Source organism: Stenotrophomonas sp. YJH_SMC_64 (assembly GCF_059371375.1).
In genome coordinates this window covers 109575-221793 of the sequence record NZ_JCAFUN010000007.1, presented here as the reverse complement: position 1 = coordinate 221793, position 112219 = coordinate 109575, and the positions used below count along the sequence as shown (strand labels likewise).

At 66.5% G+C, this 112219-nt stretch carries 106 protein-coding genes and 1 tRNA gene (1 of these 107 running past the window's edge); 55 read left to right on the top strand and 52 right to left on the bottom strand.

All coding sequences use genetic code 11. The features are described 5' to 3' along the window. Positions 1 to 44 precede the first annotated feature (44 nt). Positions 45 to 1421 carry a signal recognition particle protein gene (gene ffh, locus AC5P9L_RS09640; protein WP_005408591.1) on the bottom strand — a complete coding sequence of 459 codons (1377 nt, stop codon included), beginning with the start codon at positions 1419 to 1421 and terminating at the stop codon, positions 45 to 47. Between the two features lie 122 nt (positions 1422 to 1543). Here ffh and AC5P9L_RS09635 point away from each other — a divergent pair, with 122 nt between their 5' ends. Beyond that, positions 1544 to 2338 (top strand): cytochrome C assembly family protein, encoded by a 795-nt coding sequence (locus AC5P9L_RS09635; RefSeq protein ID WP_012479528.1) that lies wholly within the window; start codon positions 1544 to 1546, stop codon positions 2336 to 2338. 99 nt (positions 2339 to 2437) lie between these two features. On the opposite strand, the gene AC5P9L_RS09630 is transcribed toward AC5P9L_RS09635, so the two are convergent. From AC5P9L_RS09630 to radA, 4 genes are all read right to left on the bottom strand, one after another. Further along, the gene (locus tag AC5P9L_RS09630; protein WP_005412649.1) at positions 2438 to 2902 is read right to left on the bottom strand and encodes a YqhG/Tai3 family protein; all 465 of its coding nucleotides are present in this window, start codon (positions 2900 to 2902) and stop codon (positions 2438 to 2440) included. A 92-nt stretch (positions 2903 to 2994) separates the two neighbouring features. Further along, on the bottom strand, positions 2995 to 5301 hold the full coding sequence (locus AC5P9L_RS09625) for a tetratricopeptide repeat protein (protein WP_012479526.1): 2307 nt from the start codon (positions 5299 to 5301) through the stop codon (positions 2995 to 2997). 48 nt (positions 5302 to 5349) lie between these two features. Beyond that, a complete protein-coding gene (locus tag AC5P9L_RS09620) occupies positions 5350 to 7206 on the bottom strand; it encodes an ATP-binding protein (RefSeq protein ID WP_005412647.1) in 1857 nt (618 codons plus the stop codon). Between the two features lie 121 nt (positions 7207 to 7327). Then, positions 7328 to 8704, bottom strand: coding sequence for a DNA repair protein RadA (radA, locus tag AC5P9L_RS09615; RefSeq protein ID WP_005408586.1), 1377 nt, complete (start codon positions 8702 to 8704; stop codon positions 7328 to 7330). Between the two features lie 150 nt (positions 8705 to 8854). Here radA and AC5P9L_RS09610 point away from each other — a divergent pair, with 150 nt between their 5' ends. Further along, positions 8855 to 10912 (top strand): putative bifunctional diguanylate cyclase/phosphodiesterase, encoded by a 2058-nt coding sequence (locus tag AC5P9L_RS09610; RefSeq protein ID WP_262101960.1) that lies wholly within the window; start codon positions 8855 to 8857, stop codon positions 10910 to 10912. Between the two features lie 493 nt (positions 10913 to 11405). Here AC5P9L_RS09610 and cyoD read toward each other — a convergent pair whose 3' ends face one another. Genes cyoD through cyoA form a run of 4 tightly spaced genes read right to left on the bottom strand, consistent with a single transcriptional unit; the run spans position 11406 to position 15422 of the window. Next, on the bottom strand, positions 11406 to 11747 hold the full coding sequence (gene cyoD / locus AC5P9L_RS09605) for a cytochrome o ubiquinol oxidase subunit IV (RefSeq protein WP_005408584.1): 342 nt from the start codon (positions 11745 to 11747) through the stop codon (positions 11406 to 11408). Next, on the bottom strand, positions 11747 to 12385 hold the full coding sequence (gene cyoC / locus AC5P9L_RS09600) for a cytochrome o ubiquinol oxidase subunit III (RefSeq protein ID WP_005408583.1): 639 nt from the start codon (positions 12383 to 12385) through the stop codon (positions 11747 to 11749). The genes cyoD and cyoC overlap by 1 nt, the downstream gene beginning before the upstream one ends. Next, positions 12382 to 14379 carry a cytochrome o ubiquinol oxidase subunit I gene (gene cyoB / locus AC5P9L_RS09595; RefSeq protein WP_032966504.1) on the bottom strand — a complete coding sequence of 666 codons (1998 nt, stop codon included), beginning with the start codon at positions 14377 to 14379 and terminating at the stop codon, positions 12382 to 12384. Before cyoB ends, cyoC begins: the two co-directional genes overlap by 4 nt. A 2-nt stretch (positions 14380 to 14381) precedes the next feature. Continuing rightward, on the bottom strand, positions 14382 to 15422 hold the full coding sequence (gene cyoA / locus AC5P9L_RS09590) for a ubiquinol oxidase subunit II (RefSeq protein WP_005408581.1): 1041 nt from the start codon (positions 15420 to 15422) through the stop codon (positions 14382 to 14384). A 353-nt stretch (positions 15423 to 15775) separates the two neighbouring features. Here cyoA and AC5P9L_RS09585 point away from each other — a divergent pair, with 353 nt between their 5' ends. Genes AC5P9L_RS09585 through AC5P9L_RS09575 form a run of 3 tightly spaced genes read left to right on the top strand, consistent with a single transcriptional unit; the run spans position 15776 to position 17121 of the window. Then, positions 15776 to 16387 (top strand): GyrI-like domain-containing protein, encoded by a 612-nt coding sequence (locus tag AC5P9L_RS09585; protein WP_065183102.1) that lies wholly within the window; start codon positions 15776 to 15778, stop codon positions 16385 to 16387. Between the two features lie 39 nt (positions 16388 to 16426). Beyond that, entirely contained in the window at positions 16427 to 16771 is a 345-nt protein-coding gene (locus AC5P9L_RS09580) for a hypothetical protein (RefSeq protein ID WP_065183103.1), read from the top strand. Positions 16772 to 16794: 23 nt separating this feature from the next. Continuing rightward, positions 16795 to 17121 (top strand): hypothetical protein, encoded by a 327-nt coding sequence (locus AC5P9L_RS09575; protein ID WP_005408578.1) that lies wholly within the window; start codon positions 16795 to 16797, stop codon positions 17119 to 17121. A gap of 26 nt (positions 17122 to 17147) precedes the next feature. On the opposite strand, the gene AC5P9L_RS09570 is transcribed toward AC5P9L_RS09575, so the two are convergent. From AC5P9L_RS09570 to AC5P9L_RS09560, 3 genes are all read right to left on the bottom strand, one after another. Then, entirely contained in the window at positions 17148 to 17660 is a 513-nt protein-coding gene (locus AC5P9L_RS09570; protein WP_229297693.1) for a hypothetical protein, read from the bottom strand. A gap of 2 nt (positions 17661 to 17662) precedes the next feature. Then, entirely contained in the window at positions 17663 to 18649 is a 987-nt protein-coding gene (locus AC5P9L_RS09565; protein ID WP_423160134.1) for an RHS repeat-associated core domain-containing protein, read from the bottom strand. Between the two features lie 245 nt (positions 18650 to 18894). After that, on the bottom strand, positions 18895 to 19329 hold the full coding sequence (locus tag AC5P9L_RS09560; protein WP_012479517.1) for a lipoprotein: 435 nt from the start codon (positions 19327 to 19329) through the stop codon (positions 18895 to 18897). A 399-nt stretch (positions 19330 to 19728) separates the two neighbouring features. Between AC5P9L_RS09560 and AC5P9L_RS09555 the strand changes: the two genes are divergently transcribed. Beyond that, entirely contained in the window at positions 19729 to 20301 is a 573-nt protein-coding gene (locus AC5P9L_RS09555) for an HNH endonuclease (protein WP_480983747.1), read from the top strand. Positions 20302 to 20793: 492 nt separating this feature from the next. On the opposite strand, the gene AC5P9L_RS09550 is transcribed toward AC5P9L_RS09555, so the two are convergent. From AC5P9L_RS09550 to AC5P9L_RS09540, 3 genes are all read right to left on the bottom strand, one after another. Beyond that, a tRNA-Thr gene (locus tag AC5P9L_RS09550) sits at positions 20794 to 20869 on the bottom strand. A gap of 50 nt (positions 20870 to 20919) precedes the next feature. Beyond that, complete coding sequence (locus tag AC5P9L_RS09545; protein ID WP_227415820.1) at positions 20920 to 21924, bottom strand: 2-hydroxyacid dehydrogenase; 1005 nt, start codon at positions 21922 to 21924, stop codon at positions 20920 to 20922. Positions 21925 to 22021: 97 nt separating this feature from the next. After that, positions 22022 to 24892 carry an autotransporter domain-containing protein gene (locus tag AC5P9L_RS09540; protein ID WP_495230605.1) on the bottom strand — a complete coding sequence of 957 codons (2871 nt, stop codon included), beginning with the start codon at positions 24890 to 24892 and terminating at the stop codon, positions 22022 to 22024. A gap of 256 nt (positions 24893 to 25148) precedes the next feature. Between AC5P9L_RS09540 and AC5P9L_RS09535 the strand changes: the two genes are divergently transcribed. The 5 genes from AC5P9L_RS09535 to AC5P9L_RS09515 are packed head-to-tail and all read left to right on the top strand — an operon-like array spanning position 25149 to position 31143. Further along, positions 25149 to 25658 carry an RNA polymerase sigma factor gene (locus tag AC5P9L_RS09535; RefSeq protein ID WP_080052359.1) on the top strand — a complete coding sequence of 170 codons (510 nt, stop codon included), beginning with the start codon at positions 25149 to 25151 and terminating at the stop codon, positions 25656 to 25658. Then, positions 25655 to 26623, top strand: coding sequence for a FecR family protein (locus AC5P9L_RS09530; protein WP_049448433.1), 969 nt, complete (start codon positions 25655 to 25657; stop codon positions 26621 to 26623). Before AC5P9L_RS09535 ends, AC5P9L_RS09530 begins: the two co-directional genes overlap by 4 nt. Positions 26624 to 26637: 14 nt before the next feature. After that, positions 26638 to 29424 (top strand): TonB-dependent receptor, encoded by a 2787-nt coding sequence (locus tag AC5P9L_RS09525; RefSeq protein ID WP_099527506.1) that lies wholly within the window; start codon positions 26638 to 26640, stop codon positions 29422 to 29424. A gap of 46 nt (positions 29425 to 29470) precedes the next feature. Beyond that, positions 29471 to 30427, top strand: a complete 957-nt coding sequence (locus AC5P9L_RS09520; RefSeq protein WP_262101959.1) for a hypothetical protein — start codon at positions 29471 to 29473, stop codon at positions 30425 to 30427. Beyond that, positions 30424 to 31143: a hypothetical protein gene (locus tag AC5P9L_RS09515; protein WP_262101958.1), complete on the top strand. Its 720-nt coding sequence runs from the start codon at positions 30424 to 30426 to the stop codon at positions 31141 to 31143. The genes AC5P9L_RS09520 and AC5P9L_RS09515 overlap by 4 nt, the downstream gene beginning before the upstream one ends. A 116-nt stretch (positions 31144 to 31259) precedes the next feature. Here the strand turns inward: AC5P9L_RS09515 and AC5P9L_RS09510 are convergent, their stop codons facing one another. The 8 genes from AC5P9L_RS09510 to murJ all read right to left on the bottom strand — a co-directional run bounded on the left by AC5P9L_RS09510 (position 31260) and on the right by murJ (position 41486). Next, entirely contained in the window at positions 31260 to 31766 is a 507-nt protein-coding gene (locus tag AC5P9L_RS09510; RefSeq protein ID WP_262101957.1) for a hypothetical protein, read from the bottom strand. A gap of 23 nt (positions 31767 to 31789) precedes the next feature. Beyond that, positions 31790 to 32467 carry a lysoplasmalogenase gene (locus AC5P9L_RS09505; protein ID WP_262101956.1) on the bottom strand — a complete coding sequence of 226 codons (678 nt, stop codon included), beginning with the start codon at positions 32465 to 32467 and terminating at the stop codon, positions 31790 to 31792. Next, on the bottom strand, positions 32464 to 34347 hold the full coding sequence (locus AC5P9L_RS09500) for a M61 family metallopeptidase (RefSeq protein WP_262101955.1): 1884 nt from the start codon (positions 34345 to 34347) through the stop codon (positions 32464 to 32466). The genes AC5P9L_RS09505 and AC5P9L_RS09500 overlap by 4 nt, the downstream gene beginning before the upstream one ends. 181 nt (positions 34348 to 34528) lie before the next feature. Then, the gene (gene ispH / locus AC5P9L_RS09495) at positions 34529 to 35479 is read right to left on the bottom strand and encodes a 4-hydroxy-3-methylbut-2-enyl diphosphate reductase (protein WP_019337505.1); all 951 of its coding nucleotides are present in this window, start codon (positions 35477 to 35479) and stop codon (positions 34529 to 34531) included. 27 nt (positions 35480 to 35506) lie between these two features. Further along, complete coding sequence (gene lspA, locus AC5P9L_RS09490; RefSeq protein ID WP_010483311.1) at positions 35507 to 36031, bottom strand: signal peptidase II; 525 nt, start codon at positions 36029 to 36031, stop codon at positions 35507 to 35509. Next, a complete protein-coding gene (ileS, locus tag AC5P9L_RS09485) occupies positions 36031 to 38862 on the bottom strand; it encodes an isoleucine--tRNA ligase (protein WP_262101954.1) in 2832 nt (943 codons plus the stop codon). The genes lspA and ileS overlap by 1 nt, the downstream gene beginning before the upstream one ends. Beyond that, entirely contained in the window at positions 38859 to 39806 is a 948-nt protein-coding gene (locus AC5P9L_RS09480; RefSeq protein ID WP_012479506.1) for a bifunctional riboflavin kinase/FAD synthetase, read from the bottom strand. Before AC5P9L_RS09480 ends, ileS begins: the two co-directional genes overlap by 4 nt. 75 nt (positions 39807 to 39881) lie before the next feature. Continuing rightward, positions 39882 to 41486: a murein biosynthesis integral membrane protein MurJ gene (gene murJ, locus AC5P9L_RS09475; protein ID WP_087944429.1), complete on the bottom strand. Its 1605-nt coding sequence runs from the start codon at positions 41484 to 41486 to the stop codon at positions 39882 to 39884. 117 nt (positions 41487 to 41603) lie between these two features. Between murJ and rpsT the strand changes: the two genes are divergently transcribed. Continuing rightward, the gene (rpsT, locus tag AC5P9L_RS09470) at positions 41604 to 41873 is read left to right on the top strand and encodes a 30S ribosomal protein S20 (RefSeq protein WP_005408560.1); all 270 of its coding nucleotides are present in this window, start codon (positions 41604 to 41606) and stop codon (positions 41871 to 41873) included. Positions 41874 to 42076: 203 nt separating this feature from the next. Here rpsT and cgtA read toward each other — a convergent pair whose 3' ends face one another. The 3 genes from cgtA to rplU form a co-directional block, all read right to left on the bottom strand. Then, the gene (cgtA, locus tag AC5P9L_RS09465; protein ID WP_005408559.1) at positions 42077 to 43129 is read right to left on the bottom strand and encodes an Obg family GTPase CgtA; all 1053 of its coding nucleotides are present in this window, start codon (positions 43127 to 43129) and stop codon (positions 42077 to 42079) included. A 177-nt stretch (positions 43130 to 43306) separates the two neighbouring features. After that, a complete protein-coding gene (gene rpmA / locus AC5P9L_RS09460) occupies positions 43307 to 43570 on the bottom strand; it encodes a 50S ribosomal protein L27 (protein WP_005408558.1) in 264 nt (87 codons plus the stop codon). A gap of 18 nt (positions 43571 to 43588) precedes the next feature. Next, the gene (gene rplU, locus AC5P9L_RS09455) at positions 43589 to 43897 is read right to left on the bottom strand and encodes a 50S ribosomal protein L21 (protein ID WP_005408557.1); all 309 of its coding nucleotides are present in this window, start codon (positions 43895 to 43897) and stop codon (positions 43589 to 43591) included. A gap of 317 nt (positions 43898 to 44214) precedes the next feature. Between rplU and uvrA the strand changes: the two genes are divergently transcribed. From uvrA to AC5P9L_RS09440, 3 genes are all read left to right on the top strand, one after another. Then, positions 44215 to 47208 (top strand): excinuclease ABC subunit UvrA, encoded by a 2994-nt coding sequence (gene uvrA / locus AC5P9L_RS09450; RefSeq protein ID WP_012479453.1) that lies wholly within the window; start codon positions 44215 to 44217, stop codon positions 47206 to 47208. Further along, positions 47208 to 47615 (top strand): acyl-CoA thioesterase, encoded by a 408-nt coding sequence (locus AC5P9L_RS09445; RefSeq protein ID WP_262101744.1) that lies wholly within the window; start codon positions 47208 to 47210, stop codon positions 47613 to 47615. Before uvrA ends, AC5P9L_RS09445 begins: the two co-directional genes overlap by 1 nt. A 97-nt stretch (positions 47616 to 47712) precedes the next feature. Next, the gene (locus AC5P9L_RS09440) at positions 47713 to 48438 is read left to right on the top strand and encodes an enolase (protein ID WP_076738843.1); all 726 of its coding nucleotides are present in this window, start codon (positions 47713 to 47715) and stop codon (positions 48436 to 48438) included. A gap of 72 nt (positions 48439 to 48510) precedes the next feature. Here AC5P9L_RS09440 and AC5P9L_RS09435 read toward each other — a convergent pair whose 3' ends face one another. After that, a complete protein-coding gene (locus AC5P9L_RS09435; protein WP_012479450.1) occupies positions 48511 to 48957 on the bottom strand; it encodes a copper chaperone PCu(A)C in 447 nt (148 codons plus the stop codon). Positions 48958 to 48991: 34 nt separating this feature from the next. Here AC5P9L_RS09435 and AC5P9L_RS09430 point away from each other — a divergent pair, with 34 nt between their 5' ends. The 4 genes from AC5P9L_RS09430 to AC5P9L_RS09415 all read left to right on the top strand — a co-directional run bounded on the left by AC5P9L_RS09430 (position 48992) and on the right by AC5P9L_RS09415 (position 52758). Further along, positions 48992 to 49768, top strand: coding sequence for an enoyl-CoA hydratase/isomerase family protein (locus tag AC5P9L_RS09430; protein ID WP_012479449.1), 777 nt, complete (start codon positions 48992 to 48994; stop codon positions 49766 to 49768). A gap of 141 nt (positions 49769 to 49909) precedes the next feature. Continuing rightward, complete coding sequence (gene tesB, locus AC5P9L_RS09425) at positions 49910 to 50818, top strand: acyl-CoA thioesterase II (RefSeq protein WP_005412623.1); 909 nt, start codon at positions 49910 to 49912, stop codon at positions 50816 to 50818. Positions 50819 to 50822: 4 nt separating this feature from the next. Further along, a complete protein-coding gene (locus tag AC5P9L_RS09420) occupies positions 50823 to 51332 on the top strand; it encodes a hypothetical protein (RefSeq protein ID WP_059033561.1) in 510 nt (169 codons plus the stop codon). Between the two features lie 208 nt (positions 51333 to 51540). Further along, positions 51541 to 52758 carry an RNA polymerase sigma factor gene (locus AC5P9L_RS09415; RefSeq protein ID WP_062606721.1) on the top strand — a complete coding sequence of 406 codons (1218 nt, stop codon included), beginning with the start codon at positions 51541 to 51543 and terminating at the stop codon, positions 52756 to 52758. Positions 52759 to 52809: 51 nt separating this feature from the next. Here AC5P9L_RS09415 and AC5P9L_RS09410 read toward each other — a convergent pair whose 3' ends face one another. After that, entirely contained in the window at positions 52810 to 53370 is a 561-nt protein-coding gene (locus tag AC5P9L_RS09410) for an EF-hand domain-containing protein (RefSeq protein ID WP_062606719.1), read from the bottom strand. Positions 53371 to 53526: 156 nt separating this feature from the next. On the opposite strand from AC5P9L_RS09410, the gene AC5P9L_RS09405 reads away from it, so the two are divergent. Together AC5P9L_RS09405 and AC5P9L_RS09400 are read left to right on the top strand one after the other, a co-directional pair. Then, on the top strand, positions 53527 to 54282 hold the full coding sequence (locus tag AC5P9L_RS09405; RefSeq protein ID WP_049395530.1) for an arginyltransferase: 756 nt from the start codon (positions 53527 to 53529) through the stop codon (positions 54280 to 54282). Positions 54283 to 54320: 38 nt separating this feature from the next. Then, positions 54321 to 55535, top strand: a complete 1215-nt coding sequence (locus AC5P9L_RS09400; RefSeq protein WP_060380734.1) for an endonuclease/exonuclease/phosphatase family protein — start codon at positions 54321 to 54323, stop codon at positions 55533 to 55535. 72 nt (positions 55536 to 55607) lie between these two features. On the opposite strand, the gene purT is transcribed toward AC5P9L_RS09400, so the two are convergent. After that, positions 55608 to 56795 (bottom strand): formate-dependent phosphoribosylglycinamide formyltransferase, encoded by a 1188-nt coding sequence (gene purT / locus AC5P9L_RS09395; RefSeq protein WP_005412617.1) that lies wholly within the window; start codon positions 56793 to 56795, stop codon positions 55608 to 55610. A gap of 137 nt (positions 56796 to 56932) precedes the next feature. On the opposite strand from purT, the gene AC5P9L_RS09390 reads away from it, so the two are divergent. From AC5P9L_RS09390 to AC5P9L_RS09370, 5 genes are read left to right on the top strand one after another with little or no spacing between them, the layout of a single operon-like run. Continuing rightward, positions 56933 to 57814 (top strand): SPFH domain-containing protein, encoded by an 882-nt coding sequence (locus AC5P9L_RS09390; protein ID WP_012479444.1) that lies wholly within the window; start codon positions 56933 to 56935, stop codon positions 57812 to 57814. A gap of 45 nt (positions 57815 to 57859) precedes the next feature. Beyond that, positions 57860 to 58039, top strand: coding sequence for a type II toxin-antitoxin system antitoxin (locus AC5P9L_RS09385; protein WP_005408543.1), 180 nt, complete (start codon positions 57860 to 57862; stop codon positions 58037 to 58039). Further along, on the top strand, positions 58036 to 58215 hold the full coding sequence (locus AC5P9L_RS09380) for a DUF4177 domain-containing protein (protein WP_005408542.1): 180 nt from the start codon (positions 58036 to 58038) through the stop codon (positions 58213 to 58215). Before AC5P9L_RS09385 ends, AC5P9L_RS09380 begins: the two co-directional genes overlap by 4 nt. Positions 58216 to 58218: 3 nt before the next feature. Continuing rightward, positions 58219 to 58812, top strand: coding sequence for a PH domain-containing protein (locus AC5P9L_RS09375; protein WP_024956285.1), 594 nt, complete (start codon positions 58219 to 58221; stop codon positions 58810 to 58812). 9 nt (positions 58813 to 58821) lie between these two features. After that, positions 58822 to 59631, top strand: a complete 810-nt coding sequence (locus AC5P9L_RS09370) for a M15 family metallopeptidase (protein WP_044569655.1) — start codon at positions 58822 to 58824, stop codon at positions 59629 to 59631. A 394-nt stretch (positions 59632 to 60025) separates the two neighbouring features. On the opposite strand, the gene AC5P9L_RS09365 is transcribed toward AC5P9L_RS09370, so the two are convergent. From AC5P9L_RS09365 to AC5P9L_RS09350, 4 genes are all read right to left on the bottom strand, one after another. Continuing rightward, on the bottom strand, positions 60026 to 60397 hold the full coding sequence (locus AC5P9L_RS09365; RefSeq protein ID WP_005408539.1) for a DUF423 domain-containing protein: 372 nt from the start codon (positions 60395 to 60397) through the stop codon (positions 60026 to 60028). Positions 60398 to 60500: 103 nt separating this feature from the next. Beyond that, positions 60501 to 61574 (bottom strand): polyketide cyclase, encoded by a 1074-nt coding sequence (locus tag AC5P9L_RS09360; protein WP_005408538.1) that lies wholly within the window; start codon positions 61572 to 61574, stop codon positions 60501 to 60503. A gap of 234 nt (positions 61575 to 61808) precedes the next feature. After that, positions 61809 to 62450, bottom strand: coding sequence for a response regulator (locus tag AC5P9L_RS09355; RefSeq protein ID WP_005408537.1), 642 nt, complete (start codon positions 62448 to 62450; stop codon positions 61809 to 61811). Next, positions 62450 to 63646 (bottom strand): sensor histidine kinase, encoded by a 1197-nt coding sequence (locus tag AC5P9L_RS09350; protein ID WP_005408536.1) that lies wholly within the window; start codon positions 63644 to 63646, stop codon positions 62450 to 62452. The genes AC5P9L_RS09355 and AC5P9L_RS09350 overlap by 1 nt, the downstream gene beginning before the upstream one ends. A 150-nt stretch (positions 63647 to 63796) precedes the next feature. On the opposite strand from AC5P9L_RS09350, the gene AC5P9L_RS09345 reads away from it, so the two are divergent. Genes AC5P9L_RS09345 through AC5P9L_RS09325 form a run of 5 tightly spaced genes read left to right on the top strand, consistent with a single transcriptional unit; the run spans position 63797 to position 66820 of the window. Next, positions 63797 to 64393, top strand: coding sequence for a GNAT family N-acetyltransferase (locus AC5P9L_RS09345; protein WP_005408535.1), 597 nt, complete (start codon positions 63797 to 63799; stop codon positions 64391 to 64393). Beyond that, positions 64339 to 65184: a septum site-determining protein MinC gene (gene minC / locus AC5P9L_RS09340; protein WP_043034132.1), complete on the top strand. Its 846-nt coding sequence runs from the start codon at positions 64339 to 64341 to the stop codon at positions 65182 to 65184. The genes AC5P9L_RS09345 and minC overlap by 55 nt, the downstream gene beginning before the upstream one ends. A 37-nt stretch (positions 65185 to 65221) precedes the next feature. Further along, positions 65222 to 66031 (top strand): septum site-determining protein MinD, encoded by an 810-nt coding sequence (minD, locus tag AC5P9L_RS09335; protein WP_005408533.1) that lies wholly within the window; start codon positions 65222 to 65224, stop codon positions 66029 to 66031. A 2-nt stretch (positions 66032 to 66033) separates the two neighbouring features. Next, positions 66034 to 66294, top strand: coding sequence for a cell division topological specificity factor MinE (gene minE, locus AC5P9L_RS09330; RefSeq protein ID WP_005408532.1), 261 nt, complete (start codon positions 66034 to 66036; stop codon positions 66292 to 66294). A gap of 46 nt (positions 66295 to 66340) precedes the next feature. Continuing rightward, the gene (locus AC5P9L_RS09325; RefSeq protein ID WP_049430359.1) at positions 66341 to 66820 is read left to right on the top strand and encodes a hypothetical protein; all 480 of its coding nucleotides are present in this window, start codon (positions 66341 to 66343) and stop codon (positions 66818 to 66820) included. Between the two features lie 71 nt (positions 66821 to 66891). Here the strand turns inward: AC5P9L_RS09325 and AC5P9L_RS09320 are convergent, their stop codons facing one another. The 3 genes from AC5P9L_RS09320 to AC5P9L_RS09310 form a co-directional block, all read right to left on the bottom strand. Beyond that, positions 66892 to 68121, bottom strand: a complete 1230-nt coding sequence (locus AC5P9L_RS09320) for a DUF819 family protein (RefSeq protein WP_005408530.1) — start codon at positions 68119 to 68121, stop codon at positions 66892 to 66894. Between the two features lie 141 nt (positions 68122 to 68262). Continuing rightward, entirely contained in the window at positions 68263 to 70341 is a 2079-nt protein-coding gene (locus AC5P9L_RS09315; protein ID WP_227415320.1) for an alpha/beta hydrolase family protein, read from the bottom strand. 225 nt (positions 70342 to 70566) lie between these two features. After that, a complete protein-coding gene (locus AC5P9L_RS09310) occupies positions 70567 to 72531 on the bottom strand; it encodes an OPT family oligopeptide transporter (protein ID WP_005408528.1) in 1965 nt (654 codons plus the stop codon). Positions 72532 to 72808: 277 nt separating this feature from the next. On the opposite strand from AC5P9L_RS09310, the gene AC5P9L_RS09305 reads away from it, so the two are divergent. The 3 genes from AC5P9L_RS09305 to AC5P9L_RS09295 all read left to right on the top strand — a co-directional run bounded on the left by AC5P9L_RS09305 (position 72809) and on the right by AC5P9L_RS09295 (position 76425). After that, positions 72809 to 73351 (top strand): hypothetical protein, encoded by a 543-nt coding sequence (locus AC5P9L_RS09305; protein ID WP_236672424.1) that lies wholly within the window; start codon positions 72809 to 72811, stop codon positions 73349 to 73351. Between the two features lie 91 nt (positions 73352 to 73442). Beyond that, positions 73443 to 74591 (top strand): acetyltransferase domain-containing protein, encoded by a 1149-nt coding sequence (locus AC5P9L_RS09300; protein WP_262101742.1) that lies wholly within the window; start codon positions 73443 to 73445, stop codon positions 74589 to 74591. 79 nt (positions 74592 to 74670) lie between these two features. Beyond that, complete coding sequence (locus tag AC5P9L_RS09295; RefSeq protein WP_111196867.1) at positions 74671 to 76425, top strand: peptide MFS transporter; 1755 nt, start codon at positions 74671 to 74673, stop codon at positions 76423 to 76425. Positions 76426 to 76479: 54 nt separating this feature from the next. Here AC5P9L_RS09295 and AC5P9L_RS09290 read toward each other — a convergent pair whose 3' ends face one another. Both AC5P9L_RS09290 and AC5P9L_RS09285 read right to left on the bottom strand, forming a co-directional pair. Beyond that, complete coding sequence (locus AC5P9L_RS09290) at positions 76480 to 78447, bottom strand: alpha/beta hydrolase family protein (protein ID WP_262101741.1); 1968 nt, start codon at positions 78445 to 78447, stop codon at positions 76480 to 76482. Positions 78448 to 78614: 167 nt separating this feature from the next. Next, on the bottom strand, positions 78615 to 79250 hold the full coding sequence (locus AC5P9L_RS09285; RefSeq protein ID WP_005408523.1) for a LysE/ArgO family amino acid transporter: 636 nt from the start codon (positions 79248 to 79250) through the stop codon (positions 78615 to 78617). A 138-nt stretch (positions 79251 to 79388) separates the two neighbouring features. Here AC5P9L_RS09285 and AC5P9L_RS09280 point away from each other — a divergent pair, with 138 nt between their 5' ends. Beyond that, entirely contained in the window at positions 79389 to 80294 is a 906-nt protein-coding gene (locus tag AC5P9L_RS09280; RefSeq protein ID WP_005412604.1) for a LysR family transcriptional regulator ArgP, read from the top strand. A 240-nt stretch (positions 80295 to 80534) separates the two neighbouring features. Here the strand turns inward: AC5P9L_RS09280 and AC5P9L_RS09275 are convergent, their stop codons facing one another. Continuing rightward, entirely contained in the window at positions 80535 to 80933 is a 399-nt protein-coding gene (locus tag AC5P9L_RS09275; protein WP_005408521.1) for a hypothetical protein, read from the bottom strand. Between the two features lie 68 nt (positions 80934 to 81001). Here AC5P9L_RS09275 and AC5P9L_RS09270 point away from each other — a divergent pair, with 68 nt between their 5' ends. From AC5P9L_RS09270 to AC5P9L_RS09215, 12 genes are all read left to right on the top strand, one after another. Then, a complete protein-coding gene (locus tag AC5P9L_RS09270; protein WP_087802935.1) occupies positions 81002 to 81448 on the top strand; it encodes a GNAT family N-acetyltransferase in 447 nt (148 codons plus the stop codon). A 229-nt stretch (positions 81449 to 81677) separates the two neighbouring features. Beyond that, positions 81678 to 83366: a malate dehydrogenase (quinone) gene (gene mqo / locus AC5P9L_RS09265; protein ID WP_495230604.1), complete on the top strand. Its 1689-nt coding sequence runs from the start codon at positions 81678 to 81680 to the stop codon at positions 83364 to 83366. 354 nt (positions 83367 to 83720) lie between these two features. After that, positions 83721 to 85913, top strand: coding sequence for a TonB-dependent siderophore receptor (locus AC5P9L_RS09260; protein ID WP_076738855.1), 2193 nt, complete (start codon positions 83721 to 83723; stop codon positions 85911 to 85913). A 190-nt stretch (positions 85914 to 86103) separates the two neighbouring features. Then, positions 86104 to 87747 (top strand): malonate decarboxylase subunit alpha, encoded by a 1644-nt coding sequence (mdcA, locus tag AC5P9L_RS09255; protein WP_165710259.1) that lies wholly within the window; start codon positions 86104 to 86106, stop codon positions 87745 to 87747. Between the two features lie 10 nt (positions 87748 to 87757). Then, positions 87758 to 88078 carry a malonate decarboxylase acyl carrier protein gene (gene mdcC / locus AC5P9L_RS09250; protein ID WP_262101740.1) on the top strand — a complete coding sequence of 107 codons (321 nt, stop codon included), beginning with the start codon at positions 87758 to 87760 and terminating at the stop codon, positions 88076 to 88078. Next, positions 88075 to 88983, top strand: coding sequence for a biotin-independent malonate decarboxylase subunit beta (locus AC5P9L_RS09245; protein WP_262101739.1), 909 nt, complete (start codon positions 88075 to 88077; stop codon positions 88981 to 88983). Before mdcC ends, AC5P9L_RS09245 begins: the two co-directional genes overlap by 4 nt. Positions 88984 to 88985: 2 nt before the next feature. Then, the gene (gene mdcE, locus AC5P9L_RS09240) at positions 88986 to 89690 is read left to right on the top strand and encodes a biotin-independent malonate decarboxylase subunit gamma (protein WP_262101745.1); all 705 of its coding nucleotides are present in this window, start codon (positions 88986 to 88988) and stop codon (positions 89688 to 89690) included. Further along, positions 89683 to 90324, top strand: coding sequence for a malonate decarboxylase holo-[acyl-carrier-protein] synthase (gene mdcG, locus AC5P9L_RS09235; protein WP_099474329.1), 642 nt, complete (start codon positions 89683 to 89685; stop codon positions 90322 to 90324). The genes mdcE and mdcG overlap by 8 nt, the downstream gene beginning before the upstream one ends. A 35-nt stretch (positions 90325 to 90359) precedes the next feature. Next, positions 90360 to 91175 carry a triphosphoribosyl-dephospho-CoA synthase MdcB gene (gene mdcB / locus AC5P9L_RS09230; RefSeq protein WP_099474328.1) on the top strand — a complete coding sequence of 272 codons (816 nt, stop codon included), beginning with the start codon at positions 90360 to 90362 and terminating at the stop codon, positions 91173 to 91175. Beyond that, positions 91172 to 92092 carry a malonate decarboxylase subunit epsilon gene (gene mdcH / locus AC5P9L_RS09225; RefSeq protein ID WP_262101738.1) on the top strand — a complete coding sequence of 307 codons (921 nt, stop codon included), beginning with the start codon at positions 91172 to 91174 and terminating at the stop codon, positions 92090 to 92092. The genes mdcB and mdcH overlap by 4 nt, the downstream gene beginning before the upstream one ends. Positions 92093 to 92196: 104 nt before the next feature. Next, positions 92197 to 93564, top strand: coding sequence for an SLC13 family permease (locus AC5P9L_RS09220; RefSeq protein WP_005408510.1), 1368 nt, complete (start codon positions 92197 to 92199; stop codon positions 93562 to 93564). 105 nt (positions 93565 to 93669) lie between these two features. Next, positions 93670 to 94389 carry a GntR family transcriptional regulator gene (locus tag AC5P9L_RS09215; RefSeq protein ID WP_024957000.1) on the top strand — a complete coding sequence of 240 codons (720 nt, stop codon included), beginning with the start codon at positions 93670 to 93672 and terminating at the stop codon, positions 94387 to 94389. 71 nt (positions 94390 to 94460) lie between these two features. Here the strand turns inward: AC5P9L_RS09215 and AC5P9L_RS09210 are convergent, their stop codons facing one another. Next, positions 94461 to 94793 carry a hypothetical protein gene (locus tag AC5P9L_RS09210; protein WP_099527520.1) on the bottom strand — a complete coding sequence of 111 codons (333 nt, stop codon included), beginning with the start codon at positions 94791 to 94793 and terminating at the stop codon, positions 94461 to 94463. A 151-nt stretch (positions 94794 to 94944) separates the two neighbouring features. On the opposite strand from AC5P9L_RS09210, the gene AC5P9L_RS09205 reads away from it, so the two are divergent. Further along, on the top strand, positions 94945 to 95892 hold the full coding sequence (locus AC5P9L_RS09205) for a nucleoside hydrolase (RefSeq protein WP_099527521.1): 948 nt from the start codon (positions 94945 to 94947) through the stop codon (positions 95890 to 95892). A 4-nt stretch (positions 95893 to 95896) separates the two neighbouring features. Here AC5P9L_RS09205 and AC5P9L_RS09200 read toward each other — a convergent pair whose 3' ends face one another. The 6 genes from AC5P9L_RS09200 to AC5P9L_RS09175 all read right to left on the bottom strand — a co-directional run bounded on the left by AC5P9L_RS09200 (position 95897) and on the right by AC5P9L_RS09175 (position 101824). Continuing rightward, positions 95897 to 97156, bottom strand: coding sequence for an MFS transporter (locus AC5P9L_RS09200; RefSeq protein WP_088431582.1), 1260 nt, complete (start codon positions 97154 to 97156; stop codon positions 95897 to 95899). Between the two features lie 78 nt (positions 97157 to 97234). Then, positions 97235 to 98248 carry a hypothetical protein gene (locus AC5P9L_RS09195; protein ID WP_099527522.1) on the bottom strand — a complete coding sequence of 338 codons (1014 nt, stop codon included), beginning with the start codon at positions 98246 to 98248 and terminating at the stop codon, positions 97235 to 97237. A gap of 124 nt (positions 98249 to 98372) precedes the next feature. After that, complete coding sequence (locus AC5P9L_RS09190; protein ID WP_099527523.1) at positions 98373 to 99686, bottom strand: sensor histidine kinase; 1314 nt, start codon at positions 99684 to 99686, stop codon at positions 98373 to 98375. Beyond that, positions 99683 to 100423: a response regulator gene (locus AC5P9L_RS09185; RefSeq protein WP_005408504.1), complete on the bottom strand. Its 741-nt coding sequence runs from the start codon at positions 100421 to 100423 to the stop codon at positions 99683 to 99685. Before AC5P9L_RS09185 ends, AC5P9L_RS09190 begins: the two co-directional genes overlap by 4 nt. A 57-nt stretch (positions 100424 to 100480) precedes the next feature. Further along, complete coding sequence (locus tag AC5P9L_RS09180) at positions 100481 to 101026, bottom strand: redoxin domain-containing protein (protein WP_049430390.1); 546 nt, start codon at positions 101024 to 101026, stop codon at positions 100481 to 100483. Between the two features lie 3 nt (positions 101027 to 101029). Beyond that, positions 101030 to 101824 carry an alpha/beta fold hydrolase gene (locus tag AC5P9L_RS09175; RefSeq protein WP_099480422.1) on the bottom strand — a complete coding sequence of 265 codons (795 nt, stop codon included), beginning with the start codon at positions 101822 to 101824 and terminating at the stop codon, positions 101030 to 101032. Between the two features lie 342 nt (positions 101825 to 102166). On the opposite strand from AC5P9L_RS09175, the gene AC5P9L_RS09170 reads away from it, so the two are divergent. From AC5P9L_RS09170 to AC5P9L_RS09150, 5 genes are all read left to right on the top strand, one after another. Next, on the top strand, positions 102167 to 102811 hold the full coding sequence (locus AC5P9L_RS09170; RefSeq protein WP_227415314.1) for an HvfX family Cu-binding RiPP maturation protein: 645 nt from the start codon (positions 102167 to 102169) through the stop codon (positions 102809 to 102811). 95 nt (positions 102812 to 102906) lie between these two features. Continuing rightward, a complete protein-coding gene (locus AC5P9L_RS09165; protein ID WP_111174196.1) occupies positions 102907 to 103383 on the top strand; it encodes an HvfA family oxazolone/thioamide-modified RiPP metallophore in 477 nt (158 codons plus the stop codon). Between the two features lie 56 nt (positions 103384 to 103439). Next, complete coding sequence (locus AC5P9L_RS09160; RefSeq protein WP_111174195.1) at positions 103440 to 104285, top strand: HvfB family MNIO-type RiPP peptide maturase; 846 nt, start codon at positions 103440 to 103442, stop codon at positions 104283 to 104285. Further along, positions 104278 to 105012 carry an HvfC family RiPP maturation protein gene (locus AC5P9L_RS09155; RefSeq protein ID WP_088431566.1) on the top strand — a complete coding sequence of 245 codons (735 nt, stop codon included), beginning with the start codon at positions 104278 to 104280 and terminating at the stop codon, positions 105010 to 105012. The genes AC5P9L_RS09160 and AC5P9L_RS09155 overlap by 8 nt, the downstream gene beginning before the upstream one ends. A gap of 83 nt (positions 105013 to 105095) precedes the next feature. Beyond that, positions 105096 to 105734, top strand: a complete 639-nt coding sequence (locus AC5P9L_RS09150; protein ID WP_043034153.1) for a ferric reductase-like transmembrane domain-containing protein — start codon at positions 105096 to 105098, stop codon at positions 105732 to 105734. Positions 105735 to 105790: 56 nt separating this feature from the next. Here the strand turns inward: AC5P9L_RS09150 and AC5P9L_RS09145 are convergent, their stop codons facing one another. The 5 genes from AC5P9L_RS09145 to AC5P9L_RS09125 all read right to left on the bottom strand — a co-directional run bounded on the left by AC5P9L_RS09145 (position 105791) and on the right by AC5P9L_RS09125 (position 110132). Beyond that, positions 105791 to 106927, bottom strand: a complete 1137-nt coding sequence (locus tag AC5P9L_RS09145; protein ID WP_111118491.1) for a metallophosphoesterase — start codon at positions 106925 to 106927, stop codon at positions 105791 to 105793. 165 nt (positions 106928 to 107092) lie between these two features. Further along, entirely contained in the window at positions 107093 to 108631 is a 1539-nt protein-coding gene (locus tag AC5P9L_RS09140) for a TerC family protein (RefSeq protein WP_024956986.1), read from the bottom strand. Positions 108632 to 108674: 43 nt separating this feature from the next. Beyond that, positions 108675 to 108899, bottom strand: coding sequence for a helix-turn-helix domain-containing protein (locus tag AC5P9L_RS09135; protein ID WP_024956985.1), 225 nt, complete (start codon positions 108897 to 108899; stop codon positions 108675 to 108677). After that, entirely contained in the window at positions 108899 to 109366 is a 468-nt protein-coding gene (locus AC5P9L_RS09130) for a DUF2975 domain-containing protein (RefSeq protein WP_111118492.1), read from the bottom strand. Before AC5P9L_RS09130 ends, AC5P9L_RS09135 begins: the two co-directional genes overlap by 1 nt. A 184-nt stretch (positions 109367 to 109550) precedes the next feature. After that, positions 109551 to 110132 carry an NMCC_0638 family (lipo)protein gene (locus AC5P9L_RS09125; RefSeq protein ID WP_076738861.1) on the bottom strand — a complete coding sequence of 194 codons (582 nt, stop codon included), beginning with the start codon at positions 110130 to 110132 and terminating at the stop codon, positions 109551 to 109553. Positions 110133 to 110261: 129 nt separating this feature from the next. Here AC5P9L_RS09125 and AC5P9L_RS09120 point away from each other — a divergent pair, with 129 nt between their 5' ends. After that, positions 110262 to 110573: a metalloregulator ArsR/SmtB family transcription factor gene (locus tag AC5P9L_RS09120; protein WP_004147836.1), complete on the top strand. Its 312-nt coding sequence runs from the start codon at positions 110262 to 110264 to the stop codon at positions 110571 to 110573. Between the two features lie 24 nt (positions 110574 to 110597). Then, positions 110598 to 111992: a DUF2867 domain-containing protein gene (locus AC5P9L_RS09115; RefSeq protein ID WP_076738862.1), complete on the top strand. Its 1395-nt coding sequence runs from the start codon at positions 110598 to 110600 to the stop codon at positions 111990 to 111992. 38 nt (positions 111993 to 112030) lie between these two features. Here the strand turns inward: AC5P9L_RS09115 and AC5P9L_RS09110 are convergent, their stop codons facing one another. Further along, positions 112031 to 112219, bottom strand: partial view of a pyridoxamine 5'-phosphate oxidase family protein gene (locus AC5P9L_RS09110; RefSeq protein WP_005412573.1) — the 3' end only. It continues 243 nt past the right edge of the window; the window shows 189 of its 432 coding nt (coding positions 244–432); the start codon falls outside the window, past its right edge; the stop codon is at positions 112031 to 112033.

Genomic DNA, 112219 nt, shown 5'->3' with positions numbered 1-112219 from the left:
GTGACCGGGGCCGCGTCGCAATGCGCGCCGGCCCCGTCGCTGCATCAACGGAACGGCATGCCGCGGCCGCCCATGGCGCCCATCATGCCCTTCATGCTGCGCAGCATGCCCTTCATGCCGCCGCCGGCCATCTTGCTCATCATCTTTTCCATCTGCATGTACTGCTTCATCAGCTTGTTGACGTCAGCCGGCGTCACGCCCGAGCCCTTGGCGATGCGCGCGCGGCGCGAGCCGTTCAGCAGGTTCGGGTTGCGCCGTTCCTTCTTGGTCATCGAGCTGATGATGGCGATCATGCGCGGCACTTCCTTGCCCTGGCTGACCTGCTGCTTCAGATGGTCGGGGATGTTGCCCAGGCCCGGCAGCTTGTCCATCAGGCCGCCGATGCCGCCCATGTTCTGCATCTGCTCGAGCTGGTCACGCATGTCGTTCAGGTCGAACTTCTTGCCCTTGGCGACCTTCTCGGCCAGCTTGGCCGCCTTGTCCTTGTCGACCTGCTGCTCGACCTGCTCGACCAGCGACAGCACGTCGCCCATGTCGAGGATGCGGCTGGCGATACGGTCCGGGTGGAACACGTCCAGGCCTTCCGGCTTTTCGCTGACGCCGACGAACTTGATCGGCTTGCCGGTGATGTAGCGCACGCTCAGTGCGGCACCGCCACGGGCGTCACCGTCGGTCTTGGTCAGCACCACGCCGGTCAGCGGCAGGGCATCGCCGAAGGCCTTGGCGGTGTTGGCCGCGTCCTGGCCGGTCATGGCGTCGACCACGAACAGGGTTTCGGCCGGGTTCACCGCAGCGTGCAGGGCCTTGATCTCGGCCATCATCGCTTCGTCGATGGCCAGGCGGCCGGCGGTATCGACCAGCAGCACGTCGACGAACGACTTGCGCGCGTCGTCGATGGCGGCACGGACGATGGCTTCCGGCTTCTGGTCGGCACTGGACGGGAAGAACAGCACGCCGACCTGCTCGGCCAGGGTCTTCAGCTGCTCGATCGCGGCCGGACGGTAGACGTCGGCCGAGACCACCATCACCTTCTTCTTGCGCTTTTCCTTCAGGTGCTTGGCCAGCTTGCCCACCGTGGTGGTCTTGCCGGCGCCCTGCAGGCCCGCCATCAGGATGATGGCCGGCGCGGGCACATTGAGGTTCAGGTCGCTGGCTTCGGCGCCCATCACCGCGGTCAGCTCGTCGCGCACGACCTTGATCAGCGCCTGGCCCGGGGTCAGCGACTTCAGCACTTCCTGGCCAACCGCTCGTACCTTGATGCGCTCGATCAGGGCCTGCACCACCGGCAGCGCAACGTCGGCTTCGAGCAGCGCGATGCGCACTTCGCGGGTCGCCTCGCGGATGTTCTCCTCGGTCAGGCGGCCACGGCCACGCAGGCGCTCGATGGTGCCGGAAAGGCGCTGGGTCAGGGACTCGAACATGCGGCGCAACCTGTCTGAAAGCGGGGGACAATAAGGCAGACAGTATAACGGGTCCGGCTGTCTCCCCGGACTGCGGCCACGGGACCGTCGCCACCACCGCAGGGGTATGCGAAACTGCAACGATGACAATCGTTCTCATCGCCGTCCTGCTCTACCTGGCTGCCAGTGCCCTGCTGGTGCGCGCGCTCGGCCGCGATGAAACCACCGGCTCGCCCACCTGGCTGTGGCCGGCCCTGCCGGCGATGCTGCTGCATGGCAGCTACCACGTGATGGTGGCGATGCGCACCAACGGCGGGCCGGACATGCACTTTTTCGCCGCGCTGTCGCTGGTCGGCCTGGGCATGGCCTGGCTGACCTCGCTGGTCGGCGCACGAGGGCGGATGTCGGCGCTGGGCGTGGTGGTGTTCCCGCTGGCTGCCGTGCTGCTGCTGGCCTACCACGGCTACGGCCACGAACCGAGCAAAGTGCTGGGCTGGCGCCTGGCCAGCCACGCCTGGCTGGCGCTGCTGGCCTACGCCACGCTGAGCATCGCCGCGCTGCTGGCAATCATGCTGTGGCTGCAGGAACGCGCACTGCGTCGCCGCGAGTTCCGGCCGTGGCTGCGGGCGCTGCCGCCGCTGGCCGACCTGGAATCACTGCTGTTCCGGGTGATCATCGTCGGCTTCGCGCTGCTGACCCTGACCCTGGTCACCGGCGTGCTGTTCGTCGATGACCTGCTGGCACAGAAGCTGGTGCACAAGACCGTGCTGAGCGTGCTGTCGTGGGTCGTGTTCGGCGTGCTGCTGGTCGGCCGCCGCCGCTACGGCTGGCGCGGCATGAAGGCGGTGCACTGGACGCTGGCGGCAATGCTGTTGCTGCTGCTGGCGTTCTTCGGCAGCCAGTTCGTGATCGAACTGGTGTTCGGGCATACGCGATAGAAGCGTGCCGACCAACGGTCGGCACCCACCCAACATCACCTGGTAGTGCCGGCCGCTGGCCGGCAACTGGACCGCACCCTGCGTGGATGCTGCCGCCGGTCAGGGCACCGGCTGCGCCAGGATCTTCCGCACCGAACGGCCGCTGTTGGTGAGGATGTCATCGACCTGCCAGCAGCCCTGGCCCTGGCGCACCATCGGCAACCGGGTCACGTAGGCCTTTTTCCAGACCAAATATCGCATTTCTACCTGGCCAGTGGTCGCCGAGGCCTCTTTCCAGCTGTAACGCACGGGGCTGTCGATGTCGCCATCCTGCGCATCCAGCCACGGATCGGAATCGATCGTGCAGATGCCCTCCTCGCGCTGCTGGCAGGCACGCTCATCACGCAGCGCCTTGCCGAAGGCCGCGCTGACCAGCGCGGCCGGCGGATCCAGCAGATCACCGTTGCCGGTCGTCGCCTCGTAGAAGGCGCGGGCCACAGCCGCAGGCTCCCGGCAGGCGGGAGCAGCCTGCACGGTGGGGGCCAGCAGCAGCCCGGCGATCACGAACATCCCTGTCTTTCGCATGTATTTCTCCTTGAGGGAGTGCCGGCCGCTGGCCGGCACTACAGGATATCCCGGCGCTGCCGGCCAGCGGCCGGCACTACCCGATACCCGGCTTACAACCCGTAACGCTCGATCACGTCCAGGTGCGGCTGGCGATCCTGGTCGCAGGCTTCGGCCAGGCGCAGCCAGCAATGCGGATGCGGCCACGTCGCGGTCTGCTGCTGGAGGAAGCGGTGCAGCGCCAGCGGTGCATGGTCCTGCGGCTGGGCCACGGTGAACAGCAGGCCGGGCAGCGTACCCTCTTCCACATCGGGGTCGGTGACGGTGTAGTCCGGGCGGCTGTGCGACCACACCTTCCAACCCTGTGCTTCGGCCGCCTCAACGAAGACGTTCCAGGCCTCTTCGCCCGGGTGCGCGCCATCGATCATCCAGCTGCGGGCGAAGCCGCCGCGTTCCAGCACATGCACCTGCGCATAGGTCGGGATGAAATGCTCGCGTGCTTCCTCCTCCTCGGGTGCCGGATGCACCAGCGCGGCATCGAACACCACCCAGTCGCCCACCTGCTGGGCGCGGTTGGACGGCGCGTTCTCGACGATGCGCGCGGTCACCGGCCCGCTGCGACGGGCGTAGTACTCCATCGGCTCACCGTTCTCTTCGCTGCGGATGATCACCCAGCCCCACGGCTCTTCGACCACGCCTTCCAGGCTGGACAGCTCCATGCCGATCGCCTTCGCCGAGCGACGCACGGCGTCCCAATCCCGCGCCGCGCTGGCGGCACTCATGTGGTCCCAATGCGCGGCATTCGGATCTTCCAGCAATTCAACCAGCTGCGCATAGCAGGCCTGTGCTTCGCTGAAGCGGCCGGTTTCCATGTACATGCGCGCCAGCGTGCCGCGCGCGCCGTGCGAGCCCGGAGACAGCTCCAGCAGGGATCGGGCCGCCTGCTCCAGCGCCGGCCAGTCGGACACGCGGCGTGCACGCTGCACCTCGCACCAGTGCGCGAACACCGGCACGCTGCCGCGATAGAGATCGGCCAGCTGGCGCAGGCCATCGTCGTCGCCCTGTTCGGCCAGCCAGCGCATCAACGTGTAGGCCGCGGGACCATCGTTCTGCGCATGGCTGCGTACGAACCGCCACAGCAGCGCGCGCGCCTCGGGCTGCGCGCCGCAGGCATTGAGTGCGCTGGCCGCCATCTCGGCCAGCGCCTCGTCATCGGGCAACTCGGCATGCGCCTGCAGCAACCACTGCGCTTCGCGCTCGGGATCGCGCGACTGGTTCTGTTCGCCCTGCGCGTCCAGCCATGCCAGCAGCTCGCCCGCCGGCACCGGCAGCGGTGCGACATCCGGCAACGCGTCGATGCGCGCGGCCAGGCCGGCCACCAGCGCCGCAGCACCACGATCCTGGCGCAGCTGCGCCAGATGCGTGCGGGCCAGTTCCAGCTGCCGCAGTGCCACCCAGCGCGCACCACGCTGCAGCGCCAGCTCCAGGCTCAGCGCTGCCACTTCGATCAGCAGGCGATGCGATCCGACCCGGGCAAAGTGCTCGATGATCGTGTTGAAGCGCGTGCCCAGATCCCAGGTATTGCGCGCAGGATCCCGCTGGCAGAGCGCGGCGGCGGTGTTGGCCCACAGGCGCCAGTAGTTCGGAGTCAGCTCGCTCCACGGCACCAGCTGCTGCAGCGCCTCTTCGTCGCGGCCCAGCTGGGCCAGCGCCCAGGCCTTGGACAGGCGGCGCGGCACCGTGCAGTTGGCCGGCTCGTATTCTCCGGACGCAGCAACTTCGGCCTCCCGCTTTTCGATCAGTGCCAGTGCCTCATCGGCACGGCCCATTCCCAGCAGGATCTTGATCTGCATCTCCGGGAAGCTGTCGAACACTTCCTTGCCACAGGCCTCCACGGCATCGGCCTGCGCCTGCAGGTAATCCAGCGCCGCCTGGCCACGACCATCATCGAGCAGCGCATCGGCCTTCTCGCAGCTCAGGCACTGGAAACAGGCCCAGCTCGGGTCGATGCGACCCAGTGTTTCATCGCAGACCTCGATGCGCTCGGGCACCCAGCCCGGGCCATCGATGTTGCCATAGCAGGCAGCCAGATCCTGGGTCACGCAGATCGACTGCGGGCATTCCAGCGTGTCCTCACGGTGCGCACGTTCGAACAGCGCCACCGCTTCGCCCAGCGCGCTCTCGCCTTCGACGCGGTTGCCGACGCGGTTGCGCAGCGCCCAGTGGCCGACATAGACGTCGACCCACGGGTTGTCCAGCGCCTTGCCCAGCGCACGCGCTTCGGGCAGCAATGCATCGACGCGGTCGATCTGCAGTTCACTCACCTCGTCGGCGAGACGGTTCAGCAGGTGCGCGTTCTGCGCCTGGCCGGCCTGGCGCAGGTCACCCTGCAGTTTTTCGACCCAGTTCCAGATGTCCATGGGGTAAGTGCTCCTGTCTAGCAAAGGCTGGATGAGAAGGTACGGTGCTCAGCGCAGCATCTGCTGCAGGGCACCGGCAATATCGGTAAAGGCGCCGTTGAGATCCGGGCCGGGCGTAGCGTTCGCGCGTGCCAGCGGGCGGCCCTGCGCGGCGACGATGATCTTCAGTGAGCGCAGCAGACGGGCTGCGGCTTCGGCCTGTGGATGCCCCTCGCGCTGGGCGCGCAGCAGCGCCTGCACTGCCGGGTTGTCGAGATTGAGGTACAGCCGCGACGGCGCGCGCGACTCGATGCGTGCGGTGAACTGCCGGGCCAGGCGCAGCGCGGCCATCGACACGCGCTTGTCGTTCTCGTCGTCTTCCAGGCGCTGCTTCAGCTCGGCTTCGCGGTCGGGCACCACCACCACCGGCAGCGACTCGGGGCTGAAGCGTGCCGGCAGCAACTGTTCGCCGTCGCCCAGCTGCTCGCGCAGCCATGCCAGCTGCGCCTCGTCGAGGCTGTCATCGCTTCGGAACAGTGCACGGTTACCCTGCTCGGTCCCCAGTTCAACCAGGCGCAGGCCCTTGGCCTGGGCCCAGCGACGCAGGAACGGCACGACTGCATAGCGGTGGCCATGCGCGACCGGTACCCCCATCGCGCGGAACAGCATCTCCTCGAAGCCACCGCCATTGTCGAGAATCACATGCACGGCACCACGCGCCGGCAGCGCACTGGCCGGCAGGTCGCCCTGCGAAGTCGGCACGCGCACGTGCTCCAGCAGCAGGTCGAACAGGCGGTCATCGCACAGCGCCGCGCCCAGCAAGGCCTCATTATGGCGCGTGAGAACGCGTCGCCAGGCTTCCGGCTGCTGCCGTGCGACGTCGGCCAGGCCATCAATCAGCGCCTCCAGCAGCGCGTGCTGCACGGCCCGGTACTGGTCATCGCGCTGCAGGTCTTCGCGGCTGGCGGTGGGCGTCAGCCGCGAGGATTCGATCACTCCGCCGATGAAGCCCGCCCACGGCGGCAGCAGGTCGCGCGCATCGTCGTCCAGCAGCATGCCGCGCACGAACACCGAAAGATTGCGGTTGTCACTGGTGCCGTAGGTAGCGCCGTCCTGGACCCACAACAGGCCGGTGGCATCGCTGTCGCCATCCGCGCGCAGTGGCACGGTGACGATCGGCTCGAAATCGTGCTCGAAGCGCGCAGCGAACTGCAGCGCCTGGCGACGCGCCTGCACCGGATGCACGACGACGTCACCCTGGCTGCGCCACGGCGGCGGCTCGGGGTTGAGCGCCTCGGCCGCAGCACCGATGAAGATCGGCTCGGACAGCAGCGCGCAATAGCGGCCCAGCACCTCGTGCAGGCGCGCCTCGTTGGCCAGCGGCAGGAAATCCGGATGCAGCTCCAGTTCCACCTCGGTGCCAACCGCGCGCGCCGGCATTTCGCTGACGGTGTACTGCTCGGCATTGCTGGACACGTACAGATGACCCAGTTCCGGCGTCTGGTACGAGGTGGTACGCACGCTGACCCTGCGCGCCAGCACGAAGGCCGACAGGAACCCGAGGCCGAACATGCCGATCAGGCCTTCATCGTCCTCCCCGCCCTGGCGCAGGCCCCGGGTGTAGCCGACGCCCACGGTAGCCAGGTAGTCATGGATTTCCTGGCGGGTCAGGCCGGCACCGGTATCGGTGATGCGCAGCACGCCGGCAGCGGCATCGACCTGCACCGAGATGCGCGACGGTACTTCGATGCCGGGCTGCTCGATGCGGCGACGGATGATCGAGTCATGCGCGTTCTGCACCAGCTCGCGCAGCGCCACCATCGGGGTGGAATACAGGTGCTTGCCCAGCACCGTCATCAATCCATTGAGATCGACCCCTGCGCGACGGATTTCGGCGTTGGGGGCGGTGGGCGTGGTGTCCTGCATGTAATCGTTTACTCCTGGGCACGGAAAGACGCCAGAGGGCGCCTTCGTCGAGCGGGAAAAACTAGCACAGGCAGGCTGACCGTTGCCGTATACGACGTTTGTAGAGGCAGGGCCGCGCGCATCACGCCGCGTCGATAGCCTCGGACAGGCGCTCCACCGCGATCACTTCCATGCCCTTCACCGAACCGCCCTTGGGCGCGTTGGCCTTGGGCACGATGGCGCGCTTGAAACCATGGGTGGCCGCCTCGCGCAGGCGGTCCTCGCCGTTGGGCACCGGGCGGATCTCGCCGGACAGGCCAACCTCGCCAAAGGCAATCGTCTTTTCCGCCAGCGGCCGGTCCTGCAGCGAGGACAGCACCGCCAGCAGCACCGGCAGGTCGGCCGCGGTCTCCTGTACGCGGATACCCCCGACCACATTGACGAACACGTCCTGGTCGCCGACCAGCACGCCGCCGTGACGGTGCAGCACGGCCAGCAACATGGCCAGGCGGTTCTGCTCCAGGCCGACCGCGACACGGCGCGGGTTCGACAGCGGCGATGCATCGACCAGTGCCTGCACCTCCACCAGCAGGGGCCTCGTGCCCTCGCGGGTGACCATCACGCAGCTGCCCGGCTGATGGGTGCTGCCGCCGGACAGGAAGATGGCCGATGGATTGGAGACTTCCTTCAGGCCCTTGTCCCCCATCGCGAACACGCCCAGTTCGTTGACCGCACCGAAGCGGTTCTTGAAAGCGCGCAGCAAACGGAAGCGGCTGCCGCTCTCGCCTTCGAAGTACAGCACCGCATCGACCATGTGTTCGAGCACGCGCGGGCCGGCGATGCCGCCCTCCTTGGTCACGTGGCCGACCAGGAACACGGCGGTGCCGGTCTCCTTGGCGAAACGCACCAGCCGCGCCGCGCTCTCGCGCACCTGGCTGACCGAACCCGGCGCGGCGGTCAGGCTCTCGGTCCACAGGGTCTGCACCGAATCGGCCACGATCAGCCGCGGGCCCGCCCTGGAGGCATGCTGCAGGATCGACTCGACGCCGGTCTCGGCCAGCGCGTTGACCCCATCCAGTGGCAGTTCCAGCCGGTGCGCACGACCGGCCACCTGCGCCAGCGACTCCTCGCCGGTGACGTACAGCACCGGCAGTTCGGCCGCCATCTTTGCCACTGCCTGCAGCAGCAGGGTCGACTTGCCGATGCCCGGGTCACCGCCGACCAGCACCACCGCGCCCTCGACCAGGCCACCGCCGAGCACGCGGTCGAACTCGCCGATGCCGGTGCTGACCCGGCGGTGCTCGGTCTGCTCCACGTCCTTCAGCGCGGTGATCTTCGGCGGATCGATCTTGCCCGCCCAACCCGCCCGGCGCGACGCCGGCGCCTTGGCCGCCGCCGCGCTCTCCAGCACGATTTCCGACAGCGAGTTCCAGGCGTTGCACTCGGTGCACTGGCCCTGCCACTTGCTGAATTCGGCGCCGCATTCATTGCAGACGTAGGCGGTGCGGGCTTTGGCCATCGGATGATTTCCAGCAACGGGAACAGGCGTGGCAGGATAGCCGAGCCGGGTCGCAGGTGCTGCGACCGCTCAAGTCCCGCCTGCCCGCGCCGATAGCTGTCGCGGGCGTGCGCCTTGCGGGCGCCCCCTCCCTCCCCCTCTGGATTCAACATGACTGGCAGTTACAGTCAGAGCCTGGTCGCCATCTCCCTGCTGGTGGCCATTCTTGCTTCGTACACGGCGCTGGACATGGCCGGCCGCCTGGCCACCGCCGAGGGCCGCGTGGCCCGCTGGTGGCTGGCCGGCGGCGCGGCGGCGATGGGCCTGGGTATCTGGTCGATGCATTTCATCGGCATGCTGGCCTTCGACCTGCCGATTCCGGTCGGCTACGACCTCGGCATCACCCTGTACTCGCTGGCCGTGTCGATCGGCGCCTCGGCCTATGCGCTGTGGCTGGTGTCGCGGTCCAGCCTGCCCTGGCGACGTCTGCTGGCCGGCGCCGTGCTGATGGGCCTGGGCATTGCCACCATGCACTACCTGGGCATGGCCGCGATGCGCATGCAGCCGGGCATCGACTATCACCCGGGCTGGTTCGCTGCCTCCATCGCGGTTGCCATCGGCGCCGCCGGTGCGGCGCTGTGGATTGCCTTCCGCCTGCGTGCCGAGCAGCGCAACACCACGCGCCTGCGCCTGCTCGCCTCACTGGTGATGGGCCTGGCCATCGTCGGCATGCACTACACCGGCATGGCCGCGGCGCGCTTCCCGGAGGGCAGCATCTGCGGCGCGGTCGGCAGCGGCGGCATCGACACGCGTTGGCTGGCGGTGCTGGTGATCGTCACCACGGTGGCGACCCTGGGCATCGCCCTGGTGGCCTCGCTGTTCGACCGGCAGATGCGCGTGCGCACCGGGCTGCTGGCCGATTCACTGGCACACGCCAACGACAGGCTGATCCAGGCCGCCCTGCACGACCCGCTGACCCAGCTGCCCAACCGCATGCTGCTGCAGGACCGCATCGAGCAGGCCATCGAGAAGGGGCGGCGGCGCAACCAGGCGGTGGCGGTGATGTTCTGCGACCTGGACGGCTTCAAGGCGGTCAATGATGCGTACGGACACCAGCTGGGAGATCGCCTGCTGGTGGCGGTGGCGCAGCGTATCGGCGGCCTGCTGCGGCCACAGGACACCTTCGCCCGCCTCGGCGGCGACGAGTTCGTGATCGTGCTGGCCATCGATGTTCCCGACGATGCAGTGGTGGTCGCCGAGCGGATCATCGCGGCGGCGGGCGAACCGTTCCTGCTGGATGCAGCCGAGCTGCAGGTCAGCGCCAGCCTGGGCATCGCCCTGTATCCGGCTGATGCCGGCAACGAGCGCGAGCTGATGGCACACGCCGATGCGGCGATGTACCACACCAAGGAGACCGGCCGGAACGGCTATACGTTCTTCACCCCCTCGATGCAGCTCAGTGCCAACCGCCAGCTGCGCCTGCTGCAGGACCTGCGCAAGGCCATCGCCCGCGACGAGCTGGTGCTGCACTACCAGCCCAAGTTCCCTGCCGCCGGCGCACCGGCCACCGGCGCCGAAGCGCTGCTGCGCTGGCAGCATCCCGAGCTGGGCCTGCTGGCGCCAGATGTGTTCATTCCCATCGCCGAACGCAGCGGTCTGATCCTGCCGATCGGTGACTGGGTACTGGACCGTGCCTGTGCACAGCTGCGCGCGTGGCACGATGCCGGACATTCCGAATGGTCGATGGCGGTGAACCTGTCACCGTTGCAGTTCGCCTCGCCGGCGCTGCTGGACAGTGTGCGCGAAGTGCTGCAACGGCACCGCATCGAGCCGGCGTGCCTGACCCTGGAGATCACCGAGACCACGGCGATGAAGGACGTGGACGCCAGCCTGGCGATTCTCAACGACCTGACCGCGATGGGCGTGCACATTGCCATCGACGACTTCGGCACGGGCTATTCCAGCCTGCTCTACCTGAAGCGCATGCCCGCCACCGAACTGAAGATCGACCGCGCGTTCGTGCACGATCTGGAATGCAATGAAGAGGATGCCGCCATCGTCTCGTCGATCATCGCGCTGGGGCGCACCCTGCAGCTGCAGGTGGTGGCAGAGGGCGTGGAGACGCAGGCACAGCGCGAGTACCTGAGCGAACTGGGGTGTGATCAATTGCAGGGTTACCACCTGGGCCGACCAATGGACGCCGAGGAGTTCCTGCGCCGGGTGGGGTGAGACCCCATCCACGCATGGCGTGGATCTCCTGGTAGAGCAGGCCGCTGGCCGGCTTCCCGTAATTGCCGGCCAGCGGCCGGCACTCCCCCCCGTGCCGGCCATGCCAGGCGGGATGAGGCCGATGGCCTTGGGGTCGGATCCCTGGCCGCAGGCAAGGGCTCTGACCCCATCCACGCATGGCGTGGATCCTGGTAGAGCCGGCCGCTGGCCGGCTTCCCGCAATTGCCGGCCAGCGGCCGGCACTACCCCCCCTGTGCCGGCCATGCCGGGTGGGATGAGGCCAATGGCTTTGGGGTCGGATCCCTTGCCGCAGGCAAGGGCTCTGACCCCATCCACGCATGGCGTGGATCCTGGTAGAGCCGGCCGCTGGCCGGCTTCCCGTAATTGCCGGCCAGCGGCCGGCACTACCACCGCGCGTGCCATTCCCGGTGGGCGCGACAAACAAAAAGGCCGCCCGAGGGCGGCCTTTCTGCGTGGCAACGTCGCGCGGACGTCAGTGCATCATGTGCACGTTCATGTTGTGCATGACCCACAGGGTACCGACCACGATGATGCCGATCACCACCACGGTGAAGGCCGCAGCGTTGACGTTCCAGCGGCTTTCCGAAGAGCGGTCCAGGTGCAGGAAGAACACCAGGTGGACCAGCATCTGCAGCACCGCGGTGATGGCGATGACCACACCGTTGACGGTGCGCGAAAAATCGCCCGACATCACCATCCAGAACGGGATGACGGTCAGCACCACCGCCAGCACGAAGCCGATCAGGTACGACTTCACGGTGCCATGGCTTTCGCCGCCGGTGCCGTGGTCGTGTGCATGGTTGTCATGTGCCATTACAGGGCTCCATTGAGGTAGACGACGGAGAACACGCCGATCCAGATCAGGTCCAGGAAGTGCCAGAACAGGCTCAGGCACGCCATGCGGGTCTTGTTGGTCGGGGTCAGGCCGTACTTCTTCAGCTGCACGAACATCACCAGCAGCCACAGCAGGCCGGCGCTGACGTGCAGGCCGTGGGTACCGACCAGGGCGAAGAACGCCGACAGGAAGGCACTGCGGTCCGGACCGTAGCCCTGGTGGATCAGGTGCTGGAACTCCCACACTTCCATGCACATGAAGCCGAAGCCCAGCAGCCAGGTGATGCCCAGCCACAGGTACATCTGACCCATCTGCTTGCGGTGCATGGCGATCATGCCCAGGCCGAAGGTCAGCGACGAGGTCAGCAGCAGCGCGGTTTCCCATGCCACGAACGGCAGTTCGAACAGGTCCTTCGCGGTGGGGCCACCATCGGTGCCGCCTGCCAGCACCACGTAGGTGGCGAACAGCGAGGCGAAGATGAGGCAGTCGCTCATCAGGTACACCCAGAAACCGAAGACGGTGTTGCCGCCGGTGTCGTGGTGCTCGTGGTCGTCATGGCCATGGGCCGCCGCATGCGCGGCGTGCCCGTGGCTCAGGGTCGAGGTATTGGTGCTCATGCCTTCAGCTCCGACTTCACCAGGCCCTGGGCTTCCAGGTGCTTGCGGTGTTCGTTCTCGATGCGTTCCACCTCGGCGGCCGGGACCCAGTAGTCCACGTCCTGGTCGAAGGTGCGGTAGATGAACGTGGCGATCATGCCGACGAAGCCGACGATGGCCAGCCACCAGATGTGCCAGATCATCGCGAAGCCGAACACCAGGCTGAAGGCACCGATGACAACGCCCGTGCCGGTGTTGCGCGGCATGTGGATGTCGGTGTACTTGGCCGGCTTCGGCCAGGCTTCACCACGCTGCTTGCGTTCCCAGAAATCGTCCAGTTCGGTGACTTCCGGCAGGGTGCCGAAGTTGTAGAAGGCCGGCGGCGAAGAGGTTTCCCACTCCAGCGTACGGGCATCCCACGGGTCGCCGGTCAGGTCGACCGTCTTCTTGCGGTCGCGGATCGACACGGCCACCTGGATGATCTGGCACAGGATGCCGGCACCCACGATGAAGGCACCTGCGGCGGCAATCAGCAGCAGCGGCTCGTAGGCCGGGTTGACGGTGCTCTGCAGGCGACGGGTCATGCCCATGAAGCCCAGCACGTACATCGGCATGAAGGTCACGTAGAAGCCGATGAACCAGCACCAGAACGCGCACTTGCCCCAGAACTCGTTGAGGCGGAAGCCGAACATCTTCGGCCACCAGTAGGTGATGCCGGCGAACATGCCGAACACCACGCCGCCGATGATGACGTTGTGGAAGTGGGCGATCAGGAACAGGCTGTTGTGCAGCACGAAGTCGATGGCCGGGATCGCCAGCATCACGCCGGTCATGCCGCCGATGACGAAGGTGACCATGAAGCCGATGGTCCACAGCACCGGGGTGGTGAAGTGCACGCGGCCGCGGAACATGGTGAACAGCCAGTTGAAGATCTTCACGCCGGTCGGGATCGAGATGATCATCGTCGTGATGCCGAAGAAGGCATTGACGTTGGCACCCGAGCCCATGGTGAAGAAGTGGTGCAGCCACACGATGAACGACAGCACGCCGATGCAGGCGGTGGCGTAGACCATGCCCTTGTAGCCGAACAGCGCCTTGCGCGAGAAGGTCGCGATGACTTCGGAGAACACACCGAACGCCGGCAGGACCAGGATGTACACCTCCGGGTGACCCCAGATCCAGATCAGGTTGATGTACAGCATGGCGTTGCCGCCACCGTCATTGGTGAAGAAGTGCGTACCCAGGTAACGGTCCAGGGTCAGCAGCACCAGGGTGATGGTCAGCACCGGGAAGGCAGCGACGATCAGCACGTTGGTCACCAGGGCGGTCCAGGTGAACACCGGCATCTGCATCAGCTTCATGCTGGGGGTACGCATCTTCAGGATGGTGATGAAGAAGTTGATACCGCTCAGCGTGGTACCCAGGCCTGCGACCTGTAGACCCCAGATGTAGTAGTCCATGCCGACGCTTGGACTGTATTCGATGCCCGACAACGGCGGGAACGCCAGCCAGCCGGTGGCAGCGAACTCACCGATCCACAGCGACAGCATGATCAGCACAGCGCCCGACACGAACAGCCAGAAGCTGAGCGAGTTGACGAACGGGAACGCGACGTCGCGCGCACCGATCTGCAGCGGCACGGCCAGGTTCATCAGGCCGGTGATCAGCGGCATCGCCACGAAGAAGATCATGATCACGCCGTGGGCGGTGAAGATCTGGTCGTAGTGATGCGGCGGCAGGTAACCCTCGGACCCGCCGACGGCGAGCGCCTGCTGGGTACGCATCATGATCGCGTCGGAGAAGCCGCGCAGCAGCATGATGAAGGCGACGATGAGGTACATCACGCCGATCTTCTTGTGATCCACCGAGGTGAACCACTCCTTCCACAGATAGCCCCACAGCTTGAACTTGGTGATCAGGGCCATGACGCCCAGGCCACCCAGCACCGCGCCGACCAGGGTGGTCAGCACGATCGGATCGTGGGGGATCGACTCAAGAGAGAGTTTTCCCAACATGTTCATTCTCCCGAACCCGCGTGGCCAGCATGGCCAGCGTGTTCGTGTTCGGTGGCATCCAGGTTTTCACCCGATTCCTTGGAATCATGCGCGTCACTGGGGGCATGCCCCTCGTGCGCTTCATGGCTGGCGGCATCGGCAGCGGCGGCACCGGCGTGCGAGTGCTTCATGCCGTAATGCTTGTTGTCGCCCATGTGCTTGGCGATGACCCAGTCGAACAGGCCTTCTTCGGTCTTGCCGAAGTAGGTGACCGGATACCACTCGGCGTTGCGTGCTTCACCCAGGGCCTTGAACGAGGCCTTGTCCAGGGTCTGCTCACCAGCACGGACCTGGTCCAGCCACTGGCGGTATTCGGCATCGGTGACCGAGTAGGCGGTGAAGTGCATCTTGGCAAAGCCTGCGCCACTGTAGTGCGAGGACATGCCCGGGAATTCACCGGTCTCGTTGGCGATCAGGTGGAGCTTGGTCTCCATCGCAGCCATCGAGTAGATCATGCTGCCCAGGTGCGGGATGAAGAAGGCATTCATCACCGAATCGGACGTGATCTTGAAGTTCAGCGGCGTGTTGACCGGGAACTTGATTTCGTTGACGACCGCCACCTTCTCTTCCGGATAGATGAACAGCCACTTCCAGTCCAGCGAGATCGCCTCGATGGTGACCGGCTTGACGTCCGATTCCAGCGGACGATACGGGTCCAGCGCGTGCGACGAACGCCAGGTCAGGACCGCCAGCACCAGCACGATCATGCAGGGAATGGACCACACCACCACCTCGATCGCCGTCGAGTGGGACCACTTCGGCTCGTAACGGGCCTTGGTGTTGGAGGCGCGATACTTCCACGCGAAGGTCAGGGTCATGATGATGACCGGGATGACGACCAGCAGCATGAGCACGGTGGCCGTGATCAGCAGGGTCTTCTCATCCTGGCCGATCTGGCCCTTCGGACTGAGGATGGCCACGGCATCGCAGCCGGTGAGCATCACCAGCAACGACAGCAGCAGGCCCGGGCGCAACCAGCGCCCAAGGGTTTTCAACGGAATCATCGGTCGATCCAATTGCGAGGGAATGCCGTTCCCCGTCCTGCCTGTTCCGGCCAAAGCCGGTCCCACCGGTCCGGAAGACAGGTAGGGAGGTGGGTCGAGTCAGCCTTTCAATTTTAGGCCGTCACCCACCATTTAAGAAAGGCATTGACATTGATCGAGCGCAGGAAAGGCCCGATTCTGGCTGCGACACGTTGTCGCACCGCGCGGACGTGACGGGGCGCATGACCCAGGGCGGCATTCCGGCCCTGGACGTACGCGGGCCGTTCGCCCTCGTTCGGCAAAGTCACCTGAATCGGTTCAGGCGTGCTGACGGGGGCCTGGCATGGGATGCTCGGCACAGGAGGAAGACCCCGATGGACAAGATCGACTTCAAGAAGCGCGACCGGGCACTCTATCACCCGCCCGCCGGCCAGTTCGTACCGGTCGATGTACCGTCCCTGCCCTACCTGATGGTCGATGGTCGCGGCGACCCGAACACCGCCCCGGCCTACCTGCAGGCGGTGCAATGGCTGTACTCGGTGAGCTATGCACTGAAGTTCGCCCTGAAGGCCGGGGGGCAGGACTACGTGGTGCCACCGCTGGAGGCGCTTTGGACCGCCGAGGATCCGTCGAGCTTTGTGGCACGCCGCAAGGATGAGTGGAGGTGGACGGCGATGATCCGCACGCCGGATGGGATCAGTCCAGCGCAGTTGGAGGCTGCCATTGCCAAGGCGGCGAAGAAACTGGGCGACGTTCCGGCCAGCCTTCGCCACGAAATTCTCGAAGAAGGTCTCTGCCTGCAGACGCTTCACGTAGGCGCCTACGATGACGAGGGTCCGGCCCTGGCCCATCTGCACGACGAACTGATGCCCGCACTGGGTTACACCTTTGCCGGCCCCCATCATGAGATCTACCTGAGCGACCCGCGCAGGACCGACGCGGCGCGGTTGAAGACCGTGCTGCGGCAGCCCGTCCGCGCGGAATGACCGCCTGCGAGCACCGCTCTGACAAGGAGCAGAAGATTCATGCCCCTGATTGATCGTTTACTGCGCTGGACCACCCTGCCCACCGGGCGCCGCGCCTTCGCGCTGCTGTGCAGCGTGTTGTTGCTTGTACTGGCCTGCAATCCCGACCTGCTGCCGCTGCTGTCGCTGATCGATGCACTGGGGATGGATGTGGTGGTGTTGCTGCTGGCTGCACAGGTAACGGTGGTACTGCCCTGGCTGCGGGAACACACCGGGCGATGGTTCCGGCTGGCCATGCGGATCGCGGCCGGGGTGCTGGCCGGGGTGATCGGCGGCTATCTGCGGCAACTGGTGATGCTCGTGCTCATCAGATCCGGCACCTGCTGCGCTATATATAGGGCTTGATCCTCCGGGCCTGCAGGGAAGACATGAAACAGCTCGCTATCACGCTCGGTGCACTGCTGCTGTCCGGCAGCGCATGGGCCGATACACACCAGACCGGAAAAATCACCAAACTGGTTGTCGAATCCACGTTCGTTTCCGTGTGGCTGGAAGGCCAGCCCACCAACAACGAGTGTGCTTCCGACGGGCGCTGGACAATCGATCTGGCCAGCGACAAATCCGGACGGGAAAAGTACGCGGCCATCCTGTCGGCGGCGTCATCGCGGACACCGATCGGCTTCCACGCACTCACCAGCGAAGGTTGCGGCGTGTTCGGAGCAAAGAAGATCTACTATTTCGATCTTGCTTATTAAGGCAGCACTCCGCGCAGACGTGCTGCTCAGCGCTTCGGGGCTGGATCTGCGATGCAGACCTTCTCCCCAAGGCGCAGAGTTCTGCCGTCCCCGTGCCCTGCGGGTGAACGATCAAGCGGCCAGAAGCAGACACTGATACCGGAAAGGTCATTGCCATAGTCTTCGGGGATGCCGGTCATGGCAATGCCCATGACTTCATTCCAGCCCGGCGCGCCACACTTCAGGCAAGCTGCCGCGCTCGCCTTGGCTTTGCCTGGTGTCCATCGCGCGGGCGGAAGGCCCATTCGCCCAGCTTTCCATTCGACATACCGGGAATGGAAGCCAATTGAAAATCCACGCCCCATGTCCACCGTTGTCGTCGAGGCGTCTGCGGGAACCGTCGATTCAACCCGGATCGTCACCGGCCGGTCGGGCAACGTGGCGCCGACCTCAATGCAGTAGGTCGGCGCGCAGGCCTGCGGCACAGAGACAGGTGGCGCAGCGGATGCTGCAGCCGGCAGCGAGGCGGCCAGAATGACGACTGAAGAAGCAATCCGCATGATCATTTCCTCTTGTCGTCCTCGATGAGCGTCTTGAACTGCTGCTCGCTACCGTTGCCGTTGTATGCGTGGTTCATGAAGCTTGTTTCAAACGACTTCAGCAGGTTGCCACCGGTATTGGCCATGATCTGGTCCTTGCCGAATCCAGGCTTGTAACCAGTGAATGCACGCCCCCCGCCCTTGCCCGCCGCCTCAAGGTAGCCATCGGACTTCCGACCATCCCCCAAACCCGGCACAAAGTGCAGAGAATCATGCAGGGTCGCCCCCTTGGCATCACTGCGGGTGGAGTCGATATGGGCCACCGATCCTTTGTATCCCCTCACGATGCCTTCGCCACGGATCGTATTTGAATTCTGTCCTGGCGATACGTCCATGATGTTGCCACGGGGATACATGTTGTTGCGAAGCGGAACGATGACGAACCGCGTACCGTCTTCAGTAACCAAACCGGCGGCCGCCTTCACCTGGCCAGCGATGAAGTCGGGGGTCGCCCCTGCGCCCTGATAGTAGATGGGAATGTAGACGGTACTACCGGCCTGGTAAGCCACTCGCCCATCCGGATCCGTGAATCTGTAAGGATTCCCATTGGCATACCGGTACCGGTTGAACTGCCCAACCGGCTGCTCTTGCGCCGTTACCGGATCCACCGACAGGAACACCCCCAACTGCGGGTCCATGTACCGCTGCTGCATGTAACTCAGCCCGGTAGCCGAGTCGCTCACATGCCCGGTATACCCCGGCCCGTCCGTGACCTGACCACCGACCACGGCCCCATAGGGCTCGTAGTCATTGCGCCTGGTCACGTTGCCGCTGGCATCGCTCTCAGCCACGACCGAGCCCAGGGCGTCAGTGTGGATGTACGTCACCGTGGTCTGGGCGATTGCGGTTGGTGACAGGCCAAGGCCGATCAGCAGCACACAACACAGCCAGATGCCTGCCGCACTCTGCATTCGAATCCAAACTTCAAATCCCCCGAAGCGGATCGACACACCGCCTGTTCCCCCGAACCTGCGCATCCCCGCAATTCCTGAAAGTGCCTTGAAGCAAGGCCGGCCGGGTATTGATAGCACAGGAAGGATGCCTGGGAAATCGCCCCCCCAAGTCTTGAGATCGAAGGGCAGCTGTTCACCCAAGCCTCATGCACTGAAACCTGGCGCGCCTTCAACTGAAACATGAAGTGCGAGCTGAGCGATACTGAGCCGCCGATGACCAGAGCAGATCCGCCCAGAACGCGCTAGAACGCGGTCGGGCTGACCTGGATAAGTCCGTCATGGGCCAGAGCGAGGCGGATACTGGTTTTGTTACCGGCGGTCACCATGTGGGAAATCTCGCGCCGGTGAGCCGACTCATCCCCCCACTTGCAGAGGCCCTTGCCAGCAAAACTTGCGCTGACGATTCGACTCCCGGCGGGAACGGTCAACGTCACCGACTCGCCTCGCCGCAGATGCGCTGCCAAGGTGCCATCGATATACAGTGCCAGTGGGCATGCGCCACCGACCGCGCCGACGTCCCGCGTCACCACCAGCTGCCCGGAAGCACCGTCCCCGGCTGTGTTGAACGCAAACACGCGGTCGGTTGGCACCGGCTGCGCCTGGTCGGCGCTGATCTGGCGCGTCGCGCAACCGGCAAGGGCGATGGTCGCAACCAGATACATCAGGATCTTCTTCATTGCATCCCCTGTTGATTGAAGCAGGCGTTCTTGCCGAAGGCAGCATGCATCCTGCGCAGCAATGGTAATAACCTCGGCCGGGTACGTATATGGCCCGTGCGCTGATCAAGCCATCCCTGTCCCTGCGCCCGCGATCATTGCTGCAGGCAACACAGGCAGAAGATCTCCGCAGATGACGATGCCAGGATGCCCATCGTCCATAGCCTGATGAGGCCGTCATGCACGTTGCGGCCGAATCACGATCTTCAGTACTCAATCTTTCCTAGATCATGCCGATAAACAGATGCCGGGGCTCCAAATTCACAAGGATGATGACTTACATGGCCGTACGGGGTTGGCAACCATCAAATCAAGAAGTCACATGTTCTCGAGGCTGCGGGTATATGGGACGCGCGCCATGTGCATGCCGGCAGCGATCACCCGTTCTTCAAAAACAGTTTCAGGAATTCGAATCATTTTGATGTGCTGATTGGAGGACGCCCCTATCCTCCGAAGGCAATTGCCAGCTGTGCCCATGGCCTCGCAACGGGCCAGTACCTCCCGACTTTCGAATTCGCCGGCGCAAAGGACGGGCTGTGGCATAGGCGACTCAAGGTACTGGGCTTCCAAGTCGTAGGGAAGAGACTGCGGAATTCCGTGCACGCCCTCGGGGAGAGGGGCCCAGCGAAGAGTATCGAAGAGGACATCAACGACATCCTGTCCTCCACGCATATTCTGGTCACCAAGCGCAAAGCGCTCATCGAAGCCAGGATCGGCCAAGGTCGATTCCGCATAGGCGTTCTCAAGCGTTGGAATCAAGGTTGCGCGGTAACCGTATGCACTGCCCTTGAGGCCCTCAGGGCATCACACATCAAGCCGTGGCGTACTTGCGACGATCAGGAGCGACTGGTCCCCGAGAACGGATTGCCACTCACTGCAACGCTCGATGCCCTGTTTGATCGACATCTTGTTTTCTTCAACGGGACGGCCTGATCCTGATATCCAATACGCTCGACGATGAACTATCTGCCCTGGGCATCAACAGGAAGATGAGGATCAAGGGCCGGCTCACTCCTCGGCAAAAGGCCCTTCTCGCGGAACATCGGCGAAACCTGGCCTAGTTGTTCGTTGCGCCACGCCGTGTCACCCGAGGGCTTGGCTGGGAAAACCACAGAGCGAGGCCAGAATGGTGATGCATGTGGGCGCTCTCCGCATCAGCCGCACGAGTGATGCCTCTGGCAAGGTCAGGGCTACCTCCAAGGTGCCCGCTGCCCCCTCATACTCCCCCGGGTTCCTTCCGACTATTCGTATGAGGACGCGAGGAGCTAAGCGCCTGGGAAGCCGGAGGGGCGAGCTGCCCCCCCCGAGATTCGGAAATCGCGACCTGCCAGCCATGGGCTGGCACTCCTGGGGTTGCCGGCCAGCGGCCGGCACTACCAGAGCATAAAAAAAGCCCCGACCAAGGCCGGGGCTTTTCATTACAACTGGTGCCGGAAACAGGAGTCGAACCTGCGACCTACGCATTACGAATGCGCCGCTCTACCAACTGAGCTATTCCGGCGGAGCCCGCGATTTTACGGGCTGGGCGCCCCGGCGGTCAATCCACCCGGCTCAGTCCGCCTCTACCCGGTTGGCACACACCCGCCCAGCCGCGAAATCCTGCAGGTTCCCCAGCGTGATCGCCGAGATCTCCTGCAGCGCCTCCACGGTGAAGAAGCCCTGGTGGCCGGTCACCAGCACGTTGGGGAAGGTCATCAGGCGCTGGAAGGCCTCGTCGTCGATGATCTCGCCGGACAGGTCCTGGAAGAACAGCGCGCTTTCCTGCTCGTACACGTCGATGGCCAGGTGGCCGAGCCGGCGCGACTTCAGCCCGCGGATCACTGCATGGGTATCCACCAATCCGCCGCGCGAGGTGTTGACCAGCATCGCGCCCGGCTTCATCCGCGCCAGCGAGGCGTCATTGATCAGGTGCTGGGTATCGGGCGTCAGCGGGCAGTGCAGCGAGACGATGTCAGCGCGCGCCAGCAGTTCATCCAGCGCCACCATCTCGCCGATACCTGCGAAGGCCGCCGACGGATACGGATCGTGCCCCAGCACCGTGCAGCCCATGCCCTTGAAGATGCGCGCGGTGGCCAGGCCGATCTTGCCGGTACCGATGATGCCGACCGTGCGGCCATGCAGGGTGCGCCCGAGCAGGCCATCGAGCATGAAGTTGCCCTCGCGCACGCGGTTGTAGGCACGATGGGTCTGGCGGTTGAGGGTCATCACCAGCGCCAGTGCATGCTCGGCCACGGCTTCGGGCGAGTACGCCGGCACCCGCGCGACGAACAGGTCCAGCGCTTTCGCAGCGGCCAGGTTCACATTGTTGAAGCCCGCACAGCGCAGCAGCACGGCCCGCACACCCAACGCGTGCAGCGCGCGCAGCACCTGCGCATCCAGCCGATCGTTGACGAACACGCAGACCGCGGCGCAGTCCTGTGCCAGCGCTGCGGTATGCACATCCAGCGCGGCATCGAAGTAGACGAACGTGTAACCCTGCCCCGCCGCCTCACGCAGGTTGGCTTCGTCCAGGAAGCGACGGTCGTAGGGTCGGGCGCTGAAGACGGCGATCTGCATGGAAGAACCTGGATGGAATGCCATGCCGACCATACCGCAGCCGCGCGTCCGTGGGGATGGCACCGGCGATGCGAACATCGCCGGTGCCCTGTGCCACTCAGAACTTGTAACCCAGCCCCAGCATCACGCCGTTCTGGATCTGCCCGTCACGACGCTCGCCCACGTAGTCGGCCATGATCGACAGGCGTTCGCTGGCGCGGCTGGTCACGCCCAGGTTCCAGGCCAGCACCTGCTCGCCCACGGCCTGGCTGCTTGCCCCGAACACCAGATCCGGAGCGGCGGCGAAGCCGGTGCCGTAGCGCGCCTGCGAGTCGCCCAGTTCCTTCTGCCAGACCACGCGGGCACGCGGGGTAATGCGCTCGCCGTTGTTGCCTTCGAAGGTCCTGAACAGCTGCAGGCCGGCGCCCACGCGGATGCTCTCCAGGCTGCCGCTGCGACCGACCAGTGCACCCGCACCCTGCCCTTCATTGAAGCGCGTGGCCGAGGTACGCGCGTAGTCCACCACCGGCAACAGCGGCTGGATCACCAGGCCCTTGCCCGTGGTGAATGAGAACGCGTGCTCCACCCGCGCGGAGATCGCATCGTTGCTGTACGTGGCACGCAGCGGCTGCTGCAGGCCATCGATACCGCTGACGCTGCGGCGGGTGTCGTGACGCAGGTCTGTGTAGCGCACCGCCGCCGACAGATAGCCGCGCGAATAGGTCGCGTCCAGGTAGCCGCCCACGTCCAGCGCGCGCACGTCACCACTGAAGTCGGAGCCGTCGCGGCCCTTGGTCGACATATCCGCCGCTGCCACGCTGACGCCCAGGGTGACGCGGTCATCGGCAACGCGGGTATCGGCGCCGACGACGATGCCGCCGATGTTATGGCTCAAGCCTGCCACGCCACCGTCGGCATCGATGCGGCCGTGGCTGGCGAAACCGCGCGCCCACAGGCCATGGTTGCGACCAGAGCCACTGCCTTCACCGCCACCCGCCGCCGGCTCGACCAGATGCATGGCCAGCTGGTTGAACAGGCTGCCGTGGCGCATGCCCGGCTGCGCCGACACCGACTGCGCGGCCTGCGAAGCCAGGCCGTCGGCATCACCACCACTGCGCATCGCGGCCTGGTGTTGCTGCACCACGTCGCCGATGCTGCCCACCAATGCGTTGTCGGCCAGGCGCAGGGTCGCGTGCGCGTCACCGCGCAGGGTACCGGCCTGCTGTGCGATCACGTCACGGTCGGCGAACTGCAGGGCGCCGAGCAGCGACTTCAGGCCACCATCCCTGCGATCGGAAGCGGTCGCCAGCGCGCGGCCCAAGCCATCGCCGGAAGTGCCGTTGGTGAACAGGCCCAGCTGGTCGAAACCCGGGTTGGCGGTCAGCCACAGGCCGTCAGCGGCCTGCTTCACGTTGAAACTCAGCAGCGAGTTGTGGCGCGGGCGGAACACTTCGCCGCCGGTAATGCTGGCGCTGTAGCCGGTGTCACCCAGACGCACGACCTCTTCGAAGCCGCCCTGGTATATCGGGCCCTGCACCAGGTCACGGCGGAAGTCCTGGCCGTAGTAACCCTGCGCCACGTTCAGTTCGAGGAAGGCCCCTTTGGAGATCACCAGCGCGCCGTCGGTCTGCTTGCTGTCGAAGAAACTGCCTACGCGCAGGCGGCCACTGCCCGCCCCGCCGTTCTCGGTCACATCGAACAGCACCTTCCCGCCCGGCATGATGTTGACGTAGCCATGGGTGACCAGATCGCCGCCGCGCGGCATCAGGGTCCCGTACACGCGCAGGCGGTTGAAGCCGTCCTCGCGCCAGGACGGGCGGGTACCGCTGGCCAGCGCACTGAGATCCATAGCGGTGCCGGCCACGTCACCATTGCCGACCAGCATGCCTGCGCCCATTACCCGCACCTCCGAAGCGCGCAGGGCGCCGCCTTCCAGCGCGATGGTGCCGTTGTCGACCAGCATGAAGTCGGCACCGGTGGTCGCGGAGGTCCGCCATGTCGCGCCGTTGGTCACGCGGATCACGCCCATGGAGTTGTCCAGCGTGGACACATCCAGGTCGCCCAGGCGCAGCTTCGACAGCAGCAGGGCCTTGTATGTGGGATCGTTCTGGTAGTCCTGTACCGAGTTCGCGCCGATGCCCTGCGGACCATTGCTGGAGGCGTTGTAGATGCTCTGCGCCAGGTTGATGTAGCTGGACTGCCAGTTGGTGTTCCAGCGCGCGAAGTCATCATCGACGAAGGTCTGCAGCTGGCGACCGGTGCGCAGGTAGCCCGGGTTGATGTCGCCGCTCACGTTGGCGGTGACATTCAACGTATCGCCCGGATCGCGGTAGCCCTTGGCGGTGATGACCCTGTTGCTGTAGATGTCCTGCCCCGGGAACGACTCCAGCTTGCTGCCGCTGCCATCAGGATCGAAAGTGACCGAGGCACCCGTGGTGCGCGCCGGATCGCGGAACACCAGCAGGCCGTTGGGCTGCACGACTTCATACATGGCCTTGTGCAGCAGCCCGGCATCGATGCCACCGCCGTAGTTGCCGGTGTAGATCTGGGTCATCCGCGGCGACGGCGTGTAGATCACTTTGCCGCTGTTGCTGGCCGCGTGGATCTGTACCGAATCGACGATCGGCAGATCACCGGCCAGATAGCGTTCGACGCCACCGGACTGCATGATCGAGCAGGACGAAATGCAGTGGCCGGACACGATGGTGTTCAGGCCGGACGTGCGGATCACGCCCTGCAGCCACTCGCCGGCGATCAGCGCGCCACCATTGGAGGTGCGCAGCACCACTTCGCGGATCGGCCGGCCCTCGGCCTGTGCCTTGGCCAGCAACGCGGGCAACGACACCACATCGGCGTAGGTCACCCCGCCGCTCAGGAAGATGCGATCCCCCTGCACGTGATAACTCATTGCCATGACGTCATCAGCCGCCGCGATGGCGCCAACGGCGATCAGCCCGGCCAGGGCCAGGCTCAACTTCGAATGCTTCATACGTTCTCTCTCTCCACCCGCAACACGCGGGTAAGGAGTCAAACGGCAAAGCGCCGGAATCTCCCCCAGCCCGGTCGGCCGGAAAAAATGAATGCATTCACAATGAGAGAGGGGGCACCACACACTCTTCCCCATCCGGTCATCGTCGCGTAAAACTCGAAGGCGCACCCGTCAACGTCAGCCGAGGCCAGCCCTGTCCGTTCCGTCCCCCCTGATCCACCACGCGCCGGAGCCACCCGCGCCTGCGGACGCCTTCATCGCGTTCGTACGCGAGGAACGCGCGCCACTGTGCGCGTTCCTGCGCACACGGGGCGTCGGGCCGGAGGATGCAGAGGACATCGCGCAGGACTGCATGGAGCGGCTGATCCGCTATCGCGCGCACGGCACCGACGAACTGCGCCTGCTGCTGTATCGTATCGCGCGCAATCGCCTGGCCGATCGCGGCCGATCGCCGCAGTCGCGACCGCACCTGTCACTGGCCGAGCATGATGGTCACGACGAGCCCACCAGCCCGTCGCCGGACCCCTTGCGCCAGGCAGAGTCCGGGCAGATGTTGTCCCTGCTGCGGCAGGCCCTTTTCAAATTGCCCGAGCGTGCGCGCGAGGTGTACCTGCTCAACCGGATCACCGGCATGAGCTATACGCAGATCGCGCGGCACTGTGGAATTACAGCCAAGACCGTGGAAAAACACATCGCCCGCGCCCTGCAGGGCCTGCGCCAGGAGTTGGGACCGGATCCGCTGCACAACGACGGGGATACCGAATGAGCAGCCACCGGCACACGGAAGACGCCTCGCTGTTCGCACGCGCCAGCGCCTGGGTAGCGCGGTTGGAGGCCCCGGACTGCACCCCTGCCGAACGCGAGTCGTTCGAAGACTGGCTGGCTGAAGACCCTGCCCATGTCAAAGCCTGGGCGCAGGCCGAAGATCTTTTCCAGCAAGGCCAGGGCCTGGCTGCGGACCCATGGCTGCGGACGGCTGCGGCGCGTGCGGCACGGCCTGCCCGACGCCGCTGGCTGCCTGCTGCGGCCGCGGCCGCTGGTATCTGCCTGGCCATCGGCGTGGGCTGGATGGTAGCGGTGGATGGCAACCCAGCCCCGCAGCGCTTTGCCAATGACACGCATCAGGCGCAGCGGCTGACCCTGCCCGATGGCAGCGTAGCCATGCTCGATGCCGGCACGACGCTGCACGCACGCTTTGGCTGGCGCCACCGCGAGCTGGACCTCGAACGCGGCCGCCTGCAGTTGCAGGTCGCGCCATCGAACAAAGCACTGCAGCTGCGCGCCGGCACCAGCACCATCCGCGATATCGGCACCACCTTCCAGGTCGAGCGCCTGCACGATGGCCTGGTCGAGGTCGCGCTGCTGGAGGGTGCGGTGGAAGTCAGCAACGGCGCCGCCCAGCACACCCTGGCCCCTGGCCAGCAACTGCAGGTACTCCCCTCCGGGCGCATCCAGCCCGGCCCAGCGTTGTCCTCCACGGCAGCCGCCGAGGGCTGGCTGCGTGGGCAGCTGGTCTTCGATGCCACCCCGCTGTCGATCGTGGTCGAACGCATGAACCGCTATGGCCATGCACCGCTGGTGATCGCCGACCCGGAGATCACCGATCTGGCAGTCAGCGGCACGTTCCGCGCAGGCGACGCACAGGAGTTGCTATCCGCGCTGGAACTTGGCTGGTCCATTGCTGGCCAGACGCGCCCGGATGGCGCGCTGGAACTGCGCCGCACGTACTGAGGAGGCCTGCGGTGATGGCAGGACCAGGCGCGCTGCAGTGGGGGCTGCTCCGCCCCCTGCTGTGCCTGGCGCTGCTGGTCGCCGCGCCGCCTGCCGCCCTCGCAGGCGATCCGGCTGCCACCCACGACTACCGCATCAACGCTGGCCCGTTGCCCTCGGCATTGCAGCAATGGGCACGGCAAAGCGGCATCGCTCTGGTGTTCGATGCCCGGGAACTGGCGGGGCTCCATGCCAACGGCACCCATGGCCAGGCCGATCCAGCATCGGCCCTGAAACAGCTGGTCGCCGGCATGCCGGTGACCATCCTTCGAACACCGTCCGGTGGCTTCGTGGTCCGCCGCATCCGCGTCGCGCCCGCCGTCGCGCCGCCGGTTCCGGCAACGGTGGCGCCGCGCCCGCGCATGCCCCCGCAGTCGCCCCCCCAGGTGGACCTGGCGCCGATCCATGTCACCGGCAGCCGGTTGCCGCGCACCTCCGTGCAGACCACCCTGCCGGTGACCACGATCGATCGCGCAGACATCCTGCGCAGTGGCTACGGCAGCCTGTTCGACCTGCTGCGACACCTGCCCGGCATGAACGGGCTGCCAGCGATGAGCAGCGCACGCAGTGGCGATTCGCAGTACCTGCCTGTCGGTGCAGCCGCCACCACCAGCCTGGATGGCATGGGACCGCGCGCCACCCTGTTCCTGGTCAATGGCCGGCGCCTGCCCCGTTATCCAATGGTGTCCCTGGAACAGGGCGGGCTCACCGACCTGGGCGGCATTCCACTCAGCTTTGTCGAACGCATCGAACTGGTGCGCGGCGGTGCATCGGCCATCTACGGTGCCGATGCCATGTCCGGCGTGGTCAACATCATCCTCCGCGACCAGGCCGACGGCCCGGAGGCAACGCTGCAGACCGGTCTGAGCAGTCGTGGCGACGCTGGCCAGTACCGCGTGCAGGCCGCCACCGGAGGCCTGCGCGGGAGCGGCGACCGCTGGTTCGCAGGCATCGACCTGCATCGCGTCGATCACCTGGCGGGGGACCAGCGTGACTGGCACGCCGAGACGTCGCAGTACCTGATCGGCGCCTTCCGCGATGGCGACTACTGGCCCGCGACGCGCTGCGACGGACCATTGAAACGACGCAATGGCGCCTGCTGGTTCGACAGTTCGCGCCCTCGTTCGCTTCAACCGGCCTCCGATACCGCCTCGGCCTATCTGCGCTACCGGCATGAGCGTGGCCAGGGACGCTACGTCTATGCCGAAGCCCGCGCCAGCCACAACCGGCAGCGTTTCGATCTGGGCCCGACCGCCGTCGCCCTCGGCCTGTACGGGTACACCTTCAACAGCGTCCTGCGCGAAGCCGGCAATGTGCGTCCCCAGGTCCGTGCCACCGACGCCGATATCACCCTGGGCATCGGCCGGGACCAGGGCAGCCACAGCTGGGACGCCGGCATCAGCGCGCAGCGCAGCGACGTCACCCTGGCCACGCCGGGCACCGTGCGCGCCGAACCGTTCATCGAGGCTGCGCAGTCGCTCAGGTTCCTGCCAGGCTTCGATGCATTGCCCGCCGATGAAGCCACTTCGCTCTTCCCATCGATCCGCAACCGTGGACTTACCGAGCAGTGGCAGGGCTGGTGGGGCATACAGCGCGCATTGATGCCGATGCGGGGCGGTAATGCGCAGCTGGCTACCGGCATCGATCTGCGCCATGAACGCTGGACGTCGCACCCGGACACCCTGCTGAGCCAGGGCGATCTGGCACTGGGGCTGCCGCAGCAGCAGCGGCGCCTGTCGCGGCAGAGTGGCGGCGCGTATGCGGAACTGGGCCTGCCACTCACGTCGGAACTGCGCATGGACCTGGCCGCGCGCTGGGACTACGACGGCGACTACACGGCATTCTCGCCCCGTGCCGGCCTGCGCTGGACGCCAACACCGCACTGGTCGTTCCTGCTGGCCAGCGGCCGCGGCTATCGCGCGCCCAGCCTGTTCGAACAGCGCCGCCCGCCAGGACAGTTCGGCACCCTTACCCTGCCCGTCTCAAGCGCACTGCCACCTTGTGCACAGAGCGAGCCGGACGGCCGCTGCGTGGTCACTGCGGATGTGGAGGAGAACAACGCGCTCAAGGCCGAGAGCTCACGCAGCCATTCACTGGCGGCGACCTGGTCACCCAGCGATGCGTTCTCGCTTTCGCTGACCCACAACATCGTCGAGCTGCGCAACGAGATCCTCGCGCTGCAGCCGGCCGATGCCGTGTGGAACCGTGACACCTGGCAATTGGATGAGGATGGCAACCTGAGCAGCCTCCGCCTGTCGTTCGACAATATCGGCCGCACCACTTCCCGCAACTGGGTGCTGCGTGGCGAATACCGGATCGACACCGGCAGCACCGGCCAGTGGTTGTTCTCGCTGGACGCGCTGAAGCAGCAGGAGCTGCGCCGCCGTCGGGACCACGAGCCGGCGATCGACCTGCGCGGGCATGTCACGCCCGAGATGGCGGCGGTCCTCAACGTGCAATGGCAGAACAGCAACTGGGACATCGCCCTGCGCGGCAACCAGGTGGGCCGCACCCGCGCATGGCTGCCCGGCGCCGAGTGCCCGCAGCGGCAGATCGAACAGAACCACTGCATGAATCCGCGCCAGCTGCGCTGGAACCTGCACCTGGCGCGCCGCCTGGGCACACGCGTCATCGCGGCGCTGGACGTGCACAACGTGCTTGATGCGCAACCGGTGAACTACCTGGTCGGCAATGGTGGGCAGATGCCGGGGCTGGACGATCCACTGGGTCGCTACTACCTGCTTACCCTGCAGTTCCGCTGAGCGTAGTACGCTACGCGGCCTGTTCCACCGGTCTGCCACCTTCCCCATGAAAGCCTATCTCTGGTTCTGGGGCGCGTTCCTGCTGTTCTTCGCGTTGCCCTTCCCCTGCATCCTCTATTTCGGAACCTCCTGGCCGGTGGCGCTGGCTGATCGCAGCGCGCCATGGCTGTCCCTGCTGCTGCTTGTGCTGTCGCTGGCTGCATGGCTCTCTCTGCTGTTCGCGTTCCTGCATTTCCTGCTGCTCGGCCCACCGCGCGCCCTGCATCGCGTCCGCTCGATCCTCGCCGATGGCGAACCGCGCGATGCGCTGATCGAACACGCTGAACAGACCGGCGTACAGGTGCGTGGCTTCGCGCAATGGAAACTGCAGCTGTCCTTCAAGAACCTGTCCGGCACGCCGATCCGCGAACAGCTGCTGGTGGTCGACAGCAAGCCGCAACTGCAGCGCTTCGGCGTCGGCAGGCACGTCGATGCACGCCTGAGCCAGGTGCCGGGCGCGTTCCCGAACGTGGTACTGGACGGTGCCCAGCCCGAACTGGATGTCGCCAGCCTGTGGCGGCGAAGCATCGGCGCAGCGCTCTGCATCGTCCTGGTAGCCGCTGCCTATGTGGCGGCCTACCGGCTGCAGAACGAGGGGCTGGGCTGGACCTTCCTGTCGTTCGGTCACCCGCTGCTGGTATGCCCGCTGGTGCTGTGTGGCTATGCGCTGGGGCTGCGCCTGCTCGGCCGCCTGCTGCACGCCGATGCCCGCGGTGATGCGCTGAAGTATCGCGGCATCGGCGTGGAGGCCCGGGTATTGAAGGTCCGTCAGACCGGCATCTACCTCAACGAACAACCGCAGGTGGAGTTCCAGCTGGAATACATCGACCGCGAAGGCAACGTGCAGCAGGCCCGCGTGCGCCGCTTCATCCCGCTGATTGAACTGGCCAACATCCCGCGCGAGCACGTAACGCTGCTGTACGACCCGGATGACCGCAGCAACGTGCGGCTGGAGGGAATATGAAGCAGCCTCCCTCCACCCGCACGGTGTTCCTGGTACTGCTGCTGGTTCTGGCGGGCGCGGCCATTGCCGGCGGCGCAGTGCAGACCATCAGCGAAACGCTGGGGCATTCGGTACAGCCGGACCGGTTGCCTCCCTCCGTCTCGTCACAGTTGCCGCGCGAACAACCCGTATCGCTTGTGCCGTCCCCGGCGCCCTTCCCCGCGGCGAGTACCGCTGCGGCGCCCGAGCGCAACAATCGCCTGTTCGATGCGGACTACCTGCTGGCTGCCCGCCAAGCACTGGAGCAGCTGCCGGCACTGGCCGGCCAGCGGCTGACGGTCTTCCACAGCATCCACTTCTACGACGATGGCCGCATCAACCTGGATCTGGTCGATCCGCAACAGCCGGGCCACGTCGACAGCTATCACTTTGAACGTGGCCAGTGGCGCAAGGGCAATCCGGTGAACCCGCAGCAGTTCGCGCCGACCATCAGCCTGCAGCGCAGCAGCACGCCTCTGGCCAACGTTGATTTCGATGCCGTGCCACGCGTGGCCAAAGCGCTGCAGGAACAGCGCAATGCGCTGCAGAACCCCGCATCCGAAGTCGGCCATGTCTACGTGATCGTGCGCAAAGCCGGCAAACTGGTATGGCTGCCGGACGAAGTGGCCGGTGATCGCGAATCCGTGCGGCTGCAGTTCGACGCACAGGGCAACGCCCGCGGCGTAAGCCGTCAGTAGGCAACGCGACCCATCCAGCTCTGGCAGCCGTTACTCCAGCAGGTAGAGCAAGGCCATTTGTTCGCTGACGAGAAGACTTGAACCAGCCGGCAGCCAATGCGGATACCCTCGATGGATCACAACTCCCAGTACTTGGAACCTTGGGTTTCATGCAGCCGGGATAGGAAGCCTGCAAGCGAGTCCGATGCTTCAGGCCAATCTTTTCGCTCGTCCAAAGGCAGGCAGACTAGCACCGTACCAAAGGCGTTCATCACCAGTAGATCTGAGTCGCCGTAGAAGCGGCCAAATACGACATCGCCGCTCCGGAAATCCAACGGACGCGAACCAGCGAGGAAGGTCGTCTGAACGTGTGCATCCTCGACGCTGAGCATCTCCATGCCCCATTGACCGAATTGCTCGTCCTTGAACAATTCCGCCGAAGCGTACACCTTCCAGAATGCGAGCAACTGCGCTGGGCAGCCCTGTAATCGCCGGTCTTCTGATATTGCAGCACCAAGTTCTACGAAGAAGGATCGAAGCAGGAAAGGACACGCCCCATGCTGATGCATGGCGACCCGAGGCTTTGACCACTCCGCCCGGATGGCATCGATAACTGCAAACAGCGCGTTGATTCCCCTAGCCATCAGAAAATCATAACGAGGCCAGGCTAGCGATGACCAGGCAAAACTGAACGGGCTATGGCGTACTGCGCGCCGTAGTACGTGGACAACACCAGCAGGCTGGCCAACGGCAGGCCACCGGCGAAGCGGTCCCAGGCCAGCAGGGAATCGCTGGCCACGAACAGCAATGCACCTGCCGCGGCCCAGCGGGCGCTTCTGGCGTCCACGGCACCGGGCTGCGGGCTGCGCCACTGCCGTGCCAGGGCCAGCACCGCCATCGACGCCAGCACCACCACGTAGGCCAGCACCGGCACACGCATCGGCACCGGCAGGTGCGGCCACAGGCCCATCACGTTGAGCACGGCAAATGCACCCAGCAGCACAGCGGCGCCGAACAGCCCACGCCCGGCACGCAGGCCATCGCGGAAGGCGACGATGTAGCAGACATGCGCCAGCAGGAACGCGACCAGTCCCGGCACGAACGCATCCATCGGCAGCATCAGCGCGATGTCGCCCACGCACGAAAGCAGCATGCCGGCCAGCACCGCGCGGCGGTAGAACGGCGGCGCCGGATCATGCACGCGCCAGACGATGGCGGCGATCAGCAGCGTGGTGGCCGGCTTGGCCAGCCAGTGCAGCCAACGCCCATCGCCGTGCAGGAATGCGCCCATGATGGCGAGGATCGCCGTCAGCAGGATCACGCCATCGCGGGCGCGTGGGTTCATCGTGCCTTCCACAGATCTGCAAGGCGGTCGGGCTTGCCGGTGATGCGCTCCAGCACCGGGTACTGCAGGCCACCGTGGTAAGCGATGCTCATGGTTTCAATGCGGTCGAACTGCTTCACCAGCAACATGATCGGCGCCTTGTCCTTCGCTGCCGCAGCCACCGCGTCCTTCAAGCGCTGGCTGCTGTACTCGCGCCCGCCCACCGCGATCACCTTCATGCCAGGTGCAAGACCGGCGTTGAAGGCCGGGCTGTCCCAGATCACATCACCGACCGTGCCGTTGTCGAGCACGGTCGCACCCAGCGAGTACGCCAGCAGCGCCGCCTTCGCGCGCTTCTCCTGCGCCTTGTAGGCATCGTTCGGGGTATCGCGGTAGACCAGCTTCCAACCCGCCAGCTCCAGGCCGCCAGTCAACGAACCGTGGCCGTCCAGGCGCCCGCGCAGGAACGTGGCCCAGTCGTACGGCGCGATGCCGTTCAAGGTCGCGACCACGTCATTGAAGGTGTACGGATTGACGTCCCAGTCGCCATTGCCGACGCCGAAAAAGGCGCGCGCGAAGTCGTCCAGGCTGCGGCGGTTGCCGCTCAGTTCGCGCAGCTTGCCCTCCACTTCCAGCCACAGCATCTGGCCGCCGGAGTAGTAGTCCTCGCTCATCTGGTAGTTGCGATACGGCAGCGTGCGACGCTGGGCGATGGTCGGGTCATTGGTGGTGTCCTGCAGCGGACGCCAGGCCAGGCCCGGGCGGCCACGGTCATAGGTCGCGGCCACATTGGCCAGCATGTCGCGCGCCTGCGCAGCCGACCACAACCCCGAGCGTGCTGCCAGCACCTGCCCCCAGAACTGGGTCTGCCCTTCGTACACCCAAAGCAGGCTGTCGCCCATGGGCACGTTGAAGTTGGCGGTGGCCAGGTCGGCGCCGCGACGGTACTTGCCGTTCCAGGAATGGGTGTACTCGTGCGGCAGCAGGTCACGCATCCACGCGTTGCTGTCCCACTCGGTGAAGTAGCCCGGATCGGCACTGTTCTCGCTGGAACGGTGATGCTCCAGGCCGATGCCACCGAGGCGGTCGGTCAATGCCAGCAGGAACTCATAGTGGTTGTAGTGGCGCGCACCGTAGAGCTTGTCGGCCTGCTGCACCAGCGCGCGGTGCATCGTGATCTGCGCCTCGCTCGGCTTCAGCGACTTGGCGTCGTCGGCAAACACATTGAGGTGCACCGGTACCTTCGCGCCCGGATCGAGATCAATGCGCTGATAGTGCTCGCCGGCAAACAGCGGCGAATCGACCAGGTGGTCGTAGGAGATCGGCTTGAACACCACGGTGTCGCCGTCGCGGCGCGCGGTTTCCAGCGCAGTGGCGAATGACCAGCCCTTGGGCAGGGTCACGCTGGCCTGCGCCTGCAGCTGGCGCGCATCGACGCCGGCCGGATACAGCGAGTTGGCGTTCCACTGCAGGTTGAGCATCTCCGGAGTCATCACCACCCGCCCCTGGCTGCCACCCTGCGACGACAGGAAATCGAAGTGGGCGACGATCTCGCTGGCGCCCTCCGGCACGTTCACCTTGAACGCATAGACGTTGTACTGATCGCGCTGCCAGGCCAGCGGCCTGCCGTTGGCGGTCACGCGCAGGCCGGCCAATTTATCGATCGGGCCGGTGGGCGAATGGTTGCCGGGAATCCACTGCGGGTACAGCAGGGTCATCGGGCCGGGTTTGGCCGGCACCGTGGCGGTCACCTTGAAGATGCGACGGGCCAGATCGCGCGCGTCGACCTCGATGCGCAGCAGGCCGGCAGCCGCCGCGTTCGCCGGTGGCGAGGTCTGCGCCAGTGCAGGCGCGGCCGCCAGCGCGAACAGCAACGACATCGCCAAGGCTCGGGTCTTCATCGGGCAACTTCCAACAACGGAGAATCTTCCGATGCTAGGCCTGTAAAGTGCCCCGCCCCATGGCCAAAGGTCATGGGCGGGCCGCTCATCCACGCATGCCAAAAAGCGTGCGAACCAAGGTTCGCACCCACCAGAGCAGTTTCAGTAGATCCACGCCATGCGTGGATGAGGCGCTTCCCGGTCAGTCGACCAGGCGCAGGCGCAGTTCCTTCGGCAGCGCGAACACCATCGATTCCGGTTCGCCGTCCAGTTCGCCCACGCCGCTGGCGCCCAGCTCGGCCAGGCGCGCGAGCACGCCGTCGACCAGCACCTGCGGCGCCGAGGCACCTGCGGTCACGCCGATGTGCTGCTTGCCTGCCACCCACGCCGGGTCGATCTCGTGCGCGCCGTCGATCAGGTACGACTCCACGCCTTCACGGCGGGCCAGCTCGCTCAAACGGTTGGAGTTCGAGCTGTTCGGCGAACCGACCACCAGCACCAGGTCGCAGCGCTTGGCCAGATCGCGCACGGCGTCCTGGCGGTTCTGCGTGGCGTAGCAGATGTCGTCGTTCTTCGGGCCCTGCATGGCCGGGAAACGCTCGCGCAGGGCATCGATGATGCCGCGCGTATCATCCACCGACAGCGTGGTCTGGGTGGTGTAGGCGAAGTTTTCCGGCTGGTTGATGTGCAGCGTGGCGACCTGCTCCACGTCTTCCACCAGGTAGATCTGGCCGGTACCGGCTTCGCGGTTCCACTGGCCCATGGTGCCTTCCACCTCCGGGTGACCGGCGTGGCCGATCAGCACCACGTCACGGCCGGCACGGCAGTGGCGGGCAACTTCGAAGTGGACCTTGGTCACCAGCGGGCAGGTGGCGTCGAACACCTTCAGGCCACGGCGCTCGGCTTCCTGGCGCACCGCCTGGGACACGCCATGGGCACTGAAGATCACCGTGTTGTTGTCCGGCACTTCGTCAAGTTCTTCGACGAAGATCGCGCCGCGCTGCTTCAGGTCGTCGACCACGAAGCGGTTGTGCACCACTTCATGGCGGACGTAGATGGGCGCGCCCAGCGTTTCGATCGCGCGCTTGACGATCTCGATCGCACGATCGACGCCGGCACAGAAACCACGCGGGTTGGCGAGCAGCACATCCATCAGTTCAATCTCCCGGCAGCGGCCGGTTTACGGTTTCGGATTGGCATTATCCGCCTTTTTGGCGGACTTGCCGTCGAACAGGCCAAACAGGGCGATGCCGATGGCACCCACCACGATGGCCGAATCGGCGATGTTGAACGAGGGCCAGGTGTAGCTGCCCACGTACCACTGGATGAAATCGACCACATGACCATGCACCTGGCGGTCGATCACGTTGCCGATCGCGCCGCCGATGATCAGCGCATACGGCACGGCCGCCTTCCAGTTGCCACGGGCGGTGCCGCGCAGCCACCAGGCCATCAGGCCGCTGATGACGATCGCCAGCACGGTGAAGAAGTGCTTCTGCCAGCCTCCGGCGTCGCTCAGGAAACTGAACGCCGCACCGGTGTTGTAGGTGCGGTACCAGTTCCAGAAGCCGTCGATGACCACCACCGGCTGGAACTCCGGCAGGCTCGACAGGACCCAGGCCTTGGACCACTGGTCCAGGCCGATGATGGCGGCCGACAGCAGCAGCCAGACCAGGGCGTTCGGGTGCGGACGGGGGGCGGCCATCAGAACCAGCTCCGCACTTCACCGGCACCGGTGATGTTGCTCACGCAGCGACCGCACAGCTCCGGATGATCGGCATTGCTGCCGACGTCGGCGCGGTGGTGCCAGCAACGCACGCACTTGGCCTTGGTGGTCGGCTGGGCGCTGACGAACACCTCGTCGGTGGTCGCCGGGCGCACCTGCACGTCACCACTGATGAACAGGAAACGCAGTTCATCGGCCAGCGGCTGCCAGCGCGCGGCCTGCTCTTCGTTGGCGGCGATGGTGATCTCCGCTTCCAGCGCGGCACCGATGGCGCCGTTGGCACGCATCGGCTCGAGCACCTTGGCCACCTGCTCGCGCACGGCCAGCAACTGGTCGAAATCGGCGGCGTTGAGCTGGGCATCGGCCGGCAGCGGCGCCAGGCCGTCGTACCAGGTGGTGAACAGCACGTGCCCGGCGCGTTCGCCCGGCAGGTAGCCCCACAGCTCGTCGGCGGTGAAGGTCAGGATCGGCGCGACCCAGCGGGTGAACGCTTCGGCGATGTGGTACATCGCGCTCTGTGCCGAACGGCGACCGTGCGAATCGGTCGGCATCGTGTACAGGCGGTCCTTGGTCACGTCCAGGTACAGCGAGCCCAGGTCCACGCTGCAGAAGTTCAGCAGCAGCTGCACGATCTCGGCCATGTTGTAGCCATCGTAGGCTGCCTTGATCTTCTCCTGCAGTTCCCACGCGCGATGCACGATCCAGCGGTCCAGCGCGACCATCTGGTCCAGCGGCTGCAGGTGCTGGGCCGGATCGAAACCGTCCAGGTTGCCGAGCAGGAAGCGCGCGGTGTTGCGCAGGCGACGGTAGGCGTCGGCGTTGCGCTTGAGGATCTCCTGCGACAGCGACATCTCGTTGCTGTAGTCGGCCGAGGCGATCCACAGGCGCAGGATGTCCGCGCCCAGCTTGTTCATGATGTCCTGCGGCTCGATGCCGTTGCCCAGCGACTTGGACATCTTGCGGCCGTGCTCGTCCACGGTGAAGCCGTGGGTCAGGCACTGCTTGTACGGGGCGCGCTTGTCGATCGCCACGCCGGTCAGCAGCGAGGACTGGAACCAGCCGCGGTGCTGGTCGGAACCTTCCAGGTACAGGTCGGCCGGCTTGCCGAAGCCACGCGCGGCAAGCACGCCCTCATGGGTCACGCCCGAATCGAACCAGACGTCGAGGATGTCGGTGACCTTCTCGTAGTCGGCCGCTTCGGCACCCAGCAGTTCGGCAGCATCCAGCGAATACCACACGTCGATGCCCTCGGCTTCGACGCGGTCGGCGACCTGCTGCATCAGCTCCACCGAACGCGGGTGGATCTCGCCGGTCTGCCGATGGGTGAACAGGGCGATCGGCACACCCCAGGTACGCTGGCGCGAGATGGTCCAGTCCGGACGGCCGTCGACCATGCTCTGGATGCGCGCCTTGCCCCAGGTCGGGAACCAGCCGACGGTGTCGATGGCGGCCAGCGCATCGTTGCGCAGGTTGGCCTTGTCCATCGAGATGAACCACTGCGGGGTGGCGCGGAACACCACCGGCGTCTTGTGGCGCCAGCAGTGCGGGTAGCTGTGGCGGATCGGATGGAAGGCCAGCAGCGAACCGTTGTCGCGCAGCACGCCGACGATGGCCTCCTGCGCCTTCCACAGGTGCTGGCCAGCCAGCACCACGTCACCGGCCGGCGGGGTCGATTCCAGGTACACGCCACGGCCGTCGATCGGGGTCACCTGGCCGGCGTTGTACTTGTCCAGCAGGCCGTACTTCTGGCTGACCACGAAGTCTTCCTGGCCGTGGCCGGGAGCGGTGTGCACCGCACCGGTACCGTCCTCGTCGGAGACGTGGTCGCCGTTGAGCACCAGGATCTCGCGCTCCGGGTAGAACGGGTGCGCCAGCAGCTGGTTCTCCAGCGCCGCACCGGTGGTTTCACCGTGCAGCACCAGGTTTTCGACGCCATAGCGCTGCAGCGCGCGCTCGGCCAGCGCCGCAGCCAGCACCAGCCAACGGCGCTTGCCGTTGTGCGCCGGGCCTTCGGCCAGCACGTAGGTGATCTCCGCGCCCAGCGACACCGCCAGCGAGGCCGGCAGCGTCCACGGGGTGGTGGTCCAGATCGGTACGGCCACTTCCACGTCGGCCGGCACGCTCACGCCGAACGCCTGGCCGATGGCCTGCGCATCGCGTGCGGCGTAGGCCACGTCGATCGCCGGCGATTCCTTTTCCTGGTACTCGATCTCGGCCTCGGCCAGCGCCGAGCCACAGTCGAAGCACCAGTACACCGGCTTGGCGCCACGCACCAGGTGGCCGTTGGCCACAACCTTGGACAGCGCACGGATCTCGTTGGCTTCGAAGTCGAAGCTCAGGGTCTTGTACGGGTTGTCCCAGTCACCGGTCACGCCCAGCCGCTTGAAGTCCACGCGCTGGATATTGATCTGCTCTTCGGCGAACTCGCGGCACTTCTGGCGGAATTCGACGGCGTCGAGCTTGGTGCCGACCTTGCCCCACTTCTTTTCCACCGCGATCTCGATCGGCAGGCCATGGCAGTCCCAGCCCGGCACGTAGGGCGCATCGAAGCCGGCCAGGTAGCGCGACTTGACGATGATGTCCTTCAGGATCTTGTTGACCGCGTGGCCCAGGTGGATGCGGCCGTTGGCGTACGGCGGGCCATCGTGCAGCACGAACAGCGGGCGGCCGGCGGCGTTGTCGCGCAGCTGCTGGTAGAGCCCCTGCGCTTCCCACCGCGCCAGAATGCCCGGCTCGCGCTTGGGCAGGTCGCCGCGCATCGGGAATTCGGTGGCTGGCAGGTTCAGGGTGGTCTTGTAGTCCTGGCTCACGCAGTGGCTCGCAATCTATGTTCGGAAAGGATGGCGCGCGCCTGTTCGGCGTCGCGGTGCATCTGGTCGGTCAGCGCCGCCAGATCATTGAATTTCTCTTCGTCGCGCAGCTTGGCGACGAACTCCACATCGATGTGGCGCCCGTACAGGTCGCCCTGGAAATCGAACAGGTGGGCTTCCAGCAGCGGCTCCACGCCCTCCACCGTCGGGCGGGTGCCGAAGCTGGACACCGACGGCCACGGCTGGTCGAACACGCCATGCACCCAGGTCGCGTAGATGCCCGACAGTGCCGGGGTCTTCGGGAACCGCAGGTTGGCGGTGGGGAAGCCCAGCGTACGGCCGAGCTGGCGCCCGCGCACCACCCGGCCGCTGATCGCGTACGGACGACCCAGCAGATCGTTGGCACGGGCGAAGTCGCCCTGCTGCAGCAGCTGGCGGATGCGGGTGCTGGAAATGCGTTCGCCATGCAGGTCGACCGCTTCAATTTCGCCCGCAGTGAAACCCAGTTCGGCACCCATTTTCTGCAGCAGAGCCAGGTCGCCGCGGCGGCGGTTGCCGAAGCAGAACTCGGGGCCGATCCAGACCTCACGCGCACTCAGGCGCTTGACCAGCAACTGGCGCACGAAGGTCTCGGCCGGCATCGCTGCCATCGCCGCGTCGAATCGCAGCAGGCCGACCGCATCGACACCGAGCTCGCGCAGGATCTCGACCTTGCTGCGCGCCAGGGTCAGCCGCGGCGGCGGTGTGCCCTGGGCGAAGAACTCACGCGGCAGCGGCTCGAACGCCACGGCCACGGCGGCCACGCCCAAGGCGCGCGCGCGGGCAACCGCATGGCGGACCAGCGCACGATGGCCCAGGTGGAGGCCGTCGAATGCACCGATACAGACCACGCTTCCGTTGGGGAACAGCTCCCCGCCCTCGACGCTTCTGAACAGCCTGCTCATCAACTCTCGTTCCGGCCCGACCGGGGCCGCCGCTTCAATGGTGTAACCCTGAAGTATAGCCGCCACAAGCCGCGATCAATGCCCACGCAGATCGCGCGGGCGGAAGCCCATCGCCAGCATGGCTACCGCGTAGGTGGCACCGCCACCGCCGACCAGCAGCGACAGGCTGCCGATCCGCTCCCACACGCTCATCGCCGAGAAGCCTGGCAGCCAGTGCAGCAGGGCCAACAGCACACCAACCATGGCCGCACAGGCCAGCAGCAGTCGCAGCAGATAGCCGCCCCAGCCCGGCCGGCGCTGGTAGACGTCGGTATTGCCCAGCCAGTACCACAGCAGGCCCAGGTTCAGGTAACTGGACAGTGCACTGGCAATGCCCAGCGCCAGATGCAGGCCCGGCTGCTTGCCGATGGCCGCCATCACGCCCTGCGCCTTCAGCTCGTCCGGCACCATGACCTGGTACAGCACCGCCAGCAGGGCGAAGTTGAACACCATGTTGGCCACCAGCGCGGCCACACCCGCGCGCACCGGGGTCTTGGTGTCCTGGCGTGCGTAGAACGCCGGCAACACCACCTTCAGCAGGGCGAACGCCGGCAGGCCGAAGCTCAGGCCGTACACCGACAGCGCGGTCATGCGGGTATCGAAGGCACTGAACTGGCCGTGCTGGAAGATGGTCGCGATCAGCGGTTCGGCCAGCAGCAGCAGGCCCAGCATGGCCGGCACCGAGATCAGCAGGGTCATCCTCAGGCCCCAGTCCAGCGAGCGCGAGAAGCCTTCGCGGTCGGTGCTGACGTGGTGACGGGCCAGCGCCGGCAGGATCACCGTGCCCAGCGCCACGCCGAACACGCCCAGCGGCAGCTCCAGGAAGCGGTCGGCCAGCGACAGCCAGGACTGCGAGCCATCGGTCAGCTTGGCCGCGATGACGGTGTCCAGCAGCAGGTTGATCTGCGCCACCGAGGAGCCGAACAGGGTCGGCACCATCAGCGTCATCACCTTGCGCACGCCCGGATGGCTCCAGCCCCAGCGCGGCAGGGTCAGCAGGTTGATGCCCTTCAGCGAGGGCAGCTGGAACAGCAGCTGCAGGATGCCGGCAGCCAGTACCGCCCAGCCCAGCGCCAGGATCTGTTTCTCCGGGGTGCCGCCCAGCCGCGGGGCCAGCCACAGTGCACCGGCGATCATGCACAGGTTGAGGATGACCGGGGTCAGCGCCGGCATGGCGAAGCGCTGGAAGCTGTTCAGCGCGCCGCCGGCCAGGGCGGTCAGCGACACGAACAACAGGAACGGGAAGGTCAGGCGGAACAGGTCAACCAGCAGGCCCTGCTTGACCGGATCGGTATCAACGCCACTGGAGAAGACCGAGGCCAGCTGCGGCGCGAAGATCAGCGCCAGCGCAGTGACCAGCATCAGCACCCCGCCCAGGGTGCCGGCGGTGCGGGCCATCAGTTCACGCAGCTCGGCGTGGCTGCGGGTCTCCTTCACTTCCGTGAACACGGGCACGAAAGCGGTGGCGAAAGAGCCTTCGGCGAACAAACGCCGCAGGAAATTGGGTACCCTGAAGGCGACCCAGAAAGCATCAGTGATGGCGTTGGTGCCGAACGTGGTGGTCACCACGAAGTCCCGGACAAGTCCGAGAACGCGCGAGACCATGGTCATGCTGCTGAACGACAGCAGGCCCCGCAACAACTTGGGTGAACTCACTCAGCGTCCCTCTTGACAATCGACTTGACGTGCATTTCTTACGCCATCATACTAGCTAGCTTGCTGTTCCCATAACACCGATTTTTTCAGGAAACCACCACCGTGGCCAATATCAAGTCCGCCAAGAAGCGCGCCAAGCAGACCGTCGTGCGCAACGCGCGCAACGTGGCTCAGCGCTCGATGCTGCGCACCGCTGTCAAGAAAGTGATCAAGGCGCTGGACGCCAACGATGCCGCCGGCGCCGAAGCCGCCTTCGCCGTTGCCCAGCCGATCCTGGATCGCTTCAGCGCGCGTGGCCTGATCCACAAGAACAAGGCTGCTCGCCACAAGAGCCGCCTGAACGACCGCATCAAGGCCCTCAAGGCCGCCTGATCCGGCGTTGCCGCCCTGCCCTCCGGGGCCGGGCAGCAGACAAGAACCCGGCCCCGGCCGGGTTTTTTGTTGCCAGCGATCCGGTAGTGCCGGCCGCTGGCCGGCAACCCCGAGGAATGCCGGCCAGCGGCCGGCACTACCGGAAAATGAAAAACCCGGCCGAAGCCGGGTTTTTGCCAACGTCAGTCGACTGACAGTCGACTCTACTGCGCGTTACGGGCTTCCTGCTCTTCTTCCTTCTGGCGATCGAAGAAGGCCATGATCCGGCTCATGATCGGGAAGGTGCCTTCGCGGCCCAGCGCGGAGACCAGGAACCACGGCTCCTTCCAGCCCAGCTCGGCGACGATCTGCTCGGCCGCAGCCTTCGCTTCGTCCTCGAACATCAGGTCAGCCTTGTTCAGCACCAGCCAGCGCGGCTTCTGCAGCAGTTCCGGATCGTGCTTTTCCAGCTCGCGCTCGATGGCGCGCACCTGCTCGACCGGAGAAATGCCTTCCACCCCACCCTCCATCGGCGAGATGTCCACCAGGTGCAGCAGCAGGCGGGTGCGCTGCAGGTGGCGCAGGAACTGCGCACCCAGGCCGGCACCGTCGGCCGCGCCTTCGATCAGGCCCGGGATGTCGGCAATCACGAAGCTGCGGTAGTTTTCCACCTTCACCACACCCAGGTTCGGGTACAGCGTGGTGAACGGGTAATCGGCCACCTTCGGCGTCGCCGCCGAAACGGCACGGATCAGGGTGCTCTTGCCGGCGTTGGGGAAGCCCAGCAGGCCGACGTCGGCCAGCAGCTTCAGCTCCAGCTTCAGCGTGCGCTCCTCACCCGGCTCGCCCGGCAGCGCCTGGCGCGGCGAGCGGTTGGTCGAGCTCTTGAAGTGCATGTTGCCCAGGCCACCGCGACCGCCCTTGGCCACCAGCAGGCGGTCGCCGTGCTGGGTCAGGTCGCCGATGACTTCATCGGTGGCAACGTTGATCACCACGGTGCCGACCGGCACGGTGATGGTCAGGTCTTCGCCGCCCTTGCCGTAGGCCTGGCGGCCCATGCCGTTCTCGCCACGCTGCGCCTTGAAGATGCGGTCATGGCGGAAGTCGACCAGGGTATTCAGGTTTTCGTCGGCGCGGATGTACACGCTGCCGCCCGCACCGCCGTCGCCGCCGTCCGGGCCGCCGAGCGGAATGAACTTCTCGCGACGGAAGCCAATGCAGCCGTTGCCGCCGTTGCCGGCGAACACTTCGATTTCTGCTTCGTCTACCAGTTTCATTGTTTCGATGCCTGCGATGGGCGCGGCCTGCCGGCCGCCACCTTGAATGTTATGCCTGCCGATGGCCGGCAGCCCGGCCTGGCCGGTCTTGATTCCACTCTAACGAAAAGCCCCGCCGAAGCGGGGCTCTTCATGCAGCACCCCCATGCCGAGGCACGGGCGCCGGCGATGCCTGGATCAGGCGTCGGCCGAGACGATGCTGACGGTGCGACGCTTCTTGGCGCCCTTGACCGAGAACTCCACCTTGCCGTCCACGAGGGCGAACAGGGTGTGGTCACGGCCCAGGCCAACGCCGGTGCCCGGGTGGAACTGGGTGCCGCGCTGACGCACGATGATGTTGCCGGCTTCGATGGCCTGGCCGCCGAAGATCTTGACGCCCAGGTACTTCGGGTTGGAGTCGCGACCGTTGCGCGAGGAGCCTACGCCCTTTTTATGTGCCATGACTGCTTCTCCTGATGCTTAGCCGGCGATGCCGGTGATCTCGATTTCGGTGTAGTACTGACGGTGACCCTGACGCTTCATGTGGTGCTTGCGGCGACGGAACTTGATGATCCGGACCTTGTCAGCACGACCCTGGGACAGGACCTTGGCGGTGACGGCAGCGCCCTTCAGCGCATCGCCCAGCTTCACGCCGTCGCTGTCACCCAGCATCAGGATGTTGTCAAACTTGATCTCGCTGCCGACTTCGACTTCGAGCTTTTCAATGCGGAGCTTTTCGCCCTGCGCCACGCGGTATTGCTTACCGCCGGTGACCAGTACTGCGTACATGACCAGGCCTTCCTCTGTAGTTATTGTGGTCTGAGCTGCCGCCATCGAGGGCGGACAGGAGCGGAATTGTACGCAGATCAGCGGGGGCGGGTCAAGTCAACCCCTGAACGTCGAAGGAGACGGCACCGGAAAGGGGTCAGAAGCATTTTCACGCCGTGAAAAGGGATCTGACCCCTGGCTGACGGCCTGTCTCACAAGGTGAGACACCGGGCTGGCATTGTCGCCCATTGCCCCCATCTGGTCACCTCGGTAGGCTGACCGATTGCCGTTCCCTGCTGGCCCGGCACCCAGCCAACGCCCCCACAACCGGATCCCCCATGGCGATGGATTTCATCCGCATCCGCGGCGCGCGGACGCACAACCTGAAGAACCTCGACCTCGACCTGCCCCGCGACAAGCTGATCGTGATCACCGGCCTGTCCGGCTCGGGCAAGTCCTCGCTGGCGTTCGACACCATCTATGCAGAAGGCCAGCGCCGCTATGTCGAGTCGTTGTCGGCCTATGCGCGCCAGTTCCTGAGCGTGATGGAAAAGCCGGACCTGGACCACATCGAAGGCCTGTCCCCGGCCATCTCGATCGAGCAGAAGTCGACCTCGCACAACCCGCGTTCGACCGTCGGCACGATCACCGAGATCTACGACTACCTGCGCCTGCTGTACGCCCGCGTCGGCACCCCGCGCTGCCCGGACCACGGCTATCCGCTGGAAGCGCAGACGGTCAGCCAGATGGTCGACCAGGTGCTGACGCTGGACCCGGAACAGCGCTACATGCTGCTGGCGCCGGTCATCCGCGACCGCAAGGGCGAGCATGCGCAGGTGTTCGACCAGCTGCGTGCGCAGGGCTTCGTCCGTGTGCGCGTGGACGGCGAGCTGCATGAGATCGACGCGGTGCCGCCGCTGGCACTGCGCCAGAAGCACACCATCGAGGCGGTGATCGACCGCTTCCGCCCGCGCGAGGACATCAAGCAGCGCCTGGCCGAGAGCTTCGAGACCGCGCTGAAGCTGGGCGACGGCATGGCCTCGGTGCAGAGCCTGGACAACACCGGAACCGCGCCGACGCTGTTCTCCTCCAAGTATTCCTGCCCGGTCTGCGATTACTCGCTGCCGGAGCTGGAACCGCGCCTGTTCTCGTTCAACGCACCGATGGGCGCCTGCCCCGGCTGCGATGGCCTGGGCATGGCCGAGTTCTTCGACCCCTCGCGCGTGGTGGTGCATCCCGAACTGTCGCTGGCCGCCGGTGCGGTGCGCGGCTGGGATCGCCGCAATGCCTACTACTTCCAGCTGATCGCTTCGCTGGCCAAGCACTACCGGTTCGACGTCGACGCGGCGTGGAACTCGCTGCCGGCCAAGGTGCAGCAGGCCGTGCTGTACGGCAGCGGCGACGAAGCGATCACCTTCACCTACTTCACCGAAGCCGGTGGCCGCACCCAGCGCAAGCACCGCTTCGAGGGCATCATTCCCAACCTCGAACGCCGCTACAAGGAAACCGAGTCGCCGGCGGTGCGCGAAGAACTGTCCAAGTACATCAGCGAGCAGCCGTGCCCGGAATGCCATGGCGCCCGCCTGAACAAGGCGGCTCGCAACGTGTTCGTGGCCGACCGCCCGCTGCCGGACCTGGTGGTGCTGCCGATCGACGAGGCGCTGAAGTTCTTCAGCGAGCTGAGCCTGCCGGGCTGGCGTGGCGAAATCGCTGCGAAGATCGTCAAGGAAATCGGCGAACGCCTCGGCTTCCTGGTCGATGTGGGCCTGGATTACCTGACCCTGGAGCGCAAGGCCGACACCCTGTCCGGTGGCGAGGCACAGCGCATCCGCCTGGCCAGCCAGATCGGCGCCGGCCTGGTCGGCGTGATGTACGTGCTCGACGAGCCGTCCATCGGCCTGCACCAGCGCGACAACGAACGCCTGCTCGGCACCCTCACCCGCCTGCGCGACCTGGGCAACACGGTGATCGTGGTGGAGCATGACGAGGATGCGATCCGTCTGGCCGACTATGTGCTGGACATCGGCCCGGGCGCGGGCGTTCATGGCGGCGAGATCGTCGGCCAGGGCACCCTGCAGGACATCCTGGAAGCCCCGCGCTCGCTGACCGGCCAGTACCTGTCCGGCAAGCGCGCGATCGAGATTCCGGCGCGCCGGCACAAACCGAACCCGAAGATGACCCTGCACCTGCGCGGGGCCAGCGGCAACAACCTGAAGGGCGTGGACCTGGCGATTCCGTCGGGCCTGCTGACCTGCGTGACCGGCGTGTCCGGCTCGGGCAAGTCGACCCTGATCAACGACACCCTGTTCTCGCTGGCCGCCAACGAGATCAACGGTTCCTCGCACCCGATCGCCCCGTACAAGGAGATCGATGGCCTGGACCTGTTCGACAAGGTGGTGGACATCGACCAGTCGCCGATCGGCCGCACCCCGCGTTCCAACCCCGCCACTTACACCGGCCTGTTCACTCCACTGCGCGAACTGTTCGCACAGGTGCCTGAAGCGCGCGCGCGTGGCTATTCGCCGGGCCGCTTCAGCTTCAACGTGCGCGGCGGCCGCTGCGAAGCCTGCCAGGGCGACGGCCTGATCAAGGTCGAGATGCACTTCCTGCCGGACGTGTACGTGCCGTGCGATGTCTGCCATGGCAAGCGCTACAACCGCGAAACGCTGGAGATCCTGTACAAGGGCTTCAACATCAACGACGTGCTGGAAATGACCGTCGAGGATGCGCTGAAGCTGTTCGAGCCGGTGCCGTCGATCGCGCGCAAGCTGGAAACGCTGGTCGACGTCGGCCTGAGCTACATCAAGCTGGGCCAGAGCGCGACCACGCTGTCTGGTGGCGAAGCGCAGCGCGTGAAGCTGTCCAAGGAACTGTCACGCCGCGATACCGGCCGCACCCTGTACATCCTCGACGAGCCGACCACCGGCCTGCACTTCCACGACATCGAAGCACTGCTGGGCGTGCTGCACAAGCTGCGCGACGAGGGCAACACGGTGGTGGTGATCGAGCACAACCTGGACGTGATCAAGACCGCCGACTGGATCGTCGATCTGGGCCCGGAAGGCGGGCATCGCGGTGGCACCATCCTGGTCACCGGCACGCCGGAAGACGTGGCGGCCTGCCCGCAGTCGTACACCGGCCAGTTCCTGGCCCGCATGCTGCCGTCCACCAGCGCGCGCCCGGAACAGCCGGCCGCCGTGGCCAACAAGCCCGATGCCCGCCCGCCGCGCAAGGTGAAGCCTGAGAAGCCGGCCAAGGTGGCGAAGAAGGCGGTGGCTGCCAAGAGCACCGGCAAGGCCAGCAAGAGCACGACCAAGAAGAAGGACGCCTGATGAGCAGCGAACACAAGATCCTGGCCCGCATCCCGATCAGCGTGCGCTGGCGTGACATGGACAGCATGGGCCACGTCAACAACGCCAAGTACATTTCCTACCTGGAGGAAGCGCGCGTGCGCTGGATGCTGGGCGTGGACGGCGTGTCGATGACCGACCGCATCGCCCCGGTGGTGGCCGCGACCAACGTCAACTATCGGCTGCCGATCGTGTGGCCCAACGACATCCTGGTCGAGCTGTTGGTCGAGCGCCTGGGCAACAGCAGCGTGACCATCGGCCACCGCATCGTCGATCAGCAGGACGATTCGAAGCTGTATTCCGATGGCAACGTGGTGGTGGTCTGGATGGATACCCAGACCGGCAAGAGCGCACCGCTGCCGGAGGCGATCCGCAGCGCCTCTACCTGACGCGCCCTGGTGGGTGCCGACCTTGGTCGGCACGCATTGGCTGCAATGAGGTTGCCGGCCAGCGGCCGGCACGACCGACACTGATCAAAGGACTGACATGATCCACAAGACCGAACTGCGCGACCTGCTGCCCGGCATGGTCCCCTTCCCCACCGACGTCTTTCCCGCCGACCAGGCCTGGCTCGGCCAGCACCTGCTGCCGCTGCTGAAGATCGACCTGGGCGTGCTGCGCCCGGAACTGGCTGGCCAGGTGGCAACGATGCTGTGCCCGATCGAGCCGTACGACGGCTGCATCGGCGAGACCACCGAAGAACACCACAACGATTTCACCGGCACCAACTGGATCGCCTTCGAACTGACCGCCGGCAACCAGATGCGCTTCCTCGGCAACGAGGGCTATTTCATCGGCGATGCGGTACAGGACAAGGACGCACAGGAACACATCGCGCAGATGCGCGAGAGCTACGCCAAGGCCCGCGACTACCATGCCACGCACGGCCGTCTCGCCTGCTACTCGCGCTACGGCAAGGGTGAGGCCAGCGAGCGCGATTATCTGGATACGCTGGGTGGCCCCATTGGTTTCGGCAACTGGACCGAGACCGCGGAGATTCCCGCAGCCTTCGAACTGGGCTTCACCGAGGCGGCCGATGACCCCAATGCTGCGGACGATGCCGAAACGGTGATCATCACCCGCGATGGCAACAAATTCTTCGCCGTGGCCGACGTAGCCGGCTACAACTGGTGCGCCACCGGTGCCGACGCGATCGTGATGCTGTACGAGCCGGTCAGCCGCACGGTGCTGTTCTCTTACGACTGGTCGTAAGCCTGTTTGGTAGTGCCGGCCGCTGGCCGGCATTGCCCGTGCTGCCGGCCAGCGGCCGGCACTACCCGACCGTCATTTCGCAGCCTTGCGCACGGTCAGCGTCGCGCTCGCTTCACCCCCCCCTTCCAGCTGCAGCCGCAGCGGCAGCACCTGCCCTTCCTTCAGCGCGCCCTTGCCCTGCATCAGCATCAGGTGCAGGCCGCCGGGCTTGAGCTCGGCACGCGCGCCGGCTGCCAGCGGCAGGCGCTCGATCGCGCGCATCCGGCTGACCCCGTCGACAATCGTGGTCTCGTGCAGCGACACATCACCGAAGCTGCTGCTGGTCGCGCCGGTGATCGCCACCGCCATACTGCAGCGATTGTGGATGACGCCGTAGCCGGCGGTCATCGGCATTGCCGGATTCGGAGGCAACCGCGCCCAGCCCTGCTCCACCGTGACGCACGCCGGTTCGGCGGCCGAGGCCGATGCTGCGGTCGCACACAGGACCCACAGTACGCCAACGAATGGTTTGGTTATCATCGCCCAGGTTCCTTCTTCGCAACGAGACCGCAGCATGACGACGCTCATCGAGGTGATCAACCATGGCCCCATCCGCGAACTGCGCCTGGCACGGCCGCCGGTCAACGCACTGGACACCGAACTGTGCCGGCAGTTGATCCATGCCATCGAGCTGGCCATGGCCGAAGACGCGCATGGCATCGTGCTGTCGGGCAGCGAGCGCGTCTTCACCGGCGGCATGGACGTGCCGCACCTGCTCTCGCATGGCGATGACAAGCACAAGTTGTTGGACACCTGGAACGCCTTCTTTGGCGCCGTGCGCACGTTGGCCGAGAGCCGCATTCCGGTGGTCGCGGCGATCACCGGCCACGCCCCGGCGGGTGGCTGCGTGCTGGCCCTGTGCTGCGACTACCGGGTGATGGCGCGCAGCGCCGATCCGTCGCGGCCGTATGCCATCGGCCTGAACGAGGTGCAGGTCGGCCTGATTGCGCCGGAGGGCATCCAGCGCCTGCTGCGCCGTGCGGTGGGCGTGCACCGCGCCGGTGTGCTGCTGACCACCGGTTCGCTGGTGCCGGCCGAACAGGCGCTGCAGATCGGCCTGGTGGATGAGCTGGCCGAGGGAGACCTGGTGGTGGCACGCGCCATCGCTTGGCTGCAGAACCTGCTCAAGCAGCCGCGCCAGCCGATGCTGCTGACCCGCGCGATTGCCCGTGCCGACCTGCATGAGGCGCTGCACCCGGACCTGATCCAGCTGGACCGCTTCGTCGAGGCCTGGTTCGCCCCGGACGCACAGAACGCCCTGCAGGCACTGGTAGCCCGGCTGGGCAAGTAAACGGTAGTGCCGGCCGCTGGCCGGCAACCAGGCAATCCTTCCGGGACGCCTGTGGCTGCCGGCCAGCGGCCGGCACTACCGATGATGGGCTGGCCTGCACCGGTATAATCGGGGCCTCTTCACTGCTGTGGCCGCCCCCCCTTGAACGACACGCCCGAACCCGTCGTCTCCGAGCTGATCGACCTGCTCACGCTGGAGCGTCTGGAGGACAACCTGTTCCGCGGGCAGAGCCGCGACATCGGCACCAAGTACGTGTTCGGCGGGCAGGTGCTGGGCCAGGCGCTGGCCGCAGCGCAGGCCACGGTCGACAATGGCCGCCACGTGCACTCACTGCACGCCTATTTCCTGCGCGCCGGCAACATCGACCACCCGATCGTCTACGACGTGGACCGTACCCGCGACGGCGGCAGCTTCTCGGTGCGCCGGGTCACCGCGATCCAGCACGGCAAGGTGATCTTCTTCTGCGCGGCCTCGTTCCAGCAGGCCGAGACCGGCGCCGAGCACCAGCACAAGATGCCCGAAGTGCCACAGCCGGAAGACATCGAGCCGAATCGTCCGCTGCCGGCGGAAGTGCTCGAACGCCTGCCGATCAAGGTGCAGCGCTGGCTGTCGCGCGGTGGCCCGTTCGAGTTCCGCCACGTGTACCCGCGCGACGAACTGAACCCACCCAAGCGCCCGCCCTACCACCAGGTGTGGCTGCGCCTGAGCGAACCGGTGGGCGATGCGCCGGAGCTGCACCAGGCGCTGCTGGCTTACGCCTCCGACTTCCACCTGCTGGGCACGGCGACCTTCCCGCACGGTATCAGCTACTACCACCCGCACGTGCAGATGGCCTCGCTCGACCACGCGATCTGGTTCCACCGCCCGTTCCGCGCCGACGACTGGCTGCTGTATTCGCTGGACAGCCCCAGCGCGCAGGATTCGCGCGGCCTGGCCCGCGGCCAGTTCTTCACCCGCAATGGCGTGCTGGTGGCCAGCACCGCGCAGGAAGGCCTGATCCGCGTCGTTCCCGACCAGGCCGCGGCCGCTGCCGTGCCAGCCAAGGAGTAACCCCATGCGCCAGATCTTCAGCAGCCAGCGCGTGGAAACCGTCGAAGGCGTGGCCGAGCTCCTGCGCGAGCATGGCATCGACGTCAAGGTGACCAACGGGCGCTCGTACAAGACCCGCCGCCGCGGTCAGTTCAGCTATACCGACCTGGGCAACGCCAACGCCTATCCGGCGGTGTGGATCGTGCGCGCCGACGACCAGCCGCGCGCGCGTGAAATCCTGCGCGAGGCGCGCCTGCTCGACACCACCCGTCGCGACCACCCGACCGCCGAGTTCGCCTTCCGCGACGCGCCGGAACCGGGCAGCGGCGGCCGCAGCTGGGCCTGGCGCATCCGCATCGCCCTGCTGGTGGTGATCGCCGGCGTGGCGCTGGTGATCGGCCTGCGCCATCGTGGTGCCCCGGCACCGGTCGCACCGGCCCCTGCCCCGCAGGCCCAGCCGCAGCAGGCACAGCCGGCACCGCAGGCCGCGCCGGAAGAGGAAGAAGTGCGGGTCCGCATCCAGCCGTCGAAATGACGCACGGGTAGTGCCGGCCGCTGGCCGGCAGCCACAAAAAGGGGACGGAGGGGATTAAGTCGTTTGAGGCACAAACGACTTAATCCCCTCCGTCCCCTTTCTTGGCATGAGGTGGCCGGCCAGCGGCCGGCACTACCGCACAGAAAGTCGGTCACATTGGGCGCGCGGCTCCGTCATGGGACACAATCCCAGCAGGAGAGCCGCCGCCATGACGACGTTCGCCGCATCGATCGACCAGACCCTGGAACGCGAACTGCCGGCCGCCGCCAGCGGTTGCCAGCACGCCTATGGCCGTATCGTGCTGGCCTGCCAGAACACGGTCACCGCCATCGCTCTGGCCATCACCCGCGACCGCCAGGCCAGCGAGGACATCGCCCAGGAAGCCTTCGTCAAGGGCTGGCAGCAGCTGCACCAGCTGCGCAGCGCGACCAGCTTCCTACCCTGGCTGCGGCAGATCACCCGCAACCTGGCCCGCGACTGGCTGCGTGCACAACGTGGCCGGCCGCTGACCGGCGAGGCCGCCGAGGTGGCGATGGGCATGGCCGCCGACCCTTCACCGGGCGCGGCCGACCGCCTGCAGCGGGTGGAAGAAGAGATCGCCGCCGAGGACATCATCTCCGCGTTGCCGGCCGACAGCCGCGAAGTCCTGCTGCTGTACTACCGCGAAGGGCAGCGCTCGCAACAGGTCGCCGACCTGCTCGGGCTCAGCGATGCGGCCGTGCGCAAGCGCCTGTCACGTGCACGTGCCCTGGTGCGCGATGGCCTGCTGCAGCGCTTCGGTGAGTTCGCGCGCAGCAGCGCGCCGAGCGCCGCATTCGCTACGGCGGTGGTTTCGATGGTACTGGTGGCCGCGCCCGGCACGGCCAGCGCAGCGATCCTGCTCGGCACCGGTGTCGGCGTGGGCGGCAGCAAGCTGGGCCTGGGCGGCGTCAGTGCCGCAGGCGGGGCAGCCATGGGTTCACTGACGGCCGCCGCCAGCCAGCTGCACCTGATTCCCGCCAGCGACTGGGCCACGGTTGCCGGTGGCGTCATCGGCGGCATCATCGGCAGCTACCTGGGTGGCCGCTTCCTGCTGCGCTTCGCAGACACCCAGCAGGAACGAACAGCAGTGCGACGCTTCGTGCACCTCAATACGTTCACCGCGATGGTCGTCTGCACCAGCCTGCTGATCTCGCTGATGCTGCAGGTGCCAATCTGGCTGCAACTTGCGATTCTCGTCATCGGCCTGGGTACGGTGAACTACCAGTGCCTGGTGCCGCTGCAGCGCGTGATGGCACCCATGATCGCGCGCGATTCAGCGCGGCGCGGCCGCAGCGGAACCAACTGGAAATACGAATCGGTGTACGGGCGCACCGGCATCATCGGGGCGAACGTATTCGTGATCGGCCTGGTGGTATATGCGCTGATGCGCAACGGAAACGTGTAACGGACAACGCCGGCAGTATGCCGGCGTTGTCATCAATCACTGCATTGAACCTCAGCGCTGCGGCTTCGGCGCAGCGCCATCACGCGAACCGCCATGGCGCGGGCCACCATGCATCGGGCCCTTGGCGGCGTCGAACTCGGCCTTGCTCAGCTGGCCGTCCTTGTTGGTGTCGGCGGCAGCGAACCAGGCATCACGATGCTGCTTCATGCGCAGCTCGCGGTCGGCTTTGTCCAGGTAGCCGTCCTTGTTCAGATCAAGCTGGTCGAAGCGCGCGGCCAGGCGCGGATCGGCCTTGGCTTCCTCGCGGCTGATGCGGCCGTCCTTGTTGACGTCCAGCTTGGCCCAGCGCTCACCGCCGTGGCCACGTCGCCCATGCTGCCAGCGCGGCAGCTCATCGCGCGAGAGCTTGCCGTCCTTGTTCTTGTCCAGCTCGTCGAACTTCGCGGCCAGGCGCGGGTTGGCGGCGGCCTCGCTGCGGTCGATGACGCCGTCGCCGTTGGTGTCCAGCCTGGCCGGGCGCGGCGCGGGCGTGGTCGGGGTGTCGGCGGCCAGCGCGATACCGGAAGCGGAGGTGCCGAGCAGCAGGGCCAGCAGCAGGGGGGTACGGATCATGAGGTCACTCCTGGGGATGGGAACAGCGTCGGGGTGATCACTTCACCCTCGGGGGACAACAACGCCCGGGCGCGACGTCGGTTGACGCTACTGCCGATTCCATTCATCCGCCGGACAGTCGCCGCCACTGCGACAACCTGGGGCTATGCTGTGCCCATGGCGATACATGGCGACAGAGACGACGAACTGCGACTTTTCCAGACCGGCGAGCACCCCTGCGGGTACTGGTCGGACCGGGTGGCACGCGACCTGGTGCTGGACCCGAACGACCGCCGCCTCGGTGCGCTCTATCCGCTGGCACTGAGCTGGGGCTTCCGCCGCAGCGGCGACCTGGTCTACCGGCCGCATTGCGCCCACTGCCAGGCCTGCGTGGCGGTGCGCATCCCGGTGGCCCGCTTCGCTCCGGACCGCAGCCAGCGCCGCTGCGCCGCCCGCAATGCCGACCTGGAGGTGCGGATCACCGCCGCCACCGCCCGCGACGACCTGTTCGCGCTGTACCACCGCTACCTCACCCACCGTCACGCCAATGGCGGCATGGACGATCACGGCCCGCACGAGTTCGAGCAGTTCCTGATCGGCAGCTGGTCGCACACACGCTTCATGGAAATGCGCCTGCCCGGCGACGACGGCCAGCCCAGCCAGCTGCTGGGGGTGGCGGTGACCGACGTCACCGAGCACGGCCTGTCGGCGGTCTACACCTTCTTCGACCCGGACCACGCCGCGCGCGGGCTGGGCACCTTCGCAATCCTGCAGCAGATCGAATGGGCGCGCCGCGAGGGGCTGCCGCACGTGTATCTGGGCTACTGGATCCGCGGCCACCAGAAGATGGACTACAAACGTCGCTTCCATCCGCTGGAAGCCTACGATGGCCGCCGCTGGCACGATTTCGACAATGATCTGGACGGGCGCTGACAAACCGCTGACACCGGGCCGGGTGCACAATACGGCCCATGAACATGACCCGCCGCCATCCCCTGATCCTCGCCCTGGCCCTGCTCTGCGGCGCCACCGCCCCTGCCTTCGCCACGTCCCCCGCGATGACCGAAAAGCCGTCCGCAGCGCTGCGCCTGGCCACCTACAACACCTCGCTGTACTCCGACGACGCCGGTGGCCTGATCAAGGAACTGGAAGGCGACAGCGAGCACGCGCGCAAGATCGCCGCGGTGCTGCAGCAGGTGCGCCCGGACCTGGTGCTGCTGAACGAATTCGATTTCGACGACGCCCATCGCGCCGCCGACCTGTTCCAGAAGCGCTACCTGGAAGTGGCCCAGCCCGGCGGCGACAAGCCGCTGCACTTCGCCTACCGCTACCTGGCACCGGTCAATACCGGCGTGCCCAGCGGGCTGGACCTGGACAACAACGGCGTGGTCGGTGGCGAAGGCCGCAGCCGTGGCAACGATGCATGGGGCTACGGCCTGCACCCGGGCCAGTACGGCATGCTGGTGCTGTCGCGCTATCCGATCGACGAAGCCAAGGTGCGCAGCTTCCAGCTGTTGAAGTGGAGCGCGATGCCCGGCGCGATCCGCCCGGTCGATCCACGTACCGGCCAGAGCTTCTACAACGACCACGTGTGGTCGCAGCTGCGCCTGTCGTCGAAGTCGCATTGGGACGTGCCGGTGAAGACCCCGGCCGGCGTGGTGCATGCGCTGGTCTCGCACCCGACCCCGCCGGTGTTCGACGGTCCGGAGAAGCGCAACGCAGCGCGCAATCACGACGAACTGCGCCTGTGGCAGGAATACCTGTCCAAGGGTGACAAGCCGTGGCTGTGCGACGACAAGGGCCAGTGCGGCGGCCTGGCGCAGGACGCGCGCTTCGTGATCCTCGGCGACCTCAACAATGACCCGGTCGATGGCGATGGCCGCCATGAGGCGATCGTCGAACTGATCGAGAACGCCCGCGTGCTGCGCTACCCCACCCCGCGCAGCGTCGGCGGCGAGCAGACCAGCCTGGCCTATGCGGCCAAGGGCATCGAGCGCAAGGGCGCACCGTTCCACGCCACCGGCGATTTCGGCCCGAAGTCCGGCACCATGCGCCTGGACTACGTACTGCCCTCGACCGGTTTCGAATACGTCGGCAGCGGCATCTTCTGGCCAGCCAATGAAAGCCCGGAAGCGAAGATCGCCGACGGCAGCGACCATCATCTGGTGTGGGTGGACGTGCGGTAGAGCAGCGTACCGACCAACGGTCGGTACCCACCGGGTTTCGGTAGGCGACGACCGTTGGTCGTCGCTCCTTTTTCAGGGGCGCAGTTCGACGCCGATGGCTTCGGCGGCATCACGCGCGATGGCGCGTGCTTCGTCGATGGTTTCCGCGCGCGCCAGGGTCACGCCCACGCGACGATGACCGTGCACGCTCGGCTTGCCGAACAGGCGCACGGCGGTGTCCGGCACCTGCAGCGCGGCGGCGACGTTGTTGAAGTACGGCACGCCCTCGCCGTGTGCCAGCAATGCGCACGATGCCGACGGGCCGCTCTGGCGGATCACCGGAATCGGCAGGCCAAGGATGGCGCGCGCATGCAGCGCGAATTCGCTCAGTTCCTGCGATACCAGCGTCACCAGGCCGGTGTCGTGCGGGCGCGGCGACACTTCGCTGAACCACACCTCATCACCCTTCACGAACAGCTCGACGCCGAACAGGCCCCAGCCGCCAAGGTCGTCGGTGATCGCGCGCGAAATCTCTTCGGCACGCGCCAGCGCGGCGCTCGACATCGGCTGCGGCTGCCAGCTTTCGCGGTAATCACCATCCTTCTGCAGATGGCCGATCGGCGCGCAGAACGAGGTGCCGCCGGCATGGCGCACGGTCAGCAGGGTGATCTCGTAATCGAAATCGATGAAGCCTTCGACGATGCAGCGGCCGGCACCGGCACGGCCACCGGTCTGCGCGTACTCCCACGCCGGGGCGATGTCCGCCTCGCTGCGCAGGGTGCTCTGGCCCTTGCCCGAGGACGACATCACCGGCTTGACCACGCACGGCAGGCCGATGGCGGCCACGGCAGCACGGTATTCGGCCTCGGTATCGACGAAGCGGTACGGCGAGGTCGGCAGGCCCAGGGTCTCGGCGGCGAGGCGGCGGATGCCTTCGCGGTCCATGGTCAGGCGCGCAGCGCGCGCGGTCGGGATCACCCGCAGGCCCTGTTCCTGTTCCAGCTGGACCAGGGTTTCGGTGTGGATGGCCTCGATCTCCGGCACCACCAGGTGCGGCTGCTCCTGGGCGATCAGCGCACGCAGGGCCATCGCGTCGAGCATGTCGATCACGTGCGAGCGGTGCGCGACCTGCATGGCCGGCGCATCGGCATAGCGATCGGCGGCGATCACCTCCACGCCCAGCCGCTGCAGCTCGATGGCCACCTCCTTGCCGAGTTCGCCCGAGCCCAGCAGCAGCACGCGGGTGGCGGAGGGGGACAACGGAGTTCCAAGCTTGGCCATGGCGGTTCCAGCAGCGATGTGAAGGCGGGTGGGCATTCTAGCTGGCCGACCGCCCCGGCCACGGCATCCGACGAACGGTAGTCGACAAGTGATATCACTTTGATATCTTCAACTCGAACCCTCAAGGACGTACTGCCATGAAAGAGAAGTCACTGTCTTCCCTCAACGGCCTCGGCACGCTGGTCGGCGCCCTGCTCGTCGCCCTCGCTGGCGCCGCCCTGTTCGTACTGGGAGTGGCAGCCAAGGCCAGTGCCGGCTCGCCCAATCTGTTGCTGATGCTGCTGGGCGCCCTGCTGGTGGTGCTGGGCGTGTTCATCCTGGCCGGCCTGTACACCATCCAGCCCAACCAGGCGGCGGTGCTGAGCCTGTTCGGCAAGTACGTGGGCACCGTGAAGGACAACGGCCTGCGCTGGAACAACCCCTTCTATGCCAAGCGCCGGGTCAGCCAGCGCGTGCGCAACTTCGAGAGCGGCAAGCTGAAGGTCAACGAGCTGGACGGCAGCCCCATCGAGATCGCCGCAGTGATCGTCTGGCAGGTGGTCGACGCCTCCGAAGCGGTCTACAACGTGGACGACTACGAGAGCTTCGTGCACATCCAGTCCGAATCCGCGCTGCGCGCGATGGCCACCAGCTATCCCTACGACCAGCACGAGGATGGCCAGCTGGCCCTGCGCAGCCACGCCAGCGAGATCTCCCAGCACCTGAAGAACGAGCTGGCCGAGCGTCTGGCCGACGCCGGCGTGCAGGTGATCGACGCACGCATCAGCCACCTGGCCTACGCCGCTGAAATTGCCCAGGCCATGCTGCAGCGTCAGCAGGCCAACGCGGTGATCGCCGCTCGCACGCGCATCGTGGCCGGTGCAGTCGGCATGGTCGAAATGGCCCTGGCCGAACTGCAGAAGAACGGCGTGGTTGAACTGGACGAGGAACGCAAGGCGCACATGGTCAGCAACCTGCTGACCGTGCTGTGCTCGGACCGCGGCACCCAACCGATCGTCAACGCCGGTTCGCTTTACTGAGCCATCCTCGCAACGGGGTGCCCCACCGCCCCGCCAGGAGTTTTCATGAGTGAGAAGAAAGCCTATCCGCTGCGCATCAATGCCGAGGTCCTGGCCGCGGCACAGCGCTGGGCTGACGACGAGCTGCGCAGCCTCAACGCGCAGATCGAATACGTACTGCGCGACGCCCTGCGCAAGGCAGGACGCCTGCCGAAACCCACGCCATCGCCGGAGGACAAGGAATGAGCAAGCGCTGGAGCTACCAGACCATCGAGGTCAAGACGTCCATGATGGGTGTACTCAAGCCCGAGGACGTGCAGGCCGAACTCAGCCGCCAGGGCCAACTGGGCTGGGAACTGGTCAACATCATCATCCCGGCGCCGATGCGCCCGGCGATGCTGGTGTTCAAGAAGGAGGCCTGAACCATGGGCGGCAGCGACCCGAAACCCTTTGACGTGGCCGAGAGCTCGCCGCTGCGCGTGCTCTGGATCGTGCTGCCGCTGCTGGCTGCCTTCGTGGCCTGCCTGTATGCGCAGCTGTACAAGGCACCGGCGAGCGCACCCTGGATCGAAGTAACGCTGTCGCCGCCCTGGTTCCGGATGGGCGGCAGTGCGGCATGGAGCCTGCTGGTGATTGCCCTGCTGGGCATTGGACTGGGCACGGCCTTCTTCCGCCGCCGGGTGGAACTGGCCGGCGATGTGCTGGACGTGCGTTCAACGATGTACCGGCGGCGGGTGCCGGTGGCGCAGTTGCGGCTGGACCAGGCCGAGGTGGTCGACCTGCAGCGTGACCGCCGCTACGGCATCCGTGTCAAAACCAATGGCTATTCAATGCCGGGCTTCTACTCGGGCCACTTTCGCCTGCAGGGAGGCGGCAAGGGCTTCGCCCTGGTCACCGACCGTGCGCGTGTGCTCGCCCTGCCGGTCAGTGATGGCAGCACGCTGCTGCTCAGCGTGGACCGGCCGCAGGCGCTGCTCGATGCGCTGCGCAAGGTGGCCGCGTCGGCGCCACGGCAGTAAGCTGCGGCGATGCAACGACGCGCGCCCCTGCTGATCAATACCGAGGCCATCGAGCTGTGGCCCGCCCACCTGTTGCGCGCACGCAGCAACCTGGATGCACGCCTGCTGTCGCAGGCGCAGTGGGTGCTGCGGCGCAAGCGTGATGGCCGCTATCTGGCGGTGGTACTGGCGCAGGGTGTGCACGCCATGGTGCCGCGCCTGCCGCGCGAACCCGGGGTCGAGGAAGCACTGGCACTGCTGGATGCCGCGGCTGCACGGCCCTTCGGCGCCGGACTGGAAGATCAGTGGCTGCCGCTGGCCGGGTTGCAGCAGCGCCTGCAGCAGCTTGGCCTGGATGCACAGCGCTATGCCGACGACAGCGGCCTGCCGCTGGAATCCGAGCCGTGCCTGCTGCACTTCGCCGGTCGCGACCGCTTTGCACGCCCATTGTGGCTGCGCCGTGGCGCCGCGCAGGGCTGGCGACGGATGCGACTGCACGCGGCACAGGATGGAATTGCGCTGGATGCCATCTCCGGCTTCCGCAGCCATGCCTACCAGTTGGGCATCTTCGAACGGAAGCTGGCGCGCGGCTTGAGCGTGGCCGAGATCCTGAAGGTGAATGCCGCACCGGGTTTCAGCGAACACCACAGCGGCCACGCGCTGGACATCGGCACACCGGGCGACGCGCCGGCTGAAGAATCGTTCGAAGCCACCAACGCGTTCGCGTGGCTGCAGGCGCATGCCGGCGGGCACGGCTTCCATCTGAGTTACCCGCGCGAAAACCCGCACGGCATCGTCTACGAACCGTGGCACTGGTGCTGGAGGCCGGCCAACGGCTGAGCCCCTCGTGGCGGCCGCAGGGCGAAATTCATGGAGCTGTCCGGGCGGATTCCGCGCGCGCCCACCACGAGATGGAACAAGAAGGCAAAGACAGAAGCCGGTCGCTTCGCTCGAAGCCTCTACAACGGATCAGCGCGCGGCTGTTGGGTCCGCCTTCAAGCGAGCCGAGCACCGCAGGTCCGGCGAGGGCGAAGAGGTGCGGGTGTCTGAGCGCAGCGAGTTCCCGCACCGCCCCTCGACGGGCCGAGGAGCGCAGGGGACCGGTGCGCAGCACCGGCTCGCGGCCGGCGGCGCGTTTCTTTTGGTTACTTTTCTTTTCGCGCGAAAAGAAGAGTAACGCCCATGGACGGCGCAGATCGCATCAGCATGGATCGAAGAAACAACCTCGACTCAGTCACCGCCTCAACGCATTGATCGCCAGCAACACCCACCCGGCCATCATGCTGGTGCCCCCGATCGGCGCCATCCGCGTCGGCCACTGCCACAAGGCACCGCCCACCAGGCTGCCGGAAAACAGCAACACGCCCAGCAGCAGCACGTACAGCGCCAGGTGCGCGGTCGCCCCCTGCGCACGCGGGCCAAGCGCCACCAGCACCGCGCCATGCGCGAACGCATACAGTGCCGCCATGTTCAGGTGCTGCTGCGCCAGCGGGTCAGCCACACCGTGCGATGCGTAGGCGGACAGGCCGATCGAGGCCGCCGCCAGCAGCGCACCAAGGCAGGCCAGCAGGGAAGGCTTACGTGCGCGACGTTCCAGGTTGAACATGGGGGCTCCTTGCACAGCGCCCTTTCCGGGCGCCAGATGAAAAAAAACGCGCCGCAATGAGCGGCGCGTTTTCGTGTCCAACACTACATGGGTCAGCCGAGGCTTACTTGACGGCCCAGTAAATGTCGTAGGTACCTTCCGGGGTGAACGACTTGTCGATGCCATCCTTCCAGGTTTCGTACGGACGGTCGATCACTTCGTTGCCGGAGGTCACAGCCCAGGCGCGCAGGCCGTTGCGGGCAACGTCCAGACCCGCCATGTGGCCGGTGTAGGCCGCATGTGCCGAGCGGTGCGGAGCCACGTGCACGTACTTCACCGGAGCGCCACCGTCGATCTTGACGGTCAGGGCTTCAGCGGTGGCACCTTCAGCACCCTTCTTCTTCACCGGCTGGGCGATGTCGAAGGCGTACTTCTCCTGGCCGAAGTCGGTGGTGATGATGCGGAACGGACCGGCGGCTTCAAGGCCATTGGCCTCCATCACGCGCTTGATCCACTCCTGGTTGTCCTTGATGGACTTGGTGATCGTGTCCTGACCGCGGTCCACGTTACCGGCGTTGACGACCAGCAGATCCTCAGCCGGCACATCGACGATGGCCAGATCGGTCAGCGGGGCTTCCGGCGTGCGGTAGTCGACGTTCGGGACGGTAGCCAGCATGTTGGCCATGCGCGACAGGCCCATCTTGATGTCGTCGCCGATCTGGCGGCTGACATACAGGCCTGCATAACGGCCGAACAGGTCGAAGCCGTACTTCACCGAGTAGTCCTGGGTGATCTTCACGTTGCGGCCACCCTTGCCGGTCGGCTCCAGGGTGAAGGTGGTGACCTTGTCGTGACCCTTGGTGGCGTCTTCGATGGCGATCGCAACGCGCTTGTTCTCTTCGGCGTCGGTGATCTTCCAGGAGCCGGTGCCCAGGTCCTTGGAGGTGAAGTCCAGGGTGGCACCCTTGCCGGAGGCCGGGCCGGACAGCTTCAGTTCAACGGCGGGATCGCGCAGTACCAGCGGGTTCCAGTCCTTGAAGCGGCGCAGGCTGCTGACCGTGTCGTACACGATCGTCATCTTGCGGTTGGTCTCGATGCTTTCGGTGATGTGACGCTCGCCCGGCAGACATACGCCAATGATGACGAACAGGCCAGCCACGATCCCCAAGGCGATCAGGAACTCGATAATACGGGTCATTCAGAGAGTCTCCGGGGCCGATCCCACGGCCGGGTTGATTGAAGCGAAGCGCCAATCCTAGCAGGCTTCGCGGGCATTGTTTATCGGGATTGGCGCACCGGTTTCCCTGCCGGCTGCGTATTTGTATGGACAAAGAATTCGAAGGGTAACGCATACCGCTGCCCGGCAAGTAGGGGGGCACCTTGGCCGGAACCCCCTGCCACCACCCAAGTCTTTGTACCGAAACGATTTTCCTCAGACCAGCTGGAGTTCGAACGCCTTCAGTACCGCGCGCGTACGGTCGCGCACACCCAGCTTGGAGAGGATGTTGGACACGTGGTTCTTGATGGTGCCCTCGGCCACGCCCAGCGAGTTGGCGATCTCCTTGTTGGAGAAGCCGCTGGCCATCAGCCGCAGGATCTCGGTCTCGCGGTCGGTCAGCGGGTCCGGGCGGTCCAGGCTGACGAACTCGTTGCGCATGTGCTCCAGGCCCGACAACAGGCGCTGGGTCACCGCCGGCTGTACCAGCGAACCACCCTCGGCCACGGTACGGATGGCACCGACCAGCTGTGCCAGGGTCACATCCTTGAGCAGGTAACCCTTGGCACCGGCCTTGAGGCCAGCCAGCACCAGCTGATCGTCATCGAAGGTGGTGAGGATGATGGTCGGCGGCAGCTGTTCCTGCCGCGACAGCACCTGCAGCGCTTCCAGTCCGGACATCACCGGCATGCGCATGTCCATCAGGACCACGTCGGGGCGCACCTGCGGGATCAGCTCGACCGCCTGCCGGCCATCGCCGGCCTCGGCCACCACCTCGATGCCATCGTCGAGCGCCAGCAGGGAGCGGATTCCCTGCCGCACCAGGGTTTGGTCATCGACCAGGCAGACGCGAATCATCAACGTACTCCTTCAGGAACCTTGGTAAGGGCGGCCACCAGCACCGTTGCCGGCACCGTTGCCCGCAGGCGGAAGCCTTCACCGGGACGGGTCTCGATCTGCAGCTGGCCACCACATTGTTGCAGGCGCTCGCGCATGCCGCGCAAGCCATTGCCCACATTGACCATGTCCGCGCCGACACCGTCGTCGCGGGCCTCCACCACCACCCGGTCCGGGGCTTCACGGTACACCTTGATCCACAGGTGGCGCGCACCGGCGTGGCGCACGGCGTTGGTGATGATCTCCTGCGTGCAGCGCAGCAGGACGTGGGCCCGCTGGGGGTCCTCCACGTTCAGCGGATCCTCGATCTCCAGCTGGATGTCCAGCGAGGGCACGTTCTCGGTCAGCGGGCGCAGCGCCGCGGCCAGGTCGATCGCGCCGGTCTCGCGCAGCTGGCTGACCACCTCGCGCACGTTGCCCAGCAGCAGTTTGGCCAAGGTGTGGGAGCGCTTCACGTGCTCCAGCGCCTGCCCTTCGGCCAGGTGCCCGGCCACTTCCAGGTTCAGGGTCAGCGCGGTCAGCTGGTGGCCCAGCAGGTCATGCAGCTCGCGCGAGATGCGGGTGCGCTCATTGACGCGGGCACTCTCGGCAAGCAAGGCGCGGGTGGCACGCAGCTCTGAATTGAGCCGGCGCTGTTCGTCGCGCGCCTCGGTCTGCTGCCGGGCAACCAGGCTGGTCACGAAGATGAACATGGAAAAGCCGCCGTACAGCAGCGACTGCATCACCGCTTCGAACAACGGGAAGCGCAGCAGCAAGTAGTAGACCGGGGCCACCGCCAGTTGGCTGACCAGCAGCCACAGCACGCCCAGCCGCACCGACAGCATCCACGGGATGACCCCGGCGGCCACCATCATCAGGATGCTGCCCAAGCCCGAGCCGCTGAGGAAGCTGACGCCCAGCGCCGAAATCGTCAGCAGCAGCAGCAGGCCGCGGTCCAGCCAGCTGGTGGGGCTGTCGCTGCGCAGGATGCGGGTCAGCCAGTAATAGGAGGTGCCGAAGGACAGGTAAGCGACGAACAGCAGGACCGCCCAGCCGCCCATGTCACCGCGGCTGTGCAGGTTCTCGAACTGCGAGTACGCCAGGGGCAGACCGACCATGACCCAGGTGAACAGGCCGGCCAGGCGAAGGACGCGGGTATGGCTGAGGACTCCCAACATGCCAGCACTCTACGGGCCCGGCCTGCACATCGCACCCCACGGAAGTCATGCCTGCCCGGTCGCCTGTTCATGCCGCAGCCCACCCCGGGCATGCAATAATCGTGCGCAGGGTCCCTTGATGGACCAACCGCGTTACCCCACGGAGTCACAATGTCGATTGTCATCCGCGACGTGCGCGAGCACGAGCTCGATTCCGTCCTGGCTTTGAACAACAACGCTGGCCTGGCCATCCTTCCCCTGGATGCGGCCCGCCTGCGCCTGTTCTATGAAACCGCTGAGTATTTCCGCGTCGCCGAGCGCGACGGCAACCTGGCCGGCTTCCTGATCGGCTTCGGCAGCGACAGCCAGCACGACAGCAGCAACTTCGCCTGGTTCAAGCAGCAGCTGGACACCCCCTTCTTCTACATCGACCGCATCGTGGTCGCCAGCCGCCGCCGCGGCGGTGGCGTCGGCCGTGCGTTCTATGCCGACGCGCAGAGCTTTGCCGAGCTGCGCTACCCGCAGATGACCTGCGAAGTCTTCCTCGACCACGGCGCCGATGCCGCCCTGCTCTTCCACGGCAGCTTCGGCTTCCGCGAGCTGGGCCAGAACACCATGGCCCAGGTCGATGTGCGTGCCAGCATGCTGGCCAAGGAACTGTGCAGCTACCCGTGGGTCCAGGAGACCTACGGCGGCAAGCTGCCGGATGTGGCATGGACACGCGCCCGGCAGCTGCCGGCGCAGGCACAGCGGCCGACGGGGACCTGAGCGTGGCGGTGAATTTCGATTACGAACAGGCCGGTGAACTGAAGATCGGCCAGGTGGGCATCGCCAACCTTCGCATCCGTACCCTTGATGTCGAACGCCTCGTGCAGGAAATGCGCGAGCGCGTGACCCGTGCGCCGAAGCTGTTCGGCCGCGCGGCGGTGATCCTCGATTTCGGCGGCCTGAGCCAGGTTCCGGACGTGGCCACCGCGCAGGCGCTGGTCGATGGCCTGCGCAGCGCCGGCGTGCTGCCGGTGGCGCTGGCTTATGGCACCAGCGCGGTCGACCTGCTCTCGCAGCAGCTTGGCCTGCCGCTGCTGGCCAAGTTCCGCGCCCAGTACGAACGTGCCGAGGCCGAAGCGGCTCCGCCGCCGCCCGCACCGGAACCGCGCCGCGCCGCGCGCGCCGAACCGAAGCCAGCCCCGGCCGCACCGGTGGCCAAGATCGCCGATGCAGCCGCGCCGCAGCCAGGCCGCATGCAGCTGGGCAACGTGCGTTCGGGCCAGCAGCTGTACGCGGAGAACTGCGACCTGACCGTGATGGCCACCGTCGGCGCCGGCGCCGAGGTCATCGCCGATGGCAGCATCCATATCTACGGCACCCTGCGCGGCCGCGCGCTGGCAGGGGCCCAGGGCAACACCGCGGCACGCATCTTCTGCCGTGATTTCCATGCGGAACTGGTGGCCATTGCAGGCCACTACAAGGTACTGGACGATGTTCCGGACAACCTGCGCGGCAAGGCCGTGCAGGTGTGGCTGGAACAGGACCAGATCAAGATCGCTGCGCTGGACTGACGCAGCCCCAAACTAATGCAGAACCAGGAGAAGTCCTTTGGCTGAAATCATCGTAGTCACCTCCGGCAAGGGCGGCGTGGGCAAGACCACTTCCAGCGCGAGCCTGGCCTGTGGCCTGGCGCGGCGCGGCAAGAAGGTGGCGGTGATCGACTTCGACGTCGGCCTGCGCAACCTCGACCTGATCATGGGGTGCGAACGCCGCGTGGTGTACGACTTCGTCAACGTCGTGCATGGCGAAGCCACCCTCAAGCAGGCCCTGATCAAGGACAAGCGCTTCGACAACCTGTATGTGTTGGCCGCCTCGCAGACCCGCGACAAGGACGCACTGACCCAGGAAGGCGTGGGCAAGGTCCTGAAGGACCTGGCCGCCGATGGCTTCGATTACATCATCTGCGACTCGCCGGCCGGCATCGAGAAGGGAGCGTTCCTGGCGATGTACTTCGCCGACCGCGCCGTGGTGGTGGTGAACCCGGAAGTGTCCTCGGTGCGCGACTCCGACCGCATCATCGGCCTGCTGGACTCGAAGACCCACAAGGCCGAATCCGGCCAGAACGTGCCTGCCTTCCTGCTGCTGACCCGCTACACCCCGCTGCGCGTGGAAACCGGCGAGATGCTCAGCATCGCCGACGTCGAGGAAGTGCTGGGGCTGAAGGCCATCGGCGTGATCCCCGAATCGGGCGACGTGCTCAATGCGTCCAACAAGGGCGAACCGGTGATCCTGGATGTCGAATCCGCTGCCGGCCAGGCGTATGACGACGCCGTCGCGCGCATCCTCGGCGAAGATCGCCCGATGCGCTTCACCAGCGTCGAGAAGAAGGGCTTCTTCAGCAAGCTGTTCGGAGGGTAAGCATGGGCCTGTTCGATTTCCTCAAAGCGAAGAAGACCACCGCCGAAACCGCAAAGAACCGCCTGCAGATCATCATCGCGCAGGAACGCAGCCACCGCGGTGGCCCGGACTACCTGCCGCTGCTGCAGCGCGAGCTGCTGGAAGTGATCAAGAAGTACGTGAACATCGACGTCGATGCGGTGAAGGTCGACCTGGTGAAGGATGGCCAGCACGATGTGCTGGACATCTCCGTGGCGCTGCCTGAAGGCCCGGACAAACCCTGATGCCCCGCCCCGCCCGTGCCTGCATGGGCGGGGCCGCGTGACCTGCATGACCGATACGACAACCGCCGTGGACATCACCTGCGTGGGCGACATCGCCTTCGCCGACGCGCAATGCCTGCTCGCCGCGCATGGCCTTCGCCTGCACCACGTGGCCGCAGGCGAACCGATTCCCGGCAGCTACTGGGGCGAGCCCGAGGCGGGCATCATCGCCAGCAATGTCTATGTGCGCGATGACACCCCGGTGCATTCGATGCTGCATGAAGCCTGCCACCTGATCGTATTGCCGCCGGAGCGGCGCGCGCAGGTGCACACCGACGCCACCGATTCGGTGGCCGAGGAAGATGCCACCTGCTACCTGCAGATCGTGCTGGCCGGGCGTTTGCCTGGTGTCGGCAGTGCGCGGTTGATGGCCGACATGGATGCCTGGGGGTACACGTATCGGCTGGGGTCGACACAGGCGTGGTTCGAGCAGGACGCCGAAGACGCGAAGGCGTGGTTGATCGAACGCGGGTTGCCGGTGGCGTGATTCACCGGGAACCGGGGTCAGATCCCTTTTGCGTCGCAAAAGGGATCTGACCCCATCACCCCATCGCCGTATCAGCCCTGCCCGGCCAGCGCGCGCAGGGTGATGCCGACGATGTAAGCCAGGTACGTGCCGGTGGCATAGCCCATCGTGCCCAGCAGCACGCCCACCGGCGCCAGTGCCGGATGGAACGCCGCGGCCACCACCGGCGCAGAGGCCGGTCCACCGATGTTCGACTGCGAACCGATGGCGAAATAGAAGAACGGCACCTTCAGCAGCTTGCCCAGGCACCACAGCAGCACGATGTGCACGGCAATCCAGATCAGGCCGAGCAGGAACAGCCACGGGCGATCCAGCAGCGCCAGCAGATCCATCTGCATGCCGATGCAGGCAATCAGGAAGTACAGCAGCAGCGAGCCCAGGCGCGATGCGCCCGCGCCTTCCAGCGTGCGCGCACGGGTGAAGCTCAGGCTCAGGCCCAGCGTGGTCGACAGCACCACCACCCACACGAACGGCGCGTCCAGGCTGAACTGCGAGGCCCAGCTGACGTTGGCCTTGAACCATGCTGCCAGCGGCGCGCCGATGGCGTGCGAGAGGCCCACGCCGCCGAAGGCCACCGCCACGATCAGCATCAGGTCGGTGAGGCTGGGAATGCGCTCGTGTTCGGCCTGGAAGCGCGCGATGCGCTCCTTCAGTTCATCGATGGCCGAAGTATCGGCGCCACTGCGCGCGTCGATCTTCGCTGCCCGCCCCGCCAGGAAGATCAGTGCGGCCATCCACACGTAGCCGACACCCACATCGACCACCGCGAACTGGCCGAACGTGGTCGCATTGACGTCGAATACTTCGCGCATTGCCAGCATGTTGGCACCGCCACCGATCCAGCTGCCTGCCAATGCGGCCATGCCGGCCCAGGTGTCACCGGCCACGGTTTCCGGATGCAGCGCGCGCATCGCCAGGAACGCCACCACCGCACCGAGCATGATGCTGGCCGAGGCGCCCAGGTACATCAGCACCAGCTTCGGGCCCAGCCGCAGGATGCCCTTGATGTCCACCGCCAGGGTCAGCAGGATCAACGCTGCCGGCAGCAGGATGTCGCGGGCGATCGGGTTGTAGAGCTTGGTGTTCTGCCCATCGATCAGGCCGACGGTGTTGTAGATGCCGGGAATCAGGTAGCACAGCAGCAGCGCCGGCACGAAGGTGTAGAAGCGCTTCCACAGGCCCTGCTCGCGCGAAGCGGTCCAGAAAACGGCGCCAAGGGTGGCGGCGATCAAGCCGAAGACGACGATGTCGTTCTGGATCATGCAGGTGCTCTGGGTAGAGCCGGCCGCTGGCCGGCTGCTGTTGGCGGCGGATCATGAGGGTGTGCCGACCAACGGTCGGCCCCCACCGGTAAAGCAGATGGCGAAACAAAAGCGCCGCCCCGAAGGGCGGCGCTGCAGTCATCAGTTGCCGATGTGCTGCTTCAGCCAGGCATTGACGGCGTCATGCCACAGGATGCTGTTGTTCGGCTTCAGCACCCAGTGGTTTTCATCCGGGAAGTACAGGAACTTCGATTCGATGCCCTGGCGCTGGGCAGCGGTGAACGCGGCCAGGCCCTGCTCGACCGGAATGCGGAAGTCCTGCTGGCCGTGGATGACCAGGATCGGCTTCTTCCAGTCCGCCACGTGGTTGACCGGGTTGAACTTCTCGTAGTTCGCGGCCTTCTGGTACGGCGTGCCGCCCTGCTCCCACTCGGTGAACCACAGCTCTTCGGTGGCGTAGCCCATCATGCGCTGGTCGAACACGCCGTCGTGGTTGACCAGGCACTTGAACGGGCTGTTCCAGTTGCCGGCGATCCAGTTGACCATGAAGCCGCCGTAGCTGGCGCCCAGCGCACAGGCCTTGTCACCGTTGAGGAAGGAATACTTCTTCAGCGCCGCGTCCCAGCCCTTCTGCAGGTCTTCCAGCGGGCGGTCGCCCCAGTGCTGGCTGATCGCATCGGTGAAGGCCTGGCCGTAGCCGGTGGAACCGTGGAAGTCGATCATCACCACGGCGTAGCCCTGGCCCGCGTAGGTCTGCGGATTCCAACGGTAGCTCCAGCCATTGCCGAAGCTGCCCTGCGGGCCACCGTGGATCAGGAACGCGACCGGGTAGGACTTGCCTTCCTGGTAGTTGTGCGGCTTGACCACATAGCCATGCACGGTGTCGTTGTTCCAGCCCTTGAACTCGAACTGTTCGTAGTCGCCGAAGCTGACGTCCTTCAGCACCTCACCAGCGGCCGGGGTCAGCGCGCGCAGTTCGCCGATGGCCTCGCCCGCAGCCGGCAGCAGGCCGACCAGCACCTGGTCGTTGCTCTTCAGGCTGTTGCGGGTGATCGCCACGCTGTTGCCGGCCACATCCACCGAGGTCACGCTGCCGTCGCCGATCAGCTTGGTGGCCTTGCCGCTGGCCACGTCGATCTGGAACAGCGGGTGTTCGCCAAGGTCATCGGCCGTGGTGTAGATGCTGGCACCATCGGCGGACAGGGTGATGCCGCCCGCCGAGCGATCCCACTGCGGCGCGATTTCGCGGGTCTTGCCGCTGGCCAGGTCCATCGCCATCAGGCCGAAGCGGTCGGCCTCGAAGCCCGGGCGCTTCATCGCACGGTAGAACAGGGTCTTGCCGTCCGCACTGAACACAGGGCCGGCATCCCAGGCCGGGTTGGAGGCGGTCAGGTTGACCGGTGCCTGCTTGCCGGCGGCGTCGAAGCGGTACAGGTCGAAGTTGGTCGACCACGGCTCCTGCTTGCCGGCCACGCGGATGCTGGCCACCACGCTGGCGCCGTCCGGCGACCACGCGAAGTCATCATTGCCGCCGAACGGCTTGGACGGCGCATCACCATCGATGGTCGCGCTCAGCGCCGACGCGCCCTTGACCGCACCGGCCTTGGCCGTCGGCAGCGGAGCGACGAACAGGGTGTTGCGGCGACCGTCGCTCCAGGTGTCCCAGTGGCGCACGAACAGCGAATCCCACACCTGGCCGCTGGCCTTGGCGTCCTTCTTTTCCTTCAGTTTCTTCTCGGTGCAGGCCAGGTCCGAGGCACAGTCCTGGAACACGCCGGCGCTGAACAGCACGCGGTCGTCCTGCGGCGACACGTGGTAGCTGTCCACGTCGACCGGGAAATCGGTCAGCTGGCGCGGAGCACCGCCGCTGATCGGCTGCGCGTACAGCTGCTGGCTGCCGTTCCTGGCACTGAGGAAATACACGGTCTGGCCATCGGCCGACAGCGAAGCGGAATTGACGTTCCAGCCGGCCGGGGTGATCTGCTTCGGCGGCGCCGCATCGCGGGTACGCAGGTTGCGCGCGAACAGCGCGGTGGAGGCCTTCAGGTTGGCATCGACGCTGCGCTTGGCGAACACCACGGTGCCACCGTCAGCGGTCAGCACCGGCGCGGAGACGCGGTCCATGGCCACCATGTCGCGGACTTCCAGGCCACGGGCAGCGGCGACGCTGGGCAGGGCGGCCAGCAGGCTCAGTGGCAGCAGGGCATGACGCAGTTTCATCGGGGTCTCCGCAGGACGGCAAAAAACCGATGGTAGGCCCGTGCGGCCGGGGCTGCCAAGGCCATCGGTCATGGCTGCCTGCGGCAATCGCCAGAAACAGCAAACCGCGCCGTAGCGCGGTCTGCGGTAGTGCCGGCCGCTGGCCGGCAACCAGGGGTATCACGGGATTCCGGGATTGCCGGCCAGCGGCCGGCACTACCCGTTGAACCCAGGGGCAGAGCCCCCTTACGCCTTGGCGTACTTGCCGGTGCGGTAGATCAGCCAGCCGACCAGGAACAGCACGGCCAGGCCGATCCACTGCGCGCCCGGCAGGTGGAACGGCACGGCCAGCACGTCGGCGCGGCTGCTGACCACGATCGGAATCGCGATGGCGATGCCCATCAGCGCTTCGCCGGTGATCAGCCCCGCGGCGAACAGCACGCCCGGCTTGTGCACGCGGTCGCGGCCTTCTTCGTCATCGGCGCGCACCTTGTGGAAGCGCTCGACCAGGTGGGCGATCAGGCCGCCGAGGAAGATCGGCACCATCAGCTCCAGCGGCAGGTAGATGCCGATGGCGGCGGCCAGCACCGGCACGCGGAAGCGGGCGTTGCGCGCCTTCAGCCAGCTGTCGAAGGCGATGATGGCGGCACCGACCACGGCACCGATGCCGATGAAGGTCCACGGCAGTTCACCACCGAACAGGCCCTTGGCCACCGAGGCCATCAGGTTGGCCTGCGGTGCGGCCAGCGCGTTCGGGTGCAGCTCGGACTTCACGCCGATGCCGTAGGCGGTGGCCAGCAGGTTCAGCACCGGGGCCATGATCAGCGCACACGAGAAGGCACCGATGCCCAGCATCAGCTGCTGCTTCCACGGGGTGGCGCCGACGATGTAGCCGGCCTTGAGGTCCTGCAGGTTGTCACCACCAACCGCAGCGGCGCAGCACACCACCGCGCCGATCATGATGGCGGCCACGGCGCCCAGCGGCGCGCCGCCGGCACCGACCGGCTTCAGGCCGTCGGCGCCCAGCAGCACGACCAGCACGGCCGAGGCGAACAGGATGGTGGAGATGGTGATGCCCGAGACCGGGTTGTTGGACGAACCGATCAGGCCGGCCAGGTAGGCCGAGACCGACACGAACAGGAAGCCGGCGACGATCATGATGAGGGTCATCGGGATCGACACGTGCCACTGGCCGACGATGGCCTGGTACAGGGCCAGCAGCGGCAGCACGAAGACCACCAGGGCCACCAGCATCCACTTCATCGGCAGGTCGCGCTCGGTGTGCGCCAGCACCGGGCCACCGCTCTTGCGGGCGGCGGCAAAGCCGCTCTTGACGCCGTTGAGCAGCGACTTGCGCAGCGAGATCAGGGTCCAGATGCCACCGATCAGCATCGCGCCGACACCCAGGTAGCGCATCTTCGCGCCCCAGATGGCGAACGCCGCCTCGGTGGACGAAGCCGCGGCAACCGACGCGGCCAGTGCCGGATCGGTGTTCATGAAGAACGCCTGGTAGATCGGAATGGCGATGTGCCAGGTCAGGATCGAACCGGACACCACCACGATGCCGACGTTGAGGCCGACGATGTAGCCCACGCCCAGCAGTGCCGGCGACAGGTTGGTACCGATGAAGGCGGTGACCTTGGAGCTGCCGACGTAGGCCGAGGTGGCCCAGGCGTCCGGGATCAGGCGCATGCCGCTTTCCGCGGCCAGCTTGACGAAGGCACCGATCACCGCCGACAGGCCGAGGATCTTCAGGCCCGGGCCCGGATTCTCACCGGCCTTGAGCACTTCGGCCGCAGCCTTGCCTTCCGGGAACGGAAGCGGGTCTTCGACGATCATCGAACGACGCAGCGGCACCGAGAACAACACGCCCAGCAGGCCGCCGAGGCCGGCGATGCCCAGCACCCACCAGTACTTGAAGTCCGGCCAGTAGCCCATGATCACCAGCGCCGGGATGGTGAAGATCACACCGGCGGCGATCGACGAACCGGCCGAAGCACCGGTTTGCACGATGTTGTTTTCAAGGATGGAGCCACCGCCCAGCAGGCGCAGCACGCCCATGGAAATCACCGCGGCGGGAATGGCGGTGGCGATGGTCAGGCCTGCGAACAGACCGAGGTAGGCGTTTGCGGCCGACAGCACCACCGCCAGCACGATGGCCAGGGCCACTGCGCGGAAGGTGAGCTGCTTGGGCGCAGCGTCGTGGTTCATGGAAGCCCCTGCTGGCAAAAAATCCCTTGCACGCTAGCGTTCAGGAGGCAGCAAGTCCAGTGCGGTTCGGGAGGGTTGCGGCCAGGTCGGCAGTGAGATAGTCGCTTCTGGCCAAACTCGGCCAACGCATCAAGCGCATGGGGCACATCCCGGACGGCTGCCGGGCCTCGCGGTCTCTTTGTCCTGCAGGGGCCCGGCCAACCAGTACTGCAGCATCCCAGCCATCATCGTTTGAAGTGCCTCAACGCCCCTTGCATCGTGTTCATGATCTGAACCGATGACGCTGAGCCGCCCGATGAACACCCCACTGCGGATCCGCCCGATCAAATCACCGGTCGTGGCTGTCGTGGCCCTGATCTGCCTGATGCCGCTTTGCGATTACGCATCTGCCTGGAGCCGCATTGGCGCAGTCGAGATCACCGACCACGCCGGTAAACCTTGTTTCGGACTACCCAGGAAAGAGCGCAAGCGTATCGGTAAAACTCCGGAGGTGTTTGGTGTGGAGGTGCATGACGCAATTACTCCACCGCTGCGGCGGCAATGGTCGTTCTACTTTGCCCATCCCGCATCAATCCCACTTCCACCCGGAGCCTGCGTGGTCTACGGAGAAGTGCCAGCCAACGCCATTTCAAGGCAGACGGCGATGCCGCTGCAGCCCGGACGCCTGTACGATGTTTCGCTGTCGGCCACCAGGACCGGCGCCACGCAACACCACAGCGCCCGATTCTGCTTGAAGGCCAACCCCGACGGGAGCCTGCGAGCGATCCAGGTCCACTACGACGAGGCGCTGGGCTGGAGCCCCTCGGTTTGCCTGCCCTGAGCCGACGCGCGCGCTCGTCGGAACCGCCCAGCACACGCTGGAAAGACGCAATTGTAATGTTATATCCTGTCACGCCGACCGAACCTCGCACGTGGCCCCTTCCCCCGCTACCCGCCTGGCCTCCATCGACCAGCTGCGCGGCACCGTGATGCTGTTGATGTTGCTCGACCACGTGCGCGAGACCTTCTTCCTGCAGCACCAGGTGAGCGACCCGATGGACGCGGCGACGGTCTCCCCCGCGCTGTTCGCCTGCCGTCTGCTGGCCCACCTGTGCGCACCCGTGTTCGTCCTGTTGACCGGCCTGTCGGCCTGGCTGTACGGCCAGCGCCAGGCGGATCCGCGCCGGGCCACGGCCGCGTTCCTGCTCAAGCGCGGGCTGTTCCTGGTCGTGCTGGAACTGACCCTGGTGAATTTCGCCTGGACCTTCCAGCTGCCGCCGGAAACCCTGTACCTGCAGGTGATCTGGGCCATCGGGCTGAGCATGATCGCGCTGGCCGGGCTGCTTTGGCTGCCATGCCCGGCCCTGCTGGTGCTGGCAATCGCGGTGGTGGCCGGGCACAACCTGTTCGACGGCTTGCGGGTGCAAGGCGATGGCCTGCTGGCGGTGCTGTGGAAAGTGCTGCACCAGCGCGACTGGATCGAGGCCGGCGCGCTGCGCCTGCGCACCTCCTATCCGGTGCTGCCGTGGATCGGGGTGATCGCCCTGGGTTATCTGATGGGGCCATGGTTCGCCCGCGAGCGCGACCCGACGCAGCGCCAGCACTGGCTGCTGTGGGCAGGCGTCGGTGCGCTGGCCATGTTCGCCTTACTGCGGTTCGCCAACGAGTACGGGGATGCCCCTTGGCAGTACCAGACCACAGCACTGCGCACCTGGCTGAGCATCCTCAACATCACCAAGTACCCGCCGTCGCTGCAGTTCCTGCTGTTGACCCTGGGCGTAGGGCTGTTGCTGCTGCGCCTATACGAATGGCCGACACTGGCGCGTGCGCTGCGCCCGCTGGCCGATATCGGCGCCGCGCCGATGTTCTTCTACCTGCTGCACCTGTATGTGCTGAAGGCGCTGTACCTGGGCGCGCTCGCGGCCTGGGGGCCGACCCATGGCGAGTTGTATGCCCTGGATTCGGTCAGCGGCCTGCTGCTGGTGGCCTGTGCGCTGGCGGTGGTGCTGTACCCGCCGACCCGGGCATTCGCGCGGTTCAAGGCGCGAAGGCGTGACCTGGCGTGGTTGCGGTACCTGTGATCGCCCAGGCCAGTCCGGCAATCCACGCATGGCGTGGATCTACTGAAAGCGGATCAGGCCACAGGCCTATAATTCCGCGATGAATTCCACCGCTATCGCTTCCGACGACTTCCTGGGCCACCCCAAAGGCGTCTACGTCTGCTTCTTCACCGAAATGTGGGAGCGCTTCTCCTTCTACGGCATGAAGGCGCTGTTGCTGCTGTACCTGACCAAGTACCACCTGTTCGGCGACAAGGCCGGCCTGGACCTGCTCGGCGCCTACGGTGGCCTGGTGTACTGCATCCCTGTATTCGGCGGCATGCTGGCCGACCGCTGGCTGGGCATGCGCCGGGCCGTGCTGTTCGGCGGCATCCTGCTGGTACTCGGCCACCTCGGCATGGCCTTCGAAGGCCACGCTGCGTACCGGGTGAACGGCGACGTGGTGCGCGACACCTCGGCACTGGCGGTGACCTACCTGTCGCTGGCGCTGATCATCATGGGCGTCGGCTTCCTCAAGCCGAACATCTCCACCATTGTCGGCAAGCTGTACGCCAAGGACGATCCGCGCCGCGATTCGGGTTTCTCGCTGTTCTACGCCGGCATCAACCTGGGCGCGCTGTTCTCATCGCTGGTGTGCGGCTTCCTCGGCGAGGCCTACGGCTGGAAGTACGGTTTCGGTGCGGCCGGCATCGGCATGCTGGCCGGCCTGGCAATGTTCCTGTGGGGCCAGAAGTACCTGCAGGGCCACGCCGAGCCGCCGCAACCGGCGGCGTTGAAGCAGAAGGTGCTGGGCCTGCCGCGCGAATGGCTCATCTATCTGTGCGCGGTGCTCGGTGTGTTGCCGGTGGCGTGGCTGATGTGGGCGGCCGGCAACGGCGCGTTCGCGCTGGGCGGTGAAATCAGCCTGGCACTGATGTTGATGGTGGTGGTGCTGGGCGGCGTGCTGGTCTGGTTCGCCTGGTTCACCGGCAGCAAGTGCACGCCGGTACAGCGCCAGCAGATGATCGCGCTGATGGTGCTGATCTTCATGGCGCTGGTGTTCTTCACCATGTACGAGCAGTCCTACGGCTCGTGGGTGACCTTCACCGACCGGCTGCTGACCAAGGACATCGTGCCCTCGCTGGTGATCACCGGCGGTACGCCGCTGCCGTGGTCGATCCTCTCACTGCTGCTGGCACCGCTGGGCTTCGTGGTCAGCGCGCGGTTGTCCGAGCGTCGTCCGGGTTCGGCTGCGCCGCGCACGTTCTTCGCCGCCATCGTCGTGCTGATGCTGGTGCTGCTGGTGCGCGACTGCCTGGTGATTCCGCAGACCGCTGGCTCGCTCACCTATCTCGGCGGCCTGTTCCTGGTGCTGCTGGCACCGGCCTTCGCCGCGCTGTGGACGTGGATGGACCGCCGCGGTTGGGAACCAGGCAAGCCGGTGAAGTCGGCCTGGGGCCTGGTGATCGGCGCACTGTCGTTCGTGCCGCTGGCACTGGCCGCGCAGCAGGTCGGCGCTACCGGCGAGATGGCCAGCGTGTGGTGGCTGGTGCTGGCCTACTTCCTGCTGGCCAGCGGCGAGATGTGCCTGTCGCCGGTCGGCCTGTCGGCGGTGACCCAGTTGGCCGTGCCGCGGGTGATGAGCCTGATGATGGGCACCTGGTTCCTGGCCACCGCCTTCTCGGAGACGCTGGCCGCGCTGTTCGGCAAGCTGGCCGCGATCGAGGTGCCGGAAGGCGAATCGCTGGACATGGTGGCCGCCGCCGGTGCCTATGCGCACCTGTTCTGGCTGCTGATGTGGATCGGCCTGGGCTGTGCGCTGGCCGCTTTCATTGCCGCGCCACTGTTGAAGAAGATGATGCACGGGGTGAAGTAAGCCCACGCACAGGCAGGAACCGGGGCGCCGGTTGGATCATCCGCCGCCGTTGCGTTACGGCGCCCTGCCCTTGCCGTCCGCAGCCGCAGTCGTGGCGGTCTTGCCACCCAGGCTGCGCGACAGGAACGCCAGCAGCTTGCCGTAGTACTCGCTGCGATGGGCCTGGGTATAGAAGCCGTGCCCTTCGGTCTTGTAGTACAGGCTTTCCACCGGCGTACCGGCACGCTTGAGCGCCGCTTCCATGCGCTCGGTGTGCTGGATCGGGGCGCGCTTGTCCTGACCACCGGCCGCCAGGAACACCGGCACCCTGATCCGCTCGGCCAGGTTGACCGGCGAGACCGCACCCAGCGTGGCCGGATCACCCAGCCACTCGCGCAGGTAGCTCATTCCGGAATCGCGGTCCTGGATATCGCCGCCAGTAAACATCAGCGGCAGGTCGTAGACGCCCACATAGCCGGCCGCGCACTGGTACAGCCCCGGTTCGCGCGCGGCGCCCATCATCGCCGAGTAGGCGCCGTAGCTGGCACCGTAGATGCAGATGCGCCGGGCATCGGCGATGCCTTCGCTGATCGCCCAGCGCGTCGCGTCGGTCACGTCGTCCTGCATCGCGCGCCCCCACTGTTTCAGTGCTGCCCGGCTGTGCGCACGGCCGTAGTTGCCCGAGCCGCGGAAATTGATCTGCAGCACGGCGTAGCCGGCAGCGGCCAGCAACTGGTTCTCGTGGTCGAAACCGCCGTTGTCGAATATCCCGATCGGCCCACCATGCGGCACCACCACCATCGGCAGGTCACGGCCAGTGCTGCCATGCGGGACTGTCAGGAATCCATGGAGCTCCAGCCCGTCACGCGCCTTCAGCAGGACCGGCCGCACCGACGCAGTGGTCTCCGGATCAATCCATTCGCTGCGCGCCATCAGGAAGCGTGCCTGGTTGCGGTCGCGGTCGTAGAGGTAGAACTCGCCCGGATTTGAACCGGACCCGGTTTCCACCAGCAGCCGGCGACCGTCGCGGGTACTGGAGGTGATGAATACTGCACGCCCGGGGAAGGCCGCCTCCAGGCTGCGGTACAACCGTGCCTCGTCCGAGCTTTCGTCGAAGAACCGGGTATGCGGCGTGTTTCCCAGGAACAGCGCACCGACCGGCACGGTGCTGCCCGGGCTGCGGATCAGTCGTGCCGGATCGACAACCTCATCGCGCAGCACGACCTTGCGCTCCTGCGTGGCCGGGTTCCAGCTGACGATGGCATCGGGGCCGCTGGGCTGCTCGCTGAGCAGGTAGGCCAGCTGGCCGTCGGCGGAAAAGCCCAGCGCCGCCTCGCTGCGACCACTCCGTTTCTCATCGTTGACCAGCGCCCAGTCGCCACCGTTGCGGTGGTAGAGCCGATGGACGTTGTCAGTACCGGCGCCCTGTACGAAACGTACGTCGCCGCGGGCATCCACCACATAGGAGGCACCCGGCATCGGCGCGCGGGCCAGCAGCCGCTGCTTGCCGCTTGCCAGTTCCAGCTGGGCCGCATAACCGTTGGCATCCAGCCGCGATCCGCCTACTGCGATGACCACGTGCGCATCGTCGCCAGGCAGGGCGTCACTGAGGAACGCCGCGGCCGACGTCCGGTACTTGGGCCGCACGCGCAGGCCAAGGTCGCGGTAGCCCACCAGTAGTTCCGGTCGTCCGGTGCGTGCATCCAGTGTCAGCAGCTCGCCGGTGGCCCACGGCGCATCGCGGGTACCGAACTTCTGCGCCAGACCGAACATCACCTGATCGTTGTTGACCCAGTGCAGGCCGAAGACATGCGAATTGAGTGGTGGGCGCAGGTTGCCCACCGGCGTGTTGTCGTCCGTACGAAGGATGATCACAGCGGTGAAGCCGTCCGCAGGCACGGTCGCGGCCAGATAATCGCCCCCGGGAGACAGCATGACATCGCCGAACTTGTCCGCTCGCACATAGGCGCCCAGATCGATCGCAGCAGCGGTTCCACACCAAAGTCCCGCCATGATGATGGCGGCCAGCCAGCGCTTGTGCATCCTTCTCTCCCCCTGCCTGGACCCCTTGTCCCGGCTGGCCGATTCTAGGCAGGCCAGTGCCCGGCCCGCCAGTGGCGTACAAAAAACGACGGCACCGTTGCCGGTGCCGTCGTTACCACTACCTTGGAGAGAGAGTCAGGACGTGGGTTCGGGGGGCGAGCGCCGGGTCAGTGGACCCCGCGCACCGCCAACGTGAGGGCCAGGATGCTGAGGATCACTGCGATGGTGCCGTCGAGCACGCGCCAGGTGCTGGGCTTGGTGAACAGCGGCGCCAGCAGGCGCGCGCCGAGGCCCTGCGCGGTCAGCCACAGGCAGCTGGCGGTGACCACGCCGGCAGCGAAGGCCATGCGGGCGTTGCCGAAGTTCTCGGCGATCGAACCGATCACCATCATGTCCAGCCAGAAGTGCGGGTTGATCAGCGAGAAACCGACCGCGGCCATCAGCACCGCACGGCGGCTGCCGTCGTCGCTGTCAGCCTCGCCCATGCCGCCGCCACCGGCGATCGCACGGCGAGCCGACTTCATTGCGTACCAGGCCAGGAACGCCACACCGGTCCACAGCACGGCAGTGGTCAGCCACGGCAGCGCCGAAGTGAGCGTGCGCAGGCCGGCCACGCTGGCAAAGATGAAGATCGCATCGATGGCCGCACAGGTGGCGACCACCGGCACGATGTGCTTGCGCAGGATGCCCTGGCGCAGGATGAAGGCGCTCTGGGCGCCGACCACGGCGAACAGGCCGATGCCGGTAGCTGCACCAGAGAACCAGGCACCGAGGCCGGTGCTGGCGGAGATGACCGAGAACATGGGATTCACTGCCTTTACTTGCTTGGGGGGACGGTGCCTCGCGAAGGCGGACAGCACCGGAACGGGCGCCATTGTCGCGCCGCAACATGAAAAAGACGAGCTAAACTTCCTAAACCAACATTAGCGGAACTTAATTCGATGCGTATCGACCATGCCCAGCTGCGCGCCCTCGCCGCAGTGATCCGCGAAGGCAGCTTCGACCGCGCCGCGCAGTCGCTGAATGTCACCCCGTCCGCCATCTCGCAGCGGGTCAAGGCGCTGGAAGATCGGATCGGCCGGCTGCTGGTCAAGCGCGGCACCCCGGCCACGGCCACCGCGGAGGGGCAGCTGCTGGTGCAGCTGGCCGAGCAGACGGCCCTGCTCGAACACGATGCGCTGCACCGGATGGGCCTGGCCGACGAGGATCTGCCACAGGCCAGCATCCCGGTGGCGGTGAACCACGACAGCCTGGAAACCTGGTTCCCCCAGGCCGCCTACCAGTTCGCACAGACCACCGGCACCACGCTGGACCTGCGCGTTGAGGACCAGGACCACACCGTGGAGCTGCTGCGCCAGGGCACGGTGCTGGGTGCGGTGACCACCCTGGACGAGCCGGTGCAGGGCTGCCAGATCCATGCACTGGGCAGCATCCGCTACGCGGCCACCTGTACACCCGAATTCCGCGAGCGTCATTTCGCCAAAGGTGTGACCGCGCAGGCGCTGGCGCAGGCCCCGGTGCTGGTGTTCAACCGCAAGGACGACATGCAGTCGCGCTTCGCCCGGCGCATGGCCGGCGACGACCTGCCCAGCACCGCGCCGACCTGGTGGATTCCGTCCACGCGCGCCTTCGTGCAGGCCAACCTTGGCGGCATGGGCTGGACGATGAATCCGTTGCCGCTGGTCAAGCGGCACCTGGACGCGGGCCGCCTGGTCTACGTGCGCCAGCGCGCGTGGGAAGACGTGCCGCTGTACTGGCAGCATTGGAAGGGCGACGTGCAGACCATGGCCCTGCTGACCCGCGCGGTGCTGGATGCCTCCTCGGCACTGATCCGGCGCAAGCGCTGAGCTGGCCTCCCAGGGGATGTAGATCTTGGTCGGCACCCGCTTTCGGCTCACGCGGCCAAAATTCGAGGCAATTGCGACACCGAATAGCTCAATTGCCAGCCGACAGATGTACTTGTTTTACGTAGGCTGGAAAGCTTGCCAATTGTGAGTCAAACCGAATGGAACTTCCTGACGAAATCTATGAGCGGGTCACTGCCAGCTCCTGCCAAGGATTGGGAGGCCTACACGTGGCTCTGTGCTTCACTTGGAGACGCGAGCTTTCTTTCTGGTGACGTAGTGACCGCCCTGAAGTACTTCATGGATGCATTGAATGGTCCGGACGGGCATACCAATCCCTTCATCCTGTATCGCGTTGGCCAATGCAACGAACTTCTGGGGCAGCGGGATCGGGCCCTTGAGTACCTGCTCAGGGCGTATGCATTGGATGGCGAGGACATATTCGACGCTGACGATGAAGGTGGAAGGTACCTTGCCTTGCTGCGACAGGAGGGCCTCGCTGCGACCTGATACCACCAGGGCAGCCAAGCGTTCGGAATGCATCGCTTGGTAGTCAGGAGTTGTCGAGCCCGGGCCATGGAGAAGTCGGGTCGAAAGCGACTTAATCCCCTCCGTCCCTTTTTTACTCCATCCAATCTCCACGCAACCTCCACACCGGCTCCATGCGTGATGCGGATACTGGTCGGCCGATCACCGCAAGGATGCCCTGCATGCCTGTATTCGTCCGCGATGCGCGCCCCGAAGATGCCGCCGCCTGCATCGACCTGCGCGGGCGCACCCGCGAAAACGCCTTCAGCGCCGCGCAGTTGGCAGAGCTGGGCATCACCGAGGACAGCTGGGCGGCCGGCATCGCCCAGGGCGATTCGATCGGCCGCGTCGCCTGGGAGGGCGAGCGCATGGCCGGATACTGCTTCGCCGACCGCGACAGCGGCGAGGTGCTGGTGCTGGCCCTGCTGCCCGAGTATGAAGGCCGCGGCCTCGGTCGGCAGCTGCTGCAGGACGTGGTCAGCCTGACCCGCGATGCCGGCCACCAACGCCTGTTCCTGGCCTGTTCGGCCGACCCACGCTCGCGCTCGCATGGCTTCTACCGGCGCCTGGGCTGGCGCCCGACCGGGCAGGTCGACGAGGCCGGTGACGAGATTCTTGAGCTGGTCTGAGTGAAGCTGTCGCCAGGGATGGCCTGACGCTGGCAAGGCTTCGTTCGCCGGGTATCACCCGGCGCTAGCGGGTGAGGATGGCGCGAAACGCCGGATGCTGCGTTGCATCAAAAACAGACCGGATCCGGTTAGAATCGCATATGGATGCTGCAAGGCGTTGTTTCTTCACGCCCTTTCCCTGTCCCACGCGCATCCTGACCCCTTCCCCTCCGCCAACGATCCCGCCCCCATGAAGAAATTTGGCAAGGCTCTTCTCGCCCTGCTCGTGCTGCTGTTGCTGGCCGCCGCGCTGTTCCTGTACTGGCCGCTGACCCAGCGCTCGGTGCCCGCCGCCAGCAACGACAAGCCCGTCGACGTTGTGCTGGTCGGCGCCGGCATCATGAGCATCACCCTGGCCACCTACCTGCAGGAACTGCAGCCGGACTGGAACATCCAGGTCTACGAACGCCTCGACGGCGTCGCCGGTGAAAGCTCCGACGGCTGGAACAACGCCGGCACCGGCCACTCGGCCTTCGCCGAACTGAACTACACCCCGGAACTGCCCGACGGCAGCATCGAGACCAAGCGCGCGGTCGGCATCGCCGAATCGTTCGAGGTCTCGCGCCAGTTCTGGTCGCACCAGGTGAAGGAAGGCCGGCTGAGCCAGCCCAGCGACTTCATCAACCCGACCCCGCACATGAGCTTCGTCTGGGGCGATGACAACATCGCCTACCTGCACAAGCGCCAGCAGGCCCTGGTGAAGAATCCGCTGTTCTACGGCATGCAGTACTCCGAGGATCCGGCCCAGATCAAGCAGTGGGCCCCGCTGCTGATGGAAGGCCGTGACCCGAAGCAGAAGGTTGCCGCGACCTGGATGCCGCTGGGCACCGACGTCAATTTCGGCGTGATCACCCGCCAGCTGACCGCCGGCCTGCAGCGCAGCCCGAACTTCAGCCTGCACCTCAACCACGAAGTGAGCGCGCTGCGGCAGAACGGCGACAAGAGCTGGAACGTGACGGTGAAGGACCTCAAGGCCGGCACCGAGTCCACCACCCACGCCCGCTTCGTGTTCATCGGTGCCGGTGGCGCTGCACTGAAGCTGCTGCAGATGTCCGGCATTCCGGAATCGAAGGACTACGCCGGCTTCCCGGTCGGTGGCCAGTTCCTCGCCTTCCAGGGCCAGGACGTGACCTCGCGCCACGGCGTGAAGGCCTACGGCATGGCCGAGACCGGCTCGCCGCCGATGTCGGTGCCGCACCTGGATGCGCGCAAGCTGGACGGCAAGCCGGTGGTCCTGTTCGGGCCGTTCGCGCTGTACAGCACCAAGTTCCTCAAGCACGGTTCGTGGTGGGACCTGTACTCGTCGGTGAACCACAACAACGTCGGCCCGATGCTGGAAGTGGGCAAGGACAACCTGGACCTGGTGCAGTACCTGATGGGCCAGGCGCGCCTGAACGATGCCGACCGCCAGGCCGAGCTGGTCAAGTACTTCCCCACTGCCAAGCCGGGTGACTGGAAGCTGGTCACCGCCGGCCAGCGCGTGCAGATCATCAAGCGTGATCCGCTGAAGGGCCCGGTGCTGCAGTTCGGTACCGAGATCGTGACCGACAAGGACCACACCATCGCCGCCCTGCTCGGCGCTTCGCCGGGTGCGTCGACCTCGCCGCCGATCATGCTGGACCTGATGGCCAAGGCCTTCCCGGACCAGATGAAGGCCGGCTGGGAAGCCCGCCTGCGCGAGATCGTGCCGTCGTACGGGCGCAAGCTCAACGACAGCGCCGCGCTGGTCAACGAGATCCGTACGCTGACCAGCCAGACCCTGCATCTGCCGTATCTGGAGGTGCCGGTGGATGCGAACGCGGCATCGCCTGCTGCGGCTGCAGTGCCGGCAGCGGCCAAGGAAAAGCGCAACGCCAACGAGGAACTGCAGGCGCTGTAAGCCCGCAGTTTGCTTTCGATGGAGACGGACGGCCACCTTCGGGTGGCCGTTTGTTTTTGTGCGAAATGGGTCGGATTCCTCCCGCACGGGAGGGCTCTGACCTGCACCTGGCCGCCGATGATGGGGTCAGAGCCCATTGCCTGCGGCGACGGGATCCGACCCCGGCCCGCCACTGCTCTGCGCCGGAAAGTCCCTGCGAATGACGCGAATTGTAATGTTGTTAAGAATTATTTACATTTGCGTCCTGTGCAGTGATCGCACCTCCCCAGATGGACCTGACCGTGCCCGAAGCCGCCGCCCCGGGTGCTGGACGACTGTTGCCGCCCTTCCCCGCTTCCGAGCCTCGAGCCCACCATGTCCCTGATCCTCCGTAACCGCCTGCCCCGCCGCGCGTTGCTGCCGGCTGCCCTGCTTTCGTCGCTGACCCTGCTGGCCGCGCCCAGCGCGTTCGCCGCCGCCGATGGCACTGCCGATGCCAAGACCCTGGACAGGGTCAGCGTCCGCGCCGAACAGTCCGCACCACCGTCGAGCACCACGCGCCTGCCGATCACCCTGCAGGAGACCCCGCAGTCCGCCACCGCCATCAGCCTGCAGCGCCTGCAGGACGAATCACTGTTCAGCATCAACGATGTGATGCGCAATGTAACCGGCGTGAGCGTGTCCTTCTATGACACGCAGCGCCCGCTGTACTACGCGCGCGGCTTCGCCATCACCGACTTCCAGGTCGATGGCATTCCCACCTACAGCGGCTCCACCAACCAGGAGTACGACACCGCCTTCTACGACCGTATCGAAGTGATCCGCGGCGCCAACGGCCTGCTCAGCGGCGCCGGCGTGCCGTCGGCCACGGTCAACCTGCTGCGCAAGCGCCCGGGCAAGGAATTCGATGCGTCGTTCGCGGTCAGCGCCGGCAGCTGGGACTACCGTCGCATGGAGGCCGACGTGACCGCGCCACTGACCGCCGACGGCCGCTTCCGCAGCCGCGTGGTCGCCGCCTACACCGATCGTGGCCTGTATTACGACCGCTACGACGAGAACAAGATGGCCGGCATGGCGGTGCTGGAAGGCGACGTCACCGACAGCACCACGATCACCCTCGGTTACCAGAGCCAGGACAACAACCCCACCGGCTCGACCTGGGGCACCGTGCCGTTCTTCGACAACCAGGGCCATTTCGCGCACTTGCCGCGCTCGACCAACCTGTCGCCGAAATGGAGCTACTGGAAGCGCGAGAGCAACACCGCCTTCGCCAACCTGGAACAGCGTTTCGGCGACAACTGGCTGTTGAAGATCAACACCGCCTATACCCGTGGCAACGTGCAGAACGTGCGCCTGTACGGCACCGGCAACCCGGACCCGGTGACCGGCGCGGGCATCTACCTGCGCGCGGCCGCCGGTGATTCGAAGGACACCCGCCGCAATGTCGATGCCTACCTGACCGGCAGTTTCGATCTGTTCGGCCGCGACCACGACGTGACCCTCGGCGCACAGTGGTCGGACCTGGAAGGCACGACGAATACCCTGGCACTGAACTTCCCGAGCGACTGGGCGCGCTGCGGCGGCGAGCGCTGCTACTACATTCCCAACGTGTACAACTGGAACGGCGACATCTCCGAGGTGACCTACCGCCGCACCGGCGCGCGCCGCGTGGCCAAGACCACGCAGAGTGGCGTCTACCTGGCCACCCGCCTGCGCCTGGCCGATCCGCTGTCGCTGATTGCCGGCGCACGCCTGAGCCGCTGGGAAACCCTCACCCGCTCCTACAACGCCGCTGGCGCCTACACCGGCACCAGCGGCGCGTACAAGGTGAGCGATGAAGTCACTCCCTACGTGGGCCTGGTCTACGACATCACCCCGAACGTGTCGGCCTATGCCAGTTACACCGAGATCTTCAACCCGCAGAACTTCAAGGACCGCAACGAGAACCTGCTGGCACCGGTGCAGGGTTCGAACCTGGAAGCGGGCATCAAGACCCAGTGGCTGGACGGCCGCCTGACCGCCAACGCCGCCGTGTTCGAGGCCAAGCAGGACAACTACGCCGTGCGCGACATGGGCGTGCCGGAAGGTTCGCTGAGCGATGGCACCTCCGCCTACATCGGCGTCAACGGCACCAAGGCACGCGGCTGGGAAGTGGACGTCAACGGCGAGATCCTGCCGGGCTGGACGGTCAATGCCGGCTACACCCACGTCAAGGTCACCCGCGCGGCTACCGACCTGCTGTACGCCAACCCGCCGAAGGATCTATTGCAGCTCAACACGCAGCTGCAGCTGCGCGGTGCGCTGGAACGCCTGAGCGTTGGCGGTGGCGTGCAGTGGCAGAGCAAGGTGCAGGGCTACAACATCGCCTATCCGCTGGGCGGCACGGTGACGGTGAACCAGCCGGCCTACATGCTGGTGCAGTTCAATGCCAACTACCGCATCAGCGACAGCTGGACCGCAACGCTGAGCGTGCGCAACGCACTGGACAAGACCTACTGGGCGAATCTGGACTACAACAACTACGGCGAACCGCGCTTCGTGTCGGCCAGCCTGCGCTGGAAGTTCTGAGCAAGCCGCGAACCGGTGGGTGCCTGCTGGGTGCCGACCGTTGGTCGGCACGCCCTCCGCCACGACCCACGGTCGTGGCCTACCTGAATGGGCCCGCCTCCGCGCGGGCCCTTCCTTTTGCTGCACTGCAGGTTGCGGCGTCCTTCGTAATTATGTCGTAATTACATCGACACCAATCGGAAGCCGGTCGATGAACCCGAGCTGGGATACGTTGGAACGCAGCCGCCAGGCCCGCCTGGAACGTGCCGCGCCGTGGGCCCGGGGACGCGAGGTCGCCGCCGGCGACGTAGGCGAGCTGCTGCACGCACTGCTGGAGCCAGGCGACAAGGTCTGCCTGGAGGGCAACAACCAGAAACAGGCCGATTTCCTCGCCCAGGCCCTGGCCGATCTTGACCCGGCCCGCGTGCACGACCTGCACATGGTGCAGTCGGTGCTGTCGCTGCCGTCGCACCTGGATGTATTCGAGCGTGGCATCGCGTCGAAGCTGGACTTCTCGTTCTCCGGCCCGCAGTCAGTGCGGTTGGCCAACCTGGTGGCTGAAGGGCGCATCCAGATCGGTGCCATCCACACCTACCTGGAACTGTTCGGCCGCTACTTCATCGACCTGACCCCGCGCGTGGCCCTGGTCGCCGCGCAGGCCGCAGATCGGCACGGCAACCTGTACACCGGGCCGAACACCGAAGACACGCCGGTGATCGTCGAAGCCACCGCCTTCGGTGGCGGCATCGTCATCGCCCAGGTCAACGAGATCGTCGACGCCCTCCCCCGCGTCGACATTCCCGCTGACTGGGTCAACTTCGTGGTGCAGGCGCCGAAGCCGAACCATATCGAACCGCTGTTCACCCGCGACCCGGCGCAGATCTCCGAGATCCAGGTGTTGATGGCGATGATGGCGATCAATGGCATCTACGCCGAGTACGGCGTGAACCGCCTCAACCATGGCATCGGCTTCGATACGGCGGCCATCGAACTGCTGCTCCCCACCTACGCCGAATCGCTCGGCCTGAAGGGAAAGATCTGCCAGCACTGGGCGTTGAACCCCCACCCGGCACTGATTCCGGCAATCGAATCGGGCTTCGTCAGATCGGTGCATTCGTTCGGTTCGGAACTGGGCATGGAGAAGTACATCGCCGCGCGAGGCGATGTGTTCTTCACCGGCGCCGATGGCTCGATGCGTTCCAACCGCGCCTTCTCGCAGACCGCCGGCCTGTATGCCTGCGACATGTTCATCGGTTCCACATTGCAGATCGACCTGCAGGGCAACAGCTCCACCGCCACCCGCGACCGCATTGCCGGCTTCGGTGGCGCACCGAACATGGGCTCGGACGCACGCGGCCGGCGCCATGCCAGCGAGGCCTGGATCAAGGCCGGCCAGCAGGCCGCGCGCCCGGGTGAGATGCCGCGTGGGCGCAAGCTGGTGGTGCAGATGGTGGAAACCTTCCGCGAGCACATGGCGCCGGCCTTCGTCGAGCGCCTCGATGCCTGGGACCTGGCCGAACGCGCGAACATGCCGCTGCCGCCGGTGATGATCTACGGCGACGACGTCAGCCATGTGCTGACCGAGGAAGGCATTGCCAACCTGCTGCTGTGCCGCACCCCTGAGGAGCGCGAACAGGCGATCCGTGGCGTGGCCGGCTATACCGCCGTGGGCATGGGGCGCGACCGCGCGATGGTGGAGAACCTGCGCGACCGCGGCGTGATCCGCCGTCCCGATGACCTCGGCATCTCCGTGCGCGATGCCAGCCGTGACCTGCTGGCGGCGCGTTCGGTGAAAGACCTGGTGCGCTGGTCCGGCGGCCTGTACGACCCGCCCAAGCGCTTCCGCAACTGGTAAGGGGCTGAGCATGGAAACCCTCGACTATCGATTCGAAGGACACGCTGCGGTGCAGTTTCCGCGCGATGCGGTGCTGGTCGGCGTGCTGGCCTCGGGCAACCTGGAAATCCTGCTGGAGCCGGCCGCACTGGACGGCGCGATGACGGTGCGCATCATCACAGCCGCGAAGGGCTTCGGCAGCGTGTGGCAAGCGGTGATCAGCGACTTCGCACAGCGTCATCCGCTGCGCGATGTACGCATCTCGATCAACGATGCCGGTGCGACCCCGGCGGTAGTCAGCCTGCGCCTGGACCAGGCCGTGGAAACACTGCTGGCCGGAGGCACGCCATGAGCCACGCTCGACGCCACAGCTATTACGAAGCCGATGCACGCGAGCGCATTGCCGGGCTGGTCGACGCCGGTTCGTTCCGCGAATTCCTCGGCCCGGCGCGGAGGGTGATGAGCCCGCACCTGGCCCAGCTCGATCAGCCGGCCGCATTCGACGATGGCATCGTGGTCGGCGAAGCCACGCTGCAGGGCAAGCGCGTGCTGCTGGCCGCGCAGCAGGGTGAATTCATGGGCGGCGGCGTGGGCGAGGTGCACGGCGCCAAGCTGACCGGGCTGCTGCGCCGCGCAGCCGAAACACATCCCGAAGGTGTGCTTCTGCTGCTGGACACCGGTGGTGTGCGCCTGCACGAAGCCAATGCAGGGCTCATCGCCATTTCCGAGATCATGCGCGCCACCCTGGACGCGCGTGCAGCGGGTGTGCCGGTGATCGCGCTGATCGGCAGCGGCAACGGCGCCTTCGGCGGCATGGGCATCGTCGCCCGCTGCTGCAGCACGGTCATCATGTCCGAAGAGGGGCGCCTGTCGCTGTCCGGCCCGGAAGTGATCGAAACCGTGCGCGGCGTGGAAGAGTTCGATTCCCGCGATCGCGCGCTGGTCTGGCGCGTAACGGGAGGCAAGCACCGCTACCTGATCGACCAGGCACAGGTGCTGGTGCCCGATGCCATCGAGGCCTTCGCGCAGGCGGCCAGCAACGCGCTGCAGCCTGATACCAGCAGCACCGATCCGGATACTGCACTGGCTGCGCTGCAGGAACGCCATGCGGCATTGAAGGCGCGCGTGAAGGCCTGGGGCGATTGCCGCGATGGCCTGGAGATCTGGGCGCGGCTGGGCATTGCCCACCCCGAACGCCTGCCACTGCTCGACACCGATGAATTCCTCATCGCCACCGCCGACCGGAGCCTGCCATGAGCATGCCGTTGCAGACCCTGCTCGATGCGTTGTTCCCGCATGGGCATGCCGTTGCGGTGAACGATTCGGTGCTGACCGGCAGCGCTGCCACCGAGGATGGCGAGGTGACCGTGATCGGTACCGCCGACAAACTTGAAGTCGGCGTGGACCACGCACTGGCACTGGCCGAAACCGTGCTTGCCAGCACCGGCGCACATCCACAGCGACCGATCGTGATGCTGGTAGATACCGCCGGCCAGCGCCTGGCGCGGCGCGACGAACTGTTGGGCATCAATGGTTACTTTGCGCATCTCGCGCAGACGCTCGATCTGGCACGCCGCCGTGGTGCGCGCCTGATCACCCTGGTCTACGGCGAATCCGTCAGTGGCGGCTTCCTCTCATTCGGCCTGATGGCCGACCACATCCACGCCCTGCCCGATGCACAGGTGCGGGTGATGGACCTGCGCGCAATGGCGCGGGTGACCAAGCAACCGCTGGAGAAGCTGCAGGCGCTCAGCCAGAGCTCGCCGGTATTCGCGCCTGGCGTCGCCAACTACGTGGCGATGGGTGCGGTGGACTCGTTGTGGGAGGGCGATCTTGCCCAGCACCTGCTGCAGGCCCTGCGCACGCCCGCCGAAGGCGACCTGCGTGCCGCACGCGGCGCACAGCGTGGCGGTCGCGCCCTGGCGGCAGGGGTTTCGACTGCGGTGGCCCACGGCGATGCCTGAGCGGCCCGCCCGCCACACGCTGGCCTGGCTGTCGGCCGATGCCGACTGGCGGGCTGACGTGACTGCACACGAACCGCGCCTGGCAGCATGGTTCGCACAGGGCCTGCCAGCCATGGTGGCACGCAGTGCGGCGGATGATCCCGACCCGCGGCTGCGCCTGGGGGTGCCGCTGCCGCCAGGCGAAGGCAAGCAACGGCTGGCGCTGCGCGTGGCCCTGCAGGACATCCAGCACCTGCAGCCTCCCCCTGCCCTGGATGAGATTCTCGCCGGCGGCGTTCCGGCTGATTGGCAGGCGGCACTGCAGGCAATGCTGCGGCTTGCACCGGCCCGCGTGTTCGGTGCCTTCGCCTGGCAGCACCTCAGCGGCCTGCCCTATGTGCACGCACGCTCGGACATCGACCTGCTGTGGCAGGCGGATGACGCGCGGCAGGCCGACCTGCTGGTCGAGCGCCTGCAGCACTGGGAAAGCGCCTACGGGCATCGGGTCGATGGCGAACTGTGCCTGGTGGATGGTGGCGCGGTGAACTGGCGCGAATACGCCGGGCGCAGCCGCGAGGTACTGGTCAAGCGCCTCGATGGTGCCGCACTGGAACTACGTGATGCGTTGTTCGCCTCCACCGGGGTGAGCGCGTGAACGCCCTCGTGCAACCGGCGGTCAGGCCAGCTGCCGTGGACAGCGCGCGTCTGGGGCGCCTCGCCATCGCCAGCCTGCACGCCGAACTGGCCCTTGCACCCAAGCCAGGGTTGGTCACGCCATTCGACAGCGGCAGCCATCACGACATGGACGCCGGCACGTTCCTGCGCAGCCTGTTCACGCTGCGCCACTACTTCATCGCCGTGGCCGACGCCGGTGCCAGCGCGGCACCGTTCCAGACGTTGCGCCGGCACGGCATCGCTGCGGAGATATCGATGCTGCACGCCACTGCGGGCATCAACACTCATCGCGGCGCGATCTTCAGCCTTGGCCTGCTGGTGGCGGCTTCCGCTGCCTGTCGGGGCCGCGCGGGCGGTGCCATCGCAGCCGAGCAGGTCTGCCAGGAAGTGCGCCGCTGGGCTGCCGAGCTCGCCGGCGCACCGCTGGATGCGAACAGCCCTGGCCAGCGCGCGCGCGCACGGCACGGCGTGCAGGGTGTGCGCGAACAAGCGGCCGCCGGCTACCCGCTGCTGCGCGAGGTGGCACTGCCTACCCTGCGCCACGCGCTGGCCAGCGACCTGCCACGCGAGGCCGCGATGTGCCAGACGCTGATGCAGCTGATCGCGTGCGTGGATGACCTCAACCTGCTGCACCGTGGCGGCGCCAACGGCCTGCGCTGGGCCCAGCAACAGGCGCGAGGCTTCCTCGATGCCGGCGGCGTCTTCGTACCCGGCTGGCAGGCACGCCTGCACAGCATCGGTAATGGATTCGTCGCACGCCGGCTGAGCCCCGGCGGCAGTGCCGACCTGCTGGCCTGTGCCTGGTTCCTGCTGCAGCAGGAGGTCGCATGAGCCTTGCCCTGCTCTGCCCCGGCCAAGGTGCGCAGCATGCGGCGATGTTCGACCGCGTGCGCGATCTGCCTGCCGTGCGCGACGTACTGGAGACCGCCAGTGCAGTGCTTGGACGCGACGTGTTCGCGGCAGCGGCTGACGAATCGCGCTTCGACAATGCTCTGGCGCAGCCCTTGCTGTGTGCAGCCAGCCTCACGCACTGGCAGGGACTTCGCGAAGCGGTGCCTGCACCGGTGCTGGTGGCCGGCTACAGCATTGGCGAGCTCGTCGCGCACGCCATCGCCGGCAGCTTCGATGCCACCACCTGCCTGGCCCTGGCTGCGCAACGTGCGCAGTTGATGGGCAGCGCCAGCCCCGCCGATGCAGGCCTGCAGGCGGTGCTCGGGCTGGATCGCCGCAGCCTGCAGTCGCTGTGCGATGCGCAGGGCACCTACGTGGCCATCGCCAACGGGCAGGACCATTTCATCGTGGGCGGCACACACGCCTCGTTGCAGCGGCTGGCCGATGCAGCGCGGGCGCAGGGCGCGGACATCCGTCTGCTGCCGGTGCGCGTGCCCGCACACACACCATTGCTGGCGGCGGCGGTCGCACCGTTCGCTGCCGCACTCGATGCATCGCCACTGCAGGCCCCATGCCTGCCGCTGCTGGCCGGCATCGATGCGCGACCGGTGCGGGACCGCGCAACGGCAGTCAGCACGCTGTCGTTGCAACTGGCGCAGACCATCGAATGGGCGCAGGTGATGCGCCAGGCCTTCGAGCGCGGCGCGCGCGTGTTCCTGCAGCTGGGCCCGGGCAACGCGCTGGCGCGCATGGTCGCGCCGGCCTATCCGTGCTGCGAGGTGCGCGCGGTGGAAGAGTTCCAGAGCCTTGAAGGCGCCGCGGCCTGGGTCCGCAGCGCGCTGGAACGGCTGCAGTAACGGGTTCGAGCAGTACGTATCACGCAACACGCCGTACGTCGCCTTACCCCGGGATGGCGGGTCTCCATCCGTGCTGTACGTGAGTCACGTGTCTGGGAGGGCGCATGAGTCCACAAATCGCAACGATCATCGGTCTGGTGATCATGTTCATTGTTGCCACGGCGATGCCGATCAACATGGGCGCCGTCGCCTTCGCGCTGGCCTTCATCATCGGCGGGCTGTGGGTCGACATGGGCGGCAAGGAGGTCCTGGCCGGCTTTCCCGGCGATCTGTTCCTGACCCTGGTCGGCATCACCTACCTGTTCGCCATCGCGCAGAAGAACGGCACCATCGACCTGCTGGTGCACTGGGCAGTAAAAGCCGTGCGCGGCCATATCGTGGCCATTCCGTGGGTGATGTTCGTGATCACCGCGGTCCTCACCGCGTTCGGTGCGCTGGGCCCGGCGGCGGTCGCGATCATCGGTCCGGTCGCGCTGCGCTTTGCCAAGCAGTACAACATCAATCCACTGATGATGGGCCTGCTGGTCATCCATGGCGCGCAGGCCGGTGGCTTCTCGCCGATCAGCGTGTACGGCAGCATCACCAACGGCGTGGTGCAGAAAGCCGGGCTGGAAGTGACCGAGATGGCGGTATTCCTGACCAGCCTGGGCTTCAACTTCATGATGGCGACGATCTGCTTCTTCGCGTTCGGCGGCATCGCCCTGCTGCGGCGTGGCTCGATCACCGCGGCCGGAACGCTCGGCAATGCCGAGCTGGCGATGGCCGGTGGCCCACAGGCCTCGTCGCGCCAATTCGCCATCGAAGGCCATGGCGCGCTGGTCGCAGCCGGCGGCGGCACGCTCAGCAATGATCCGGCAGCACTGGATGCGGTGAGCCTGACCCGCGAGCGGCTGTTCACCCTGATCGGCCTGCTCGGCCTGGGCGTGGCCGCGCTGATCTACAACCTCAACGTCGGCCTGGTCTCGATCACCGTGGCTGTCGCGCTGGCACTGCTGTCGCCACAAAGCCAGAAGGGCGCGGTGGATGGCATCAGCTGGTCCACCGTGCTGCTGATCTGCGGTGTGGTGACCTACATCGGCGTGCTGGAACATGCCGGCGCGGTGGACTTCATCGGCAATGGCGTGTCCGACATCGGCATTCCGCTGCTCGGCGCGCTGCTGGTCTGCTACGTCGGCGGCATTGTCTCCGCATTCGCCTCGTCGGCTGCGGTGCTGGGCGCCACGATTCCGCTGGCGGTGCCGTTCCTGATGCAGGGTCACCTCAGCGCCGCCGGCGTGATCTGCGCGCTGGCGGTGTCGTCCACCATCGTCGATGTCAGCCCGTTCTCCACCAATGGCGCACTGGTGGTGGCTTCGGCAGCCAAGGAGGAACGCGAGACCCTGTTCCGCCGCTTCCTGGTCTACAGCGGACTGGTGGTGGCCCTGGGGCCGCTGCTGGCCTGGCTGGTATTCGTGGTACCGGGCTGGATGTAACCACCCAACGGTAGGGCCGGCCGCTGGCCGGCAATCCCATGAAGTCATCCAGCGATCATGGGTTGCCGGCCAGCGGCCGGCACTACCTGGCGGTACACTTCCTCCATGGCTATTGCCCCTGCCCCGCGGTCACCGAAGAAGCGCGCACCTCTGTACGAAGAGGTGGCCGAACACGTGCGCGAGCGCATCTACGACTACCGGCTGCCGCCGGGTGAGTGGATCGACGAGCCCGCACTGTGCGAAGAACTGGGCATCAGCCGTACGCCGCTGCGGGAGGCGCTGAAGCTGCTGGCTGCCGAAGGCCTGGTGCAGATCGATGCCGGTCGTGGCTGCCGGGTCACCCGGTTGACGCTGGAAGACCTCAACCAACTGTTCCCGGTGATGGCCATGCTGGAAGGCCGCTGTGCGCACGAAGCGGTCAGGCACATCGACGATGCCGGCGTGCAGCAGCTGGAAGACCTGCATGCGGCGATGGAAACCGCGGCGGCCGAGGGCAACATCGCCGAGTACTACCGCAACAACTACCTGATCCACGAAACCGTGCAGCACTACGCCGGCAACCCGTGGCTGATCCGCATCACCCACGACCTGCACCGCATCCTGAAGATGCATCGCGGCCGCCAGCTGCTGACCCCGGGCCGCACCGCGCAGTCGCTGGCCGAACACCGCGAATTGATGGAGTGCTTCCGCCGCCGCGACGCGCAGGCTGCCGAACGCACCATGGAGCGCCATCTGCTCAGCCAGGGCCAGGCACTGGCCGCCTATGTGGCGGCAGGTGGGCTGTTGAACGTGCCGGCGCCGTTGCCGACCGAAGGCGGCGGTTGAGCGGATGAGGTTGCCGGCCAGCGGCCGGCACTACCAGAACGTGACCTTGGCCGGCATCCTGGAACATCTCGTCAATCGCCACCACCGCAGCTGCCACCGTCACCACCCCCACCGCTGTCGCCGCTACCGCAGTCGGAGCTGCTGTAGCTGTGATGGCTGTGGTTGTCACTGGAATAGCCAACGGAGGTGTCATGGCTTCCGCCGTCATCCCCCCGGCTGCCCGAGCCATCGGCCGTGGCCACCGCCATGCACAGGATGGCGCCGACCAGCGGCAGCAGCCAGACCAGCAGCAACTGCACTGTCCGGCCATCCGCCGAGAGGCCATCGCGCCTGACGATCACCACGGTAGCCACCACGTTCAGGCCCAGCACCAGCAGGACCAGCAGAAGGGCAACGATCAGCATTCGGCGGTTCCGTGCCTGGACTGGGGGCATTATGGCCTGCCTCCCCGGCAATGGCCCTGCCTGTCATGAAGATGGGACAATGTAGGGCGCGCTGGCCTGCTTCCGGGCCGCCGGCGCCCCCCGCACCACACGGAAGAAGAAGAACAACAACATGCTGAAAGTCATTTTCGATACCGACCCGGGCGTCGACGACGCCCTGGCCCTGCTGTACCTGCACAAGCACGCCCAGATCGACCTGATCGGTGTCACCACCACCTTCGGCAACGCCTCGGTGGAGTCGACCACGCACAATGCGCTGTACCTGAAGCAGGCCTGGGGCTTTGCCGCTCCGGTCGCACGCGGTGCCGGCGGCCCGCTGCAGCCGGAAGCCACCCCGGAAGCCTGGCCGGTGCACATCCATGGCCACAACGGCCTGGGCAACCACCCGGTGCCGGCCGAACTGGACGTGGCCGCCGACGCGCGCCCCGCCCACCAGCTGATCATCGACCTGGTCCGCGCCCATCCGGGCGAGGTGACCCTGGTCGCGGTCGGCCGCATGACCAACCTGGCCCTTGCCCTGCAGCAGGCGCCGGACATCGCCGGCGTGGTACGCGGCGTGGTGATCATGGGCGGCGCCTTCCACGTCAACGGCAACATCACCCCGGCCGCCGAGGCCAACATCTGGGGCGACGCCGAAGCGGCCGACGTGGTGTTCACCGCCAGCTGGCCGGTCACCGCCATCGGCCTGGACGTGACCACCCGCGTGGAAATGGACCGTGACGGCCTGGACAAGCTGGCTGCGATCGGTGGTGCCGATGCCGAACTGGTGCGTGCGCTGTCGCAGGATTACGTGGACTTCTACCTGCAGGCCGGCCACAAGGGCATGGTCGTGCACGACTGCTGCGCCTGCATCGCGCTGACCCGTCCGGAGCTGTTCCAGTTCGAGCGCGCCAGCGTGCGCGTGGCCACCGACGGCGTCGCCCGCGGCATGACCATTCCCAAGCCGGAAGGCCTGGCGTTCGGCCCCAGCGTGTGGGACGGCCACGTGGTGCAGTCGATTGCCATCGGCGTCGATGCGGCCGCCGTGCTGGCCGACATCGAGCAGACCCTGAAGGTCTGACCCGCTAGCGCTTGGCCCTGCCCGGGACCGTCTCGGGCAGGGTCCACAGCACCGGCAGCACCAGCACCGCCACCAGCGCGATCATCGCGCCCGGCGCCGCCGCCCAGCCGCTGCGTTCCACCCACCATTGCGCCAGCCAGGGCGTTGCACCGCCGAACACGGCCGTGGCCATGGTCACGCCCAGTGCCAGCCCGCTGACCCGGCCTTCGCCGGGGAACTGCTCGGCCGTGGCCGGGGCCGCCACCGCGCTCACGCCACCGGCCACGCAGGCCAGCAACACCGCGGCCAGCGCGATGCCCAGCGGCGTCGCCTGCGCCATCCACGCGAACAAGGACAGCGGCAGCAGCGCTGCCAGCACGGTCAGGCCCAACAGCACCGGCCTTCGTCCGACGCGGTCGGACAATGCGCCGCACAGGGGCGTGATCGCGATCACCGCCACGGCCGCAATCGTCGACAGCCACAGCGCATCGCCCTCATCGTGGCCCCGCGCATGCAGGAATGCGGGCACATAGGTGATGCCGACGTAGTAAGTAATCGAGCCCAGCGCCGAGATCGCGAACGTGCGCGCCACCGCCAGCGGATGGTTGCGCAGCACATGCTTCAGCGGCGTCGCGGGAATGCTGCCCTCGCGGCGCTGCCGCTCGAACTCCGGCGACTCGTGCATGCCCGAGCGTGCGACCAGGATCACCAGTGCCAGCGCCGCGCCAACGAAGAACGGAATACGCCAGCCCCAGCTGTCCAGCTGCGCGGGCGCGAGCAGCGCCACGGTAACCGCGGAGATCGCCACCGCCAGCAGCGCACCCACCTCGCTGGCGGCCGAAGCCAGCGAGGTCACCAGGCCGCGTCGCCGCGCCGGTGCGCTTTCCAGCAGGTACGCCACCACGCCGGTGTACTCGCCGCCCACCGAAAACGCCATCACGCAGCGCAGTACCAGCAGCAGTACGCCCGCCGTGGTGCCTGCGGTGGCCGCGGTTGGCAGCAGCGCAGTGGCCAGCATCGCCGCCGCCATCAAGGCCATCGATGCCAGCAGCATCCAGCGCCGGCCCAGGCGGTCGCCCAGGTGACCAAAGCACAGCGCGCCCAGCGGACGCATCAGGTAGGACACCGCGAAGCCGGCCAGCGTGACCAGCAGCGCCTGTTCGCCGCCGCCGAAGAACACCCGCGACAGCACCGTGGCGAAGTACAGGTAGAGAGTGAAGTCGTACCACTCCACTACAGTGGAAAGGCCCGCCACCCACATCGAGCGCTGCCGCGCGGCAGTCATTGCGTGTTCGCCTTCAACAGCCTCGATCCCGGTTGCGCAGGTTCCGCGCAGCGTGGCATGGACGGGGTGAAATACCGGTCATCGGCTGTCCGCTGCCTGCATGTACTGGGTTTCATGGCCGGTGAAACGCTCGCCGTCAAAGCCGAAGCAGAAGCGCCCCTCCTCGAACACGCGGTAGACCAGCAGCGCACCATCGAGGCAGAACTGCTGCTGGTCCACGCTCGTCTCCAGTGTCCCGTAGCCGGTGGCCTCTCCGCCCTTCCCCGCCGGGCCGGTGAAGGCATCGATCGGCAATGGCGTGGCGCGTCCGGTGCGGGTGTCGACCAGCACCAGCGTGCGCTGGAAGTACTCGGGTCGATCATCGACCTGCACCAGCAGGTAGTGCTTGTTGAAATTGGGTTTCTGATGCTGGAGGGCATCTTCGATGGCTCCGCGGTGCCGCGCATCGCAGAAGTCGACCGGGCTGTAGCGGTAGCTGCAACCGTCGTGGTCGTAGGGCAGGTTCATGCCGGAATAGCTGACGCCTGCCTGGCTGCCCAGATCGTCTCCCGGTTCCGGCGTGCTGCACAGCAGCCATGAGCGCTGCGCATCCTCGGGATCGGCCATCAGCTTCGGCTCGCGGCCCGCCTCGTACGCCGCACCACCGGGGAAGTCCTGCCCGAAACGCTGGCGGACGATGGGACGTGCCTTCTCCAGCGGCAGGCCGATCCTGGCCCCACGGAACGAAACGAACGTCATCGTCGGCAGGATCACCTCCTCCACCGGCAGCCCCTTCCATTGCCCCTGCACGCAGAACGTGGCGATTTCGTTCTCCCCGTCCTCCTTGCAGGGTTTCGGTGCATTCGTGGCCAGCCAGGGGTGGGCCGGGCGGGCGGTCTGCTGATCGATGTACCAGCCGTCCAGCGCGCAGGTCGGCAGGGCATCGAGCAGCGGAGAGAGGTCTGTTGCGGTGGCCGGGGCGGCAAGCGGTGCGCCCGCTGCGGGTGCCCCGGTCGGCGCATCCGGTGTGCGCTGGCATGCCGCCAGCGCGAGTAGACCGACCAGCAGCGCGGCGTGGCGCGGGCGCCGGATTGAATGCTGCGTTCCCTGCATTGCGTGTTTCCTGGTTTCGACACTCCCTGCAGATGATCGCCGATCCCGAAGCCGTGCAGGAACGTCGCAGATCCCACATCGGGGTCAGCGCCCTTCGCTCCCGCAAGGGATCCGACCCCGCCCGTTACCCCGGCAGCTGCAGTTCCGCCCGCAGGCCGCCGCCCTCGCGGTTGTGCAACCTCAGCGATCCGCCCAGCGACTGTGCCAGCTGCACCGCGATGGCCAGGCCCAGGCCAGTGCCGCCGGTATCGCGGTTGCGCGAGCTTTCCAGCCGATGGAACGGCGCCAGCACTGCCTGCAGCTGGTCCTCGGGAATGCCAGGGCCACGGTCGGAAATGCTGATCCACACTCTGCCGGCGTCATCACGGCCCGCCTCGACCTCGGCGGCACCCGCGTAACGCAACGCGTTGTCGACCAGATTGCCGACCACCCGGCGCAGCGGCTGCGGCCAGGTCTGCACGACCAGTCCAGCGGGCGCACCACCGCTGACCGGCTTGCCCATGTCCTCGTAATCGCCGACCACACTGGCCAGGAACGCGCCCAGGTCCATCGACACCGGTGCGCCACTGGCGACGTGGCTGCTGCGCGCATAGGCCACGCCCTCACGCACCAGTTGACCCAGGTGGTCGAGGTCGTCCAGCAACCGCTGCTGGGTGCTGTCTTCAGGCAGGGTCTCCACCCGAAGCTTCATGCGCGTGATGGGGGTCTGCAGGTCATGCGAGATCGCGGCCAGGATCTGCAGGCGCTCAGTGACATGGCCACGAATGCGTGCCTGCAGTGCGTTGAGCGCAGCCGCCGCGCCGCCCACTTCCGCCGGGCCATCTTCAGGCAGTTCGGGCCCGTCCTTGCCCGGCTGCAGATGCTCCACCGCACGCGACAGCTGCTGCAGCGGGCGCATGGCCAGGCGCACCGCCAGCCACGCGCACACCAGCAGCAGCGCCAGCTGCACCAGCAACACGGCGGGCAGCCAGCGCGCCAGCGGCAGGCCCGACGGGGTGACTTCGATGGTCAAGGGGGTGCCGTCGTGCAGGCGCAGTTCCACCTCGAACCGCTCCGGCAGGCGAGCCACCTGGCGCGCCTGCAACGGATAGCGGTGCTGCAGGCTGTCGTCGATGATCGCCGTGACCTGGCGTGCACGATCGGTCTGCAGCCCGGGTCCTGCGGCGGCCGGGCGCAGCAGGTAACGGTAGGTGCGCCGCTCCAGCCGCGGCACCCAGGCTGCGCGCTGGCCTGCGGGCAGGTGTTCCAGCAGCGCGACACTCACGGCCACGTCTTCATCGAGGTTGCGCAGCATCATGCTGCGCGTGGACTGGTAGCGTTCGAAGAACAGCAGGCCGAAGGACAGTGCGTGGGCCAGCGCCAATCCACCCAGCAGCACCAGCAGCAGCCGCGCCGACAGCGTGCGCGGCCAGCGTGGGCGGTGTGCGGTGGTGTTCATTCGTCCGGCCCCAGCAACTGCACCGGCACGCTGAACACATAGCCTTCGCTGCGCACGGTCTTGATGTAGGTCGGCTCGCGTGCGTCGTCACCCAGGCGCTGCCGCACGCGGCTGACCAGCAGATCGATCGAGCGGTCGAACAGTTCGGCATCGCGGCCCTGGGTGAGGCTGAGCAGCTGGTCACGGCTGAGCACCCGATTGGCGTGATCGAGGAACACGCGCAACAGGCGGAACTCGGCGCCACTGAGCGGATGCGCGGTGTCCTGCGCATCCAGCAGATGGCGTGCGGTGGTGTCCAGGCGCCACTCGCCGAAGGCCAGCTGGCGACCTGCTTCGCTCACCTGCAGATTCGGCGGCAGCATCTGCGTGCGGCGGATCACCGCATTGATGCGTGCCAGCAGTTCGCGCGAAGAGAAGGGCTTGGTCACATAGTCATCAGCGCCCATTTCCAGGCCGATGATGCGGTCGGTCTCGTCGTCGCGGGCGGTCAGCAGCACCACCGGCACCGCACGATGCTTGCCGGCGCGCAGGTTGCGGCACAGGCTCAGGCCGTCCTCGCCCGGCATCATCACGTCCAGCACCACCAGATCCACGGCATGGGTATCCATCAGCGCGCGCATGGCCCGGCCACCGTCGGCCTGGCTCACGCGCAGGCCGTTGCGCTGCAGGTAATCGGCCAGCATCTGGCGGATCTCGCTGTCATCGTCGACGACCAGGATATGCGGTACGTGGTTCATTGCGTTCTCGATGAAGACGGAGGTCAGGGCCGCGCTGCGCGGCCATGGTAGCGCGGCTCAGGGGTTGGCCAGCAGGCGCTGGATCTCGCTTTCGGTACGTGCGTAGTCGCCCTCGCCGTAATGGCGGTAGACCACCCGCCCCTGACGGTCGAGCAGGTACAGCGCGGGCCAGAAGCGGTTGCGCCAGGCGTTCCAGATCCGGTACTGGTTGTCCTGCACCACCGGCCAGGTGATGTCCAACCGTGCGATGGCCTTGCGCACGTTGCCGGGCAACCCTTCATAGGCGAACTCCGGCGTATGCACGCCGATCACCCTCAGGCCCTGCGACGCGTAGCGTGCATGCCACTGGTGGACATGCGGCGCCACGTTGAGGCAGTTGCGGCAGGTGTAGGTCCAGAACTCGACCAGCACCACCTGCCCCCGCAACTGCTTCAGTGTGAGCGGTGGGCTGTTGTGCCAGGGCCCGCCACCGTCGAACCCGGCGGCGGGAACGGCCTGTGCCGGCTGCGCATCGGCCTCCGGGCTGGGCCAGGCCATCAACAGCGCAGCCCCACCCAGCACGCCCATCAGCAACGGCAGCACGTACGCACGCAGGCCGGCCATCGCTCAGCCCCCCTGCTCGGCCAGTGGCAGTTCCGCCGGCTTCACCCCCGCAGCTTCCAGGATGCTGTCGGCCACCTGCGCCGGATGCGAAAGCAGCGACACATGGCTGCTGCCGATCGATTGCAGCTGCGCGCCAATGCGCTTTGCGGTGGCGGCCTGCAGCTGCGGCGACAGCATGCGATCGTCACGGCTGAGCACGTACCAGCTCGGCTTGCTGCGCCACGCCGCAACGTTCACTACTTCGCCCAGCGCGCTGGCCTTCAACGGGACCTGCGTGCTGTACAGCAGTGCGGCCGATTTTTTCATCACGTCCGGCGCGAAGTCCTGGGCGATGGCATCAGCCGGCAAGGTCAGGTAGCCGTCCCTTTCCTGCAGTCGGGCCAGACCCGGACCGACCGGGAAACCTTCGCCCTGTTGCGCCGAAGATTGCCCTGCATCCGGTGCGAACGCCGCCACGTACACCAGCGCCTGCACCTTCGGGTCATTGCCCGCTTCGGTGATGACCGTGCCACCCCAGCTGTGGCCGACCAGCACCACCTTGCCAGGCGCAGCGGCAATCGCACGACGGGTGGCGGCGACGTCGTCGGCCAACGAGGTGAGCGGATTCTGTACGGCCACCGCCGGCAGCTTCCAGTCATGCAGGGTACTGATGACCTTGCTCCAGCTGGAGCCATCGGCGAAGGCGCCGTGCACCAGGATGACGGTGGGCGGTGCAGCGGTATCGACCTGGCTGGCGAAGGCGGGGGCGGCTGCGCCGGCAAGGGCGAGAGCAGCGGCAAGCAACGAGGTACGGATCATGGGTGGCACTCCGGTGTTGGGAATGGCCATTTCCGCCTGCCGGTGTATCGGCGCTGTTTCTCCGCTGCGCGGAGTTGTACCGGACTGTAGGGCGCAGGCGGGTTTCTACAGTGGGATACATTCGCGCGCCGGTCCTGGCTGGGCGCTTTCGGGTGAATATCGCTCCCCGCACGCGGGCGCGCAACGCCCCGATGTGCGTCAACGCATCGTCTTTGTATCTGACTGTACGAAACCCCGGCCGCGACCACAGTCGCTGACAAAACCCCGGGCAACGGCACACGTTGCCGATACCTGCGCCGCCTGGAATGGCTTCCATCGACCACTGGCCCGCAGGACACCACCATGATCAGCACCGCTTCTTCCGTGTATACCCCCCGCCTGGACGCCGTCGGCCGCTGGCTCTCGCCATTGGCGTTGCGCACCCTGCTGGCCTGGGAGTTCTTCGAATCCGGCCGCGAAAAGCTGGGCGGCCAGAACTGGTTCGCCGACCTGGAAGGCCGCTTCCCGTTCCCGTTGTCCGCCCTGCCCGCATCGCTGAACTGGCAGCTGGCGACCTGGCTGGAACTGGTGGGCGCGGTGATGCTGCTGCTCGGCCTGGCCACGCGCTCGGTGGCCTACGTCTTCTGGGTCCTCACCATCGTCGCCATCGCCGCCGTGCACTGGCCCGACCAATGGAACGGCCTGGGTGAACTCTGGCAGGGCTACGCGATCACCGACCAGGGCTACGGCAACTTCAAGCTGCCACTGCTGTTCCTGGCCATGTTGCTGCCGCTGATCCTCAACGGCGGTGGCGCGCTCAGCGTGGACCGGCTGTTGGCCGGCTCACAGCATGCCGCTGTCGGCAATGACGGCCTGGGCTGGGGCGTCAGCCTGATCGCCCTGCTGCTGCCGGTTGCCGCGCTGCTGCCCGGCATCGGCTTCGGCGGTGCCCTGCTCGGCGGCGTGCTGCTGCTGGGCTATCTGCTGCGCCGTCGCCACGCCGCCTGAGCTGAATCCCCTGTTCCCGCGCCTTTCGCTTTCCGTCGCCTCCTCGGCGGCGTCCATCCCGCACGCCCCGCGTGCTTTCCCAAGGAGTCATCACCATGTCCATCTCGACCAGGAACATCCCCTCCTCCCGCCTGCCGCGCATCGGTGCCATCGGCATTGCCCTGGCCGGTGGCCTGCTGCTGGCCGGCCAGGCCGCCGCGATCCAACCGCTGGCGATCAGCGCGGTGGCCATGAGCGCCGCCGCCGAAGGCAAGTGCGGTGAAGGCAAGTGCGGGGCCAACAAGGCTACCACCGGCAAGCCCGCCGGCAAGGCCAAGGTGGCCGAAGGCCAGTGTGGTGAAGGCAAGTGCGGCGACGCCTCGTTTGCCCGCACTGACCGCGACCACGACGGCAAGGTCTCGCGTGCCGAGTTCAACGCTGTGGCCGCCAAGCGCGCCGCCGAGTTCGACCGCATCGACACCGACCACGACGGTTACATCAGCGAGCAGGAAGCGCACGACTACCTGCGCAGCGTCTACACCGCCAACGGCAAGCCGATGCCGAAGGGCCTGTTCTCCCGCGTTGCCGATTGATCGACGTCCAACCGGCGCCGCCTTCAGGGCGGCGCCCTTTCTCTGGAGCATCCGCCATGTCCCTGCCCCTGCCCTTCAATGCCGCCGGCCTTGGCCTGCGCCGTGGCCTGATCGACGAACTGCTGGCAATGCCGGCCGGTGCCATCGACTTCCTCGAAGTCTCCCCTGACAACTGGATCGGCGTCGGCGGTGCACACGGCGCCGCGCTGCGCCAGCTCAGCGAGCGCCATCCCCTGACCTGCCACGGCCTGTCGCTGTCGCTGGGCGGTCCTGATCCGCTGGACCGCACCCTGCTGGCACAGACCCGTGCCTTCCTCGACCTGCACCAGGTGCAGCTGTACAGCGAACACCTGAGCTACTGCGCCGCCGGTGGCCATGTCTACGACCTGCTGCCACTGCCGTTCACCGCCGAGGCCGTTCACCATGTCGCCGGCCGTATCGCCCAAGTGCAGGACATGCTGGGCCGACGCATCGCCGTGGAGAACATTTCCTACTACGCCATCGCCGGCGCGGACATGAGCGAGATCGACTTCATCAACGCCGTGCTCGCCGAAGCCGACTGCGACCTGCTGCTGGACGTCAACAACGTCTTCGTCAATGCCTGCAACAACGGTTACGACGCCTTCGAATTCCTGGCCCGCGTGCCGTCCCACCGTGTCGCCTCGCTGCACGTAGCGGGCCACTTCGATGAAGACGACGGCTTCAAGATCGATACCCATGGTGCGCCGGTGAAAGGCGTGGTCTGGGCGCTGTTGCGCGAGGCCTACATGCGGGTGGGCGTGCGCCCCACGCTGCTCGAACGCGACTTCAACTTCCCCCCGCTTGCCGAATTGCTGGCCGAGGTCGGGCAGATCCGCCAGGCGCAGGCCGAGGCACGTTGGCCCGAGGTGACCCATGGCTGAGTCGCTGGCTACCCTGCAACGGCGCTGGGCCGATCATGTGCGCGACCCTGCAAAGACCGCACCCGATGACATCGAGGCGCGGCGGATGGCGGTCTACCGCCGCCTGTGCATCGACAGCTTGGACAGCCTGCTGGCGGGCAGCCTGCCGCGACTGCAGCAACAGTTGGGCACGTCGCGCTGGCGCGACATCGTGGAGCACTACTATGCCAGCCACATCTGTCACACCCCGTTGTTCCCACGGATCGCCGGCGAGTTCGCGGCCTGGCTGGCGGTGCAGGACACGCTGGCGCTGCCGGGCTGGGCAGCGGAACTGGCGCACTACGAGAGCACGCAACAGTCGCTGCACATTGAAGCGCGTGACGGCGGGCGGCCGCTGCAGCGCGCTCCCGTAGGCAATGATGTGCTGGCGGTTTCGCCATTGGTGCGGGTGCTTGGCTACCAGTGGCCAGTACATGAGGACGGGGCGCTGGAGCCGGTGTTGAGCACGGCTCCCACGCTGCTGGTGATCCAGCGCCTCGCCGATTTCAGCCTGCAGACCGAGGAACTGTCACCGCTGGCCTACGCGCTGCTGTCGGTGTTCGGTGACGACAGCGCGTCGGTGGATGAAGCACTGCAGCTGCTGTCCGAAACACATGGCGTGGCAGCGGACGCATTGCGCATGGCCTGCGTGCCTGTTCTGGGCGAGCTGTGCGCGGCGGGCGTGCTGGTTGCATTGCCTGCTTTCTGAGGTTGCCGGCCAGCGGCCGGCACTACCCGTTCCTTGGCCGGCCAGCGGCCGGCACTACCGTCCCCCTACTTCGAGGTCTCATCATGGCTCCTTCCAACACGTCCTTCCTGCATGGCTGGCGCCTGTTCGTGGCCGTAGCGGTGGTCCTGATCGCCTTCGCGCTGGCGGCCTTCGCCCTGTATCCCGATGCAGCCGAAGGCAGTCGAGCCGCGATCCGGGTCACTGCGCGCACATCGTTCCTGCTGTTCCTGGCAGCGTTCACGGCATCGTCGTTCGCCAGCCTTCTGCCCGGTCCGTTCACCCGCTTCCTGCTGCGCGAACGGCGCATCATCGGCCTGTCCTTCGCGTTCTCGCACCTGTTGCATGCAGTCGCGATCACCAGTTTCGGCGTCCTCAACCCGGCGTTCTGGCCAGCACGATCCGCGCTGGCCAACCTCCCGGGCACGGTGGGCTACATTGCCATCCTGGCGCTGGCCATCACCTCGCACCGGGGGCTCGCCCGGCGCATGGGACCCACCGCCTGGCGTCGCCTGCACGTCACCGGCATGTGGATCATCGCGGCGGTGTTTACCTACTCGTACTTCAAGCGCGTTCCGGGCAACTTCTGGTATGCGGTGCCGTCGGCGCTGCTGTTCACCGCCTTCGTGGTGCGCTGGATCGCCAAGCGGGCGCAGGCGCTGCGCCGAAGTGCGCATGTGCGGCCGCCGCTGCGGGCGGCCTGAGGGGCTGGCGCCAGATGCCTTTACCTGCGGGAATGGGATCTGACCCCCACTTCAGGTCAAGGCGCGCGGCGCAGCGTGATCAGGGTGATCTCCGACGGCACGCCGATGCGCGCCGGGAAACCTGCCCATAGACCGGCACCGTTGCTCACGTACAGTGTCATCCCGTCCACGTCGTAGCGGCCGGAGACATAGCCGCCGTTGGCTCGTTTCACCAGCTGGTCCATACCAAAGATCTGCCCGCCGTGGGTATGCCCGGACAATTGCAGCTTCACGCCGCGCGCGGCCGCCTCGCGCGCATTGCGCGGGCGGTGATCGAGCAGGATCACCGGTGCAGAGGGATCGGCACCGGCCAGCGCGGTCTCCAGATCCGGCAGCGGCAGGCCATAGCGTGCCGCCACCGGATCGGTGACGCCGGCGATGGTCAGCGCAGCATCGCCGCGCCGCACCTGCAGGTGGCTGTTCTCCAGCACCTGCATGTGCAGCGCGCGGAACGCCTGCATCCACGCCTGGTACTGCGCGTAGTACTCGTGGTTGCCGGTGATGGCGACGACGCCGTCCGGCGCCCGCAGGTCCGCGAGCGGGCGCGCGTCGTCACGGCGGGCCTCGACACTGCCGTCGATCAGATCGCCAGTGATCACGATCAGGTCCGGTGTCAGTGCGTTGCTCTTGTCCACAACCTTGCGCACCCAGTCGCCGGTCAGCAGGCGGCTGGCATGGATGTCGGTCAGCTGCAGCACGCGATAGCCGTCGAACGCAGCAGGCAGATCCTTGATCGCCACGTCGATCTGCCGAGGCTGGGGCAAGGCCATGCCCTGGCTGATGCCATAGCCACTCACAAGCAGCGCCAGCAGGCCGGCCAACGGCCGCAGCTTCGAGGCGCGCAGGGCCGATACGATGCGCGGCCAACGCAGCAGACGCGAAAGCAGCAGGCCGGCATCCAGCACCAGCATCATCAAGGCGAGCATCAGTACCGCCGTGGAGCCGGTGGCCAGAACGGCGATGGCCAGCTTCGGGATCTCCGGCGAGGCCATCGTGCCCCAGAAGGTGGCGACGATGCGCAGCTGCACGGCCACGCCCACCAGCAGCAACGACAGCACGACCTTCATCCAGATGGGCATGCGCAGTGGCCAGAACAGGCGCCAGGCCACATACAGGCCCATCAACAAACCGATCGTACTCAGCACTGCAACCATCCATGACAGAAATCGGGCCCGCCATGGTGACGGCTGCGGGTCGTGTTGTGTAGAGCCGGGCCCATGCCCGGCTGCCCAGGAAGCCGTCGAGCATGGCTCGACTCTAAAGAGGGCCAGTGGAGCACGGCTCGACGCTACAGAACCCCGATCGCGCATGGCTCGACGCTACGGATGCCCCAGGCGCTCCACCCGCAGGCGGGCGATGCGACGCTTCTCCATCGCCAGTACGGTGATGCGAACATCCGCAATCTCCACCGCGTCACCGATGTCCGGCAGACGCCCCAGACGCTCCAGCACCAGGCCGGAGATGGTCATGTAGTCGGCACTGCGCGGCAGCGATACGCCGGCCAGCCGCTGCAGGTCGTCCAGAGTCAGCGCACCATCGGCCTCCCACTGGTCCTCGCCCTGCGCGACCACGCCATAGCGCTCGTCCTGGGTATCGACCAGGTCACCGGCAATGGCCGCCAGCAGGTCATTGGCGGTCACCAGGCCTTCCACGCTGCCGTACTCGTCCACCGCCACCGCCAACGGCACCGGGTGCTGGCGGATCAGTTCCAGCGCCTGCAGCGCGCTGGCACTGGACAGCACGTACTGCGGCTCGCGCAGGTTGCCTTCCAGCTGCAGCGGCCTGCCCTGCAGCAGGTCGGCCAGCAGGTCGCGGCTCTGCACCACGCCACGCAGGCTGTCCAGGTCGCCATCACCCACCAGCAGGCGGGTGTGCGGCGACGCCACCAGGCGTGCCACCACATCCTCCTGCCCACGGGCCAGGTCGATCCACTGCACGTCGGCACGCACCGTCATCACGCTCGACACCGGGCGATCGGCCAGCCCCAGCACGCTGCGGATCATCTCGTGCTCCGCCGGCTGCAGGCGCTCTTCGGCATCGACGTGTTCGTCCGCGCTTTCGTCGTCGTGGCCATTGGCCGGGCGCGCGCCCAGCATGCGCAGCACGGCGTCGGCGGTGCGCTGGCGGAACGGCTGGCGGCGTTCGTTGCGCTCACGGTTGAAACGCACCCACTGGTTGAACGCCTCGACCAGGATCGAGAAGGCAATCGCCGCGTACAGGTACCCCTTCGGAATCTTGTAGCCCAGGCCCTCGGCCACAAGGCTGAAACCGATCATCAGCAGGAAGCCCAGGCACAGCACCACCACCGTGGGATGCTTGTTGACGAAGCGCGTCAGGGGCTTGCTGGCCAACAGCATCAGCGCCATCGCGATGGTCACGGCGGCATACATCACGCCCAGGTTGTCGACCATGCCCACCGCGGTGATCACCGAGTCCAGCGAGAACACCGCGTCGAGCACCACGATCTGTGCCACCACCATTGCGAAGCTGGCGTAGACCTTCTTGCCATCCTCGTGGTGTTCGCGGCCTTCCAGCCGTTCGTGCAGCTCCATGGTGCCCTTGAACAGCAGGAACAGGCCACCGCCCAACAGGATCAGGTCACGCCCGGAGAAGCTGTGGTCGAACAGCGTCAGCAGCGGCTCGGTCAGTTTCATGATCCACGCCAACGCCGCCAGCAGCACCAGCCGCATCAGCAAGGCCAGCGCCAGGCCGATTACCCGCGCGCGGTCACGCTGGTGCGGCGGTAGCTTGTCGGCAAGGATCGCGATGAACACCAGGTTGTCGATGCCGAGAACGATCTCCAGCACGACCAGGGTTGCAAGGCCCATCCAGATCGAGGGGTCAGCCAACCATTCCATTTCAGATCCGTTTCGTCAGTAGGTAAGGGAAAAGAGCGACCGCTCAGTCAGCGTCCTGTGCCTGCGCCGGGTCGTGCCCGAGCAGGTCGCCGGGCGTACACTGCAGCTCGCGGCAGATCGCATCGAGGGTGGAAAAGCGGATGGCGCGCGCCTTGCCGGTCTTCAGGATCGACAGATTGGCCAGGGTGATGTCGATGCGCCCGGCCAGCTCGGACAGGGTCATGCCGCGTTCCTGCAGCATGCGGTCCAGGGTGATGACGATCGTCATCAGATGACACCGTCGAGGTCGTCGCGCATCGCTGCGCCCACGGCGAAGACGCGCGCCAGCACGAACAGCATCAGAACGGCCACCAGGCCAGTGATCGACATGCCACCGCCGACCTCCATCCAGGTGAAATCCGGGCCCATCCAGGCCGAATAGGCACCGATCAGGATCGACAGCAGTTCCATTGCCAGCATCAGCCAGGCCATGCGCTGCAGGCGCTGTGCATTGGCATGGGTGAACGGCCGCTCGCGCGCCGCCGACTTCAGCAGCCTCAGCAGATGGCGCAGGAACAGCAGGCACAGCACCAGCAGCGCGATGATCGCGCCCAGGCCCAGGCAGAAGTGCAGGAACAGATCATTGCCGTGCGCGGCAGCGGCCTCGGCGTCATGCACGCTGTCGAGCAGCCAGCGACGGTCGTGGGCGACCAGCGGCACCGCCAGCAGTGCGGCCAGGATGCCCAGCCAGCACATCGCCCGGACGGCCTGTACGGCGGCCTGGGCCAGGGCAAACAGGCCTCGCGCGGGTCTGGCGCGGGCGGGACGAGCGGTCAAGCGGCCTCCGGTGTTGGGGTGGACGCGCCGCCCCGGGATGGATTTATCGATAAACGATATATCACACGCCGCGTGAAAGGCTGAACCGCAGGCGTGGCTCCTGTCAGGGCCCGGGCGCGCCCCGCTCCAGCATCGCTTCACCCGGCGTCGCAGAGGCCATCGCCTGCACGCCGGCATCGGCGGCCTGCCGCGTGACCAGGCGGAAGCGCACCTGCAGCTTGCCTTGCCCCGGGGTGGCCCAGCCGTACTGGATGGCCACCTGATCGGCCGAGAGCGGCCCACGTCCCGGCAGCGAGCGCACCTGCAACGGCATCGGCGCGGCCTGCACCAACCGGGCGAATCCCTTCTGGACGACCGCCGCGTCGGCCTTTTCGGCGTAGACCGTGCACGTGCCATCGTCAGCCCAGCTCACCGCATAACGGCCACTGGCCAGGGGCACCATCCAGGCCACGCCCGATTGCCCCTGCAACAGCGCGGCGGCTTCGGCGGGCTGCAGCGGCGACAGCCCATTGGATTCCATCAGCGACTGCAACCGCGCCGGGGCCCCGATGTGCTGCATGCAGGCGGTATCGAACAGCTCGCTGAAGGGATCCTGCGCCGGACCCTTGGCCTTGGGCGTGCGCGCGGGTTGCGCCGCCGCCAGGGTGGGCAGCAGGGCCAAAGCCAGCCAGAACGCAGGACGCATCGGGATTCCACGCTACGGAAAACAGCAGGGAGGATGGCAAAGCCCGGGCGTGCCGCGCAATGGGTCATGGCTTGACAGCCGCCACCGGCGGGAGGAGTATCAGTTAACGAATTAGTTAATTAGCTCGCCATGGACCGCATCTTCGAAGCCCTTGCCTCCACCGCCCGCCGGCAGATCCTGGCTTATCTCAGTGCCGGCGAACTCAGCGCGGGCGAGCTGGCCGAGCGCTTCGACTTCAGCAAGCCGGCGTTGTCCAGCCACCTGCGCATCCTCGAGGAAGCCGGACTGATCGAACGCGAGAAACGCGGCCAGTTCGTGTACTTCAGGCAGGTACCCGACCGTTTGGCCAACACGTTGTTCTCGTGGGCGGCCGAAGTCTGCCCTGTCGGCGGCCCGCTCAAGCGTGAAGCCCGCGCCCGCCGCAAGTCCCCCGCCCGCTGATCCGCCCCGCCAAGGAGCATGACGATGCCTGGTTCGACCCGCGATCGCCGTTCGTTTCCAGCAGTGCAGCTTCCGGCACAGGACGGCGGCAGTCCGACCGAAGTCACCCTGATCGCGCAGCTCGGCATCGGTGCCGGTGACGCGCTGGTGAGTGACGCCAGCCAGCGTCAGCGCCACCACCCGGCGTTCATCGATGCGTTGGATGAACCTTCGGCGCGACTGGGTGGCATGCACCTGCAGCACGGGGATGCCTCCTCGCTGTACAGCTTCACCGTCGGTGCCGGTGGCCATCCGTTTCATCGCCATGCAGGCCCGCGCATGTTCACCGCCATCGCCGGCAGCGCGGGAGCCGAGCTGCGTTTCGCCACCGCCTCCGACACGCAGCTGGCGGCAGATCCCGGTGCCTTCGCGCACACGCTTCGGCGCATCCGCATCCCACCGGACTGCCTGTTTACCGTGCGCTTCGGCGGCGGCACCTGGCACCAGTTCGCGTCGAACCATCCTGCACATCCAGCGCTGTTCGCGTTGTCCTGCCACAGCAATGAACTGGCCGGCGCGATGAGCGAGCAGGCGCGTGCACAGGTGCAACGCAATGCCGCCGATATCCCCAGCCTGACCGAGGTGCTTCCGGAATCGCACTGGCCTTCGGGCACCTCGCTTGCGGCGGCACCGCTGTTGCAACTGTCGCTGCAGGCGGCGCCTCCCAGCCTGTGCGCACACCTCTGCGCGCGTACCCGTGCGCTGCTCGGCCCGCTGCGCCGCATCCCCATGCGGCCGCTGCGCGGGTTCGTCGAACGTGCCACACCGGCCTATCCCATCCGTTCGCGGCCCGCCGCCACCGATGGCCTGCTGCCCACAGCGCTGCCGCACAGCCACTACCAGGACCTGACCACCCTGTGCCTGGACCCCTCGCAGGTGGTCCACCGTTCCGCGTCGGCACTGCTGGCCGATGTACTGGACGGCTTCCTGCGCAATCCGCCCAGCGGCGTAGGCCATCTGATGGCGCTGCGAAACCGACTGGTGGCGCCGTTGCGGTTGCGCACGTCGCCGCTGGGATGCCCGGTGTCGTCACTGCTGTCCACCGATCGCAGCCGGTTGTTCGCTGGTCGATTTCCGGTGCTGGATTCGCACATCGATGCGCAGGACAACGACGCCGAAGTCCTGCTCGGCGCCGACGATCGGCACCTGCGTTTCCGTAGCAGCGTGCGCGTGCAGCGGCGTAGCGATGGACATGTCGAGATCAGCCTGGGCTCTCGCGTGCAGACCCTCAATGCGTTCGGCGGCATGTACATGGCACTGATCGACGCCGGGCACCGGCACTATGTCGCGCCGGCACTGCTGCGGCGTGCGGTGGAACACGCCTTGGCACCGGAGCTGGCCAATCTTGGGGATCCGGCAGCACACCCTGCGCACTGCTGACCCTGGAACACGATGCGCCGGGCGCTGCACGGTTCCGCTCAGATCACGATTTCGCCCTCGTCCTCGCCATCCCAGTAGTGGATGCGGCTGGCGCGCACGTGAATCAGCACCAGTCCCGGTGTATCCACGCCCTGTTCGAACCATCGCTCCAGGTCCTTCACCCAGTGCTGGCTCATCGTGGCCCGGTCGCGCACCAGCGCTGCCCTGCCCTGCACGTGCACGAACAA

Excerpts from the sequence above, each read along its gene's own strand:
- ffh (WP_005408591.1), bottom strand. The coding sequence starts at position 1,421 with ATGTTCGAGTCCCTGACCCAGCGCCTTTCCGGCACCATCGAGCGCCTG.
- AC5P9L_RS09635 (WP_012479528.1), top strand. The coding sequence starts at position 1,544 with ATGACAATCGTTCTCATCGCCGTCCTGCTCTACCTGGCTGCCAGTGCC.
- AC5P9L_RS09630 (WP_005412649.1), bottom strand. The coding sequence starts at position 2,902 with ATGCGAAAGACAGGGATGTTCGTGATCGCCGGGCTGCTGCTGGCCCCC.
- AC5P9L_RS09625 (WP_012479526.1), bottom strand. The coding sequence starts at position 5,301 with ATGGACATCTGGAACTGGGTCGAAAAACTGCAGGGTGACCTGCGCCAG.
- AC5P9L_RS09620 (WP_005412647.1), bottom strand. The coding sequence starts at position 7,206 with ATGCAGGACACCACGCCCACCGCCCCCAACGCCGAAATCCGTCGCGCA.
- radA (WP_005408586.1), bottom strand. The coding sequence starts at position 8,704 with ATGGCCAAAGCCCGCACCGCCTACGTCTGCAATGAATGCGGCGCCGAA.
- AC5P9L_RS09610 (WP_262101960.1), top strand. The coding sequence starts at position 8,855 with ATGACTGGCAGTTACAGTCAGAGCCTGGTCGCCATCTCCCTGCTGGTG.
- cyoD (WP_005408584.1), bottom strand. The coding sequence starts at position 11,747 with ATGGCACATGACAACCATGCACACGACCACGGCACCGGCGGCGAAAGC.
- cyoC (WP_005408583.1), bottom strand. The coding sequence starts at position 12,385 with ATGAGCACCAATACCTCGACCCTGAGCCACGGGCACGCCGCGCATGCG.
- cyoB (WP_032966504.1), bottom strand. The coding sequence starts at position 14,379 with ATGTTGGGAAAACTCTCTCTTGAGTCGATCCCCCACGATCCGATCGTG.
- cyoA (WP_005408581.1), bottom strand. The coding sequence starts at position 15,422 with ATGATTCCGTTGAAAACCCTTGGGCGCTGGTTGCGCCCGGGCCTGCTG.
- AC5P9L_RS09585 (WP_065183102.1), top strand. The coding sequence starts at position 15,776 with ATGGACAAGATCGACTTCAAGAAGCGCGACCGGGCACTCTATCACCCG.
- AC5P9L_RS09580 (WP_065183103.1), top strand. The coding sequence starts at position 16,427 with ATGCCCCTGATTGATCGTTTACTGCGCTGGACCACCCTGCCCACCGGG.
- AC5P9L_RS09575 (WP_005408578.1), top strand. The coding sequence starts at position 16,795 with ATGAAACAGCTCGCTATCACGCTCGGTGCACTGCTGCTGTCCGGCAGC.
- AC5P9L_RS09570 (WP_229297693.1), bottom strand. The coding sequence starts at position 17,660 with ATGCGGATTGCTTCTTCAGTCGTCATTCTGGCCGCCTCGCTGCCGGCT.
- AC5P9L_RS09560 (WP_012479517.1), bottom strand. The coding sequence starts at position 19,329 with ATGAAGAAGATCCTGATGTATCTGGTTGCGACCATCGCCCTTGCCGGT.
- AC5P9L_RS09545 (WP_227415820.1), bottom strand. The coding sequence starts at position 21,924 with ATGCAGATCGCCGTCTTCAGCGCCCGACCCTACGACCGTCGCTTCCTG.
- AC5P9L_RS09540 (WP_495230605.1), bottom strand. The coding sequence starts at position 24,892 with ATGAAGCATTCGAAGTTGAGCCTGGCCCTGGCCGGGCTGATCGCCGTT.
- AC5P9L_RS09530 (WP_049448433.1), top strand. The coding sequence starts at position 25,655 with ATGAGCAGCCACCGGCACACGGAAGACGCCTCGCTGTTCGCACGCGCC.
- AC5P9L_RS09525 (WP_099527506.1), top strand. The coding sequence starts at position 26,638 with ATGGCAGGACCAGGCGCGCTGCAGTGGGGGCTGCTCCGCCCCCTGCTG.
- AC5P9L_RS09520 (WP_262101959.1), top strand. The coding sequence starts at position 29,471 with ATGAAAGCCTATCTCTGGTTCTGGGGCGCGTTCCTGCTGTTCTTCGCG.
- AC5P9L_RS09515 (WP_262101958.1), top strand. The coding sequence starts at position 30,424 with ATGAAGCAGCCTCCCTCCACCCGCACGGTGTTCCTGGTACTGCTGCTG.
- AC5P9L_RS09510 (WP_262101957.1), bottom strand. The coding sequence starts at position 31,766 with ATGGCTAGGGGAATCAACGCGCTGTTTGCAGTTATCGATGCCATCCGG.
- AC5P9L_RS09505 (WP_262101956.1), bottom strand. The coding sequence starts at position 32,467 with ATGAACCCACGCGCCCGCGATGGCGTGATCCTGCTGACGGCGATCCTC.
- AC5P9L_RS09500 (WP_262101955.1), bottom strand. The coding sequence starts at position 34,347 with ATGAAGACCCGAGCCTTGGCGATGTCGTTGCTGTTCGCGCTGGCGGCC.
- ispH (WP_019337505.1), bottom strand. The coding sequence starts at position 35,479 with ATGGATGTGCTGCTCGCCAACCCGCGTGGTTTCTGTGCCGGCGTCGAT.
- lspA (WP_010483311.1), bottom strand. The coding sequence starts at position 36,031 with ATGGCCGCCCCCCGTCCGCACCCGAACGCCCTGGTCTGGCTGCTGCTG.
- AC5P9L_RS09480 (WP_012479506.1), bottom strand. The coding sequence starts at position 39,806 with ATGAGCAGGCTGTTCAGAAGCGTCGAGGGCGGGGAGCTGTTCCCCAAC.
- cgtA (WP_005408559.1), bottom strand. The coding sequence starts at position 43,129 with ATGAAACTGGTAGACGAAGCAGAAATCGAAGTGTTCGCCGGCAACGGC.
- rpmA (WP_005408558.1), bottom strand. The coding sequence starts at position 43,570 with ATGGCACATAAAAAGGGCGTAGGCTCCTCGCGCAACGGTCGCGACTCC.
- rplU (WP_005408557.1), bottom strand. The coding sequence starts at position 43,897 with ATGTACGCAGTACTGGTCACCGGCGGTAAGCAATACCGCGTGGCGCAG.
- uvrA (WP_012479453.1), top strand. The coding sequence starts at position 44,215 with ATGGCGATGGATTTCATCCGCATCCGCGGCGCGCGGACGCACAACCTG.
- AC5P9L_RS09445 (WP_262101744.1), top strand. The coding sequence starts at position 47,208 with ATGAGCAGCGAACACAAGATCCTGGCCCGCATCCCGATCAGCGTGCGC.
- AC5P9L_RS09440 (WP_076738843.1), top strand. The coding sequence starts at position 47,713 with ATGATCCACAAGACCGAACTGCGCGACCTGCTGCCCGGCATGGTCCCC.
- AC5P9L_RS09435 (WP_012479450.1), bottom strand. The coding sequence starts at position 48,957 with ATGATAACCAAACCATTCGTTGGCGTACTGTGGGTCCTGTGTGCGACC.
- AC5P9L_RS09430 (WP_012479449.1), top strand. The coding sequence starts at position 48,992 with ATGACGACGCTCATCGAGGTGATCAACCATGGCCCCATCCGCGAACTG.
- AC5P9L_RS09420 (WP_059033561.1), top strand. The coding sequence starts at position 50,823 with ATGCGCCAGATCTTCAGCAGCCAGCGCGTGGAAACCGTCGAAGGCGTG.
- AC5P9L_RS09415 (WP_062606721.1), top strand. The coding sequence starts at position 51,541 with ATGACGACGTTCGCCGCATCGATCGACCAGACCCTGGAACGCGAACTG.
- AC5P9L_RS09410 (WP_062606719.1), bottom strand. The coding sequence starts at position 53,370 with ATGATCCGTACCCCCCTGCTGCTGGCCCTGCTGCTCGGCACCTCCGCT.
- AC5P9L_RS09405 (WP_049395530.1), top strand. The coding sequence starts at position 53,527 with ATGGCGATACATGGCGACAGAGACGACGAACTGCGACTTTTCCAGACC.
- AC5P9L_RS09400 (WP_060380734.1), top strand. The coding sequence starts at position 54,321 with ATGAACATGACCCGCCGCCATCCCCTGATCCTCGCCCTGGCCCTGCTC.
- purT (WP_005412617.1), bottom strand. The coding sequence starts at position 56,795 with ATGGCCAAGCTTGGAACTCCGTTGTCCCCCTCCGCCACCCGCGTGCTG.
- AC5P9L_RS09390 (WP_012479444.1), top strand. The coding sequence starts at position 56,933 with ATGAAAGAGAAGTCACTGTCTTCCCTCAACGGCCTCGGCACGCTGGTC.
- AC5P9L_RS09385 (WP_005408543.1), top strand. The coding sequence starts at position 57,860 with ATGAGTGAGAAGAAAGCCTATCCGCTGCGCATCAATGCCGAGGTCCTG.
- AC5P9L_RS09380 (WP_005408542.1), top strand. The coding sequence starts at position 58,036 with ATGAGCAAGCGCTGGAGCTACCAGACCATCGAGGTCAAGACGTCCATG.
- AC5P9L_RS09375 (WP_024956285.1), top strand. The coding sequence starts at position 58,219 with ATGGGCGGCAGCGACCCGAAACCCTTTGACGTGGCCGAGAGCTCGCCG.
- AC5P9L_RS09370 (WP_044569655.1), top strand. The coding sequence starts at position 58,822 with ATGCAACGACGCGCGCCCCTGCTGATCAATACCGAGGCCATCGAGCTG.
- AC5P9L_RS09365 (WP_005408539.1), bottom strand. The coding sequence starts at position 60,397 with ATGTTCAACCTGGAACGTCGCGCACGTAAGCCTTCCCTGCTGGCCTGC.
- AC5P9L_RS09360 (WP_005408538.1), bottom strand. The coding sequence starts at position 61,574 with ATGACCCGTATTATCGAGTTCCTGATCGCCTTGGGGATCGTGGCTGGC.
- AC5P9L_RS09355 (WP_005408537.1), bottom strand. The coding sequence starts at position 62,450 with ATGATTCGCGTCTGCCTGGTCGATGACCAAACCCTGGTGCGGCAGGGA.
- AC5P9L_RS09350 (WP_005408536.1), bottom strand. The coding sequence starts at position 63,646 with ATGTTGGGAGTCCTCAGCCATACCCGCGTCCTTCGCCTGGCCGGCCTG.
- AC5P9L_RS09345 (WP_005408535.1), top strand. The coding sequence starts at position 63,797 with ATGTCGATTGTCATCCGCGACGTGCGCGAGCACGAGCTCGATTCCGTC.
- minC (WP_043034132.1), top strand. The coding sequence starts at position 64,339 with ATGGACACGCGCCCGGCAGCTGCCGGCGCAGGCACAGCGGCCGACGGG.
- minE (WP_005408532.1), top strand. The coding sequence starts at position 66,034 with ATGGGCCTGTTCGATTTCCTCAAAGCGAAGAAGACCACCGCCGAAACC.
- AC5P9L_RS09325 (WP_049430359.1), top strand. The coding sequence starts at position 66,341 with ATGACCGATACGACAACCGCCGTGGACATCACCTGCGTGGGCGACATC.
- AC5P9L_RS09320 (WP_005408530.1), bottom strand. The coding sequence starts at position 68,121 with ATGATCCAGAACGACATCGTCGTCTTCGGCTTGATCGCCGCCACCCTT.
- AC5P9L_RS09315 (WP_227415320.1), bottom strand. The coding sequence starts at position 70,341 with ATGAAACTGCGTCATGCCCTGCTGCCACTGAGCCTGCTGGCCGCCCTG.
- AC5P9L_RS09310 (WP_005408528.1), bottom strand. The coding sequence starts at position 72,531 with ATGAACCACGACGCTGCGCCCAAGCAGCTCACCTTCCGCGCAGTGGCC.
- AC5P9L_RS09305 (WP_236672424.1), top strand. The coding sequence starts at position 72,809 with ATGACGCTGAGCCGCCCGATGAACACCCCACTGCGGATCCGCCCGATC.
- AC5P9L_RS09295 (WP_111196867.1), top strand. The coding sequence starts at position 74,671 with ATGAATTCCACCGCTATCGCTTCCGACGACTTCCTGGGCCACCCCAAA.
- AC5P9L_RS09290 (WP_262101741.1), bottom strand. The coding sequence starts at position 78,447 with ATGCACAAGCGCTGGCTGGCCGCCATCATCATGGCGGGACTTTGGTGT.
- AC5P9L_RS09285 (WP_005408523.1), bottom strand. The coding sequence starts at position 79,250 with ATGTTCTCGGTCATCTCCGCCAGCACCGGCCTCGGTGCCTGGTTCTCT.
- AC5P9L_RS09280 (WP_005412604.1), top strand. The coding sequence starts at position 79,389 with ATGCGTATCGACCATGCCCAGCTGCGCGCCCTCGCCGCAGTGATCCGC.
- AC5P9L_RS09270 (WP_087802935.1), top strand. The coding sequence starts at position 81,002 with ATGCCTGTATTCGTCCGCGATGCGCGCCCCGAAGATGCCGCCGCCTGC.
- mqo (WP_495230604.1), top strand. The coding sequence starts at position 81,678 with ATGAAGAAATTTGGCAAGGCTCTTCTCGCCCTGCTCGTGCTGCTGTTG.
- AC5P9L_RS09260 (WP_076738855.1), top strand. The coding sequence starts at position 83,721 with ATGTCCCTGATCCTCCGTAACCGCCTGCCCCGCCGCGCGTTGCTGCCG.
- mdcA (WP_165710259.1), top strand. The coding sequence starts at position 86,104 with ATGAACCCGAGCTGGGATACGTTGGAACGCAGCCGCCAGGCCCGCCTG.
- mdcC (WP_262101740.1), top strand. The coding sequence starts at position 87,758 with ATGGAAACCCTCGACTATCGATTCGAAGGACACGCTGCGGTGCAGTTT.
- AC5P9L_RS09245 (WP_262101739.1), top strand. The coding sequence starts at position 88,075 with ATGAGCCACGCTCGACGCCACAGCTATTACGAAGCCGATGCACGCGAG.
- mdcE (WP_262101745.1), top strand. The coding sequence starts at position 88,986 with ATGCCGTTGCAGACCCTGCTCGATGCGTTGTTCCCGCATGGGCATGCC.
- mdcG (WP_099474329.1), top strand. The coding sequence starts at position 89,683 with ATGCCTGAGCGGCCCGCCCGCCACACGCTGGCCTGGCTGTCGGCCGAT.
- mdcH (WP_262101738.1), top strand. The coding sequence starts at position 91,172 with ATGAGCCTTGCCCTGCTCTGCCCCGGCCAAGGTGCGCAGCATGCGGCG.
- AC5P9L_RS09220 (WP_005408510.1), top strand. The coding sequence starts at position 92,197 with ATGAGTCCACAAATCGCAACGATCATCGGTCTGGTGATCATGTTCATT.
- AC5P9L_RS09215 (WP_024957000.1), top strand. The coding sequence starts at position 93,670 with ATGGCTATTGCCCCTGCCCCGCGGTCACCGAAGAAGCGCGCACCTCTG.
- AC5P9L_RS09210 (WP_099527520.1), bottom strand. The coding sequence starts at position 94,793 with ATGCTGATCGTTGCCCTTCTGCTGGTCCTGCTGGTGCTGGGCCTGAAC.
- AC5P9L_RS09205 (WP_099527521.1), top strand. The coding sequence starts at position 94,945 with ATGCTGAAAGTCATTTTCGATACCGACCCGGGCGTCGACGACGCCCTG.
- AC5P9L_RS09200 (WP_088431582.1), bottom strand. The coding sequence starts at position 97,156 with ATGACTGCCGCGCGGCAGCGCTCGATGTGGGTGGCGGGCCTTTCCACT.
- AC5P9L_RS09195 (WP_099527522.1), bottom strand. The coding sequence starts at position 98,248 with ATGCAGGGAACGCAGCATTCAATCCGGCGCCCGCGCCACGCCGCGCTG.
- AC5P9L_RS09190 (WP_099527523.1), bottom strand. The coding sequence starts at position 99,686 with ATGAACACCACCGCACACCGCCCACGCTGGCCGCGCACGCTGTCGGCG.
- AC5P9L_RS09185 (WP_005408504.1), bottom strand. The coding sequence starts at position 100,423 with ATGAACCACGTACCGCATATCCTGGTCGTCGACGATGACAGCGAGATC.
- AC5P9L_RS09180 (WP_049430390.1), bottom strand. The coding sequence starts at position 101,026 with ATGGCCGGCCTGCGTGCGTACGTGCTGCCGTTGCTGATGGGCGTGCTG.
- AC5P9L_RS09175 (WP_099480422.1), bottom strand. The coding sequence starts at position 101,824 with ATGATCCGTACCTCGTTGCTTGCCGCTGCTCTCGCCCTTGCCGGCGCA.
- AC5P9L_RS09170 (WP_227415314.1), top strand. The coding sequence starts at position 102,167 with ATGATCAGCACCGCTTCTTCCGTGTATACCCCCCGCCTGGACGCCGTC.
- AC5P9L_RS09165 (WP_111174196.1), top strand. The coding sequence starts at position 102,907 with ATGTCCATCTCGACCAGGAACATCCCCTCCTCCCGCCTGCCGCGCATC.
- AC5P9L_RS09160 (WP_111174195.1), top strand. The coding sequence starts at position 103,440 with ATGTCCCTGCCCCTGCCCTTCAATGCCGCCGGCCTTGGCCTGCGCCGT.
- AC5P9L_RS09155 (WP_088431566.1), top strand. The coding sequence starts at position 104,278 with ATGGCTGAGTCGCTGGCTACCCTGCAACGGCGCTGGGCCGATCATGTG.
- AC5P9L_RS09150 (WP_043034153.1), top strand. The coding sequence starts at position 105,096 with ATGGCTCCTTCCAACACGTCCTTCCTGCATGGCTGGCGCCTGTTCGTG.
- AC5P9L_RS09145 (WP_111118491.1), bottom strand. The coding sequence starts at position 106,927 with ATGGTTGCAGTGCTGAGTACGATCGGTTTGTTGATGGGCCTGTATGTG.
- AC5P9L_RS09140 (WP_024956986.1), bottom strand. The coding sequence starts at position 108,631 with ATGGAATGGTTGGCTGACCCCTCGATCTGGATGGGCCTTGCAACCCTG.
- AC5P9L_RS09135 (WP_024956985.1), bottom strand. The coding sequence starts at position 108,899 with ATGACGATCGTCATCACCCTGGACCGCATGCTGCAGGAACGCGGCATG.
- AC5P9L_RS09130 (WP_111118492.1), bottom strand. The coding sequence starts at position 109,366 with ATGTGCTGGCTGGGCATCCTGGCCGCACTGCTGGCGGTGCCGCTGGTC.
- AC5P9L_RS09125 (WP_076738861.1), bottom strand. The coding sequence starts at position 110,132 with ATGCGTCCTGCGTTCTGGCTGGCTTTGGCCCTGCTGCCCACCCTGGCG.
- AC5P9L_RS09120 (WP_004147836.1), top strand. The coding sequence starts at position 110,262 with ATGGACCGCATCTTCGAAGCCCTTGCCTCCACCGCCCGCCGGCAGATC.
- AC5P9L_RS09115 (WP_076738862.1), top strand. The coding sequence starts at position 110,598 with ATGCCTGGTTCGACCCGCGATCGCCGTTCGTTTCCAGCAGTGCAGCTT.